Genomic DNA, 109,968 nt, shown 5'->3' with positions numbered 1-109,968 from the left:
CGGACGCGCTGGTCTCCCAGGGCGTCAACGGCGGCGTGATCTCGCTGGACGGCAAGGGCGAAACCCAGCTGGCCCGCCCGACCGCCGACGGCGTTCGCGAGCCTCTGAACCGCCGCGCCACCATCGGCATCAACTTCTAGGACGGCTTTCCGTCCGGGCGCCGCACGAGGCGCCCGGACACGCCTCCCGGAAGGCCGAACGGCCAAAACGACAGCACCGCCGGTCCCTCTCGGGGCCGGCGGTCTTGTTTTTGGACGCTCATGGGGTGAACCATCCGGTCGCGGCCGCCGCCTGCTCCAGGCGTGGAGGCCGCGCGGAGTCCGCCGATGTCCCGCCGTTCGCTCTCCAGCCTCGCCCTTCTGGCCCTGGCCGCCTGTTCGCCTCAATCGGCGGAAAGCGCCCCCAAGGCGCCTGCGGCCGACGACAGCGGCCGCCGCGAGGTCGCGGTCTTCGCCGGCGGGTGCTTCTGGTCGGTCGAGGCGAATTTCGAGCGAATCCCCGGTGTGGTCACGGCGGTGTCGGGCTTCGCCGGCGGCTCGACGGCCGAGCCCTCCTACGAGCAGGTCGTTCGTGGCGGAACCGGCCATGTCGAGGCCGTCCAGGTGACCTTCGACCCCGCCCGGATCACCTATCGCCAGCTTGTCGACCGGTTCTGGCTGACCATCGATCCGACCGATCCCGACGGTCAGTTCTGCGACCAGGGTCCATCCTACACGACCGCCGTCTTCGCCAGCGCCGCCCAGAAACCTGCCGCCGAGGCCTCGCGCCGGGCCGCGGCCGCGCGACTGGGCGCTGCGCGCTTCGTCACCCCGGTCCGCGACTCGGCCCGCTTCTGGCCCGCGGAGGCCTACCATCAGGATTTCGCCCGCCGGAATCCGGCGCGCTACGGCGGCTACAGCCGCTTCTGCCGGCGCGCCGAGCGGCTTCGGGCGGTCTGGGGCGACGCGGCCGCCTGATCCCGGGGAACAAAGCCATCCACAGGCAATCCGCCCACAGCGGTGTGTCTCTCGCGCCACCCGCCCCGACTGTCATATCACTGTCACACGAATGTCGTCCCAGTTTCCGATGGGGCCCGTAGAGGGAGCGGGATTTCAGCCGGCCGAGGCCGGTCGCTGGGCGCGCAGCGCTCTTATTCATCGGGGATAGATGACAATGACGAACCGCAAACGCGTGTTCTGGGCGACGACCGCCCTCTTTACCGGCTTCCTGGCCGCCGGCGCCGCTTCCGCCCAGTCTTCTGGCACGGTCGCCACTGAAGCCACGGAAGTGGAAACCGTCGTCGTCACCGGCGCGCGCGGTCCGTTCACCATCGAGGGCGCCATCGCGGCCGAGACGGTCGCCAAGACCCGTTCGACGATCACCCAGGAGTTCATCGCCACCCAGACCCCGGGTCAGACCATCCTGCAGACCCTCAACCTGGTCCCGGGTCTGAACTTCGTGAACGGCGACCCGTACGGCAACTCGGGCGGCAACATCCGCATGCGCGGCTTCGACGGCAACCGCGTTTCCCTGACCTTCGACGGCGTGCCGCTGAACGACTCGGGCAACTACGCCGCCTACACCAACCAGCAGCTGGACCCGGAACTGATCTCGCGCGCCTCGGTCAACCAGGGCACGACCGACGTCGACAGCCCGACCGCATCGGCCACCGGCGGCACCGTCAACTACACCACCGCCCGTCCGCTGGATGAAGCGGGCTTCCAGTTCAACGTCTCCGCCGGCGAGTTCGACTATCGACGCGTGTTCGCCCGCGCCGACATGGGCGCGTTCGGTCCGTGGGACACGACGGGTTACCTGACGATCTCCTCGACCCACTACGACAAGTTCAAGGGCCCGGGTGAACTGGAGAAGACCCAGTACAACGGCAAGCTCTATCAGGACCTCGGCAACGGCAACTTCGCCAGCCTGGCCGCCCACTGGAACGTCAACCGCAACGCCTTCTACAACAACTTCATCAACAAGGCGCAGTTCGAAAGCGGCAGCTTCCTCGAGAACGACATCGCCTGCATCACGCCGGTCGCGGTGGCCGGCACGGCCCAGAACGAAAGCACCCAGTCGACCCGCATTCTGTCGGACGGCAGCGTGGCGACCGGCAGCTGCACCAACTACCACGGCATCCGGATCAACCCGTCGAACACCGGCAACCTGCGCGGCCAGTTCAGCTACGGCCTGACCGACAGCATCCGCTTCACCTTCGACCCCTCGTTCCAGTACACCATCGCCAACGGCGGCGGTTACGCCACCCTGCGCGAGATGGACAACACGCTGGATCACGCCGGCACCAACACGACCGGCCCGGGCGTCGACCTGAACGGCGACGGCGACGTGCTCGACACCGTCGGCATCTACAACCCGTCCAACACCAACACCCACCGCTACGGCATCATCAGCTCCCTGATCTGGGATCTGAACGAGGACCACCGCATCCGCGCGGCCTACACCCTCGACTACGCGCGTCACCGCCAGACCGGCGAGGCCGTGCGCATGGGCCGGGACAGCGAGCCGGTGAACGTGTTCTCGGGCCAGGAGCGCTGGGGTGACCCGGATGCGGCCATCCGCGCCATCGACGGCTCGATCCTGCAGAAGCGTGACCGTTTCTCGATCGCCCAGCTGAACCAGATCGCCCTCGAATACCGTGGCGACTTCTTCAACGACGCCGTCACGGTCAACATCGGCGCCCGCGCGCCGTTCTTCGAGCGCGACCTGAACCAGTACTGCTTCTCGCAGGACGCCTCGTCCAACGTGCGCTGCACCAACGAGACTCCGACCACGACGCTGGCCAACGGCAACGTCCTGTTCGCCACCACCGGCACGACCGAATACATCCCGCCGTTCTCGCAGACGGTGAAGTATGAGGACGTCCTGCCGAACGCCGGCGTGGTCTATCGCTTCGCCGAAGGGCACAGCGTCTACGCCAGCTACGCCGAGGGCATCTCGGTGCCGCGGACGGACAACCTGTACCAGCCCGCCCGCGCCGCCGACGGTTCGCTGAACTTCTCCACGGTGCAGCCGGAAACCACCAAGTCCTACGACCTCGGCTACCGCTTCCGGAACGACCGCACGGTCGCCTCGATCGCGGCCTGGTACACGGACTATCAGAACCGCATCGTCTCCTCGCGCGACAACGACCCGCTGTCGCCGTTCTTCGGCGAGTTCACGGAGCGCAACCTGGGCGCCGTGGAACAGAAGGGCGTCGACGCCCAGATCGGTTTCGAAGTGTCGGAACACCTGACGGTCTACGCCTCGGCCTCCTACAACACGAGCGAGGTTCTGGACGATCTGGAGATCAGCCCGGGCGTCTTCCTGCCGACGGCGGGCAAGAAGCTGGTTGAAACGCCGGAGTGGACCTACGCCGGCCGTATCGACTGGCAGCCGACCGAAGACCTGTCGATCGGTTTCCAGGGCAAGTTCGTCGATGATCGTTTCACCAACGACGTCAACGACGAGTCGTTCGACGGCTACACGGTGTTCGACATGGACGCCCGCTACGACCTGACGGAAGTGTTCGGCGTCCGCGACGCCTACGTCCAGGTCAACGTGACCAACCTGTTCGACGAAGACTACCTCGGCAACATCTCGACCAGCACCACCGGCCTGCGGACCGGCTCGCTGGGTTCGCCGCGCACGGCCGTGATCTCGATCGGCACCAGCTTCTAAGCCGGTCCTTCACGACTGAGACACGGGGAAGGGCGGTCCGGCGACGGACCGCCCTTTCTGCATTCGGGAGCCGCGCCCGCGTCCGCCCGTTGAAGTCGGGACTGCGCGTGTCTATCTGGCGCGGTCCCCCGCCCATTGAGGATCCCACCGCCCCATGCCTACGCCCGTCCCCGCCGAATGGTCGCCGCATCGGGCGATGTGGGTCGGCTGGCCCAGCCACGGCGAACTGTGGGAGGAAAACCTCGAACCGGCGCAGGCCGAGGTCGACGCCCTGGTGCGCGCCCTTGCGGGCCCCGGGCGGGAGCGGGTGCGCCTGCTGGTCGGCGACGCCGGAGCCCTGCAGGACGCCCGCGCCCGTTTCGACGGCGTGGCCAATGTGGAGGTTATCGACGGCCGTTTCGGCGATATCTGGCTGCGCGACACCGGGCCGATCTTCGGGCAGGGCTCGGCCCGGGCCGCCGCCTTCCGCTTCAACGGCTGGGGCGGCAAGTACGAGCTCGAACACGACGACACCGTCGCCGAACAGATAGGCGAAGCCTCCGGCGTGGCTCTCGACCGCCACGACTTCATCCTGGAAGGCGGCGCACTGGATCATGACGGCGAGGGCACGATCCTGACCACGCGCCAGTGCCTGCTCAATCCCAACCGCAACACCGCCTGGACCGAGGCCGCCGCCGAGGCCGCGCTTTCCACCTCCCTGGGCGCCCGAAAGGTGCTGTGGCTCGGCGATGGGCTTCTCAATGATCACACCGACGGCCACGTCGACAACCTCGCCCGCTTCGTCGCTCCTGGCGTGGTGGCTTGCCCCGTCGCCTGGGGGCGAGGCGATCCTAACGACGACGTCTACGCCGAAGTGGCTCAGACCCTGTCACAGATGACTGACGCCGAAGGCCGCCGGATTCGCGTCCTGCCTCTGCCGTCGCCCGGCTTCGTCGCCGACGAGGACGAGAAGCCGGTCCCGGCCAGCCACATGAATTTCCTAATCGCCAACGGCGCCGTGATCGTGCCCACCTACGGCGACGCCCGCGCCGCCGATCTGGCGTGTCAGGGCCTGAAGACGGTCTATCCCGACCGCGAGATCATTCCGCTGCCATCCCTCGCCATCCTCTCCGGCGGCGGATCCTTCCACTGCATTTCCCAGCAGGAGCCTGCTTAGCGTTGTTGAGTGACAGTGGTAGTGAGCAAGAGGTGAGCCACTCAGCCCAGAGCCACCGCGACCTCAAGGTCTGGCAGATCGCCCTGGATCTGACGGAGAGCCTGTATCGGCTCTCGAGCGCTTGGCCCAAGCACGAGCAGTATGGGCTGGTCAGTCAGATCAGGCGGGCTTCAGTCTCGATCGCTGCAAACATCGCCGAAGGGGCAGGCCGACGAACGACCGGCGAATTCATCCAGTCCCTCGAACTGAAGAAGGGAAGCCCGGGTCGATGAACGCCCTCATTTTGCTCACTAGCACTGTCACTGTCACTCCATGACCCGCACCATCTCCGTCGCCGCCCTCCAGACCTCCTATGGCGAGGATCTGCAAGCGAACATCGACAAGACCATCGCCCTGATCCGCGAGGCTGCGGGCAGGGGCGCGCAGGTCATCCTGCCGTCCGAGTTGTTCCAGGGACCATATTTCTGCGTCTCGCAGGAGGAGCGCTGGTTCGGCACGGCCTTCCCGTGGCGCGAACATCCGTGCGTGACGGCGCTGCAACCCGTGGCCGCTGAACTGGGCGTCGCCATTCCGGTGTCGATCTTCGAGCGCGAGGGGCCGCACTACTTCAACAGCATGGTGATGCTCGACGCCGACGGCTCGGCCATGGGCGTCTACCGCAAGAGCCACATTCCCGACGGTCCCGGCTATCAGGAGAAATACTATTTCCGGCCCGGCGACACCGGCTTCAAGGTCTGGAACACGCGCCACGGCCGCGTCGGGGTCGGCATCTGCTGGGACCAGTGGTACCCGGAGACGGCGCGGGCGATGATGCTGCAGGGGGCCGAGGTGCTCTTCTATCCGACCGCCATCGGCTCCGAGCCCCACGACAAGGAACTGGACACCGCCGATCCGTGGCGGCGGGCCATGCAGGGCCACGCCGTCTCCAATGTCGTGCCGGTCGTCGGGGCCAATCGCACCGGCGCCGAATACGCCACCGACGTGGGGCAGGTCTTCTACGGCTCGTCCTTCATCGCCGATCACCGCGGCGATCTGGTCGAGAGTCTCGGCCGCGACGAGGAGGGCGTGCTGGTCCACGCCTTCGACCTCGACTACATCGACCGCCATCGCGCCGCCTGGGGCTTCTTCCGCGACCGCCGCACCGACCTCTACGGCTCCCTGGTCACCCCACGGCCGGCATAGGACCCAGGGCCCGCCGTTCCGCGGCGCAGGCGGGGCTGGTCAGACCTTCGGCCCGGGCCGTCGCGACCTCCGTCCGCGCCGCCTCCAGCTCGGCCTGGAACGCCGGCGTCGCGGCCGCCGCCTCATAGACCGCCTGCCCCAGCCGGCCTCCGTCCTCGATGTCCGACGGCCAGTTCATGGCGCAGACGGCGCGGCTGACGCCGATCTCGCGGCCCATGGCCCGGGCCGCCTCGGCGCGGTCGGAGGCAAGCCTCGCGAACAGCTCGCCATAGGCCGCCCCGGCCACCGCGCCCATCGCGGGCCATGATCCCCCGGCCCGTTCGGTCTCGGTGAATCGCTGGCAGGCCCGGCGTCCAGGCTCGACCGCGATCGGGCGGGGCCTCGGAGGGGACGCGGCGAGGCGGGCGGTCACGGCGGCGGAGTCGACCAGCAGCCGGGTCATGACCCGCGTCAGGGCCGGCCGGGCCCGCGCCGACAGCCGCGTCCCCAGCACGCAGTCGAAATGTTGGGCCGCCTCGGGCGGGCGCAGTTCTGCGTGGGCCGTGGCCAGCCACCAGCGGTCGGTGTCCTCCAGCGCCCGCAAGGCCTGCGAGCGGGCCGGATCGCCCTGGTCTCGCCAGGTTCCGGCCTGATCGGCCAGCGTATCGATGCGGTCGGCCGTGAGATAGCCGTTAGGCGCGGCCGGGGCCGAGGCCGGCGGTCCGCCGACGCAGGCGGTCAGGACGGCGCAGGCGGCCAGGACGGCCGCCCGTTTCACCGGCCGGCGGTCCAGGTCAGCAGCACGCTGGTGGGCTCGCCCTCGACGCGGGTGGCGACGACGCTCAGCAGCTTGCCGTGGCCGTCGGCGCCATCGCCGGCTCCATAGCCCATCGAGTCGCCCCGGTTCATCGTGTTGATCGACTTCAGGCCGGCCGCTTCGGCCCTCTGCCGATAGAAGGCGACCACCTCGGCGGGGGTGGCTTCGGTGCTGAACTCGATGAGGCCGCCGGGGCCCTCGGGTCCCTGGGCCGCGGTGGCGGGCCGCTTCGGAACGCCGCCGGGATAGATCACCGCGAACGTCGGCGCGCCGTCGGCCGCGGGCGCGGCGTTCGTCGCCGGAGCCGACGGAGTCGGAAGTCTGCGCGACGTCTCGGCGTCAGCCGCCGGAGCGGCCGCGGTGTCTGCGGCGGCCGCCGGTTCCGCCTCTTCCACGGCGGGCGGGCGATCCCCGCACCCGGCCAGAACCATGGCCCCCACCATCGCGGTGGCCGCAAGACTGCGCTTCATCCCTGGGTCGTCCCTGAAACAGACTGTGTTGTTGGCTTCACCGTGGCGCAAGCCTGCGGCGGCGGCAAGGCGGGTTCGCGCCTCCCGTGGGGCGCAAGATGCCGCAAGGCTCAGCCCGTGGCGGCGTCGACGTCGTCGCCGGCCTCAGGCTTGCCCTCGGCGGGATCGCCGGCGGGGCCGGTGAAGTCCGAGCCGGTATTGTTGACCGGCTCGTCCGGATTGGTCCCGGACGGCGGGCGCGGGGCGGCGGACCGCATTCCCTCGGTAGCCAGGCTCTCGTTGATCCGGTCCTGGTCCGGGTCGACCTCCGAGCCCGACGCCGAACCGCCTTGCAGCGACCCCGCCCGGGTGTCGGAACCCATGCCGCTGCCGGACACGGCTTCGGTCAGGGCGTCCGGCGTGCGGCCCAGATCCGGCTTTTCGCCCATGTCGTCGGCCTCGCGGGCGTCCTCGGTCTGCTGCGGATGCTGCTGCTGGGTCATGGCGAACTCCTTCGCCCGGGTAAGCGAACCGCCGGGCGGGCGGTTCCGCCCGGGACCCGCCGCGAGACCGCCCGGACACAAAAAAGGGCCGGGAATGGCTCCCGGCCCTCACATCCGTCGCGGCTGCGTTATTTGCCGAACAGCTTGGCCCAGCGGCGCTTCTCGCGGGTCTTCCAGGCGCCCCGGTGATAGGCGTCCGAACCGATCAGCGGCACCACGGTCGTGGCTTCGGCGAAGACCATCTGCTCGTGGGTGGTCTGCACCTTGCCCCACGAGGCGGCCTCCTTGAGCGTCGAGGACGAACAGGCCCCGTCGCGCACGTCGGCCACGGTGATCTGCACCGCATAACGGTGCATCTCGGCCTCGACGCCGAGGATCTCGGCGCAGACGACGGTGTCCTGGGCGAAATTCTTCGGCACGCCGCCGCCGACCATGAACAGGCCCGTGACGCCCGCGGCGATCTTGATGTCGGTCAGTTCGCGGAAGTCGGCGATGGCGTCCAGCATCATATAGGGCTGGCCGGCGGCGGCCCGCTCCTTCTGGTGCTTGACCAGGCCGAAGCCCGCGGAACTGTCGACGAAGGCGGGGCAGAAGATCGGCACGCCCTCTTCATAGGCGGTCTGGATCAGGCTGCCGGGCTTCTTGGCGTTCCCCTCGGACAGCCACTTGCCCATCTCCCAGATGAACTCGCGCGAGCTGTAGCCGCGCGGCTCCAGCCGGTTGGCGATCTCCAGGATGGTGTGGTCGCAGGCCTGGAGCTCTTCCTCGTCGATATAGGTGTCGTAGATCCGGTCGATGTAGTTGTCGCGCAGGACGTTGTCGTCCACCTCGCCGGCGGCCTGGTAGTGTTTGAAGCCGAGGGCCTCGAAGAAATCCATGTCGACGATCGAGGCGCCGGTGGCGACGATGGCGTCGACCATGCCGAACTTCACCATGTCGCGGTACACGTGCATGCAGCCGCCGGCCGAGGTCGAGCCGGCGAGGATCAGCCACGGCGAGCAGTCCTTGTCCTCCAGCGCCATGTTGAAGATGTCGGCGGCCCGGGCCGTGTCGCGGCTCGAGAACGACATCTTGCGCATGCTGTCGATGATCGGACGGGCGTCGAAGCTGGTGATGTCCACGTGCTCCACGACGTTCTGGAGCAGTTGGGCTTTCTGGTTGGACTGAACGGGAGCGTTCATCGGTTTGGTTTCCCTTACAGGTGAGCGCCCGTCGTCAGGAAGAACAGCGGCCCGGACGGAGCGACGGGCCGCTGCTGATTGGTGCTCCGGCGTCTACAACGCGCCAGTGACGATTTAGCGGCGGCGCTGCTTCCGCTGGCCCGCCTTGCCCTTGGGACGGCTCAGGCGAACCACCTTGCGGGCCTGTTCCTCGGCCGAGGTGCGAACGGTCGGGATCGACCGCGGCGCCAGGCCGTACAGCGAGGCCATCGGGGCGTCCTCGACGGCGGCCAGCTCGTGCTCGCCATAGCCGTTGAAGCCGGTCGACATGGCCACGCCGTAGGCGCCCAGCATGCCGATCTCGATGAAGTCGCCTTCCTGCACATCGGCCGGCAGCCAGAACGGGCCCGGCATGTGGTCGATGCTGTCGCAGGTCGGGCCGTAGAAGCGGAACGGCTTCAACTCGGCCGAAGCCGCGCCGTCGCGGACCAGCTTGGTCGGGAAGGGCCAGCGCGAGTGGGTGGCGTCGAACAGCGAGCCGTACGAGCCGTCGTTCAGATACAGGGCGTCGCCCTTGCGCAGGTCGACGCGGCACAGCACCGAGGACGACTCGGCGACCAGGGCGCGGCCGGGCTCGCACCACAGTTCGGTGGTGTGGGTGACCGGCATCTCGGCGAAGCCGCGGTGAATGGCGTCGGCGTATTCGCTCATGTCCGGCGGGACCATGCCCGGATAGACCGAGGGGAAGCCGCCGCCGACATCGACGATGTCGACGATCACGCCGGCGCGGGTGATGGCGCGCCCGACCTGGGCCATGGCGGCCTCATAGGCGGACGGACGCATGCACTGCGAACCGACGTGGAACGAAACGCCCATCAGCCCGTCCTGAACCGCCTGGCGGGTGGCCAGCAGCAGGGACGGGGCCTGGTCAGGCGAGACGCCGAACTTGCCCGACAGGGAATAGGCCGCGCCGTCGGCCGACACCGCCATGCGCACGACCAGGTTCAGGTCGGCCGCGCCGCCGGTGGCGTCGAGGATCTTGGCCAGCTCGTCATGGCTGTCGAGCGAGAAGGTGCGGACGCCGAACTCGAAATAAGCCCGGGTGATCGCGCCGCGGCTCTTGACCGGATGCATGAAGGCCAGGCGCGCGTCGGCGCTGACCGAACGCACCAGTTCGACCTCGGCGAGGGAAGCGACGTCGAAGCCAGTGACGCCCGCCTCGATCAGGGTCTCGATGACCCAGCGCGAGGGGTTGGCCTTCACGGCGTAGAAGACGTCAGCCTTTAGATTGTCCTGGAACCAGCGCGCCGCTACGGAAACCGAACGCGGCCGCACGAGGGCGACGGGACGCTCAGGGGACCGCTCACGGACCAGGTCCAGGGGAAATTGGTACGTGCGCAATTCACGTAACCCCCTGTTGATTGTTAAACCCAGACCGGCGTTAGCAGCGCAAACGGTTAGACCACGGGGTCCGCCGGAGCGCGCGATATGGGGTCATAGCCCCGTCATGTAAAGCGGTTTTTTCGTGACAGAGCCGTAACTTGAACCCTGTTCGGCGGCGCGTAGGGTCACGCTTCCGCTGATGGGGGACTTGTCATGCGCCGCACCGCCTTCGCCGCCGTATTCGCTCTGGCTCTGGCGGCGGGCGCGCCGCCGGTCCTGGCCCAGTCGTCGCAGCCGGTCCCCGCCGCCGAGCTGGCCCAAAGCGTCGACATCCCGTTCGAGGAGTTCACGCTCGACAACGGCCTGCGGGTCGTCGTCCACACCGATCGCAAGGCGCCGGTCGTCGCCGTCGCGGCCTGGTACAACGTCGGCGCCAAGGACGAGCCGGAAGGCCAGACCGGCTACGCTCACCTGTTCGAGCACATCGGCCTGTTCAATCCGACCGAAAACCTGCCCGGCGGCCTGATGGAGCCGCTGCGCGCCATCGGCGCCACCGACTGGAACGGCACCACCTGGTTCGACCGCACCAACTTCTTCCAGACGGTCCCGACCTCGGCCCTCGACCAGGCGCTCTATATGGAGAGCGACCGGATGGGGCACCTCTTGGGCGCGCTCAATCAGGAGCGGCTCGATAACCAACGCGGCGTGGTCCAGAACGAAAAGCGCCAGGGCGACAATCAGCCGTTCGGCCTCGTCTACTATGCCCAGCTGGAAGCGCTCTTCCCGCCCGGCCACCCCTACCGCCACTCCACCATCGGCTCGATGGCCGATCTGGACGCGGCCAGTCTGGAAGACCTGCGCCAGTGGCACCGCGACAACTACGGGCCGAACAACGCCGTGCTCGTCATCGCCGGCGACATCGACGCGGCCACGGCCCGGCAGAAGGTCCAGCAGTATTTCGGGCACATCCCGCGTGGCGCGACCAATGAGCCGGCGCAGGCCGACATCCCGACCTTGCCGGCCCGCATCGACCAGCTGATGCATGACCGGGTGCCCAACACCCGGCTGTACCGCACCTGGGTCGTCCCCGGCCTGTTGGCCGAGGAGTCGGCGGACCTGCAGGTGGCCGCCTCTGTGCTCGGCGGTCTGGCCAGTTCCCGGCTCGACAACGCCCTGGTGCGCGGCGACGAGACCGCCACCTCGGTCGGGACCGGCTATCAGGCCTTCCATCGCATCGGCATGTTCACGGTCACCGTCGACGTCAAACCGGGTCAGGACGCCGACGCCGTGTCGCGCAAGCTGGACGCGCTGATCGCCGACTTCATCGCCAACGGCCCCACCGGGGACGAGATCGCCCGCACCGTCACCAGCAGCCTTTCCGGCCAGATCCAGGCGCTGGAGCCGGTCGGCGGCTTCGGCGGCAAGGCCGTGGTGCTGGCCGAGGGCGAGCTCTACGCCGACGACCCCGGCTTCTACCGCCGGGAGCTGGCCGCCATGGGCGCCGTCACCCCGGCCTCGGTCAAGGCCGTGATGGACCGTTGGCTGACCCGTCCGGTTCTGGCCACGCGCGTCGATCCCGGCGAGCGCGAGCCCTACGCCGAGGCCGCCGACAACCGGCCTGCGCCCGCTCCGGCCGACCCGCTGCCCTTCACGCCGCGCGAGCCGATGCCGCCGGTCGGGCCGATGAAGGCGCTGGACTTCCCCGCCGTCGAACGCGCCCGCCTGTCGAACGGCATGGAGGTGATCTACGCCCGCTCGACCACGGCGCCGGTCACCCGGGTGGCCGTGGAGTTCAACGCCGGCGTCGCCGCCGACCCCGCGGACGCGCCCGGGACCCAGCGCCTGATGCTGGATCTGCTGACCGAGGGCACGACCAGCAAGACCGCCGTCCAGATCGCCGAGGAGGCCGAACGGCTGGGCGCCAATGTCGGCGCCTTCGCCTCCGTCGACCGCACCACGGTGGCGCTGAACGCCGTCAGCCCGAACCTGGCGCCGTCGCTGGACCTGCTGGCCGACGTGATCCGCAATCCCGCCTTCCGCCCCGCCGATCTCGAGCGCCGCCGCAACCAGCAGCTGGCCTCCATCGCCCAGGAGCAGACCTCGCCGAACGGCATGGGCGCGCGCGTCCTGCCGGTGGTCCTCTACGGCCCGGATCACCCCTATGGCCGCGCCTGGTCCGGCCTCGGCGCTGCCGAGGCTGTGCGCGGGCTGGACCGCGACGACCTGATCGCCTTCCATCAGCGCTGGGTCCGGCCCGACAACGCCCAGCTGTTCATCGTCTCGGACAAGCCGCTGTCCGAGCTGACGCCGCTGCTGGAGGCCCGCTTCGGCGCCTGGGCCGCGCCCGCCGAGCCGAAGGGGAGCAAGGCCTTCGATGCGCCCATACCGGCGCCGCGGCCCCGCATCGTGCTGGTCGATCGCCCGCAGTCGCCCCAGTCGCTGATCCTCGGCGGCGTCGTCCTGCCGGTCACCGGACAGGATGACCTCGTCACCGTGACCGCCGCCAACGAGGTCATCGGCGCCGGCTTCCTGTCCCGCATCAACCAGGACATCCGCGAGACCCGCGGCTGGTCCTACGGGGTCAACGGCCGCCTCAACCCGCTGGAGCGCCAGACGCCCTACATCGTCAATGCGCCCGTCCAGTCCGACCGCACCGGCGAGTCCATCGCCGCCCTGATCGACCAGTACCGCGCCTTCCTCGCCGACCGCGGCGTCTCCGCCGCCGAGCGTGAGCGCACCGTCAACGGCAACGTTCGACAGCTGCCGGGCAGCTTCGAGAGCTCGGCCAATGTGCTCAACGCCCTGCGCACCAACGCCCTCTACGGCCGGCCGGACAACTACTGGGAGACGCTGGCGCCCCGCTATGAGGCCATGACCGCCGCCCAGATGGATGCCGAGGCCCGCCGGGTGCTGGACGATGACATGGTCTGGGTCGTGGTCGGCGACGCCGCGGTGGTCCGCCCCCAGCTGGAGGGTCTCGGCCTGGAGGTGGAGGTCCGCCCGGCGCAGTAGCCGACCGGGCGGCCCTGCTGCCGTCACGCTGGACGAAATCGTCGCGGCCGTGCCATTAAGGCTTGCCCCAAGGGCCCGTTCGGGCCATGCGGCGCGCCCCTGCAACCGCCGACAGTCTGTCCATGACCGCATCCGCCGCCGCCGTCGCGTCCGTTCGGGACGTGTCCAAGACCTTTGGCGCCCGCAAGGCGCTGAACGGCGTGTCTGTCGAGGTCGGCGCCGGCGAGATGGTCGCCCTGATCGGTCCGTCCGGTTCGGGCAAGTCGACCCTGCTGCGCTCGATCACCGGCCTTCAGACCATCGATCCGGGCAAGGGCGTCATCGAGGTCTTCGGCCAGACGGTTCAGAAGAACGGCCGCATCACCGGCCAGGTGCGCGCGGCGCGCCAGAAGCTCGGCATGATCTTCCAGCAGTTCAACCTGGTCGGCCGGCTGTCGCTGTTCTCCAACGTCATGCTGGGCGTCCTCGGCCGCATCCCTGGCTGGCAGGGCGTGCTCGGCGTCTGGCCGGCGGCGGACAAGCGCAAGGCCATGGAGGCGCTCCACCGCGTCGGCGTCTCCGACTACGCCGCCCAGCGCGCCAACACCCTGTCCGGCGGCCAGCAGCAGCGCGGCGCCATCGCCCGCGCACTCGTCCAGGGCGCCCGGGCCATCCTCGCCGACGAGCCCGTCGCCTCGCTCGACCCCGTCTCGGCCCGCAAGGTCATGGAGCTGCTGGTCGAGCTCAACCAGCGCGACGGACTCGGCGTCATCGTCACCCTGCACCAAGTCGACTACGCCATCCGCTACTGCGACCGCGTCATCGCCCTCAAGGCCGGCCAGATCGTCTACGACGGCCCCGCCACCGGCCTGGACACGAAGCAGCTGATCGACATCTACGGTCCCGAGTTCGAGGACGCGTTCTGGGAAGCCAAGGCATGAGGCTTTCGAACTCTGCTCGCCGGTTCGGCGTTGGGGTTCTGGCCGCCGTCGCCCTGGGCCTGGCCGGATGCGACCGCGGCGACCACGTGGCGGCCGGCGACGCGCCTGACGAGATCACCTTCTCCATCCTCTCGGCCCAGGGCCAGGCCTCGGCAGACCCGCTCTGGCGCCCGCTTCTGGACGACCTGTCCAAGGCGGTCGGGGCGCCGGTGGAACCGCATTTCGCCTCCACCTATTCGGCCTTGATCGAGGACATGCGGCAGGGCCGCACCCAGGTCGCCTGGTTCTCGGCCCAGCCCGCCATCAGCGCCATGGAAACCGCCGGCGCCGAGATGATCGCGCGCACGGTCAACGCCGACGGCGCCGACAGCTATCGCTCCCTCCTGATCGTCAGGCGCGGGTCCGGCATCACCCTGAAGGACGTGCTGGACTGCGGGAAGGGCTACCGCTTCGGGATCGGCGACCCGCAGTCGACCTCGGGCACGCTCGCGCCGCTGACCTTCCTGTTCAATCCGGGTCGGGTCCGGCCGGAGACCTGCTTCGCCTCGGTCAAGTCCGGCAACCATGAGAACAACGCCTCCGAGGTCGCCGCCGGCGTCCTCGACGTCGCGACCTCGAACAGCGTCACCATCGAGACGATGCACCGCCGCAATCCCATGATGGCGGCCCAGATCGAACAGATCTGGCAGTCCCCGCCCATCCCCGAGGGCGGCATCGTCGTTCGCGGCGATCTCGACCCGGCCCTGAAGGAGAAGATCCGCAGCTTCTTCCTGACCTACGGCCAGGGGGGCGGCGCCGAGGGTGAGCGGCAGCGCCGCGTTCTCGCCGCCCTGGGCTATTCGCGCTTCAGCGCTGTCGAGGACAATTATCTCGACCCGGTGCGCGAGCTGATGGCCGACCAGGCGCTGGCCGCCGCCCGCGTCCGGGGCGACGCCGCCGCAGCCGCCTCCGCCGAGCGCGAGCTGCAACGGCTGCGCCTCCGGCGGGAGGTGCAGCCGTGACCTGCGCCGCCGTCATCCAGCACTCCCGTCCCTTGGCCGCCCCGGGCCACCCGGATATCGAAGCCATGAACATTATTCACGCTCCCGCCCCCGGTGACGCGTTCCGGAGCGTCCGCGCATGAGCCGCCTTCGCAACATCCTCGCCGGCGTCCTGGCCCTGGCTGTCGTCCTGTGCGGCCTCGCGCCCGCCGGGGCGGCCTCGGCCCAGTCCCGGCGCCCGGACAAGATCGTCTTCACCGTGCTGTCAGCCGAGGGCCAGGCCTCTTCGGGCCCGATCTGGCAGCCCCTGCTGGACGACCTCGAACGCGAGCTCGGCCTGCCGGTCGAACCGGTGTTCGGCTCCAACTACAGCGTGCTGGTCGAGGCGATGCGCGCCAACCAGGCCCAGATCGGCTGGTTCTCGGCCTTGCCGGCCGTGCAGGCCATCGACCGTTCGCACGGCGAAGTCATCGCCCGCACCGTCGATCTCGAGGGCAAGGATTCCTACGTCTCGACCATCATCGTGAAGAAGGGCTCAGGCATCACGATTGAGGACGTGGCCCGCTGCGGCAAGCGCTACACCTTCGGCATCGGCGACGCCCAGTCGACCTCCGGCACCCTGGCCCCGATGACCTATTTCTTCGGCCCGCGGGGAATCGACCCGACGGAGTGCTTCTCGACCGTCCGCTCGGCCAACCACCAGAACAACGCCTTCTCGGTCGCCAACGGCCAAGTGGACGTCGCCACCTCCAACTCGGTCAACACCGTCTTCCTGCGCCGCCAGAACCCCCAGATCGCCGACAAGATCGAGGAGATCTGGCAGTCGCCGCCGATCCCGGAGTCGGGCATCGTCATCCGCTCCGACCTGCCGGCCGACCTCAAGGCCCGGATCAGGCGCTTCTTCGTCACCTATGGCCAAGGCTTCGGCCCCGAGGCCGAGCGCCAGCGCCAGGTGTTGGCGGGCCTGAACTATTCGCAGTTCCGCGCCGCCGAAAACAGCTATCTCGACCCGATCCGCGAGATGAAGGCCGACCAGGCCCGTCGCGAGGGCCGCCCGCCCGAGGTCGCCCCGCCGGCCAGCGCCGGGACCCTGATCGGCCGCTGGTGGCCCTTCGCCCTGATCGCCGTTCTGGCGCTGGTGGCCATCGCGCTCAACCTCGCGCCCCGCCCGGGCCAGGTGGCTGGCGATCCGACCCAGGTGCCCGAACCCCCGAAGAAGTCCCTCGCCGCCTGGTCGCTGGACGTCCTGTTGTGGGGCGGCTTCGCCATCATGCTGCTGGCCGCCTTCGACAAGGTCGATCTGCCCAACATCCTCAACCTGTTCTCGAACAGCCAGAATATGAGGGAGTACGGACGCGACTTCCTCAATCCTGACTTCAGCGACTTGCGCTCGCTGGTCGGCCTGATGTGGCTGACCGTGCAGATCGCCCTGTGGGGCACCTTCCTGGCGGTCTTCCTCGCCGTCCCGCTCAGCCTGATGGCCTCGCGCAACCTGTCGCCCGCCTGGCTGGTCTGGCCGGTGCGCCGCGTCATGGATCTGATGCGCTCCATTCCCGACCTGGTCATCGCCACCCTGTTTATCGTCGCCGTCGGCCTGGGTCCTCTGGCGGGGGTTCTGGCCATCGGCCTGAACACCGCGGGCGTCCTCGCCAAGCTATTCTCCGAGGCCGTCGAGTCGATCGACAAGGGGCCCATCGAGGGCGTCAAGGCGACCGGCGGCGGCCGCCTGCACGAGATCACCTGGGGCGTCATCCCGCAGGTCGCCCCGCTATGGACCAGCTTCGCCCTCTACCGCTTCGAATCGAACAGCCGCGCCGCCACCGTGCTCGGCCTGATCGGCGCCGGCGGCATCGGCCAAGCCCTGTTCGAAAGCCTGCAGGCCTTCGAATACCGCACCGTCTCAACCATCGCGATCGTCATCGTCGTGGCCGTGACCCTGATCGACATGCTCAGCCAGGCCATGCGCAAGCGGCTGCTGTAACCACGAACGCAAACACACAACGAAAAGCCCGCCCCTGCGTCGCAAGGGCGGGCTTTCTGTTTCAGCAGATCAAATCAGCCCCGACGCAGGTCCGGCGGCGTCGCCTCTTCGGTCAGGATGCGGATGGCCTCCTCGACCGACACCACCTCCTGCGCCTGCGAGCCCAGGCGGCGGATCGCCACCTTGCCTTCGGCGGCCTCGTTCTTGCCGACCACGGCGATGACCGGGACCTTGCCGACCGAGTGCTCGCGCACCTTGTAGCCGACCTTCTCGTTGCGCAGGTCGAGCTCGGTCCGCAGGCCCGCAGCCTTGAACCGCGCCTGCACTTCGCGGGCGTAGTCGTCGGCCTCCGAGACGATGGTCGCCACCACCGCCTGCGTCGGCGCGAGCCACAGCGGGAAGGCGCCGGCGTAGTTCTCGATCATGATGCCGATGAACCGCTCGAAGCTGCCCAGGATGGCCCGGTGCAGCATCACCGGCCGGTGCTTCTGGCCGTCCTCGCCGATGTACTCCGCGCCCAGCCGTTCCGGCAGGACGTAGTCCAGCTGGATGGTGCCGCAGGTCCATTCGCGGCCGATGGCGTCCTTGACCACGAAGTCGAGCTTGGGCGCGTAGAAGGCCCCGTCGCCCTCGGTGACGACCGGCTCGGTCCCCGCCGCCCGGGCCGACTCGGCCATCAGCGCCTCGGCCTTGTCCCAGAATTCATCCGAGCCCGCGCGGACTTCGGGCCGGGTGCCAAGGCTGATGTAGGCGGTCTCCATGCCGAGGTCGGCGTGGACCGAGCGGGCCAGTTCGATGAAGCGCGACGTCTCGTCGACGATCTGGTCCTCGCGGCAGAAGATGTGGGCGTCGTCCTGGGTGAAGCCGCGCACCCGCATCAGGCCATGCAGGGCGCCCGACGGCTCATAGCGGTGACAGGCCCCGAACTCGGCCATCCGCAACGGCAACTCGCGGTACGAACGCTGGCCGATGCCGAAGATCTGCACATGGCCCGGGCAGTTCATCGGCTTGAGGGACAGGGTCTCGCCCTCGACCGTCTCGCAGACGAACATATTGGGCCGGTATTTCTCCCAATGGCCCGACTTCTCCCAGAAGGTGCGGTCCAGCACCTGCGGCGTCTTGACCTCGACATAGCCGGCGGCGTCCAGCCGGCGGCGCATATAGGCTTCGATGACCTGCCACAGCACCCATCCCTTCGGGTGCCAGAAGACCATGCCGCGGCCCTCTTCCTGCATGTGGAAGAGCTCCATGGCGCGGCCGATCTTGCGGTGGTCGCGCTTCTCCGCCTCCTCGACCCGCTGCAGATAGGCGTCGAGATCGTCCTTCGAGGCCCAGGCCGTCGCATAGATGCGCTGCAGCTGCGGATTGCGGTGGTCGCCGCGCCAGTAGGCGCCGGCCAGCTTGGTCAGCTTGAAGGCCTTGCCGACAAACTTCGTGGACGGGAAATGCGGCCCGCGGCACAGGTCGACCCAGTCGCCCGTGGCGTAGGTGGTGATCGTCTCGTCCGCCGGCAGGTCGCGGATCAGCTCGGCCTTGAACGTCTCGCCCTTGGCCTCGAACAGCCGGATCGCCTCGTCCCGGTCCCAGACCTGACGCACCAGCTTCTCGTCGCGATCGACGATCTCGGCCATCTTCTTCTCGATGGCGGCGAAGTCGTCGGTCGAGAACGGCTCCTCGCGGAAGAAGTCGTAATAGAAGCCATCCTCGATGGCCGGACCGATGGTGACCTGGGTGCCGGGGAACAGCTCCTGCACCGCCTGGGCGAGGATGTGCGCGGCGTCGTGGCGAATGGTCTCCAGCGCGTCGGGATCGTCGCGCATGATCAGGCGGAAGGCGCCGCCGCTCTCCAGCGGACGGTCGAGGTCCCACTGCTTGCCGTTGATCTCGGCCAGGGCGGCGCGCTTGGCCAGCGACGGCGAGATGGAGGCGGCGACGTCCCGGCCCGTGGACCCTTCCGGGTATTCGCGCGTGGCGCCGTCGGGGAATTTCAGTTCGATCATCGTTTCGTCTTTGCAGGCGGCGGAACCGGGTCATAGCCCGATTTGCCGAGAGGATGGCATTTGCAGAGGCGCCGGACCGTGAGCCATCCCCCCTTGATCGGGCCGTGCTGGATCAGCGCGTCCCGGCCGTAGTCGGAGCAGGTCGGCAGGAACCGGCACTGCTGTCCAATCAGGGGCGACAGCGTCAGCTTGTAGCCGCGATGGGCCAGCCGGACGCCGCGTTCGTAGAGATTATCGCCGGGAGCCATGTCGCCGCGCTTATCCCCCGCCAGACGCGCGGGGGCAACGGGCGCTAGGCAGCGCCGGCGAGGCTAGTTCGCGTGTCGGGGCTCTTACGGGCGAGCGCCTGATTCACGGCGTCCAGCGTGGCTTCGATGGCGACCATGGTCGAGGCGTGCCGCGCCGGATAGTCGGCGACCAGCCTCAGCGCCCGCAGCCCCTCGAACCGGCCCCCGGGGCCCTCGCCGCCCGACTTGAGCATCGCCGTCATGGCGTCGCGCGCCGCCGCGATCTCGTCGGCCGAGGCGCCAAGGACGCTCTCGCCCAGCACGCCCGCAGCCGCCTGACCGAGGGCGCAGGCCTTCACATCCTGCGCAAACTCGAGGATCCGCCCCGCGTCGTCCAGCACGACATCGACGACGGCCTTCGAGCCGCACAGCTTGGCCACCCGCTCGCCCGTGCCCTGCGGCGCGGCCAGCCGCCCGCTGTGCGGCATATTGGCCGCCAGCTTGAGGATGCGCGCGCTGTAGAGCTCGTCGATCATGGCCTGAAGATAGGCGGGCGGGCGGCTCGCGTGAAGCCCGCGCCCGGACGCCCCGTTTCAGCCGCCCTGCAGCGAGCCCCAGGTCCGGGCCTGGTCGCCGGCGCCCGATCCGGCCCGCGCCCGCAGCCATTCCAGGTTCCGGTCGGCGGCGTCCGGCGGCAGGTCGCGGCGCATCATCTGCTCCGCCTCGTCCATCTTGCCGTTCAGGCCCAGCGCCATGGCCAGGTTCAGCCGCACCTTCAGCGACGCGCCCGGCTGGGCGGCGGCGCGGCGCAGCAGCGGTTCGGCGGCGGCGGTGTCGCCCCGGGTCATGGCCGAGATGGCCATATTGGTCAGCACGTCGGGATTGTCGGGCGACAGCTGCAACGCCCGCGCCCAGGCGGTCTGGGCGTCCTGCGCGCGCCGCACCTGCTCATAGGCCGCGCCCAGCAGGGACCAGGCCCGCCAGTCGTCCGGCCGTGCGTCCCGCGCCTTCTCCAGCGCCGCCACCCCATAGAAGGCGTGGCCCCGGGCGATGTGGCCCCGGCCGACCTCGAGCATGGCCTCGACATTGTCCGGCTGCACCAGCAGCACCCGCTCGGCCATGTCGGCGGACTGTTCGTAGCGGCCCAGCTCACGCAGCGCCTGGGCCGCCTTGACCCCGGCGACCGGATCCAGCGGATTGATGTCGGCCTGTTCGGTCCAGAACACCGAGCGGCTCAGCGGATCGGCCCGGTCGTAGGCGGCGCGCGCCTCGGCGCTGGCCGGCGTCCGCTGCGCGGCGGCGGCGGGCGCGGCCTGCTGCGCCAGGACCGGCGCCGCGGGCATCAGGGCGGCCGCGAGCAGGACGATGGTTGCGATACGGGCGGTCGTGCGCGACATGGAAGGGCGCTCCGGAAGGTTCGGGCTCCAGACTCGGCCCTTCGCGTCAATCCTTGGTTAAGATCGGCCGCAAAGGCTTCCCGCGATGTCCGTCCTCCACCCCGACTTGCTGACCACCGAGGACGAGGGCGCGCTCCCGGTCCGGATCGTGCCGAAGGACGCCCCTATCGAGGGCGTCTGGAGCGCCTGGGCGCGGTCCAACGATTTCACCGGCAAGGCCGGCCAGCTTCTGCTCCTGCCCTGTTCCGACGACGGCGTCTCCGGCGCCCTGTTCGGCGCCGGGGAGGCCTTCGACCCGATGACCGCCCGCGCCCTGGCGTCGAAACTGCCCGAGGGCCTGTGGCGGCTGGAAGGCCTGGAGCCCGGCCAGTCCGCGGCGGCCGCGCTGGCCTTCGCGCTGGGGGCCTACCGCTTCGACCGGTACAAGGCCCGGTCCGCAGGCCAGGCCCGCCTCGCCGTCGGCCCGGAGATCGACGCCGCCGCCACCCTGCGCATCGCCGCCGCCTGCGCCCTGGCCCGCGAGATGGTCGACACCCCCGCCGCCGACATGGGGCCGCTGCAGATCGAGACCATCGCCCGCGAGATCGCCCAGGCCGCCGGCGCCTCCGTCACGGTCACCACCGGCGACGCCCTGCTGGACGACAACTACCCCGCGGTCCACGCCGTCGGCCGGGCCGCCGCCCCGCACCGCGCGCCGCGCGTCATCGAACTGGGCTGGAACCTCGACCGCGCCGACCTGCCGCTCGTGGCCCTGGTCGGCAAGGGCGTGGTCTTCGACTCCGGCGGCCTCGACATCAAGGCGGCCGCCGGCATGCGCAACATGAAGAAGGACATGGGCGGCTCGGCCCACGCCCTCGCCCTCGGCCGCCTTGTCATGCAGGCCGGCCTGCCGGTGCGGCTGGTGATTCTGGTCGCCGCCGTCGAGAACGCCATCTCCGCCGACGCCTTCCGGCCCGGCGACATCCTCAACAGCCGCAAGGGCCTGACCATCGAGATCGGCAACACCGATGCCGAGGGCCGGCTCATCCTCGCCGACATCCTCGCCCGGGCCGCTGAGCATTCGCCCGACCTGACCCTGGATTTCGCCACCCTGACCGGCGCCGCCCGCATCGCCCTCGGCCCGGAACTGCCGCCGCTCTACAGCGAGGACGCGGCCCTCGTCGCCGACCTGCTGGAAGCCTCCCGCGCCGTCGGCGATCCGCTGTGGCCGATGCCGCTGTGGCCCGGCTACCGCGCCGCCCTCGACAGCGAGATCGCCGACGTGCGCAACGACTCCGCCGCCTGGGCCCAGGCCGGCTCCGTCACCGCCGCCCTGTTCCTGCAGAAATTCGCCCCGACCACGGGGGCCTGGGCGCACATGGACATCTTCGCCTGGAACCCCCGCGCCCAACCCGGCCGTCCCGAGGGCGGCGAGGCGCAGGGCCTGCGCGCCTGTTTCGAAATGCTGTCCCGCCGGTTTCCGGCGCCACGATAAAGCCTCCGTTCGTTAACGGCCCTTTCGGCATATCGCGCCATCCTGACGGTTCAACCGGACGCGCCTTGCTTGATCCCAGACGCCGCCACGCCTGACCCCCGCACCACGCTCGCAAGGCCCGACCTGGCCGAGCAGGCGCTGGAGGGGCTCGTGCGCGCCCGGGCCTATCGCCCCGCCGATCCGATGCACGCCGCCGTGCCCTTCGCCGACATCCACGCCGAGGCCGACCCCGCCTCCGAGCGCATCGACCAGCTGATCTACGGCGAGGCCTTCGATGTGCTGGACCGCAAGGGCGATCGCCTGTGGGGCCGCGCCCGCCGCGACGGACTCGTCGGCTGGGTTTCGGCCGCGGCGGTGAAGCCCGGCGCACGCCTGCCGACGCACCGCGTCGCCGCCGTCGCCGCCAGCCTGCCGCTCAACGCCCTCGTCGCCGACGCGGGCGAGATCGCGCCCGACGACCTCGCCCCCATCGGCGCCTTCGAGAGCGATCCTGTCGCGGTGGCCGAACGCCTGCTCGGCGTTCCGCACAGCCTCGGCGCCCGCTCCTCGACCGCCACCGACGGCTCCGGCCTGGTCCAGCAGGCGCTCTACGCCTGCGGTCTCGCCGGCCCCCGCCATGCCGATCAGCAGGCCGAACTCGGCCACGGCGTCGACCGTTCGGACACCCGCCGCGGCGACCTCGTCGTCTGGCTCGCCGAACCGGGCGTTCACAGCTGGACCGGCCACTCGGCCTTCATGCTCGACGCCGACCGCGTGCTCCACGCCACCGCCCATCACGGCGCCGTGGTCATCGAGCGCTTGGCCGAGGCCGACGCCCGCTGCCGCGCCGACGGCTTCCACGCGCCGGTGTTCCGCCGCCTTCAGGTCTGATCGCCGGTCCATTCGGCGCGTACGGAGGCGTCCGCCTCGCCCTCCAGCCGGTCCGCCCGCAGCCCCGCGAACGCCGCCTCGTCCATCAGCCGCGACAGCGCCCACACCGCCGCGCCCCGCACCAGCGGCGCCGCATCGTCCAGTAGCCGACGGGCCGGCCCGATCAGCTCGGCATCCGCGCTGTTGCCGATCGCATACAGAACATTCCGCACGAACCGGTCGCGGCCGATCCGCTTGACCGGGCTCTTCGAGAACAGCGCCCGGAACGCCGGGTCGTCCAGCCCCGCCAGCTCCGCCAGCCGCGGCGACACCAGCGCCTCGCGCGCCTGCACCCGCGCCTCGTGCGAACTCACCGCGAACTTGTTCCATGGACAGACGGCCAGGCAGTCGTCGCAGCCGTAGATGCGCGACCCCGTCATCGGCCGGAACTCGACCGGCCACGGCCCCGCGAACTCGATGGTCAGGTAGGACAGGCAGCGCCGCGCATCCAGCTGGAACGGCGCCGGAAACGCCTGGGTCGGACAGATGTCCAGACAGGCGGTGCAGGCCCCGCAATGCTGCTCCTCCGGCGCGTCCGGCTCCAGCTCGGCGGCGGTCAGTATGACGCCCAGAAACAGCCAGTTGCCCCGGCTGCGCGACAGCAGATTAGTGTGCTTGCCCTGCCAGCCGAGTCCCGCCCGCTGCGCCAGCGGCTTCTCCATCAGCGGGGCGGTGTCGACGAACACCTTGACCTCCTCGCCGGACCGCGCCGCGACCTGCCCGGCCAAAGTCTTCAACCGGCCCTTGATCAGCTCGTGATAGTCGTCGCCGCGTGCATAGACCGAGATGTATCCCGCCGAGGCGTCGTCCATCTCGGGCAGCGGATCATGCCCCGGCCCGTAGTTCAGCCCCAGCACGATGGCGGTCTTCGCCTCCGGCCACATCGAGGTCGGATGCGCCCGCCGCTCCAGCGTCGTCTCCATCCAGCCCATGTCGCCGTGCCGGCCGGCCCCGACGAAATGCGCCAGCCGCTCTCCGGCGCTCCACGGCTCCGAGGCGGACGCGAACCGGCACACGTCGAAGCCCAGGCCGGAAGCGGCGTCGCGGATGGATGTCTTGAGGCGGTCGCTCAACGGGCGCGGTCCGGGGGAAGGGGAGTGCTAGTGCTGGTGAGCACGAGGCGAGCAACGGGCGGGTTGGCCGTAGCCGCAGCGGCTCACCGCTCGCTCACTAGCACTAGCACCCCCGACCGGCACGTCAGAAGTCGAGGTCGTGATACCAGGCGGACGGCTGGACCCCCGGGAACCGGTCGGCCAGCAGGGGCCGGAAGCAGGGCCGCGACTTCAGCTTCATGTACCAGGTCTTGATCGCCGGCCAGGCGCCCCACGGCACCTCGCCGAAATAGTCGAGCACCGACAGGTGCGCCGCGGCGACCACGTCGGCCTGGGTGATGCGGCGGCCGGCCAGGGCGTCGCGGGCGGCCAGCAGGCCCTCCAGCATGCCCAGATGCGCCTTCAGCGACTCCCGCCCCGCCCGCAGCGCCCGCGCCTCGGGCGGCCCCAGGCGAAGCAGCGGCTTCTCCATCCGCTCGTGCAGCAGCACGGCGTTGACCTCGTCATTGAAGCGGCGGTCGAACCAGCCGACCAGCCGCCGCGTCTCGGCCCGCTCGCCCGGATCGGACGGCATCAGGAACGGCTCCTTCGAGCGGTCCTCCAGCCAACCCAGGATGGCGGCGGGTTCGCACAGGGTCAGGGCCCGCCCGCCCTCGGTGGTCTGCAGCACCGGCGGCATGCCCGACGGGTTCAGGCTGGCCACCGGGCAGCCGTCTTCCCAGGGCCGGACGATGGTGTCGGTGAATTCGACCCTGGCCTCGCCCAGCGCCAGCCGCGCGGCGCGCGAGCCGGGGTCGAAGGGGAAATGATACAGGACGCTGGCCGACATGACCGATGCATGCGGCACAGGGCGTTAAGCCCACGTTAGCTATGGAGCCGCCGGCGCGTCCTCGGGCCCTGAAACGGGGACGGAGGTCGCCGGCGCCGCCCCTCTCGGATCGGGATGGATCAGGATGTCGGCGCGGGGATAGGCCTCGAGGATCCGCTGCTCCGCCCCGACCACGATGGCGTGGGCCTGTTCCAGCGTCAGGCTCGGCTCAAGGTCGACGTGCATCTGGATCATCATCACTGACCCGGCCATGCGGCTGCGCAGCTGGTGCACCCCGGTGATGCGCGGATCGACCAGCACGGCGGTGGTGATGGCGATCCGGTCGGCGTCCGGGACGGCGCGGTCCAGCAGGTGGTCGGCCGCCTCCCTGAGCAGGCCGAGCGCGCCCCAGAACAGCCAGACGGCGACGATCAGCCCGGCCGCCGCGTCCAGACCCGGCGCGGCCAGGAAGGTCCCGGACACCACCCCGATCAGCACCACCGCGCCGGCGGCCATGTCGGCGGCGTAGTGGGCGCGGTCCGCCTTGACCGCCATCGAGCCGCTGCGGCGGATGGCCCGGTCCTGCATCCAGACCAGCCAGCCGGTCAGGGCGATCGAGATCAGGACGACCATGACCGCCCAGTAGCCCGAGCTCACCGGACGCGGATCGAAGATGCGCTGCACCGCCTCCCAGCCGATGAACACGGCCGAGGCGAAGATCAGGCCGGCCTGCACCAGCGCCGCCATCGCCTCGCCCTTTCCGTGGCCGTAGCGGTGCTCGGCGTCCGGCGGGGCGGCGGCCCAGCGCACGGCGAAGAAGGTGGCCAGCGACGCCACCAGGTCCAGCGCCGAATCGGTCAGGGAAGCGAGCATGGCCACCGAACCGGAGGCGCCGAGGGCGAAGGCCTTCAGCGCGATCAGCACCACGGCCACGCCGACCGACAGGCGCGTCACGCTGCGGGCGGCCAGATGAGCGTCGTCGTGGGGCGTCGTGGTCATCGCCGTCTTGTCGCGGAAAGCGTCGGCGGCGCCAAGCGCGCCGGCGGGCGTTAGCGGCATCGTCACGAAATGGCCCCATGCTGCGCGCCGCATGGACCCTTGGAGGTCCGTCAGGCCTTTCGGAGGCGACATGCAGTCGGCAGGGACGGCATCGCAGGCCGGCCGCTGGATCGGACGCGGCGAGGCTCTGGCCCGGTTGGGGGTCAAGGCCCAGACCCTGTACGCCTACGTCAGCCGCGGCCGCATCGCCGCCCGGCCCGATCCGGACGATCCCCGCCGCAGCCTCTACGCCGTCTCCGACATCATCCGGCTGAGCGGGGACGAACCGGCCGCCGCCGCCGGGATCGGCCAGTGGCTGCCGCCGCCCGAGGAGTCGGAGGCGCAGGACCTCGAAATCCGGTCGTCGGTGTCGGTGAGCGACGGCCGCAGGCTGTTCTACCGCGGCATGGACGCGGTCCAGCTGGCCGAGTCGGCCACCCTCGAGGACGTGGCGCGGCGGATGTGGGACGCCCGGGCGGGCAATCCCTTTGTCGAGGTCCGCCCCCGCGTCGGGACCATGCCCGGTCATTCGGCCCGCGGCCGGCTGTTCTCCGCCCTCGCCCGCAGGGCCGAGGAGGACGCGGAGCTCAAGCCTCGCCCGCCCGAATCCCTGCGCGTCGAATGCGCCCGCGTCCTCGACGAGGCCGTCGACGCCGTGGCCGGCCCCGGCCCCCGGCTGTTCCTCCATCAGCGGCTGGCGCGGACCTGGAAGGTGCGCGAGCCCGACGCCCACCTGGTTCGTCGCGCCCTGGTGCTGGCCGCCGACAGCGGCCTTGACGCCCCCGCTCTCGCGGCGCGGGCCGCCGCCGCCGGGGGCGCCTCCCTCGCCGGCGCGGCCCTGGCCGGACTGGCGACCGTGGCCGGCGCCCCGACCCTCATCGACCTGGCCAGGGAGTCCGACTGGGTCGTCGCGGTTCGCCGTCAGGCGGCCGATGCGGCGCGGCGCGCTCATGAAGCGGGCGCGCTGTACGGGTTCGGCGATCCCGCCTGGCCCGGCGGAGATCCGCGCGCCGCCGCCCTTCTCGCCGTCGCCGACCTGCCTCAGGATCTGGCCAGGGCCCTGCGCGAGGGCGAGGAACTGACCGGCCGCCGCCCCGCCTTCACGCTCGCCCTGGTCGCAGTCGCCCGCCGGCTCGAGCTCCCGCGCGATGCGCCCGCCGACCTTCTGATGATCGGTCGCCTGGCAGGACTGCTGGCCCATGCGCTCGACCAGATCACGAACGGCTCGCCTATCCGGGCGCGCCTGCGCTATGTGGGTCCCGAACCGGGCGCGAACTGATCCGCCTGACCTTTATCGGGGATGCGGATGGCGGACTGGCTGGCGGCGATCATTCTTGGCCTGGTCGAGGGTCTGACCGAGTTCATTCCGGTCTCCTCCACTGGCCACCTGCTGCTGGCCAAACAGGCGCTCGGGCTCGGCGACGAGCCGTGGGATACCTTCATCGTCATGATCCAGCTGGGCGCCATCCTCGCCGTGGTCGCCCTCTATTTCCAGCGTCTCTGGAAGGTCCTGCTCGGACTGCCGGGCAAGGACCCGGCGGCGCGGATGTTCGCCCTGTCGGTGCTGCTGGCCTTCATCCCGTCGGCCATCGTCGGCCTTCTGTTCCACGACTTCATCAAGGAGGTGTTGTTCAACACCACCATCGTCTGCATCACCCTGATCGTCGGCGGCTTCGCCCTGATCGCGCTGGAGCGCTGGGCCCCGGTCCCGCGCGAGCACGACGCGATGAAATTCTCGTGGAAGACCGCCCTGGGCGTCGGCCTGTTCCAGTGCCTGTCGATCATCCCGGGCGTGTCGCGCAGCGGCGCCACCATCGTCGGCGGCTTGCTGCTGGGCGTCGAGAAGCGGGCGGCGGCGGAATTCTCCTTCTTCCTCGCCATCCCGACCATGGTCGCCGCCTTCGGCCTCGACTTCTGGGAAAGCCGCGACCTGATCACCGCCGACGTCGCCGGCGTCATCGCCATCGGCTTCGTCGTCTCCTTCGTCAGCGGACTGTTCATCGTCCGCTTCCTGATCGACTTCGTCGGCCGCTACGGCTTCGCCCCCTTCGCCGGATGGCGCATCCTGGTCGGGTTCGTCGGCCTGCTGGGGATGTGGCTGTACGCCTGAGCCGTCAGGCCTGGACCGTGGCCGCCGTGTCCGTCGGCCGTTCCGAGAACTGCCCGCCGCGCCGGTAGCGCCACAGATAGGCCGGCGCGATCGCCTCGATGCCGGTCGGCTCGATGCCGAGCGCGTCCAGACCGTCCGCGCTCCCGGCGACGACGTTGTCGCTCTCCAGCAGCGCCGCCTGGTCCCGGGTCAGCACCGGCGCGACCCCGACGAGGCTGGTCAGCTGCGCCAGCGATCCGATCGCGCGGGCCGCGAAGAAGGGCAGGGGCACAAGCCCGTTCCGCCGCCGCGTCTCGCGCAGGACCAGCTTCAGGATGTCCTCGAAGGTCATGACCTGCGGCCCGCCCAGCTCGAAGGTGCGCCCGGCCGCGTCGGGCCGCTCCACGGCGCGGACGATCGCCTCGGCCGCGTCGCCGACATAGACGGGCTGGAACCGGGTCTGCCCGCCGCCGAACAGCGGCAGGACCGGGGCCATCGAGGCCATGGCCGCGAATTTGTTCAGGAAGCCGTCGCCCGAGCCGAACACCACCGACGGCCGGACGATCACCGCGTCGGGCTTGGCTTCGCGCACGGCCATTTCGCCGGCGGCCTTGGTGCAGGCGTAGGTGGAGGCGCTCTCCGGATTGGCCCCCAGGGCCGAGACGTGCACCAGCCGGTCGATCCCGGCCGCGGCGCAGGCGATGGCGATGTTGCGCGCGGCCTCGACGTGCACCGCCTGGAACGACTGTGACCCGCTCTCGTACAGCACGCCGATCAGATTGACGGCGGCGTCCGCGCCCTGCAGCGCCGTCTCGACCTGGGCCGGGTCGGTCGCGTCGCACCGCACCGCCTGGATCTGGCCGACGTGGCCCGAGGTCTGCAGCTTGTAGGCCCGGTCGGGCCGCCGCCCCGCGACGCGGATGCGCCAGCCGCGGCGCGCCAGGATCCGGACGACCTGGCCGCCGACAAAGCCGGAGCCGCCGAAGACGGTGATCAGGCCGGGCGCGACTTCGCTCATGACAGACTCCAGAGGCGGGACGGCCGATGCGGAACCGGCCTCGGCGCGGGGATTAGACGATGGTCCCGACGGCTGCAACGCAAACAGGACAAAAGCCTGTTGACCCGCCCCGGGGGCTGCCTTAAGGGTCCGCGCCTTCCGGACGGGAACGCGCGAAAGCGGGAACCGGTCTGGGCCCAGATGGCGGAATTGGTAGACGCGCTGGCTTCAGGTGCCAGTGGCTGAAAGGCCGTGGAGGTTCGAGTCCTCTTCTGGGCACCATTATTTCGACGGCGCCGTGTCCTAGCGATACGGCGCCGTTCGTTTATGGTCCCCTGCATGAGAGCGCCGACATGACCGTATTCCTGCACGAAGGCGACCTGCCCAACGGCCTCGACCTGGGCCCGGAGGTCGCGATCGATTCCGAGACCATGGGCCTGCGCTTCCGCCGCGACCCGCTGTGCGTGGTGCAGCTCTCCGCTGGCGACGGCGACGCCCACGTCGTGCGCATGCGCCGCCCCGGCTACGACTGCCCCAATCTGAAGCGGCTGCTGACCGATCCGGCGGTGCTGAAGCTGTTCCACTTCGGCCGCTTCGACATCGGCATGTTCCAGCTCCACCTCGGCGTCGAGACCCGCCCGGTCTACTGCACCAAGATCGCCTCGAAGTTGGCCCGCACCTACACCGACCGCCACGGCCTGAAGGACGTCGTGCGCGAACTGGCGGGAGTCGACCTGTCCAAGGCCCAGCAGAGCTCGGACTGGGGCGCGGAGACCCTGACCCCCGCCCAGCTGGAGTACGCCGCCTCCGACGTCCTCTACCTGCACGCGGTGAAGGCCCGCCTCGACGAGATGCTCGAGCGAGAGGGCCGCGCCGAACTGGCCCGCAAATGCTTCGACTTCCTGCCTTCGCGGTCCGCGCTGGACCTCGCCGGCTGGGACGAGATGGACATCTTCGCGCACAGCTGATGACCGAACCGGGCGACACGCGCGACCAGGCGGACGAGGCCCGCATCGCCGCCACGGCGAAGGCGTTCCGCGCCCGCTCCCGCCGCGTGCAGCTGCTGCGCCGAATCCTGCCGGTCGCCATCATCGTCCTGGCCGGCGGCACGATCAGCTGGATCGTGTTGCGCAGCGTCATCTCGGACGTCGAGCGCAAGGCCGGGGCGAGCCGGGAGGTCACCCTCGAGAAATCCCGCTTCCTCGGCCAGGACGCCCAGGGCCGCAGCTTCGTGGTCGGCTTCGAGCGCGCCGTGCGCGACGCCGAAACCGGCCGCTTCCGTCTGGTCGGCCCCGCCCTGCGGCTCAATCTCGGCGGCCGCAAGGTCACCACCCTGACCGCCGACGGCGGCGTCTACGACGAGGCTGCGAAGACCGTGACCATCGGTCCGAACGTGCGAATCTCGGACGGCGGTTCGGGTTTCACCCTCGTCACGCCCGAGGCGGTGGTGAACACCTCGACCGGCATCGTGACCGGCTCGAAGGGCGTCCAGGGCTCCGGCCCCCTTGGAACCGTCACCGCTTCGTCCTATGCGATCTATGAACAGGGCGAACGGGTCGTGTTCAGCGGCTCGGGTGATAACAAGGTGCGCGGGACCATCAACGCCGCGAGGTCGGACGGATGAGCATGACCAGAACCCTGACGACGGCGGCGATCGCCCTGGCCCTCATGGCGCTGCCCGGCATCGGCGGCGCGCAGAGCTTCCAGAGCGGACAGCCGATCATGTGGGGCGCCGATGAGGTGTCGCGCACCCCCACCGCCCTGTCCCTGCGGGGACGCGCCGAGCTGACCCAGGGCGACAACCGCATCCGCGCCGACCGCGTCGAGGGCGTGATCGCCAACGGCGGCCTCAGCCGCGTCGAGGCGACCGGCAACGTCTATTTCGTCACCCCCGACCAGACCATCCGCGGCGACCGCGCCGTCTACACCCCGGCCAACGACACCATCGTGCTGACCGGCGACGTGATCCTGACCCAGGGCGAGAACGTCATGACCGGCGGCCGCCTGACCTACAACACCCGCACCGAGTCCGCCCAGATGGACGGCGCCGGCGAGGGCGGCCGCGTCCAGGGCGTCTTCTATCCTGAACGCAGCGGGACCTGAGCCCCGGCTCGGACTGACCCTTTGGCCCGCAAGGAACTCTCAGCTCTCAACGTCAATGACGCCGCCGCCGAGCCGGCGGCCGAGGCCCCTCGCGCCACCGGCCTGCGGGTCCAGAACATCGCCCGCTCCTTCGGCCAGCGGCAGGTCGTGCGCGACGTCTCCCTGCACGTCCAGCGCGGCCAGGTCGCCGGCCTGCTCGGCCCCAACGGCGCCGGCAAGACCACCTGCTTCTACATGATCACCGGCCTGATCCCCCCGGACAGCGGCCGGATCTTCCTCGACGGCGAGGACATCACCGCCCAGCCCATGTACCAGCGCGCCCGCATGGGCCTCGGCTATCTGGCGCAGGAGGCCTCGATCTTCCGCGGCATGACGGTCGAGCAGAACGTCCGCGCCGTCGTCGAACTGCATCACACCGGCCGTCAGGCCATCGCCGACGAGACCACCCGACTGCTCGAAGAGCTGCGCATCGACCACCTGCGCCAGGCGCCGGCCTCCGGCCTGTCCGGCGGCGAACGGCGCCGCTGCGAGATCGCCCGCGCCCTCGCCGGCCGCCCGTCCTTCATGCTGCTGGACGAGCCCTTCGCCGGCATCGACCCCCTGGCCATCGCCGACATCCGCCAGGTCATCCGCTATCTGGCCGGCGAGGGCATCGGCGTGCTGATCACCGACCACAATGTCCGCGAGACGCTGGAGATCATCGACCACGCCTCGATCATCTCGGGCGGCTCGGTCCTGTTCGAGGGCAAGGCCGAGGACGTCATCCGGGACCCCGAGGTGCGCCGCGTCTACCTCGGCGACATGTACGGCTGAGCCCCGACCCGCGCCGGGCGCCGACGCTTAGACCCCCGTTAACCGTTCCGGCCACACAGTGGCCGCAGCAAGTTTCGGGCCACTCGGCCCGGCAGGGGGCTGCGGACGGTGCTCGGACAAAGGCTGGAGATACGTCAGGGGCAGGGGCTCGTCATCACGCCCCAGCTGCAGCAGGCGATCAAGCTGCTGCAACTGTCGAACCTCGAGCTGGACGCTTTCGTCGAGGCCGAGCTCGAGAAGAATCCGCTGCTCCAGCGCGAGGACGCCGAGCCGGCCGGCGAGATCGACGCCCCGGCTCAAGAGACCGCCGACGCCTCGGAAATGAGCTTCGACGAAGGCCGCGTCCAGGACGCCGACCGCACCCTCGACGCCCGCTCCGACGACGTCTACGGCGACGCCAGCCCGGGCGAGCGCACCTCGGACCGCATGGAGGACGTGGGGACCGGCGAGGCCCAGCCCGGTCTCAACGACTGGTCCCGCGCCGGCTCGGGCGGCGGCCTGCCGGACGGCGAGGGCCGCGAACAGCCCGACAGCCGCGAGGCCACCCTGTGGGAGCACCTGCAGGCGCAGGCGTCGCAGGCCGGCTTCAGCCCCGCCGACCACGCCATCGCCCTCAGCCTGATCGACGCCGTGGACGAGGGCGGCTACCTGCGCGGCGACCTCGCCGAGGTCGCCGACCGGCTCGGCGTCGCGCTGGACCGCGTCGAAGCGGTCCTGACCACCTGCCACGGCTTCGAGCCGACCGGCATCATGGCCCGCTCCGTTCCCGAATGCCTCAAGCTGCAGCTGATCGAGCGCAACCGCTTCGATCCGGCCATGCAATGCCTGCTCGACAACCTCGACCTGCTGGCCAAACGCGACCTGACCGCCCTGAAGAAGGCCTGCGGCGTCGACGGCGAGGACATGGCCGAGATGATCGCCGAGCTGAAGGCCCTGACGCCGCGCCCGGGCGCCGGCTTCGGCGGCGAGCCGGCCCAGACCGTCATCCCGGACGTCCACGTCCGCCCCGATCCGGCCGGCGGCTGGAAGGTCGAGCTCAACGCCGACACCCTGCCGCGCCTGATCATGGACAAGCGCTATCACGGCGTGGTCGCCGCGGGCGCGCGCTCCGACACCGAGAAGACCTTCGTCGCCGAATGCGCGGCCCAGGCCAGCTGGCTGGTCAAGTCCCTCGACCAGCGGGCCAAGACCATCCTCAAGGTTTCGTCCGAGATCGTGCGCCAGCAGGACGCCTTCCTCGCCTTCGGCGTCGAATTCCTCCGGCCGCTGAACCTGAAGACGGTCGCCGACGCCATCGGCATGCACGAGTCCACCGTCAGCCGCGTCACCTCCAACAAATACGTCTCGACCCCGCGCGGCGTCTTCGAGCTGAAATTCTTCTTCACCGCCTCGCTCCAGTCGTCCGACGGCGGCGCGGCCCATTCGGCCGAGGCGGTGCGTCATCGCATCAAGGCGATGATCGACGGCGAAGCGCGCGATGGCGACGTTTTGTCCGACGACCGGATCGTCGAGATTCTTAACGAGGCCGGCATCGACATCGCCCGCCGCACCGTCGCCAAGTACCGGGAAGCGTTGCGGATTCCGTCTTCCGTCCAGCGCAAGCGGATGCTCAGGGTCGGCTGAAGCCTTGCCACAAAACTGTGATCGGCGTTGACACCAAACGCCTTCGGTCGCGTTCTATCGGCATGCAAATCCAGGTCAGCGGTAAGCACGTGGATGTCGGCGAAGCGTTAGGCTCGCGCATCTCCCAGGAACTTCAGGACGGGATCGGCAAATACTTCGAACGAGGGGCCCAGGACGCCGAGGTGATCGTCGCCAAGGAGGGTCACAGCTTCAAGGTCGATTGCTGGGTCCGTCTCGCCTCCGGCCAGGTGGTGTTCACCTCGGGCCTCGGCGGCGACGCCCATTCGGCCTTCACCGAAAGTCTCGACAAGCTCGAGAAGCGGGTGCGCCGCTACAAGCGCCGGCTCAAGGATCACCACATTGGTCCGCGCGGCCTGTCGCCCGAGAAAACCGAGAACGCCGCCCGGGAGGTCGCCCGCAGCATCGTCCTGCGCGATCCCGATTCCGTCGAGGATGAGGATTTCGGCGAGGCCGGCGCGCCCGGCGAACCGCCGCCCGTCGGCATGGTCATCGCCGAGACGGAGGCGGAGATCCGCACCGTCACGGTGGGCCGCGCGGTGCTGGAGCTCGACATGACCGGCTATCCTGTCGTGGTGTTCCGCAATGCGGCCCACGGCGGCCTCTCCGTCGTCTACCGCCGGCCCGACGGCAATGTCGGCTGGATCGATCCGGAGCGGACGTCGAAATCGCTCAATGGACACGGTTCGGTAAACGGTGTCGCGTCATAGTGCTTCCCACAACGAGGCGGGTCGTCTACACGGCGCCCGCCCATCGGGAATGATTGGGTAGAGTCGGGATCAACTCATGGACATCGGTGATTTGCTGGCGGACGGCGGCGTCGTCCTGCGCAGCGGCGCGTCGTCGAAACGTCAGGCGCTGCACAGCGTGGCAGAGGCCGCCGCCCAGGCCCTCGGCCTGCCGGAGGCCCGTATCATGGAGGCCCTGCTGGAACGCGAGGCCCTCGGCTCGACCGGCCTCGGCTCGGGCGTCGCCGTCCCGCACGCCCGCCTCGAAGGCATCGCCCAGGTCACCGCGGTCTTCGTCCGCCTCGACACGCCGGTCGCCTACGGCTCGGTGGATGACCGTCCCGTCGACCTGATATTCGCCCTGTTCGCCCCGCCGCGGGACGGGGCCGAGCACCTGCGCGCCCTCGCCGCGGTGTCGCGCGCCCTGCGGTCGTCGGAAATGCGCGAGCACCTGCGTCAGGCCCGCACCGTCGACGCCATCCGCGCCCTGTTCGTCAGGGACAAGGCCCCCGCCACGGCGGCATAGGCTCCGTCGTCCGCAGCCATCCCCACGCCGTCACCCTCGGGCTTGACCCGAGGGCCAGACCGTCCGGTGCTGCGTCGATGATCGGTTATCGGGCGGTCGCTGGGCCGTGCCCGCCGCCCAGCCTCGCTTCACCTCTGATCCTCGGGTCAAGCCCGAGGATGACGGGTGAAAAAGAGAATTAGTGAACCGACACCGGCTCCAGCTCGTGCGCCACGGCGGCGGCGAAGGCGGTTTCCCGGTCCATCATGACAGCCAGCCGTTCGCCGTCGGCCCCGTGCACGGCGTACAGCACCGCTTCCGGATCAATGGACAGGCCCTTGGCCTCGGGGATCGGCGTATCCGCCAGCACATCGGCGGCGCGGATTTCGCGCACATACACCAGATCGGGGGCGCCGAGGCCCCTGAAGTCTTCCTTGGTCATCATCGTCGGCGTCATGGCGACCGCCTCCTTGTTCTGAACTAACGCCCCGAGGGGCCGTGTGGTTCGGCCCCGATCATCGGCGGCCGGTGAAACGACGGCTGGATCAGCCCGTCGTGATGGGGATGCGCCGCACCGCGGGCAGGTCCTCCGGCCGGCTCAGCTCGACGTGCAGCAGGCCGTGCTCCAGCCGCGCCGCATCGACCTCCAGCCCGTCCGCCAGCACGAAGCTGCGCACGAAGCCGCGCCCGGCGATGCCGCGATGCAGGAAGGCCTGGTCCGCCTTGCCTGCGTCCTCGCGCTTGCCGGCGATGGTCAGCTGCCGCCCCTCGATCGTCACCGCCAGGTCGTCCGGACCGAAGCCCGCGACCGCCAGGGTGATGCGCACCGAATGCTCGCCCAGCTGCTCGACATTGTAGGGCGGATAGCTGTCCGCCGCCGCCCGCGCCGCCCGGTCGATCAGGGCTCTCGTATGGTCGAAGCCCAGCAGGAAGGGGCTGTCGAACAGGATGGTGCGCGTATTCATCGTCTCTCGCCCCCGAAGCAGGCCTGCGGCCGTCTGCGCCTCCCGGGATCGGCAAGGCGTCGGCCGATGACGATTAAATGGGGATTCGGCGCCCGCCGATCAACGGACCGGACGCCGGATGGGACGAAGGCCCCGCGGTCTCCCGCGGGGCCTTCGATGGTGGAGCTAAGCGGAGTCGAACCGCTGACCTCTTGAATGCCATTCAAGCGCTCTACCAACTGAGCTATAGCCCCAAGCCGTTCGGCTCGGATCGCCGGAGGAAAACCGCCCCCCGGCGAGGCGGCGGAACCTATGTCAGGGCCTGATCGCGATCAAGCCCGGTTTCGCCATTTATTTTCAACCCCTCCGGAGCCGCCGCCGGCGGCCCCGGAACGGGCGGAAAACCTAGTCCTCGTCCTTGCCCGGCTTGACGATGTCGTCGTTGAAGGCGTCGTCGTCCTCGTCCTCGATGAAGGGCACGGAGTCGTCGTCGTCATCCTCGGCCAGCACGTCGTCGTCGTCGCCCGCTTCGCCCATGCCGGGCTCCTCGGTCGGATCGACCGGCGTCTCGTCGTCGTCGTCGTCCGGGGTCAGGATCGGCTCGTGGCCTTCCTCGTCGATCTCCGGCGTGACGACGGCTTCTTCTTCCTCGTCATCGTCGTCGCCGACCTTCTTCTTGTCGACCTGATCCTCGGCGTCCTCTTCCGGGGTCTCGTCGGCGGCGTAGCCGGCCGGGCGGCCGCGGCGGTTGCGCAGCTTCAGCGCCTCTTCAGGGTCGAAGTCGGTCGCGCATTTGGGGCAGTGGGCCGGGCGACGGCCCAGGTCGTAGAATTTGGCCTGGCAGTTCGGGCAGACCTGCTTTTGGCCCAGTTCGGGATTGGCCACGGGGGCGCCTCTCTCGGTGGGGGGAATTCGGGCGCGTCCCTTGCCACCCCTGAGGGCCGCTGTCAAAAGCCATCTCCGCGCCGCCTGCACGCTTCGGAGATCGCCGGGTGACGACCCCCTCCCAACTGACCGCCCGCCGCGCCTCCGGGCTCAGCGGAACGGTGCGCGCGCCGGGGGACAAGTCCATGTCCCACCGGGCCCTGATCCTCGCCGCCATGGCCACGGGCGTCACCGAAATCGACGGCCTGCTTGAGGGCGACGACGTCCTTGCCACCGCGCGCGCCGTCGAGGCCTTCGGCGCCGGGGTCGAACGCCTGGGGCAGGGCGGCTGGCGCGTCACCGGCCACGGCGGCTTCAGGCAACCGGAGGGCGTCATCGACTGCGGCAACGCCGGCACCGGCGTCCGCCTGCTGATGGGCGCCGCTGCGGGTTATCCCATCACGGTCACCTTCGACGGTGACGCCTCCCTGCGCAAACGGCCGATGAAGCGCGTCACCGGCCCGCTCACTGACATGGGCGCTCGCTTCGAATGGCTCGGGGAGGAAGACCGACTGCCCCTGACGCTGACCGGCGGGGGCCTTCGCGGCCTCGACTACTGGCAGGAGGTCCCTTCGGCCCAGATCAAGTCGGCCCTCCTGCTGGCCGCCCTGAACGCCTCCGGCGACACCCTCGTCTATGAGCCGATCCAGAGCCGCGATCACACCGAGCGCATGCTGCCCGCCTTCGGCGCCGATATCCGCGTGGCCGAGCTGGACGACTGCACCGCCGTCCGCCTCGCCGGCGGCCAGGCCCTGACCGGAACCCCGGTCTCCATCCCCGGCGACCCGTCCTCCGCCGCCTTCCCGCTGGCCGCCGCCCTGGTCGTGCCCGGCGCCTCGATCACCGTCGAGGGCGTCATGCTCAACCCCCTGCGAACGGGCCTGTTCGAGACCTGGCGCGAGATGGGCGCCGACCTGACCATCGCCAACCGCCGCACCGCCGGCGGCGAGGAGATCGGCGACGTCACCGCCCGCCACTCGCAGCTCGCCGGCGTGATCGTCCCGCCGGAGCGCGCCGCCTCCATGATCGACGAATACCCCGTCCTCGCCGCCACGGCCGCCTTCGCCAGCGGCGCCACCGTCATGCGCGGCATCGGGGAGATGCGGGTCAAGGAAAGCGACCGCATCGCCCTGATGGCCGCCGGCCTGCGGGCCTGCGGCGTCGCCGTCGAGGAGGAGCCCGAGGGCTTCACCGTCACCGGCGGCCCGAAAGCCCGACCCGTTCGCGGCGGCGCGACCGTGACCACTCACGGCGACCACCGCATCGCCATGAGCCATCTGGTGCTCGGTCTGGCGGCTGAGCAGCCGGTCACCGTCGACGAACCCGGCATGATCGCCACCAGCTTCCCCGGCTTTGTCGAGTTGATGCGCGGCCTCGGGGCGGATATCGCCTCCGCATGAGCGCCGCCCTGATCATCGCCGTCGACGGACCCGCCGCCTCGGGCAAGGGCACCATCGCCGCGCGCCTGGCGGCGGAATACGGCCTGCCGCACCTCGACACCGGCCTGCTCTACCGCGCCGTCGGGGTCGGCGTGCTCGACGCCGGCGGCTCGCTCGACGACGAGGCCGCCGCCGAGGCCGTGGCCCGGGCGCTGGACGCCAGCCACCTGACCGACACGGACCGCCTGACCAGCGGCGGCGCGGGCGAGGCGGCCAGCAGGGTCGCGGGCTACACCGGCGTCCGCGCCGCGCTGCTCGCCTTCCAGAAGGCTTTCGCCCATCAGCCCGGCGGCGCCGTGCTCGACGGCCGCGACATCGGCACCGTCATCGCCCCCGACGCCCCCGCCAAGCTGTTCGTTACGGCGACGCCTCAGGTGCGGGCGACCCGCCGCTGGAAACAGCTCACCGCCCGCGGCGCCGTCATCGCCTATGACGACATGCTGGCCGACATCGTCCGCCGCGACGAGCGCGACGCCGGGCGCGGGGCCGCCCCCATGGTCCAGGCGCAAGACGCTGTCTTGCTGGATACGACCGATATGGATATAGAGACCGCCTTCGATGCGGCCCGCCGTATCGTCGAGGCGGCGCGCGTCCGACACGGTCTCTAGGGACCGCCGGACAAATCCAACGCTCCCAACCTCGATAGCCGCGGGCGATCTGGCTTCTTCAGCCTCGCATCCCGACGACCTGATCTCCCTCTTCAACTCACCTCGCGCGGGGCCCTTCGGTCGCGCGCCACAACCGTAGAAACCCCATTGACCGACACCCAAAGCTTCTCCCCCTCGCGTGACGACTTCGCCGCGCTGCTCGACGAAACCCTTCAGGGCCGTGACCTCGGCGAAGGCCAGGTCGTCCACGGCCGCGTCGTCGGCATCGAAAAGGACATCCTGATCATCGACGTCGGTCTGAAGACCGAAGGCCGCATCCCGGCCCGCGAGTTCGGCATCGGCGAAGGCGCCGTCATCCCGAAGCTCGGCGACAACGTCGAAGTCTACCTCGAGCGCGTCGAGAACGCCCTGGGTGAAGCCGTCATCAGCCGCGACAAGGCCCGCCGCGAAGAAGCCTGGACCCGTCTGGAAGTCGTCTTCGCCGAAGGCCAGCCGGTCAACGGCGCCATCATCGGCCGCGTCAAGGGCGGCTTCACCGTCGACCTCGGCGGCGCCTCGGCCTTCCTGCCGGGCTCGCAGGTCGACATCCGCCCCGTGCGCGACGTCGCCCCGCTGATGGGCAAGGAACAGCCCTTCGCCATCCTCAAGATGGACCGTCCGCGCGGCAACATCGTCGTCTCGCGCCGCGCCATCCTGGAAGAGGCCCGCGCCGAACAGCGCACCGAGCTGGTCGGCCAGCTGCAAGAGGGCGAAGTCCGCGAAGGCGTGGTCAAGAACATCACCGACTACGGCGCGTTCGTGGATCTGGGCGGCATCGACGGCCTGCTGCACGTCACCGACATGTCGTGGAAGCGCGTCTCGCACCCGTCGCAGGTCCTCGCCGTCGGCGACACCGTCAAGGTCCAGATCGTCAAGATCAACCCGGACACCCAGCGCATCTCGCTCGGCATGAAGCAGCTGCAGGCCGATCCGTGGGACGGCGTGGAAGCCAAATACCCGGTCGGCGCCAAGATGTCGGGCCGCATCACCAACATCACCGACTACGGCGCGTTCGTTGAGCTGGAAGCCGGCGTTGAAGGCCTCGTCCACGTCTCGGAAATGTCCTGGACCAAGAAGAACGTCCACCCCGGCAAGATCGTCTCGACCTCGCAGGAAGTCGACGTGGTCGTGCTGGACGTCGACGCCTCCAAGCGCCGCATCTCGCTGGGCCTGAAGCAGGCCCAGGACAATCCGTGGGACGCCTTCGTGGCCTCGCACCCGATCGGCTCGACCGTCGAGGGCGAAGTCAAGAACGCCACCGAGTTCGGCCTGTTCATCGGCCTGGACAACGACATCGACGGCATGGTCCACCTCTCGGACCTCGACTGGAACGTCTCGGGCGAGGAAGCCATCCAGCGCTACCGCAAGGGTGAGACGGTCAAGGCCAAGGTGCTGGACGTCGACGTCGAGAAGGAACGCGTCTCGCTGGGCATCAAGCAGCTCGGCGGCGATCCGATGGAAGGGGACGCCTTCAAGAAGGGCCAGCAGGTCACCGTCACCGTGACGGCGGTCGAGACTGGCGGCATCGAGGTCAAGTTCGGTGAAGAGGACGCCCCGGCGACCGCCTTCATCCGCAAGTCCGACCTGTCCCGCGACCGCAACGAGCAGCGCACCGAGCGCTTCTCGGTCGGCGACCGCGTCGACGCCATGGTCACCGGCATCGACAAGGCCTCGCGCCGCGTCTCGGTGTCGATCAAGGCCCTGGAGATGAAGGACGAGCAGGCCGCCATCGAGCAGTTCGGGTCCTCGGACTCCGGCGCCTCGCTGGGCGACATCCTCGGCGCCGCCCTGCGCGAAAAGGCCGGCTCCAAGGAATAGGCCTCGCTGCAGAGCGACCCGGCCTCAAGCAGCGAGCGACCGCGTCGCGAGCGTTAGGCCACCCGGCCTCAAGCAGCGAGCGACCGTGTCGCGAGCGTTAGGCCACCCGGCCTCAAGCAGCGAGCGACCGCGTCGCGAGCGCTAGGCCACTAAGGAAAGAAGGGCGGCCGGAGCGATCCGGCCGCCCTTTTTCCTGCCCGCTCCGCCACGGTAAACGTCCAGTAACCGACATTTCGGCTGCGGGGGCCTTTTGCCTGTCGAAACCGGAGGCTAGGGTGTCGCCGCGTCCGGTTTCCGGATGCACCCGTAGCCCCGAGAGGGGCGTTGGAGGGCGGGGGCCTGACAATGATCAAATCCGAGCTGATCGAGAAGCTGGCGGCCGAGAACACTCACCTGACCCACGCCGAGGTCGAACGGGTGGTCAATATCGTGCTTGGCCAGATGGTCGAGGCGCTCGGCGAGGGCGGCCGCGTGGAACTGCGCGGCTTCGGCGCCTTTTCGGTGCGCAGCCGGCCGGCGCGGGCCGGGCGCAATCCGCGGACCGGCGAGACCGTCGACGTGCCCGCCAAGGCGGTGCCCTTCTTCAAGAGCGGCAAGGAACTGCGCGAGCGGCTGAACGCTTCGGACGCCTGATGGGCCTGCTCACCGAATTCAAGGAGTTCGCCGCCCGCGGCAGCGTCGTCGACCTGGCGGTCGGCGTCATCATCGGCGCCTCGTTCGGCAAGATCGTCACCAGCCTGGTCGACCAGGTGATCATGCCGCCGATCGGCCTGCTGCTCGGCAGGGTCGATTTCTCCAAGCTGGAATGGGTGCTGACCCCCGAGGATCCCGCCACCGAGGCGGTCGAGAAGATCGCCATCCAGTACGGCGCCTTCATCAACACCCTGATCCAGTTCGTGATCGTGGCCTTCGTGGTCTTCCTGCTGGTCAAGGCCATCAACCGCCTCCGCCGCGAACAGGCCGCCGACCCCCAGGCCGCCCCCGCCGCCCCCACCCCCACCGAAGCCCTCCTGACCGAAATCCGCGACGAGCTGAAGCGGCGGTAGGGCGGCCCCAACAGGGCGCCATTCCCACCCCCGTCACCCTCGGGCTTGACCCGAGGGCCAGACCATCCGGTGCTCCATCGATGATGCGCGGCCGCCCGCCGTCAGGCCGTCCCCAGGGCACAGCCCGCCGCCGCGTCTGATCCTCGGGTCAAGCCCGAGGATGCCGGAAGAGGGGTGGAGACAGCCGCCCTTGTTCTTGGCGGCCTTTCGTTCGCATGGCAGGAATTTATTCCGCTATAGCCCTTGACCCCGGCCCTGTCATTCCCATGTCAGACCACCTCGTCCTTGCGGCGCTGCGGGTCTTTGAAAATCTGTTTGCGGGCGCGGCGGCTCAGCGGCGCTCTCGATGAGATCGGCGGACGTTGCGGACTTAGTGCACGCTTCGGACGCAGTGCACTCTTCGGACGCTTCGGACGGTAATTTTCGAATAACACCCGGGTAAAATAGCCGGACCCGCAGGAATCCGATTCCGCGTTTGACTCTCGGTTCCGGGCGGAACAAATAATGAACATTCAGCTTCTGAATGATCATGAACCCCGCCCCCGCCCTGTCACAGGACCCGTTTCCGCAGACTGCCGCCTCGCTCGAGGAGGCCTGCGCCCCCGCGCCCCGCGACGTGGCCGCGGCGGTGGCGTTCGCCCTGTCTCGGCGGCGGCAGGGGGACGACCGGCCGCTGCTGATGACCGCCCCCGGCGCCTGGTTCCGGGAATATGGCCGCCCCTACGGCCCCGGGCTGGCGGGGCTTCCCTTCATCGTCGCCCCGGCCCCCACCCTGGCCGAAGCCTTGTGGACGATGGAGCAGGGCCTGCGCTCCGGCGCGGTGTCGATGGGGCTCGGGGCGGTCGAAGGGGCGACGCTGGCCCAGACCCGCCGGCTGGATTTCGCGGCCAGGCAGGGCGAGGCCGTCGGCCTGATCCTGTCGCGCGCGCTGGACGGGCTCAGCGCGGCCCGCCGCCGCTGGCGGATTTCGGTCCAGCCCAGCGCCGTCGACCCCGAGGACGACCGCGCCCCCGGCCCGGCCCGCCTCCTCGCCGAACTGACGCGCGGGCGGGGCGAGCGCCCCGGCGCCTGGATGCTGGAGCAGGATGATGAGACGTATCGTCTCCGTCTGGCTGATCGACTGGCCGATCTCGGTCCGCCGTCGATCGCTGGAACGGGCGCGCCGTCCGGCCTCGCCGCCTGATCCCGCCCTCGATCCCGCCAATCCCTTCGCCCTGATCCTCAAGAACAGCCGGGGCGCGGCGGTCATCCACGCCCTGAATCCGGCCGCCCGGCAGGCCGGCCTGCGCCGCGGCCAGACCCAGGCCGACGCCCGGGCCATGATCCCGCAGTTGATCTGCCAGCCCGCCGATCCCGCCGCCGACGCCCGGGCCCTGAAGACGCTGGCCCACTGGGCCGAGCGCTGGTCCCCCTCGGTCAGCGTCGATCCTTCGGGAGAGGGGCTGGAGGGCCTGTTCCTCGACGTCAGCGGCGCCGCTCATCTGTTCGGCGGCGAGGCGGCCTTGCTGCGCCAGATCCGCGACCGGCTGGCCGCGGCCGGGGTCCCCGCCCGCGCCGCCATGGCCCCGACCCCCGGCGGCGCCTGGGCCCTCGCCCGCTGGGGCGAGGATGAGGCGCCGATCGCCGCCGACGCCGACGTCCGAGGCCGGCTGGCCCCCCTGCCGGTCGAGGCCCTGCGCATCGCCGACCGCACCCTGAGGCAGGCCCGGCGTTTCGGCCTGAAGCGGATCGGCGACCTCTATCCCATGCCCCGGGCCGGACTGGCCCGCCGCTTCCGCAAGGACGGCGGCGTCGATCTGGTCCAGCGGCTGGATCAGGCCCTGGGCCTGACCGGCGAGGCCCTGACGCCCGTCCGCCCCCCGGCCCGATATCGGGCGTGGCAGACCTGGATGGAGCCGGTCGGCGATCTGGAAGGGGTCGAGGCGCGCCTGCCCGAACTGGCCGCCGACCTCGCCGGCCCTCTGGAGCGTGACGGGCAGGGCGCGCTGGCCCTGACCCTGACCGGCTTCCGTTCCGACGGCCGGAGCACCCGCCTGTCGGTCCGCATGAGCCGCCCCGGCCGCGACGCCTCCATCTGGCTGCGCCTGTTCCGCGAGGCCGGTCTGGGTCAGCTGGAGCTGGGCTTCGGCCTCGACGCCCTGATGCTGACCGCCGACGTGGTCGAGCCCATGACCGCCTGCCAGGCTGCGCTGGAAGCCGAGGCGCAGACCCGCCAGACCGAAAGCCTCGCCGCCCTGATCGACCGGCTGACGGCCCGGCTGGGCGAGGACCGGGTGCTCACCCCCGAGGCCGTGGACAGCTGGATTCCCGAACGGGCCGAGCGGCTGGCCCCCGCGCTGGGCCGCCCCGTCGAGGCCGATCCTGGCGGCATGGGCCGTCGCCCCATCCTGCTGCTGGACCCGCCCGAGCCGATCCGCGATCCGCTGTTCGACCTGCCAGACGGCGCGCCCGCCCGCTTCACCTGGCGCCGCGCCCCGCGCCGGGTCACCCGCGCCGAGGGCCCCGAACGCCTGTCCCCCGAATGGTGGCGCACCGCCAGGGCCCGCACCCGCGACTACTACTGCCTCGAGGACGCCGACGGGGCCCGCTACTGGGTCTTCCGCGAAGGCCTCTACGGCCGCGAATACGCCGGCGGCCCGGATGAGCGCGCCCCGACCTGGTGGATGCACGGGGTGCTGGCGTGACCTGGACCGGCGACTACGCCGAACTCGGCGCCCTGACCAATTTCAGCTTCCTCGAAGGGGCCTCCCACCCGGGCGAACTCATGCTGCAGGCGAAGGCGCTGGGGCTGGCCGCTGTCGGCGTCGCGGACCGCAACACCCTCGCGGGCATCGTCCGGGCCCTGATGGGCGCCGAGGAGGCCGGCATCCCCCTCGTGATCGGCGCTCGCCTCGCCTTCACCGACGGGACCGAGCTGATCGTCTTCCCCCGCAACCGCGCCGCCTACGGCCGGCTCTGCCGCCTCCTGTCCCTCGGCAAGAGCGAAGTCGTGCCCCAGGCCGGCGCAGACCCCGAAGGTGAACGGATCGAAAAGGCCGAGACGCGACTGACCTTCGAACAGGCGGTCGGGCTGGGCGAGGGCATGATCGCCCTGGTCCCGGCGCCGGCGGCTCCCGACCCGGCCTTCGAGGCCCGACTGACGGCGTGGCGCCGCGACTGGCCCGACACTGTCTATCTGGCGGCCTCGCCCCTGTGGCGCGGCGACGACCGGCGGCGGCTCAACCGGCTGGCGGCCATGGCCCGGCGCACCGGCGCGCCGATGATCGCCACCAACGCCGTCCTTTACCACCACCCTGACCGGCGCGTCCTGCAGGACGTCCTGACCTGCATCCGCGAGGGGACGACCATCGACAAGGCCGGCCGCCGCCTGCAGGCCAACGCCGAACGCTTCCTCAAACCCGCGACCCAGATGGCCCGCATGTTCCGCGGCCACGAGGCGGCGCTGAACCGCACCATGGACGTGGTCCGCGCCTGCACCTTCTCGCTCCGCGAGCTCAGCTACCACTACCCCGACGAACCGGTGCCGGCGGGATATTCTCCGCAAGGCTGGCTGGCCCGCCTGACCCTGAAAGGAGCCCGCTCGCGCTGGCCCGCCGGAGTTCCGGCCGACATCCGCAAGACCATCCACAAGGAGCTGAGGCTGGTCCGGTCGCTCGACTACGCCCCCTACTTCCTGACCGTCCATGACATCGTCGACTGGGCCCGGTCCCGACCCGATCCCATCCTCTGCCAGGGCCGCGGGTCCGCCGCCAATTCGGTGGTCTGCTTCTGTCTCGGGATCACCAATGTCGATCCCACCCGCCAGGATGTGCTGATCGAGCGCTTCATTTCCTCCGAGCGCTCCGAACCGCCCGACATCGACGTCGACTTCGAGCACGAGCGGCGCGAGCAGGTGATGCAGTACATCTACCGCCGCTACGGGCGGGACCGCGCGGGCATCGTGGCGACGATCATCCACTATCGCCCCCGCTCGGCCATCCGCGATGTCGGCAAGGCGCTCGGCCTGACCGAGGACGTCACCGCCCGAATGGCCGACACAGTCTGGGGCTCGTGGGGCGACGGCGTGAAGAACGATCACGTCGACCGCGCGGGCCTGAGCCGCGACGACGCCCGGATGAAGCTCGCGCTGGAGCTGACCGCCGAGCTGATCCAGTTCCCGCGTCACCTCAGCCAGCACGTCGGCGGGTTCGTGCTCAGCCGGACGCCTCTTGTCGAGATCGTGCCGATCGGCAACGCCGCCATGCCCGACCGCACCTTCATCGAATGGGACAAGGATGACATCGACTTCCTCAAGCTGATGAAGGTCGACGTTCTGGCCCTCGGCATGCTGACGGCGATGAAGCGCGCCTTCCGCATGATCGAGGCCGCCTACGGCCGGTCCTTGCCCGACACCGCCGCCGTCCCCGCCGAACGCCGCGGCGTCTACCGGATGCTGTGCAAGGCCGACTCTCTCGGGGTCTTCCAGGTCGAGAGCCGGGCCCAGATGAGCATGCTGCCCCGGCTGCGGCCGGTGGAGTTCTACGATCTGGTGGTCCAGGTGGCGATCGTCCGCCCCGGACCGATCCAGGGCAAGATGGTGCACCCCTATCTGCAGCGGCGGATGGAGCGTCGGGCCTACGAGGCGAGACACGGTCCCGGCAGCTATCGCTTCTCCATGCCGGGGTCGACGAGCAATCCCGAAGAACTGACCAACGTCCTTCGCAAGACGATGGGCGTGCCCCTGTTCCAGGAACAGGCCATGCGCATCGCCATGGTGGCGGCGGAGTTCACCGGCGACGAAGCGAACGGGCTGCGTCGGGCCATGGCCACCTTTCGGCACAACGGCACCATCGGCGATTATGAAACCCTGATGGTCGGGCGGATGGTCGCGCGCGGCTACGACCCCGACTTCGCCCAGAACTGCTTCAACCAGATCAAGGGTTTTGGCGAATACGGCTTTCCCGAGAGCCACGCCTGCGCCTTCGCCCACCTGGTCTACGTCTCGGCCTGGGTGAAGTGGCTGTATCCGGACGTGTTCGCCGCCTGCCTGCTGAACAGCCAGCCGATGGGCTTCTACGCCCCGGCGCAGATCGTCCGGGACGCCCGCGAGCATGGCGTCGAGGTGCGCCACCCGGACGTCAACACCAGCGACTGGGACGCGACCCTGCAACCCCGCCCACGAAGGCGCCGCCACGCCCTGCGGCTGGGCCTGCGGTCCATCGACGGGTTCCGCAAGGAGTGGGCCGAGCGGATCATGGAGGTTCGCAAGGCGGGCGGCCCGTTCGCCGACCTGGAGGATCTGCGGATGCGGGCGCAGCTGCCCCCCGCGGCGCTGGAGCGGCTGGCCGAGGCGGACGCCTATGGGTCTCTGGACCTGTCCCGCCGGCAGGGGCTGTGGGCGGCCAGGGGCGCGGCACCCGCGGCCTCGGCGCCATTGTTCGAGGTCATGGGGCTGGACGAGGCCGACGGCCGCCCGCCCGAGGCCCTGCCCATGCTCTCGGCGTCGGAGGAGGTGGTCGGGGACTACGAAACCATCCGCCTGTCTCTGAAGGGCCATCCGGCGGCCTTCCTGCGCGATCGGCTGGAAACGGCGCGGGCGGTGACGGCGCGGTCCTGCGAGACCGTGGCGGACGGGCGGCGGGTGAAGGTTGGCGGGGTGGTGCTGGTTCGGCAGCGGCCCGGCACGGCCAAGGGGGTCTGCTTCATGACGGTCGAGGACGAGACCGGGATCGTCAATCTGGTGCTGTGGGAGAGCGTGTTCGAGCGGTTCCGGCCGGTGGCGATGGGCGCGCGGATGGTGCTGGTGAAGGGGCGCATTCAGCGGGCCGAAGGGGTGACCCATCTGGTCGTCGAGGAGATGGCCGACTGGACGCCGATGCTGGGTCAGCTCACCCCGGACCGGGCCCCGGGTTCGGCCCACGAGCCGGCGCGGGGGCGGCACCCGCGGGATGTGCGGGTGCTGCCGGGCTCACGCGACTTTCACTGACCGGCGCGGTGGCGCCGCCACACCCACAGCCGGTAGGCCAGGATCGGGGCGAAGCCGCCGACCAGAGCCGCGATCAGCACGGTCCAGAAGCCGCCGCCGAGGCCATACTCGCCGACCGCCGCCCCGATCCCGGCCGCCAGCAGCGGGCCGAGCCAGGGCAGCCAGGTCGGGGGCCTAGGCATCGACCTTGATGACGCCGCGCCGGATCTGGTCCAGTTCGATGGAGTCGAACAGGGCCTGGAAATTGCCCTCGCCGAACGCCTGGTTGCCCTTGCGCTGGATGATCTCGAAGAAGATCGGGCCGAAGGTGTCCTGGGTGAAGATCTGCAGCAGCAGGCCCTCCTCGTCGGAGCCGTCGATGAGGATGCGGTTCTTCCGCATGCGCTCGACGTCCTCGCCGTGGCCGGGGAGGCGTTTGTCGATCAGTTCGAAATAGGTCTCGATGGTGTCCTGGAAGGGGATGCCGCGGCGCTTCAACTCCTCGACCGTTTCGAAGATGTCGTCGGTGGCCAGGGCGATGTGCTGGATGCCCTCGCCGTTGTAGCGGCGGAGGAATTCCTCGATCTGGCTGTTCTCGTCCTGGCTTTCGTTCAGGGGGATGCGGATGGCGCGGTCGGGGGCGATCATGGCTTGCGAGAAGAGGCCGGTCGCCTTGCCCTTGATGTCGAAATACTTCTGCTCCTCGAAGGCGAAGACGTCGCCGTAGAAGCCCGACCAGGTGCGCATCTGGCCGCGGCGCACGTTGTGGGTCAGGTGGTCGAGGCAGTAGAGGCCGACGGAATTCTTGCGCTCGGCCTCTTCCCAGCCCTCGATCTCGTCCCAGCCGTCGTACAGGGAGCCGCGCTCGCCGTACTGGTCGACGAGGTAGAGCAGCGAGCCGCCGATGCCCTGCAGGACATAGGGATAGCCGTTCCCAAGCGCGCCGCCGTCGGCGTTTTCGGCGGGGCGGGCGCCGCGGGCGACGGCGCCGTCGAAGGCGGCCTTGGCGTCGGACACGCGGAAGGCCATGCCGTTGGCGGAGGGGCCGTGTTCGCGGGCGAACTCCTCGGCCTGGCCCCTGGGCGACAGGTCGACGAGGATGGTGATGTCGCCCTGCTTCAGGCGCACGGCGCCGGTGGCCGGGTTCACGTGGGTGCGGGTGAAGCCCATCAGTTCGAGGCGGGCGGCCATGGCTTCGGGCTCGGGGCCGGTGAACTCGACGAACTCGAAGCCGTCCACGCCGAGCGGGTTCTCCGTGTCCAGCCGGTCGGCGGGGGTTTGGGTCGCGTCGGTCATGGGGCGTCTCCTTCAGGCTTGCGGCGGAACCTAGTGGCGGGGAGCCGCGAAGCCAAGGTCAGGCCGGTCACAGGGGCGGGAGCGGGGCCCGCCCCCGGCCCGGTCAGCCCTCGGCGACGTTGGGCGCCGGGCCGTTGTGGACCTTGGCGTGGCCGTGATGGCGCATGTGGCTTTCGTCGATCTGGTCGATGAGCGCCTTGCCCTTCTCCTTGCCGACCATCTCCATCAGGGCGTCGATCTTGGCCTCGACGCGGTCGTCGTTCTCCTTGGAGGAGGGCGAGCCGACGTAGAGGAAATAGGCCAGGCCGACGACCTGCCAGAGCAGCTGGAGGAACTCCGACTGCCAGTTCTCGAAGGTGTCGCGGCCCATTTCGACGAGCCAGGGCGACAGCTCGGCGGCCTGGCCGTGGGATTGCTGTTCCTCGACGAAGGCGAACCAGCCGAAGCCCCAGTGGAGCACGATCGAGACGGTGAAGAAGGCCAGGGTGATCCAGGCGTAGGCGTATTTCTTCAACATGGCGCGCTTCCCTTGGTGAACAAGGGCAACGCTTATCGCGGCGCTTCGGCTCCCTCCGGCGAGGGCGAGCCGGCGTCGGGCGGCGGCACATAGGCCGGCTGGACGGCCCCCTCGGCGGCGTTGTCGGCGGCGCTGTCGTCGTCGGCGCTCCACCGGGCCCAGACATAGGCCCCGGCGACGACGAACAGCAGCAGGACCAGCAGGACCACCACGCCGTTGAAACGGGTCGTGCGGCGCGGGCCGGGCGGATTGGCGGGATCGGGATGGGTCACGGGCGTCTCCAGCTGTCGGACAGCCTAACCGGCGGAGCGGCCCCGCCGTTCCCGGCGCAGGCTCAGGCGCCGTGGATGCCGGGCCGGTCCATGTCGGGCGGCGGGCTGCCGCGCTCCAGCCGCATGACCAGGCGCTCGTCCTCGAACACCTCGACGCCCTCGCAGCTGGAATGCTGCTGCAGCTGGCCGAAGGCGATGCGCGCGGCCTCGCCGTCGTGGCGGCAGTCGGCGAAGTCGAGCGCCGGACGGCGCCCGCGACGGTCAAAGAAATGAAACTGGTAGATGCGCACTGCCGCAGCCCCTCCTTGCCAGTTGATTAACAGCATGGCGCCGGACCCGCGGTCTGTTGGACCTCCGACATAACGACGATTGCGCACGATGTTGTGAGGGGACGGGCGTGCGGACCTAGAAAAATGCGTCCGTAGCGTCCGTAGAGTGCATAGCGTCCGTAGAGTGCACAGCGTCCGCAGAGTGCGCAGAGTGCGCAGCGGCCGCCTCGATGGCGGCCAGTTCGGCCTCGCCGGCGCGCTCGAAGCCGATGGCCACGTCCTGGGCGGTGGCGCGGTCGACCTCGGCCTCCTCCTCGTCCATGGCGAGGCGCACGCGGCGCCAGCGCAGCGCCCCGGCGGCGTCGCCGCGCATCACCGCCCGCATCATCCGGCGGTGGGCGACGTAGGACAGCTCGCAGAAGTCGACCTGGTCGAGGTCGCCGCCGACCCGGTCCTCGAGGGCGACGCCCTCGTCCTGCGCGTCGAGCCGGTTCGGCGGCGGGGCCCACGGCTGGTCCATGCGGCGCCAGCGTTCACGGGCGGCGCGCTGCCGCATGGCGGTGAGGCGCACGCCGTGACGCCGGCAGGCGTCCGGCCCGGACATCCCGGCCAGATAGTCGTCGCGCACGCGGCGCCAGACCTCGTCGGGGGCGGCGCGGCGGCCGGTGGAGCGGGCGGTGCGGGTCTGGCGGGTCATCGGCGGGGGCGTCCTCGTCTGCATCGGTCGGGACGAATTGTGCGCCGCCCGGCTCCTGTGGCGGGAAGATCGGTTCGGGAAAAGGGGATGTCGCTGGAAAGGCGGGGGGTTTTCGGCTGAACCCGACTATGGATTCGCGGAATGCCAGCACAGCGTCAGGGGGCGGGGAGCGGAGGTTCGTCACGAAGGACACGACGGAGGAGGCACGAAGGCCACGAAGGGGGCGGTGGGCCCGCGGCTCCCGTCAGGGAGACGCCTTTGATTGAAGGCGGGCAAGGGCCCGCGAAGGCGAGGCCTGTCCGGCTCGCTTCGTGTCCTTCGCGCCTCCTTTGTGGGCTTGGTGATGAACCCGCCGGCGGCGGACGGATCAGTCCGCTGGAGTCGACGCGGCCGCCGCCCTCTCGCAGCGGGCAGCCTCTCTGCCCTGCCCTCGGTGGCGGTTGCGGCAGGAACGCTTTTCAATCCATGCGTCCTGTGCAGACTCGGCCGTGGAACGGGCCTTCAGGGGAGTGGTCGATGGACTGGTTGCGACGCTTGTTCGGAGGCGGGGGTTCAGCGGCGCCGGCCCCGGCGACCGCCGTGAACGACCGCAGTCCCCACCTGATGGAGGACCTGCGCCGTCAGGTGGAGAACGACGTCGCCGCGGGGTTCGCGCCGCGGGAGGACGTGATCCAATTCGCCGTCGAGATGCTGCAGGACGAGGGCGATCCCGACCTGTTGCGCGCCGAGGCCGAAGTGCTGGCCGACGCGGCGCTGGCCGCCCATGCGGCGGCGCAGGCGCACTGGCCGGACCAGACCGATTGCGACCGGGTCGACGCCGCCTTCGCCGCCCTGGAGGCGGAGGGCGTCATCTCGCGCCAGAATTTCAGCTGCTGCGGGACCTGCGGGGCGGCGGAGATATGGGACGAGATCGAGGCGGCCCGAAGCGAAGGGCAGCCGGCGCACGGCTATGCCTTCTACCACTGGCAGGACACGGAAGGAGCGGTCGAGGGACGGGGCCTGTACCTGAACTACGGGTCCTGCGAGGACACCCCAGAGGCGGCGGTCGCCGTGGGCCATATCATCGTCAGCCGGCTGCTGGACCACGGGCTGCGGCCCGAGTGGGACGGCCGGATCGAACGGCGCATCGGGGTGCCGCTGGACTGGAAGCGGCGGCGGCCGGAGCTGGCGGGGTAGGTTGGGGCCGGAGTCCTTCTCCCCTTGCGGGAGAAGGTGGGCCGCGCAGCGGGTCGGATGAGGGGTCTCTGCGGCGGAGAGGAATTGGCTGGCCAGTTCCGCTCGATGACTCCCGCTGTCCCGTCGACCCCTCATCCGTCAGCCTTCGGCTGCCACCTTCTCCCGCAAGGGGAGAAGGACCATGTTTGGCTTCCCCCCGGAGACGCCCCCATGCCCCGCACCCTGCACATCGACTTCGTCTCGGACATCGTCTGCCCGTGGTGCGTGGTGGGGCTGGGCGGGCTGACGCAGGCGCTGGAGACGCTGAAGGAGGAGGGGATCGAGGCGCAGGTGCGCTTCCAGCCGTTCGAGCTGAACCCGCAGATGCCGCCCGAGGGCGAGAACATCGTCGAGCACGTGGCCGGCAAATACGGCGCGACGCCGGAGCAGTCGGCGAAGAACCGCGAGATGATCCGGGCGCGGGCGGCGGAGGCCTGGCCGGGTTTCGAGATGCGGATGGGCGAGACGAGCCGCATCTGGAACACCTTCGACGCCCACCGGCTGCTGCACTGGGCCGGTGAGACGGCGGGGCTGGAGGGCCAGGCGGCGCTGAAGCGGGCGCTGTTCGAGGCGCATTTCACGCGCGGCGAGGCTATGGGCGACACCGGGGTGCTGGCCGCGGCGGCGGAGGCGGCGGGGCTGGACCGGGCCGAGGCGGCGGCGGTGCTGGCGGAGGGGCGCTATGCGGACGCGGTGCGGGCGGCGGAGGCGCTGTGGGTCTCGCGCGGCATCACCGGCGTGCCGGCGGTGGTGGTGGAGGGGAAATGGCTGATCAGCGGGGGGCAGCCGGCCTCCGTCTTTGAAGAGGCGTTGCGGAAGATGGCGGGGGAGGGGTGAGAAGCTTAGTCCTTGTTATGGTCGCCGTAGCCGATGACGAGTTCCATGGTCTGGTTCTTCTCGTTGGGCCGGCTTCGGACCCGTACCTTCTTGCTACTGAATGCAGCTCGCATGATGGCTTCCTCGCCGAGCTTGGTCTGGCGCATTACCTCTAGGATATTCTCCAAGCCTTGGCCCCCGCTTCGCCGACGTTCAATCGTCATTCGCTTGAGGTAAGCTTCGAGGGCTCGTCTCTCGCCTAAGCGCCTTCCGGCTAGCGAGATCGCGATTGCCAGCGAAGAAACGCCAGCGAGGATCGCGCCGCCGTTCGCGGCGATCTCAACCACCCCTGCGTAAGTCATAAAGGCTCCCCTTCAGCCACAGCTGAGGTCACGGAAGCGTGGCCGTCAATCACGTCAGGTATGGCAGCGGCCTTTGAAGCTGGGTGGATACGGCATCCGAAGGGCCGAACTGAAAATCCTGCACTTGGGCGGCGAAGCCGCGCTGACACGGTTTTTTTGAGATCCTTGATATAGTCCGGTGTTCTTGAATACCTCTGATAGCCTTGATGTCCTTGATGGGGTATGATAGCGGTTGGAAATCGGCAGCGTGCTAGGGCCGAGGATTGCGCTTGGAGGCCGCTTTGACTGCCGAGGCCATCGAAAAAACGCTGAGAGGAAAGGGGCGGGGCAGTCGGTTCTTCGTTTTGGGCAGAGACGTGTGGAGTCGCCTCCTTGAGGCCAAGACCGTCAACCGTTTGAACTTGGTCCTGACGTTTCTCACGCTGTTGGCGGGGACGGGGAGCGATCACAGGCTCACCAAATGGTCGGCGAAGGCATGTGAGGAGCGATTGGGCCTCGGGCGGCCCCGAGCCAGGCTGGCGATCCAGGAACTGATCACGGCGGATCTGGTCGTCATCAGTTCCGCATCAACGAAGCTCGCCCCGCAGTACGTCCTGCCCGATATTGGGGAGGACGATGACCCGATCTTTCTTCCTGTCCAGATCGTGACTGGTTTCGGTCAGGAGGCGCCGGTTTTGCGTCGAGTTAGAGAAACCGGGGATTGGCTTCTCCTCAAAATGTTGATCGATCTGTATGGCTTGGTTCAGGTCGATCAAACTTATAGCGTTCCGCTTTCCGCGCTCCGCCAAGGCGACGAGGACGCCGTGGGGAAGAAGATTAGCGAAATGGGCGTCCACGCGCTGTGGGCTCTCTCGCTTGATCAATCTCTTGGCGCTGAAGGCGCATGGGTGACCGCCCATCACGACAAAAAGGCAGCGAAGCCTTGGAGCGCATTCTGGGCCCGGGTGAAAACCCTCCAAGACATTGGCGCTCTCTGGTTTGAGCCTTGGCTGTTCGACGGACCGGAGTGGGACGCAGAACCGCTTTTCCCAGTGGACTACAGCGTACTCTACACCCGCCAGCCTGACGACGATGTGGCGCTCCTTTCTGCAACGGTGATGGAGGTTTCCCGTGAGCTGCTGGAAGGGCGAGAGTACCTGTTGGATAGCTACGGTGCGGACCTAGTGGTTTCTCTACCTCTCCATCATCGAGCCCCCGCAGTACGCGGTGTCGCCAAGCTGCGGGTCGAGGCAGATACGCCGGGTTGTCGGCTAGCCTATGCGCGCCGCAAGACGGCAATCGAAAGGTGGACGCGCGGCTATTCCCAACTCTTGTCTGATGCTCAAGTCGGCCGATACGATCGTCCGCTAGGCGCCCCGGAATAGGAGCGCCCCATGATCGTAATCACTGGACCGCTGCTGCTGGGATTGTCTGCCGTGATCAGTTCGATCGCGTTGCTGATCTGGGCGATCCGTCGGGACCCGAAGAATCCCGGCAGGTGAGCCTCACACATTCACTCCGCCGCTCGTGGCGCGAGTGATGGGGGGCAATGGCTGACGGCCGAGGCGCGCCTATGCCCCTCCACCGCTGCGCGGTCCCCCTCCCCCGATGGGGGAGGACTTAGACCTTCACCTCCACCACCCCGCCGCCGGCCCGGAATTTCGCGCTCATCTCCGCCATTCCGGCCTCCGCCTCCGCCAGCGAGCCGCCGGCGTCGTTCTGCGCCTGCGCATCCCTCCGGATGTCCTGGCTGATCTTCATCGAGCAGAATTTCGGGCCGCACATGCTGCAGAAATGGGCGGTCTTGTGGGCCTCCTTGGGCAGGGTGGCGTCGTGGTATTTGCGGGCTGTCTCGGGGTCGAGGCCGAGGTTGAACTGGTCTTCCCAGCGGAACTCGAACCGGGCGCGGCTGAGGGCGTCGTCGTGCAGGCGGGCGGCGGGGTGGCCCTTGGCGAGGTCGGCGGCGTGGGCGGCGATCTTGTAGGTGATGACGCCGTCCTTGACGTCCTGACGGTCGGGCAGGCCGAGGTGCTCCTTGGGCGTGACGTAGCAGAGCATGGCCGTGCCGAACCAGCCGATCATGGCCGCGCCGATGGCGCTGGTGATGTGGTCGTAGCCGGGGGCGATGTCGGTGGTCAGGGGGCCGAGGGTGTAGAAGGGCGCCTCGTGGCAGTGTTTCAGCTGCTCATCCATATTGGCCTTGATCTTGTGCATCGGCACATGGCCGGGGCCCTCGATCATGACCTGGCAGCCGTGGTCCCAGGCGATTTTGGTCAGCTCCCCGAGGGTGCGCAGCTCGGCGAACTGGGCCTCGTCGTTGGCGTCCGCGATGGAGCCGGGGCGCAGGCCGTCGCCCAGTGAGAAGCTGACGTCATAGGCGCGCATGATCTCGCAGATGTCGGCGAAATGCTCGTAGAGGAAGGACTCGCGGTGGTGGGACAGGCACCACTTGGCCATGATGGAGCCGCCGCGGGAGACGATGCCGGTGACGCGCTCAGCAGTCAGGGGGATGAACGGAAGGCGGACGCCGGCGTGGATGGTGAAATAGTCGACGCCCTGCTCGGCCTGTTCGATCAGGGTGTCGCGATAGACCTCCCAGGTCAGGTCCTCGGCGACGCCGCCGACCTTCTCCAGCGCCTGGTAGATGGGCACGGTGCCGATGGGGACGCTGGAGTTGCGGATGATCCAGTCGCGGATGTTGTGGATGTTGCGGCCGGTCGACAGGTCCATGACGTTGTCGGCGCCCCAGCGGGTGGCCCAGACCAGCTTGTCGACCTCGTCGTCGACGGAGCTGAGGACGGCGGAGTTGCCGATGTTGGCGTTGATCTTCACCAGGAAGTTGCGGCCGATGATCATCGGCTCGACCTCGGGGTGGTTGATGTTGTGGGGAATGATCGCGCGGCCGCGGGCGATCTCGGCGCGGACGAACTCGGGGGTGACGTAGTCGGGGATGGCGGCGCCGAAGCTCTCGCCGTCGCGGGGGGTGACAGTGACAGTGCTAGTGAGCAGGGCGGCGTCGGGCTCACCAGCACTGGCGCTTTTCACCTGCTCGCGGCGCAGGTTCTCGCGGATGGCGACGTATTCCATCTCGGGGGTGATGACGCCGGCGCGGGCGTATTCGAGTTGGGTGACGGGGCGGCCCGGGACGCCCCTGAAGACGCGGTGATTGCTGGTGTCGAAGCGGGGGGCGAGGTGTTTGCCGCTGGCGTGGCCGTTGTCCTCGGGGCGGACGTCGCGGGGGCTCGCCACAGGGGCGATGTCGCCGCGGTCGAGCTGCCAACTGGATTTGACCTTGGGCAGGCCCCTGGTGATGTCGATCGTGACGGTGGGGTCGGTGTAGGGGCCGGAGGAGTCGTAGATGGTGACCGGAGGCTCATTGGCGCTGGGGTGGACGGCGACCTCGCGGAAGGGGACGCGGATCTGGGGGTAGAGTTCGCCGGCGACATAGACCTTGCGGGAGCCGGCGCGCTCGCCGGTGGGGATGGCGCCGGTCTCCTTCATCACCTGATCGCGGGCGTCCTTGAGCGCCAGGTCGACGTTGGGCTCTTCGGGGGTAGTCGGCGGGGTGACGGCGATGTTCATGGCGGCCTCTCGTTGGAGGTCCGCCGGCGCGGGGACGGTCCTGTGGCCCGAATTGGGGGCGTGGACCTGAAGCGTTACTCATCCCTTCGCCGGCATGACCCGGATCAGGTTCGACGGGTCAGAGGAACACCTCAATCTCAGCCGCTTGGATGCGACCCCCCGGAGAACGGCGCGACCCTAGGCCGAAGGGGCGGGGGGTTCAATCCGTCACGGCCGGGATCACGGCTCGGTCCAGCCGCGGGCGTGGAGCTCCAGGCCGGCGCGGGGGTCGGAGCGGAAGCCGAGGGTGACGGTCTCCTCGCCGCCGGCGGGGACGTAGTCGATCGTGGCGGAGGCGGTCTCGGCGCCGAGGACGCCCTCGATGCCGACGGCGGCGGCGGTGGACTGGCCGGTGTTGCGCACCTGGATTTCGGCCCGCCACTGGCCGGGGCCGCCGTGGACGGCGTGCAGACGCGGCTCGATCACGGGCGGGCCGCCGGGGCCCATGGCCTCGCGCAGGATGACGGCGAGGACGGCGAGGGTCAGCAGCAGGCCGAGGCCGCCCATGATCCACTCGAGGACCGGCGGCTTGGAATCTCGGGCGGGTTTCTTGGAGGGCATGGCTACACCAGCAGGCGGGCGGCCGCGGCGCCGAGCGCGCCGGGGAAAGACAGGACCACCACGGCGTCGACGATCTCGCCGGGGCCATGGCCGTCGGCGCGGCCGAACACCCACAGAACGTAGAGGCTGACCAGCAAGACCAGGCCGTAGCCGGCGAGGGTGTAGTGGAGGAAGGCCGTGAGCGGTCGCCCCTGCTCATGCTCGCCGGCGAAGCCCGCCCGGTAGACGATGGCGTGCATGACGGCGAGGGAGACGGCGATCAGGGCCGCGCCGTGCCAGGGCGTCATGCGGTAGGCGATGAGGATCATCTCCTCGGTCGGGGCGACGTTGAGGGCGAGGAACAGGGCCCCGGCGACCATCAGGAACAGCTCGCCGGGATAGCGCGCCTCGGCCTCGTCGCCGTCGCCGCGGCCGGCGCTGAGCTGACGCCGGGCCAGGAGGGCGCCCATGGCGCCGGGGACGGCCTGGAGAGCGATCTGGCCGGCGGACTGGCGCAGCGGTCCGCCGGGCTCGAGGATGGCCATGACCTTCAGCAGCAGGGCGGCGGTGAGATAGCCGACGGCGAGGGCGACGAACGCGTCGAGCACCGCATGGGCGAGGCCGTGATGGCGGTGGCTGAAGCCGGCGTAGTAGGCGAGGCCGACCAGCAGGGGCACGGCGGCGGCGAGGAACAGGGCCAGCCGGGCCGGGTGCAGGCTGAAGCCGAACCACCACATCTCCATCGTCATCAGCAGCGGCAGGCTGAACAGCAGGGCGCCGCCGAAGGCGCGGCCGAGGTCGCGGGCGTAGGCGGTTTCGCGGCGCGGCTGAACGGCGGCGGGGCTCATGGATACGGCAACGCCTGAGCAGGCGGTCCGCTCCGGCGCCTAGTCCGGGAAGGCGACCAGCAGGGCGTCGAGGGCGGTTTCGATGCGGGCCCAGCCGGCGTCGTCGAGAGCCACGCCGCCGACGCCGGGGCGGGCGCCGCCGCTGAGGGCGAGGTGCTGGACGGCGGCCAGAAGCACGGCGTTGATGGCCACGGCGTCGCCGGCGGGCGGCGTGCGCAGCCGCGGGCGGCGCTCGCGCATCCAGGCCTGGAGCACGGCCGAGCGCTCGGCCTCGATGCGGTTGAGCAGGGTCGAGGCCTCGACCAGGGCCCAGGCCATCAGCCGCAGGGTCAGGGGGCTGGCGCGCAGGGCGCCGAGCCAGGCCGACAGGCTCTCGCGGGCGAAGGTGCGCAGCGACTCCGTCCCGGAGGCGGGCACGGCGTCGAGGAAGCGGACCAGCGAAGCGTTGGCGCGGCGGGCGATGCGCTCGACCACGCCGTCGACGCCGTCGAAATAGCGGTAGACCAGCTTGCGGTCGCAGCCGGCCTCGGCGGCGAGGGTCTGGACGTTGAGGCCGGGGAAGCCGTCGCGCAGCAGGATGCGCTCGCCGGCCTCAACGATGAGGGCCTCGGTGGCGGAGCGGTCGCGCAGGCGGGCGGGGGCGGCAGGCGATTCGGCCATGGGGACAGCATCACGCCGCGAGGGCGGGGGGGCAAGGCAGGATGAGGATTAGGGCTTGGGGAACGTCTCTGTCCGTCATCCTCGGACTTGATCCGAGGATCAGAGGCGAGGGCCAGGCTGTGCAACGGGGGCGGCCCCGGGACGGCGCCCGCATCTGCTCGAGCGAGCGCCGGACGGTCTGATCCTCGGGTCAAGCCCGAGGATGACGGAGATGGGGAGCAGATAAGGTGCGGCCCGGCCTGCGTCGGGGGGGCGTGGCAGAGGCCGGGCCGCTGGTGGACTAGTCGAGCGCGCATCGCCGCTTGGTCCGACCGATAAACAGCGGTCGGAGAGTTCGGTTCCGGGGGTGGCGAGAACTTTTCTCCGGTCCGGTCACAAAGCTGGGGCGCGCCGCTGAACGAGGCTACAAACGTGCGGACAAGGAAACGCGAGAGGGTGTGATGACGCGTCGAAAGGTCGACGGCGAGTTGGTCAGGTTGAAGTGCCGGGCGTGCGGCGGCGAAGTCTCGCATCTGGTGCCGGGCGGCGACAGCGACATGGCCACCAATGGCCTTGGAACTGCCGCCAGCTGTTCGACGGACCGGGTGGCGCTTGGCGAAATGACAACGGAAGAATGGGCGGCCGGGGAGGCGGGACTGGCCAGTTTTGAAGGGCGGATTCAATCGGCCCTGGGCCTTCACGATCTGAAAGTCGTGCCTTTCCTGCGGGCGGAAAAACAAACAGCGGCCAAGGCGGGCGAGCCGTTTCCGTTGTTCCGCTCTCGCTACCGTCCGCCAGTCCTGATCTATAGGTGTCCTTGCTGTGGGGTCGGCGAAGCCGAGGTCGTTGCGACCATGTCGATTGCGGAGTTTCGCGCCAGAGGGGGAGAAATCCTCATCGACGGGAACGTTGAAATCTAGCTGTAAGGAAATCCGTCATGCACCTCGCCCGTTTCCCCCGCGTGCGCCTCGCCCATCTGCCGACGCCGCTGGAGCCGCTGCCGCGGCTGAGCGAGGAACTGGGCGTCGACCTGTGGATCAAGCGCGACGATTGCCGGTCTGGCGGGCGGCGGCAACAAGACGCGCAAGCTGGAATTCCTGCTCGGCGAGGCGTTCGAGCAGGAGGCGGATACGCTGGTGACCCAGGGGGCGGTGCAGTCGAACCATGTGCGCCAGACGGCGGCGGCGGCGGCGGCGCACGGCTTGGCCTGCGAGGTCATCCTGGAGGAGCGGACCGGGTCGAAGGCGCACGACTATACAGCCAACGGCAATGTGCTGCTGGACCGGCTGTTCGGGGCGGGGGTGCGGTTCGTGCCGGGCGGTTCGGACATGCCGGCGGAACTGGAGAAGACGGCGGCCGAGGTCAGGGCGCGCGGCGGGCGGCCGTATGTGATCCCGGGCGGCGGCTCCAACCCGGTGGGGGCGCTGGGCTATGTCGACTGCGCCCGGGAGATCGTGGTGGGGGCGGATGAGCTGGACCTGAGGATCGACCGGATCGTCACGGCCACCGGCAGCGCCGGGACCCACGCCGGACTGGTGGCCGGACTGGCGGTGATGGGGGCGGACATTCCGGTGCTGGGCATCGGGGTGCGGGCGCCGAAGCCGAAGCAGGAGGAGAACGTCCTGAAGCTGGCGCGCGAGACGGCGGCCCTGCTGGGGCGGCCGGACGCGGTGACGGCGGAGATGGTGGTCGCCGACTGCGACTATGTCGGCGAGGGCTATGGGCTGGTGGATCAGGGGGTCATCGACGCCCTGACGCTGGCGGCGCGGACGGACGGGATCGTGCTGGACCCGGTCTACAGCGGCAAGGCGATGAAGGGGCTGATCGCCCTGTCGCGCAAGGGCGCGTTCAAGGGCGAGACGGTGGTGTTCCTGCACACGGGCGGGGCGCAAGGGCTGTTCGGGTATGAGAGCGTGGTGGGGGCGGGGCTGTAGGGGCGACTTTGCAGCCAGCGTCCCGGCGCAGAGCGTCGGCCGTTGAAAGGAAATGGGGCCGCGCGAAGCGACCCCATTCCGCGATACCCGGGACAGTCGCCTAGTTCGGATCGACCTGGGTCTGGTCGACGCGGCGGCCGCGTTCCCGCCCTTCGTTGTCCATCGGGGCCTGGTCGAGAGGCGTGGCGCCGGACCTGTCGCCGCTGGAACTCCGGCCAGCGGCGTTCGCGGCGCCGGAGCCGGTCCCGCCGGCGGCGGCCTGGGCCTCACGGAGGCTCTGAAGGTTCAGTTCGGCGGTCGTCATGCCGGAGCCGGAGACCTCACGGCCCGCGCGCCGCGCCCGGGCGTCAACGCCGGCGGAAGCCGCCGCCGCGGCGCGGCGACGGGCCGTCGTCACTTCGGCATCGGCGTCGCCCGACGCATCGACACCGGTCCGGCCGGCCGCGACCGAGGCCGCGCCATCAGCCCCGGCGCGCACAGAGGCGCCCGGGTTCACGTTCGGAGCGGAGACCGCGGGCGTCGAGACCGAAGGCACGCCGACGCGCGGCGTGGTGACCGAAGGCGCCGTCACAGGCGGGGTCCGGACCGACGGTACGGTCACGGGCGGAGTCGTCACCCTCGGCACCTGAACGGGCGGCGTTCTGACAGAGGGGACGCTGGGAACGACCTGGGCCGAGGTCGCGCCCGCGACGGCGACGGCGGCGACGGCCGCGGAGAGGAAGAGAACGGGTTTCATCTTGTTATTCCTTAGGGTTTCCCCCCGGCCCGCAGTTAACACACCACCGTTCTTGGGGTTCCTCCAGCCACGCTAGAAGACGCGCCCAATGACCATGCCTAGGCCGAAGTCCGGCGTGCTGTCGGTCAGGCCCGCCGTGGCGTAGCCCGTGAACGCCCACCCCCCATCCGAGTCGAACCGGAAATAGGGGTTCACCAGAATCTGGTCGTCGAAGCCGGCGAGGTAGGCGGAGCGGAAATTGGCCTGAATGCCGAAATTGGCCCGGGGATTGGCCGCGTAGTTGACGCCGAGCATGGCCGTCGGCCCGTCCTCGAGTTCGAAGGCGACGGGATCGCCGAGCCACTGGTAGCCAAGGCTGCCCAGCAAGGTCACCGAACCGCTCAACGGCTGGCGCACCCCCAGCTGAACATTGTAGTCGGTCTCGCCGGTGCCGAGTTCCTCGTCGGCTGTCGGCAGCTTGACGCCGGCGCCCACCTCCCACTGGGTTTTCCCGGGTGCGGGATTCACCAGCTGATAGGTTGCGGAGAGGGTCACGTCGCCGAAGCCCGATCGTGCAATCACAGGGCCGGCGCCCGGGATGACCACGCCGCCGACCACTGAACCGGCCGGCCCCTTGATCCGCAGGTAGGGGGCCGTGGCGTCGAAGCGCCAGCGCGAGGTCGTGGCCCTGAGGGTCACGGGCGCAAACAGCAGTTCCGTGTCTTCGGCCCCGCCGTAGGAGCCGGTGGAGTAGTCGACGCCCACGGAGGGCTCCCAGGCGACCTGCGCCAGGGCGACGGACGGCTGCGCCAGAAGCGCGGCGGCGGCGGCGATGAGGTGCAAACGGGCCAAGTTGATTTTCCTCGGGCTGAAACCGTGGCCCTTAATCCGGGAGAACGATTTCGGTTGCCCACGCAGGGGGGGCGAAGGCAAGGCGCTCCGATCGACCCCTCAGGTCCCCCGCGGCAGCACCGTGTAGACGCGGCCGATGAAGCCGGCGAACTCGGCCATGAAGTTGGCGAGGAACTCCTCGGTGGAGGCCACGGTGACCTCGCCGTCATCGGTGACCAGGCCGGGGGTGAACTGGATGTAGGCCTCGGGCGAGTTCATCAGCGGCGCGTTGCAGAAGCCGAGCACGCCCTTGAGGTGCTGCTGGGCGAGGGCGGTCCCGATGGCCCCGGTCGAGGCGCCGATGACGGCGGTCGGCTTGCGCGCGAAGGCGTTGCTGCCATAGGGGCGGCTGGCCCAGTCGATGGCGTTCTTGAGCGCGCCGGGGATGGAGCGGTTGTACTCGGGCGTGACGAACAGGATGGCGTCCGAGGCGGTGATGGCGGCCTTGAAGGCGCAGGCCACGGGCGGGTAGTCGGCGTCGAAGTCGTAGCTGTAGAGGGGCAGGTCGCCGAACGGGATCTCCGACAGCTCGAGCTCGTCCGGGGCGAGGCGGGCGAGGGCGCGGGCCAGTTTGCGGTTGATCGAGGCGGTCGCCAGGCTGCCGACGAGGTAGCCCACCTTGTAGCGGGTCATGGGGCGCTCCGTGCAATGCTCAGCCCCCGGGCGCCTCAACCGGTGGCGGGCCGGGAAGTTGCCGGGGCCAGCCGATGTTTTTTGCGGCGCGCGGGCGGGCGTTCGCATCGGGCGGCGGTTTCGGCGCATAAGGGCGGCGGATCACCCGACTGGCGCGGCGCGGACGGGGAGCGGAGGCGAGATGAGCAAGGTTCTTGGGGTTCTGGGCGGCATGGGGCCGGCGGCGACGGTGGCCTTTCTGGCGCGGGTGCAGGCGCTGACCCCGGCGCAGGGCGACCAGGACCACATCCGGGTGATCGCCGACATCAATCCCAAGGTGCCCGACCGCAACCGGCAGCCCGACGCCGCCGAGCGGACGCTGGGCCAGATGGCGATGCGGCTGCGTGACGCCGGGGCGCAGGTGCTGGCCATGCCGTGCAACACCGCCCACGCCCAGGCGGCGGGCATCCGCAAGGTCGGCCTGCCCTTCATCGACATGATCGCCGAGACCACGGCGGCGGCCATCGCGGGCGGGGCGAGGAAGATCGGCGTGCTGGCCACGCCGGGCGGGGAGGCGCTGTACACCCGCTCGCTGCAGGCCACGGGGGCGCGGATCGTGAGGCTGACCGGAAGCGACCGCGAGGCCTTCATGGCCTGCATCTATGCGGTGAAGCGCGGCGACGTTGGCGAGGCGCCGCGGGCGGAGATGCGGCGGCTGGCGGCGGCCTTGGTCGCCGCCGGGGCCGAGGCGGTCATCGCCGGCTGCACGGAGGTGCCGCTGCTGCTGGAGGCGGGGGACGTGTCCGCGCCGCTGGTGGATTCGGCGGAGGTGCTGGCGGCGGCGTGCGTGAAGGCGTGCGCCTGACGGTTGCCTAAGCGGGCGAGGCGCTCCAAACCTGCCCGGGTGAACAGACAAGCCCTCATCATTGATTGCGACCCCGGCGTGGACGACGCCGTGGCGCTGATGCTCGCCTTCGGGGCGAACGAACTGGAGCTGCTGGCCGTCACCGCCGTGGGCGGGAATGTGCCGGTGGAGAAGACGGCGCGGAACGCGCGGATGCTGCGCCAGATCGCGGGGCGCGAGGACGTGCCGGTGTTCATGGGGGCGGAGCGGCCGCTGCGCCGCGAGCCGGCGGGGGCGGGGGAGTTTCACGGGGCCGAGGGGCTGGGCGACCTGACGCCGTTCGAGCCGGAGGCGCCGTGCGCGGCCGGTCATGCGGCGGACGCGATCGTCGATCTGGTGATGGCGCGGCCGGAGGGGTCCGTGGCGCTGGCGGTGATGGGGCCGCTGACCAACCTGGCGCTGGCGCTGCGGCGGGAGCCGGCGCTGGCGGCGCGGCTGGGGCCGGTGGCGGTGATGGGCGGGGCCCGGGCCGAGGGCGGCAACATCACGGCCTCGGCGGAATTCAACATCTGGGCCGATCCGGAGGCGGCGGCCGAGGTGCTGGCCAGCGGCTGCCAGGTGGTGCTGTTCGGGCTGGATGCGACGCATCAGGTGCGGGCGACGGACGAGCGCATCGCGACGCTGGAGGCGATCGGGACGGCGAAGGCGGAGACGGCGGCGTCGATGATGCGCTTCTCGCAGCGGATCGAGCGGGAGATCGTCGGCTGGGACGCCCCGCCGGTGCACGATCCGTGTCCTGTGGCCTGGCTGCTGAAGCCCGAGCTGTTCGAACTGGCGGCCTGCCATGTGCGGGTGGAGACGGAGAGCGAACTGACGCGCGGGCATACGGCGGTGGAGTTCCGTCGCGACGTGGCGGGGACGCTGCCGCACGGCTGGGCGGTGACGGCGGATGCGGAGGGGGTGTTCGCGCTCATCGCGGAGAAATGCGCGTGAGGTTTCGCCCCTCCACCGCTTCGCGGTCCCCCTCCTCCTGCGGGGGAGGAGACGGGTCGTGAGGATCACCGTCGTCGGCTCGATCAACCTCGATCTGGTGGCGTCGGCGCCGTCGCTGCCTCGGGCGGGGGAGACGGTGACGGGCGCGACGCTGGCGCGGCATCCGGGCGGCAAGGGCGCCAACCAGGCGCTGGCGGCGCGGCGGCTGGGGGCCGAGGTCTGTCTGGTCGGACGGGTCGGCGACGACGCCATGGCCGACGAGGCGACGGCGCTGCTGGAGGCCGGCGGGGTCGACCTGTCGCTGGTCGAGACGGACGCGGCGGCGCCGACGGGGGTGGCGCTGATCGCGGTCGATCCATCGGGCGAGAACCAGATCGTGGTGGCGGCGGGGGCCAATCACCGGGCGACGCCGGGGCAGCTGCCGGCGCGGATCGAGGGGCCGCTGATCGCCCAGCTGGAGCTGCCGCTGGAGACGGTGGAAGCGGCGGTGGGGCGGGCGACGGACTTCGTCTGCGTCAACCTGGCCCCGGCCCAGCCGGTGTCGGATCAGCTGCTGCGGCGGGCCGACCTGATCGTGGTCAATGAGACCGAGGCGGCGTTCTACGGCGAGGCGCTGCATCAGGGCGGGGGACGGGTGGTGACGACGCTGGGCGCCCGGGGCGCGGTGATGCTGCAGCGCGGGGCCGAGATCGCGAGGGCGGCGCCGCCGAAGGTGACGGCGGTGGATGCGACCGGGGCGGGGGACGCCTTCGTCGGGGCGATCTGCGTGGCGCTGCTGGAAGGGATGGAGCCGGAGGCGGCGCTGCGCTTCGCCTGCGCGGCGGGGGCGCTGGCGGCGACGCGGCCGGGGGCCCAGCCGTCGCTGCCGACGCGGGCCGAGGTCGAGGCGATCATTACAGCGACGTAACTTGGGAGGCGGCGGGACGGCTGGCAGGGTCCGGTCCTCTGTGCAGACCTGACCCGGGGGAACCGCCCAATGACCCGCACCGCCGCGCTTCTGGGGGCCTCGCTGCTGGCCCTCGCCTCGCCCGCCTTCGCCCAGACGGCCGAGCCAATCTCCGTGCCGCCGCTGGAGTATACGCATCGCGAGCTGGCCAACGGGCTGGACGTCTACGCCATGCCGGACCCGAGCGCCGGCACCGTGACGGTGACGCTGTGGTATGACGTGGGCGGCAAGGATGACCCCGAGGGCCGCAGCGGCTTCGCCCACCTGTTCGAGCACATCCTCAGCCGCAAGACGGTCAACCTGCCCTATGGCCAGATCTCGACCATGGTCGAGAACGCGGGGGGCAGCCGCAACGCCTCGACCGGGCAGGACTTCACCAACTACTACGAGACGGTGCCGCCGCAGTATCTGGAGCGGATGCTGTGGACCCACGCCGAGCGGATGGCGCGGCCTGTGGTCGACCAGGAGGTCTTCGACACCGAGCGCTCGATCGTCCAGGAGGAACTGCGCCAGCGCGTCCTGGCCCCGCCCTACGGCCGCTTCCAGCGCTTCGTGATCGGCGACAACAGCTTCGACGAGAGCATCTATCGGCGCAGCGTGATCGGCTCGCTGGAAGAGCTGAACTCGGCGCGCATCGAGGACGCGCGGGCCTTCCACGAGGCCTATTACCGACCGGCGACGGCGACGATGATCGTTTCGGGCAATTTCGATCCGGCGCAGCTGGACCGCTGGGTCGACCAGTATTTCGCCGGCATCCGCAATCCGGATCGCCCGGTGCCGGTGTTCGAGCGGCCGGTGGAGACGCCGCGCACGGCGCCGCGGAGCGTCGACGCCTATGCGCCGAACGTGCCGCTGCCGGCGGTGGGGGTGATCTATCCGGGCGTCGCGGCCAACCACCCGGACGCGGCGGCGCTGGAGGTCATGTCGGCCATCCTGTCGCGCGGCGAGAGCTCGCGTCTGCACCAGGCCCTGGTCTACGAGACCCAGCTGGCCGCCAACGCCGGGCTGGGCGTCAGCAGCAACGAGGAGGATGGCGTTCTCATCGCCACCGCCATCGTGGCGCAAGGCAAGGCCGTGGCGGATGTCGAGGCGGCGCTGGACGCCGAGCTGGCGCGCATCCGCAACGAGCCGGTGACCGAGGCCGAACTGGCCGAGGCCAAGACCGAGATCGTGGCCGGCGAGCTGCGCCAGCGCGAAACGGCCTCGGGCCGGGCCTTCATCCTCGGACAAGCGATCGTCAGCGAGAACAATCCGAAGGCGCCGGACGAGAACCTGGCGGCGATCCAGGCGGTGACGGCGGACGACGTGCAGCGGGTGGCGCGGACCTGGCTGAACGACCAGGCGCGGGTCTCGGTGCGCTATCAGAACGAGAGCGCGCGGCCCGCGGGCGTGCCCGAGGACAGCTGGCGCAACCCGGCCCCGGTCCCGACCTTCGTGACCGTGCCCCCGGCCGTGCTGCCGCCGAACGAACTGCTGCCCGAGGGCCAGCGCATGGCTCCGCCGGCGCTGGGCGAGGCGCGGGCCATGGCCGCGCCCACGGTAGCCGAACGCATTCTGCCGAACGGTCTGCGGATCATCGCCGCGAAATCGACCGACCTGCCGATCATGAACGCCCAGATCGTGCTCGGCGGCGGCGCGGCGGCCGATCCCGCGGACCGGCCCGGGTTGGCGACGATGACGGCCGCTCTCGCCACCCAGGGCGCGGGCGGACGCTCGGCGCCGGAGATCGCCCGGACGCTGGAGGCGCTGGGCGCCAACATCGGCGGCGGCGCGGGCGCCGACGCCACCCAGATGTTCGTCTCGGCCCCCATCGCCTCGGCCGACGAGGTGGGTGCGGTGCTGGCGGACGTGGTGCAGCGACCCGATTTCGTCGAGGCCGAGGTGGCCCGGAGCCGCACCCAGGCGGTCAACGGACTGCGCGTCAATCTGAGCCAGCCCGGGCCGCTGTCGTCGCTGGTGCTGAACCGGCTGCTCTATGGCGCCTCGCCCTACGGCGCGCCGAGCTCGGGCACGCCGGAGTCGGTGGCGGCGATCACGCGTGACGAGATCGTCGGCTTCCACCAGCGCTGGTGGCGGCCCGACAACGCCACTGTGGTCGTCACCGGCGGCATGGAGCCGGAGGCGGCCTTCGCCTGGGCCGAGCGGGTGCTGGGCGGATGGTCGCGGCCCTCGACGCCGAAGCCTACGGTCGCCGAGCGCGCCGGGGCGCCGACCGGCCCGCGCGTGGTGGTGGTCGACATGCCCGGCGCGGGGCAGGCGGCGGTGACGGCGGCGGTGCGGGCGCCGCGCCGCGCCGATGACGCCTACTATCCGCTGTCGGTGGCCAATGCGGTGATGGGATCGGGCCAGAACGGGCGACTGTTCCAGGAGGTCCGGGCCAAGCGCGGCCTCAGCTACGGCGCCTATTCGAACCTCAGCTCGCGGGCCGAGGGCGGGGCCCTGATCGCCTCGACCCAGACCAAGAACGAGAGCGCCGCCGAGGTGGTCGGTTTGGTCCTGGCCGAGTTCGACCGGCTGGCCGCCGAGCCCGTGGCGGACGCCGAGGTGACCAACCGCGAGACCTTCATCACCGGCGGTTTCCTGCGCTCGCTGGAGACGACCGGCGGACTGGGCGGCCAGCTGGCGGCGGCGGTGATCGACGGCCTGCCGCTGTCGGAGATCGAGACCTATCCGCAGAAGATCGCGGCCACCACGCCCGAGAGTCTGCGCCAGGCGGCGGGGATCGTCAGCGCGGACGACGCCATCGTGGTCGTGGTCGGACAGGCCGACATGTTCATCGACGCCCTGAGGGCCGCGCACCCGGACGTGGTGGTGATCCCGGCGGCGGAGCTGGATCTGAACAGCCCGACGCTGGGGCTGATGCAGGTGCGCGCGGCGCAGTAGGCCTGGCTCTCTCCTCCCCGCGCCTCCGGCGTGGGGAGGGTGACCGCGAAGCGGTGGGAGGGGTGGGGACCCTGCGCGGTCGCCCCCAGGATCTGCGTGGAGGTTTCACCCCTCCACCATCTTCCGCCCTGCGGGCTCCAGATGGTCCCCCTCCCCATCGCTGCGCGACGGGGAGGAGACAGTCACCTGCCCCGGAACGCTGCGATCGCGTCCACCGTCTTGCGCACGTTCGCCTCGATGGCGGCCCAGTCGCCGGCCTTCACCGCCGCATCGGTGACCAGTTTCGAGCCCATGCCGGCGGCGACGATGCCGGAGCCGAACCATTTGGCGATGGAGGCCTCGTCGGGGTCGACGCCGCCGGTGGGCATGATCTTCGTCCACGGCATGGGGCCGAGCACGGCCTTGACGAAGTCGGCCCCGCCGACGCTGGCGCCGGGGAACAGCTTGACGATGTCGCAGCCCAGCTCGTGGGCCTGGCCGATCTCGGTGACCGAGCCGCAGCCCGGGAAGTAGGCGGTCATGCGCCGGTTGCAGACGCGGGCGACCTCGGGGACGAGGCAGGGGCTGACCACGAAGCGGGCGCCGCGGTTGAGGTAGAGGGCCGCCGTGCCGGCGTCGACCACCGAGCCGATGCCGAGGATGACGTCCGGGTCGGTGCGCTGGAGCTCGCGGGAGAGATCGCCGAACAGGTCCACCGCGAAGTCGCCGCGGTTGGTGAATTCGATGGCCCTGGCGCCGCCGCGGGCGCAGGCGCGGATGACGTTCAGGCTGACCTCGGGGTCCGGGTGATAGAAGACGGGGGCCACGCCCTGGGCTTCGAGGGCGGTGAGGACGGCGAGGCGGTCGTGGCGCATGGCGGGGCTCCGGAGTTCCTCAACCTGACTCGGCCGACGGATCGGGCGCGTCAAGGGAGCCGGCTTCAAACCCTGTGAACCGTGCACGGAACCGGACGAAGGGCAGAGGGTTTTCGACCCGATGCCCGCCACCTTCCTGTCACTTTTGCTGCTCGGTGCGCCGCCGCAGAGCGCGCCCCCGCCCGCCTCCGAGATCGCGCCGGCGCCGGACATCGAGCTGTCGATCACGGCCCATGCGGACCAGGTCCGCTGGCGGCAGGTCGGCTCGGTCTCCGTGCGGGCGTGGAGCGAACCGTCGGGGGCGGTGATCGAGGAGAACCTGAGCACCGGCCTGCCGCGGCCGATCCCCGGTCAGCGCACGTTCCGCGACATCGACTGGCGGCTGAGGGCGGCCGCGACCATCGCCGACCCGGCCCCACACATCGAGATCGAGGCCGGCCCCGCGCCGGCGACTGCAACCCCCGAAGGAGACGAGGAATGAAGCTCTTGCTGACGGGCGGCGTCGCCGCCGCAGTCCTGTTCGGCGCCGGCGCGGCGGCGGCCCAGACCCCGCCCCCCTCGCAGGTTCCGCCGGTGGAGCCGGTTTCGAGCCAGCCCTGGCCTACCGCGCCGGCCGATCCGTCGGCCGAGCCGGACGTGCTGCTGGACGTGCCGAACCTGTCGGTCGAGGAGATCACCATCGAGGTGGAGAATCTGGAGGCCCATCTGGCGCTGGAGGCGCGGCTGGCCAACCTGCTGTTCCTGAAAGCCGGGGCCGACGTCACCATCGACAACGTCAAGGTCACCATCAAGGGGGTCGAGGCCCAGGTGCTGCTCAAGGTCCGGCTGGACAATGTGCGGCAGATCATCGACCGGACGCTGACCACCATCGATCGCAATCCCGAGATCCTGGAGCGACTGCTGACCACGGTCGACAACACCGTCGATACGGTCGGCGGGGTCGCCAATACGACGCTTCAGCCCGGCGGGGTGGTCGACAACGCCGTCGGGACCGTCGGCCAAGTGGCCGGAGAGGCCATCCCGCCCCGGCAATAGATCGCCGCCCCGCAACCTGAAGAGGAGACCTGAAATGAACACCCTGACCCGACTGGCCCTCGCGGCCGCGCTCGCCGCCGCGCCGCTGGCCGCCTGCACCCAGCAGGAAGCCGACAACGCCGCCGACACGGCCGGGGAGACGGCCGAGACCGCCGGCTCCGCGGTGCGCGACACCGCCGGCGACGCCGCCGACGCCACCCGGGACGCGGCCGGGACGGTGGCGGACGAGACGCGCGAGACCGTCGACAACGCGACCACCACGACCGAGGAAACCTCCGTCCGGGCCGGCGACGACGGGCTGGAGGTGCGCAACACCGAGACCCAGCGCTAGGGTCCGCAGACCACCCGAGGCGGCGGGCCGCTCCGCAAAGGGCGGGCCGTTCGCGTTCAGCCGGCCTTCGCCAGCCCGACGATCCGCTTCACCAGGGCGCTGCCCGGGTCGAACAGCGGGTCGAGCACGCTGAAATGGTTGAGGCCGGGGAGGGCTTCGTAGCGGGTCTCGACGCCCTGCCCGCCCCACAGGTCCGCCATCATGCGCGACTGGCGCAGGAACTCGGAGCTTTCGTCGGCGCCGACGAGGCAGTCGAGCACCGTGCCGCCGGGGGTGGAGCCGTTGGGAACCGGCCAGTGAACGGGCGACAGGGCCGACGCCTCGGCCGCGTCGAGGCGCAGGGCGACGTTGATCGAGGTCGGGATCAGGGGGGCGAGGTCGAAGACGCCGCTGATGGAGACGGCGGCGGAGGCGCGGGCCTCGCTGAGCAGGCAGGCGGCCATGTGGCCGCCGGCGGAGTGGCCGAAGACGACCGGGCGGACGCCGGCAAGGCCGCGGACGGCGTCGGCGGCGGCGCGGACCTGACGCAGGATGTGGCCGAGACGGACGGCGGGGGCGAGGTCGTAGGAGGGGATGGCGAGGCTGACGCCGTGGGCCAGAAGCGCGGGGGCGAGACCGGAGAACCAGCTGCGGTCCAGCGCCTGCCAGTAGCCGCCGTGGAGGAAGACGGCGACGGGGGCGTCGTCTGCGGCGGAGAACAGGTCCATGACCTCCCGTTCGCCAGGGCCGTAGGCGATCTCCAGCGGCGGATGGGCGGCGCGCGCGGCGGCGGCGGAGTCGCGCCAGCGCAGCATCACCGCCTGATGATCCGGCACCCGGGCGCGGTTGTTGTATTCGGCCTCAGGGTCGAGGGGCGAGGGGCGAGGGTCGAGGGTTTGACCCTGCCCGGCATTTTCGTTCAGCGTCACTCGCCTTACCCTCTCGCTGGCGTATAGGAGTCAGGACCCCTCGCCCCTCGCCCCTCGCCCCTGGAACGCCCGCCATGATGACCGCCATCTTCGTCTTCATCAAATGCGAGCTGGGCCACGCCAACGACGTGGCGGCGGATATCGTGGACAATGTCGAATACGTCTCGGAGGTCTATTCGACCTCGGGCCAGTACGACCTGCTGGCCAAGTTCCAGCTGCCGAAGGACATGGACATCGGCACCTTCGTGACGAAGTCGGTGCAGACCCGGGCGAACATCCGGGACACGTTCACGGTGATTACGTTCTCGCCGTTCCTGCCGACGAAGTGAACCGGTTCTCCCTCCCCGTCCCGGGGAGGGTGTCGGCGAAGCCGACGGGTGGGGAGGGCTTGGCGAGGGGAGTACTGCTGTCCTGCCGAGCCGCCCCCACCCGGCTTCGCCTGCGGCTCAGCCACCCTCCCCCGCTGGGGGAGGGAGAACGCTGACGCTACGTCATCGCTCAATCGCTGCTAACGTCGCGTCGACGGAGGCGCGAATGACCGACCTGGAGACCTTCCGCGCGCAGACGCGGGCGTGGCTGGAGGCGAACTGCCCGGCCGAGTGCCGCGGGCCGGTGGCCAGCGACGAGGACCGGGTGTGGGGCGGACGCAAGGCGACCTTCCCGACGCCGGCGCACAAGCTCTGGCTGGAGCGGATGGGCGCGCGCGGCTGGACCGCGCCGGAGTGGCCGAAGGCCTACGGGGGCGGCGGGCTGAGTCGCGAGGAGGCCAAGGTGCTGGCCTCGGAGATGCGCCGCATCGATGCGCAGTCGCCGCTGGCCAGTTTCGGGGTGTGGATGCTGGGGCCGGCGCTGCTGCAGTTCGGGACGGAAGAGCAGAAGCGGCGCTTCCTGCCGGAGATCGTGCGTGGGGAGATCCGCTGGTGCCAGGGCTATTCCGAGCCGGGCGCGGGGTCGGACCTGGCGGCGATCCAGACGCGCGCGGAGGACCGGAGCGACCACTGGATCGTCAACGGCCAGAAGGTGTGGACCTCGTACGCCGACAAGGCCGACTGGATCTTCTGCCTGGTGAGGACCGACCCGGAGGCGCCCAAGCATCTGGGCATTTCCTTCGTCCTGTTCGACATGGCCACGCCGGGGGTGAGCACGCGGCCGATCACCCTGATCAGCGGCAAGAGCCCGTTCTGCGAGACCTTCTTCGACGACGTGCGGGTCGAGAAGGCGAACCTGGTCGGGACGCTGAACCGCGGCTGGGACGTGGCCAAGCACCTGCTGGCGCATGAGCGGACCATGATCGGGGCCATGGGCGAGATCGCCGGCGGACGGCCGCTGGGGCAGGTGGCGACGGGGTCGATCGGGCTGGACGATGACGGCCGGCTGGACGAGCCGATGCTGCGGGCGCGGATCGCCGAGCTGGAGGTCGACGCGGCGGCGTTCCGGTTGGCGATGGAGCGGACCGGCGACCTGGCCAAGGCGGGGCAGGCGCATCCGGCCATCGCCTCGATGCTGAAATACTACGGCTCGGAGCTGAACAAGCGGCGGCACGAACTGCTGATGGCCGCGGGCGGTTCGGACGCGCTGGAGTGGGAGGGCGAGCGCTCGCGCGAGGGGGCGATGGCGCGCGACTGGCTGCGAACCAAGGCCAACTCCATCGAGGGCGGAACCAGCGAGATTCAGCTGAACATCATCGCCAAACACCTGCTGCAACTTCCGGGCGCCTGACCGCCATGCCGCTGATCCTGACCGAAGAGCAGACGATGCTGAAGGAGGCCGCCGAGGGCTTCCTGGGCGAGCGCGCGCCGATTTCGCATCTACGAAAGTTGAGGGACAGCCGCGATCCGGACGGGGTGTCGCGGGCGCTGTGGCGGGCGTTCGGGGAGATGGGGTTTGCGGGGGTTCTGATCCCGGAGGCGCATGGCGGCTCGGGGCTCGGCGCGGTCGAGGCCGGGGTGGTGGCCGAGGCGCTGGGGCGGACGCTGACGCCGTCGCCCTTCCTGGGCTCGGGCGTGCTGGCGGCGACGGTGCTGAAGGGCGGGTCGGGGGAGCAGCAGGCGGCGTGGCTGCCGCGGATCGCGGCGGGGGAGGCGATCGTCTCGCTGGCCGTGGACGAGGGGCCGAAGCATGCGCCGGCGCGGATGACGACCCTGGCCGAGCGGTCGGGCAACGGCTTCCGGCTGAACGGCGCCAAGGCGTTTGTGCTGGACGGCCATGTCGCGGATGCGCTGATCGTTGCGGCGCGGACGGACGACGGGCTGGGCCTCTTCCTGGTCGATCCGTCGACGGACGGGGTGACGGTCGAACGGACGGTGATGGTCGACGCGCACAATGCGGCGCGGGTGACCCTGACCGAGGCCGAGGTCGATGCGGATGCGCTGATCGGTTCGGTCGAGGCCGGCGAGGCGTTGCTTGAGGGCGCGCTGAACCTCGGCCGGGCCTGCGCGGCGGCGTCTCTGACCGGGGCGGGGGATCAGGCCTTTCAGACGACGCTGGACTATCTGCGGACGCGGAAGCAGTTCGGCAAATTCATCGGCGAGTTCCAGGCGCTGCAGCACCGGGCGGCGCATCTGTTCTCGGAGATCGAGATCGCCCGGGCGGCGGTGATGGGGGCGCTGCAGGCTCTGGACGCGTGCAGGGAAGGCGCGCCGCTGGCCGTGTCGGTGGCCAAGGCGAAGGCCGGCCGCGTCGCCGAGCTGGCGGTGCAGGAGGCGGTGCAGATGCACGGCGGCGTCGGCATGACCGACGAGTTCGAGGTCGGCCTGTTCATGAAGCGGGTGCGGGTGCTGAACGAACTGCTCGGCGACGCGGGGTTCCATCAGGAGCGGATGGCGCGAAGCCAGGGGTTCTGACGCCGGCTACGGTGTTTCCCCGGGGTGGCGAGGTCGAACGGCGAACGCTAAACGTCGGACAGGGAGACAACGCCTATGACGACGCGAGCCAACGCGCCTGCCTATATGCCGGGGTTCGGCAATCATTTCGCGACGGAGGCCGTTGCGGGCGCCCTGCCCGAGGGGCGGAATTCGCCGCAGCGGACGCCGATGGGGCTGTATGCGGAGCAGTTGTCGGGGACAGCGTTCACCGCGCCGCGCAGCGAGAACCGGCGCTCGTGGCTCTACCGGCTGAGGCCGTCGGCGCAGCATCCCGCCTACAAGCCCTTTCGGCAGGGACTGGTGCGGTCGGGGCCGTTCCACGAGGCGCCGCCGAGCCCGAACCGGATGCGCTGGGATCCGCTGCCGATGCCGGCCGAACCGACCGACTGGGTCGAGGGGCTGGTGACCTATGGCGGCAACGGCGACCCCGAGGCGGGGGCGGGGACGGGCATCCACCTGTACGTGGCGAACCGGGCCATGATCGACCGGGTGTTCTACTGCGCCGACGGCGAGCTGCTCATCGTGCCGCAGATGGGGGAGCAGGTCTTCGTCACCGAGATGGGCCGAATCGACGCGCGGCCCGGCGAGATCGTGGTCATTCCGCGCGGCGTGCGCTTCCGGGTCGAGTGCGGCGGGCCGATCCGGGGCTATGTCTGCGAGAACTACGGCGCGGCGTTCCGCCTGCCGGACCTGGGGCCGATCGGCTCGAACGGGCTGGCCAATCCGCGCGATTTTCAGACGCCCGTGGCGGCGTTCGAGGACGTGGACCGGCAGACCGAGTGCGTGCAGAAATTCGGCGGGCGGCTGTACAGCACGACCTTCGATCACAGCCCGCTGGACGTGGTCGCCTGGCACGGCAACAACGCGCCGTACAAATACGACACGGCGAGGTTCAACACGATCGGGACGGTCAGCTACGACCATCCGGATCCGTCGATCTTCACGGTGCTGACGTCGCCGAGCGATACGCCGGGAACGGCCAACGCCGACTTCGTGATCTTCCCGCCGCGCTGGATGGTCGCCGAGGACACCTTCAGGCCGCCGTGGTTCCATCGCAACGTGATGAGCGAGTTCATGGGACTGGTGACCGGCGAATACGACGCCAAGGAGGGCGGCTTCGCCCCGGGCGGGGCGAGCCTGCACAATTGCATGAGCGGGCATGGCCCGGATCAGGCCTCCTACGACAAGGCGGTGGCGGCGGAGCTGAAGCCGGTCAAGATCGAGAACACCCTCGCCTTCATGTTCGAGACGCGGATGCCGATCCGCACCACGGAATGGGCGCAAACCAGTCCGACCATGCAGCTGGACTACGACGACGTCTGGACGGGTTTCGAGAAAGGCCGCGTGACATGAAGCGATTGATGATGGCGGCGGCGCTGTTCGCGGCGGCGTGCCAGCCGATGCCGGCGGACGGCGGCAAGACCGACCTGGCCGAGGCGGCGCCGGCCGCGCCCGTGGCCCAGACGGGCGCGGACGATGCGGCGGCCTGCTCGGCGCGGGGCGGCAAGATGCTGCCGCAGGGACGGATGCAGACGATGCGCTGCGTCGTCTCCTATACGGACGCCGGCAATCGCTGCACCGACGGCGACGAGTGCCAGGGCGACTGCCGGGTCGAGGATGTGGCCAATGCGCCCCAGGCCGGCGCCGCGGCGGTCGGCCAGTGCCAGGCCACCAGCAGCCGGTTCGGCTGCTACACCACGGTCGAGGACGGCAAGGCCGAAGCCACCATCTGCGTCGACTGAGCGGATGCATCCGGCGTCGAACAGCGGCGTTGCCGTGAGATGAACCTGGCCGAGATCGCCGCCCTGCTGGGCCTGAACCTGGTCCTGTCGCTGGCGGTGATGACCGCGGCGTGGGCCGTGGTGCGAAGGACCGGGCGGTTCGGCCTCGTCGATGCGATGTGGCCGCTGGTCATGCTGCTGGCGGCGGCGACGACCTTCCTGATCGTCGACGGCGACCCTGTGCGCAAGGCGTTGCTGGTCTGGCTGACGGCCGTGTGGGCGGTGCGCGAGGCGTGGCGGGGCTTGTCGCCGCGTATCCGGATCGAAGCAGACGCGCGCTATGCTCAGGCGTTCGAGGGCGGCGCCGGGTTCCGGGCTTCGGCCGCCGCGCCGTTGCTGCTGTGCTTCCTGCCGCAGGCCGCGCTGGCGTGGCTGACCGCCCTTCCGGCGCAGCTGGGGCAGGTGACGTACGAGCCGGGCGTCGGCTGGATCGGATGGAGCGGCGCGGTGCTGGCCGTGGCGGGCCTGGCGGTCTCCGGCCTCGGCGATCTGCGCCGGACCGCGTTTCGCAAGCAGCCGCCGGCGGCCGGCGGCGTCCTGGCGAGGGTGTGGCGGCGGTGGCGGGGGCGGCCCGACTACGCGGGCGACATCGCCGTCTGGTGGGGGCTGTTCCTGATCGCCGCCGAGACCGGGCCCGGCCGGTGGTCGCTGATCGGGCCGCTGTTCCTGACCTGGACGCTGGCGCACTGGGCGAAGACGGAAAACCCCCGCCGCGTGAGCGACGGGGGCTGACCATTCGAAGGGTTCACGCGGGCGTCATGAGCGCCCGCGGTCGTCCGTCCTACTGACCCGGGTTCGCCGTCGACGGCGAGGTGTTCGGGGTGTTCTCGGTGGTCATGCCGCCGTCGGCGTTGCCGCCTTGTTGCTCGACCTGGTCGGCCTTTTCGTTGAGCGCGGTTTCGGCGGCTTCCGTCGGAGCGGCGTCGGCCTGGGCTTCCAGGGCGTCGGCCTTCTCCTCGGCGGCGTTGTCGGCCGGGCTGTTGCAGGCGGCCAGGCCGGCGAAGGCGAAGGCGGCGACGGAGGCGATGATCAGCTTACGCATGGGAGGTTCCTTCCACAGTGGAGCCACGATAATGCGCCGCTTCGAATTTGGTTCACGCGCCCGTGACCGATCCGTGAGACTCCCGACTTAGCCGGCTTCGGCGAAGGCCACCCGCGCCGCGCCGAGCAGGGCCGCGTGCTTGTGCAGGATGACGTGGGTCGGGATGGCGGCCATGTAGTCGGTGAACCGGCCCTTGCGCTCGAAGCGCTCGCGGAAGGGGCTGGCCTGCAGGAAGGGCAGGATGCGCGGCGCGATGCCGCCGGCGATATAGACGCCGCCGCGCGCGCCGGTGGTCAGGGCGATGTCGCCGGCGACGGCGCCGAGAATGGCGCAGAAGCGCGCCAGGGTGGCCCCACAGGCGCTGCGCGGATCGGCCAGGGCCTCGTCCGTGATCTGGGCCGGATCGTCGATGTGGGTTTCGCGGCCGTCGATCTCGGCCAGGGCGCGGTGCATGTTGAGCAGGCCGGGGCCGCAGATCAGTCGCTCGATTGAGACGCGGTCGTAGCGGCGGCGCAGGATCCGCAGGATCTCGTCCTCGATCGGATCGCCGGGCGCGAAACAGGCGTGGCCGCCCTCGGACGGCATGGCCATCTCGCGGCCGTGGAAATCGCGGATCAGGGCCGAGACGCCGAAGCCGGTGCCGGGGCCGAGAACGGCGATGGCGGAGGCCGGGTCGCCCTCTTCGGGCCCGCCGAGCGAGGCGAGTTCGTCCCGCGGCACGACCGGCGCACCCCAGGCGAGGGCCTCGAAATCGTTGATCAGGCGCACCGGGTCGAGGCCCAGCGCGCCCAGTTCCTGCTCCGAGACCCGCCAGGGTGAGTTGGTCAGGTCGATGGCGCCGTCGGTGACCGGGCCGGCGACGGCGATGACGCCCGAGGTCGGCTTGACCTCGCAGCCGTCGAGGTAGGCCTTCACCCCGCCGAGAAAGGTCGGGTGGTCCGCGCCCTTGAAGCTCTGGTGGTGTTCGAGCACCGGCTTGCCGTCGATCATGTGGGCGATGGCGAAGCGGGCGTTGGTGCCGCCGACGTCGCCCACGAGCAGCGTCTTGTCCCAGGCGATGGTCATCGGATGTCTGCCCTGTCGTTCGCCGCGCGGCGGCTCTCTGCTTGAGGGGCCGTCATGCGTCGACCGCGCGGTCGTTGAGGTTCGGATCGGGCTGGCTGTCATTCCATGTCGAGCCGCCGACGGGCAGGGCGAAACAGACCGAGGCGCCCTCCTCGGCCGTCGAGACGACGTGGCGGAAGGCGCTGAACAGCTCGCGGCCGTAGCCCCAGGCCGAGCCGCCGGCGTGTTCGGCCGAGCGGGTGGCGGGGACGCGGCTCGACAGGTCGACGCCGACCGTGGTCAGGACGCCGGCGTCCGGATCGAGCCGGATGATGTCGCCGTCGCGGACGCGGGCCAGCATGCCGCCGGCCAAGGCCTCGGGCGAGACGTGGATGGCGGCGGGCGTCTTGCCCGAGGCGCCGGACATGCGGCCGTCGGTGACGAAGGCCACCTTGAAGCCCTTGTCGAGCAGGACCCCGAGGGCCGGGGAGAGGCTGTGCAGTTCGGGCATGCCGTTGGCCTTCGGGCCCTGGAAGCGGAGGACCACGACGACGTCGCGGTCGAGCCTGCCGTCCTTGAAGGCCTGCAGGGCGTCCTCCTGGGTCTCGAAGACGGCGGCGGGCGCCTCGACGATGCGGTTCTCCGGCTTGACCGCCGACACCTTGATGACGGCGCGGCCGAGATCGCCCTGGACCAGGCGCAGCCCGCCCTCGCGGTCGAACGGATCGGAGGCGGGACGCAGGATGTCGGTGTCGAGACTTTCGCTGACGCCGTCGCGCCAGACCAGCTCGCCGTCGACCAGCGACGGCTCCTGGAAATAATGGTGGATGCCGGGGCCCATGATGGTCTGGACGTCGGTGTGGATGTGGCCGTGCCCGGCCAGCTCGCGGGCCACGAAGGCGACGCCGCCGGCGGCCTGGAAGGCGTTCACATCGGCCGAGCCGTTGGGATAGACCCGGGCGAGCAGGGGGGTGACCGACGACAGCTGGTCCATGTCGGTCCAGTCGATCAGCACGCCGGCCGCTCGGGCCATGGCCACGAGGTGGATGGCGTGGTTGGTCGATCCGCCGGTGGCCAGCAGGGCGACGATCATGTTGACCACGGACTTCTCGTCGACGACGTCGGCCATGCGGCCCCGGCCCTCGCGGGCGAGGGTGACGGCCTGTTTCGCGGCGGCGGCGGTGAGGGCGTCGCGCAGGCCGGTCTCCGGGTGCACGAAGGCGGTCGAGGGCATGTGCAGCCCGGCCAACTCCATCATCATCTGGTTGGAGTTGGCGGTGCCGTAGAAGGTGCAGGTGCCGGGCGAGTGGTAGGAGCCGATCTCGCTTTCGAGCAGCGTCTTCCGGTCGACCTTGTTCTGGGCGTAGAGGCCGCGGATGCGGGCCTTCTCGGCGTTGGGAATGCCGCTGGGCATGGGGCCGGCGGGGGCGAAGACGACGGGCAGGTGGCCGAAGGCCAGCGAGCCCATGAACAGGCCGGGCACGATCTTGTCGCAGACGCCGAGACAGATGACGGAGTCGAAGGCGTCGTGGGTCAGGGCCACGCCGGTGGACAAGGCGATGACGTCGCGGCTGAACAGCGACAGCTCCATGCCGGGCCGGCCCTGGGTGACGCCGTCGCACATGGCGGGGGTGCCGCCGGCGACCTGCGCCGTCGCGCCCGCCTCGCGCACCGCCTCGCGGATGATCGGGGGGAAGCGCTCGAACGGCGTATGGGCCGAGAGCATGTCGTTGTAGGCGGTGACGATGCCGACGTTGGGCTGCTGGCCGCCCATGGCGACCAGCTTGTCGCGCACCGGCTGGCCGGCGAAGGCGTGGGCCCAGTTGGCGCAGCTGAGCTTGGCGCGGGCCACGCCCGAGGCGGCGGCGGCGTCCATGCGGCGCAGGTAGTCGGAACGGGTGGCGCGGGAGCGCTCGACGATGCGGGCGGTGACCTCTGCGACGACGGGGTTCAGGGTCGGCATCAGGCGGCCTCCGTCCAGAGCACTTCGAGCGGGGCGCCGTGGGCGATCAGGGCGGCGATCGGATGGGTGTTCGGATCGCCGGCGGCCTCCTGCTCGAAGACCTCGCGCTTCTTCGCCCCGGTCAGGGCGAGGACGACGCGGCGGGCGCCGGTCAGGTAGGGGATGTTGATGGACAGCCGCTCGAGCGAGGGCGGCATGCCGTCGCGGCCGGCGGCGACGCCGAACACGGTGGGGCGCAGCGCCGGGCTGAGCAGCGACTTGAGGGCGGGATTTCCGGGGAACATGGAGCAGATATGGCCATCCTCGCCCATGCCGAGAAGGGCTGCGTCGATGCGCCCGCCCTCGGCCGCAAGGGCGTGGGCGGCGACGGCGGCGGCGCGGTCGATGGTCACCTGCGGGCTGTACAGGGGGATGAAGCGGGCGGCCGCCGCGGGGCCGGTCAGCAGGGTGCGCTTGATCAGGGCGGCGTTGGAGTCGGATGAGGATTCCGGGACGTAACGCTCGTCCACCAGGGTGACGACGACCTTCGACCAGTCGAGCGGCGCCTCTGAGAGACGGGCGTAGATCGGCGACGGGGTGGAGCCGCCGGCGCCGGCGAACACGGCCTGGCCGGTCTCGGCGAGGGCGGCGGACAGGGTGTCGGCCAGGCGGAGCGCGCAGGCGGCGGCCCAGGCCTCGGCGTTCGGAAAGGTCTCGATCTCAGGCATCGCCGGAATTCCATTCGCGGCCGGTGCGGGACAGCAGCAGGTCGGCGGCCTCGGGGCCCCAGGTTCCGGCGGCGTAGTCGTGCGGTTTGAAGGCCGCGCCCTCCCAGGCCTCGGAGACCTCGTCGACCCATTTCCACGCCTGCTCGGCCTCGTCGCGGCGCACGAACAGGGTGGAGTCGCCGTGCAGAGCGTCGAGCAGCAGCCGCTCGTAGGCGATGCGGCGGCGCGGCGGCCGGGCCTCCCGGTCGTTCTGGCCCCAGGACAGGCTCATGCGGATGGGCTGGAGCTGCATGCGCTGGTCGAGGCCGGGCTGCTTGTTCATCACCGAGAGGGAAATGTCCTCCTCGGGCTGGAGTTCGATCACCAGGCGATTGGCCTCGATGGAACCGCGCTCACCCTGGCCGAAGATCGAGTGCGGCACCGACTTGAACTGGATGACGATCTCGGTGCGTTTCTCGGGCAGGCGTTTGCCGGTGCGCATGAAGAAGGGCACGCCGGCCCAGCGCCAGTTGTCGATGTCGGCGCGGACGGCGACGAAGGTCTCGGTGTCGGACTCGGCGCCGCGCTCCTCGTCGTAGCCGGGGACGGGTTGGCCCTCCACGGTTCCGGCGACGTACTGGCCGCGCACCGTGACGCGCTCGGCCTCTTCATGGGTGATGGGTCGCAGCGAGCGCAGGACCTTGACCTTCTCGTTGCGGACGGAGTCGGGATCGAGGTCGGACGGCGGCTCCATGGCCACGAGGCAGAGCAGCTGCAGCATGTGGTTCTGCAGCATGTCCCGCAGGGCGCCGTACTCGTCGTAATACGGCCAGCGGTCGCCGACCCCGACGGTCTCGCCGACGGTGATCTGGACGTGGTCGATCGACAGGTTGTTCCACAGCGGCTCGAAGATGGTGTTGCCGAAACGCAGGGCGATCAGGTTCTGGACCGTCTCCTTGCCGAGGTAGTGGTCGATGCGGAAGACCTGGTGCTCGGAGAAGGCGTCGGCGACGGCGTCGTCGATCTGGCGGAAGGTCTCGAGGTCGCGGCCGACCGGCTTTTCCAGAACGACGCGGTCCTCGGCCTCGGCCAGGCCGGCGGCGCGCATCGCGGTGACGATGCGGGCGTAGAGCGAGGGCGAGACGGCGAGGAAGGAGGTGCAGGCGCCGTCGCCGACCTTGTCCTTGAGCGGCTTGAGGCTTTCGGCGCTGGTCGCATCGACGGCGAGGTAGTCGAGCCGGGCCTCCATCCGGGCCCAGGCGTCGCCGGCCCAAGCGTCGTCGGCCTTCGCCTTGGCTTCGACGGACTGGCGGACCTTGGCGACGTAGTCGTCGCGGCTCTCGTCGGAGCGGGCGGCGCCGATGATCTTGAGGCCGTCGGGCAGCAGGCCGTCGTGCTCGAGGAAGTAGAGCGAGGGCAGCAGCATGCGCATCGCCAGATCGCCGCCGCCGCCGAACAGCACCAGGGCCGCCATGCCGTCTCCTCAGGTTCAGGTCCCAGCTTGACCGGGATTTGGTCTGGCCGCTTCCACGCGTTGCGCCAAGACATCGAGGACGTCCTGAAACACCATGTGACGGGCGCGCAGCAGCACCAGCAGATGGTAGATCAAATCCGCGGCCTCGGAGGCGAGTTCCGAATCCGGTCCGGCCGCGCCGGCGAGCGCGGTCTCGACGCCCTCCTCGCCAACCTTCTGGGCGGCGCGTTTGGGGCCCTCGGCGAGCAGGCGGGCGGTCCAGCTTTCGGTCGGGTCGGCCGCGGCGCGGGCGGCGATGGTCTGCTCCAGCCGGGCGAGGCGGCCGAGGCCGGGGGCGTCCTCGTCGCCGAAGCAGCTGATCCGGTTCAAGTGGCAGGCGTTCCCGACGGGGCGGACCTTGAGCACGAGGGCGTCGGCGTCGCAGTCGGGGGTGAGGGAGACGACATGCAGCCGGTCGCCCGAGGTCTCGCCCTTGCGCCAGCGGCCGCCGCGCGAGCGGGAGAAGAAGGTCGCCTCGCCGGAGGCGATCGTCTCGTCGAGGGCGGCGCGGTCCATGTAGGCCAGGGTCAGCACTTGGAGGGTGGCGGCGTCCTGGACGACGACGGGGATCAGGCCGTCGCCCTTGGCGAAGTCGAGGGTGGAGGGATCGATCATGGCCGTATCTCCACGCCGCCGTTGATGAGGAACGCCTTCAGGTCCGGGATGGTCAGCGAACCGGTGTGGAAGACGCTGGCGGCGAGGGCGCCGGAGACGCCGGCCTGCTGGAAGACGTCGACGAAGTGCGAGGCCGCGCCGGCCCCACCGGAGGCGACCAGCGGAACGGTCAGGCGGGCGCGGGCGGCGGAGAGCTGGGCGATATCGTAGCCGGCGCGGACGCCGTCTTCGTCCATGCAGTTGAGGACGATTTCGCCCGCCCCGCGGTCCTGCGCCTCGACGATCCAGTCGAGGGTGCGACGGCCGGCGCCGCGGCTGGCCGTGGGGTCGCCGGTGTACTGGTGGACGAACCAGTCGTCGGCCGCGCGCTTCGAGTCGACGCCGACGACGACGCACTGGGCGCCGAAGCGGGCGGCGAGGTCGGAGATCAGCTCCGGGCGCTCCAGCGCGGGGGAGTTGATCGAGACCTTGTCGGCGCCGTGGTCGAGGCAGCGGCCGGCCTGTTCGACCGAGCGGATGCCGCCGGCGACGCTGAACGGGATGTCGAGCAGGCGGGCGATATCCCGGACCCAGCCGTAGTCGAGGGTGCGGCCCTCCGGGCTGGCGGTGATGTCGTAGAAGACCAGTTCGTCAGCGCCCTGGTCGCGGTAGCGGGCGGCGAGGTCGGCGGCGTCGCCCATGTCGACGTGGCCCTCGAACCGCACGCCCTTGACGACGCGGCCGTCCTTGACGTCGAGGCAGGGCATGATGCGGCGGGCGGTCATGCGCGGGCGGCTTCCAGGGCCTGTTGCAGTTTGAAGCGGCCTTCGTAGAGGGCGCGGCCGACGATGGCGCCGGAAGCGCCGACGGAGCGGGCGCCGGTCAGGTCGGAGACGCCGGCGACGCCGCCGGAGGCCTGCAGCCACAGGTCTGGACGACGCCGGTGGATCTCGGCCAGCAGATCGAGGTTGGGGCCGGTCAGAGCCCCGTCGCGGCCGACGTCGGTGACCAGCAAGTGTTTCGCCACGCCGGGCGGATAGCGGTCGAGGGCGGCCCAAAGGTCGATGTCGGCGGCCTCGGTCCAGCCCTTGAGCGCCGGGATGTAGCGGTCGCCGTCGGCCTTGACGTCGATGGCGAGGGTGATGCGGTCGGGGCCGAACCGGTCCAGCCAGCCGGAGACCGCCCCGGGATCGGAGACGGCGAGGGAGCCGATGACCACCCGGCTGACGCCGGCGTCGAGGAGGCGCTGCACGTCGTCGGCGGAGCGGACGCCGCCGCCGGACTGAATGCGGATGTCGATGGCCGCGGTGAGCTCGCCGATCAGGGCGTGCTGCATGGCGCGGCCCGCCTCGGCCCCGTCGAGATCGACGATGTGGGCCCAGTCGGCCCCGGCGGCGCGGAAGGCGGCGAGGCGGGCGGCGGGGTCGTCGTCATAGCGGGTCACGGCGTCGAAGCGGCCGTGCATCAGGCGCACGCAGACGCCGCCGCGCAGGTCGATGGCGGGGTAGACGATCATGCGCTGAGGTCCAGGAAGTTGCCGAGGATGCGGGCTCCGGCGGCGGCGGACCGCTCCGGGTGAAACTGGCAGCCCCAGCGATTGGCGCTGCGGACGACGGCCGGGATCGGGACGCCATAGTCGGCGCTGGCCAGGGTCGCCTCGCCGTCGGGGCAGACGTAGCTGTGCACGAAAAAGGCATAGGCGCCGTCGTTGAGGCCTTCGAGCAGCGGGTCCGGGCGGGTGATGGCCAGCTTCGACCAGCCCATGTGCGGGACCGGGCGATCCGCGTCCGGCTCCAGGCGACGCACAGCGCCGGGAATGAGGCCGAGCATGTCCACGCCGCCGCCTTCCTCGCTGGCTTCGAACAGCAGTTGCTGGCCGAGACAGACGCCGAGCAGGGGGCGGGCAAAGGCGCGGATCGGCTCGACGAGGCCGAGTTCGGACAGGCGCGCCATGGCGTAGCCGGCGGCGCCGACGCCCGGGAGGATCAGGCGGTCGGCGGCGGCCACCTCGGCCGGATCCGCGGTCAGGCGGACGGTGGCGCCCAGCCGCTCGAGCGCGAACTGCACCGACGCGACGTTGCCGGCGCCACAGGAGACGACGGTAACCGCGCTCACAGCACCCCCTTTGTGCTCGGCACGGCGTCGCCCTCGATGCGGATGGCCTGGCGCAGGGCGCGGCCGAAGGCCTTGTAGACGGCCTCGGTCTTGTGGTGGTCGTCGTCGCCGGTGACCGAGACGTGGATGGCGGCGCCGAGGTGTTCGGCGAGCGAGCGGAACACGTGGGCGGTCAGGTCGGTGCGGTAATCGCCGATGAAGGGAGTGGCGAAGGTCCCCTGGAACACGGGGAAGGGGCGGCCGGACAGGTCGATGGAGACGGCCGCCTCGGCCTCGTCCATGGGCAGGACGAAGCCGTAGCGGGCGATGCCGCGACGTTCGCCGAGCGCCTGTTTCAGGGCCTGGCCGAGGGCGATGGCCGAGTCCTCGATGGAGTGGTGCGGGTCGGTGTGCAGGTCGCCCTCGCACGACAGGCGGAGGGAGAAGCCGCCGTGGGCCGCGACCTGCTCCAGCATGTGATCGAAGAAGCCGACGCCGGTAGCGATGGCGACCGGGCCGGGGGCGTCGAGATCAACGGCGCAGACGAGGCGGGTCTCCTTCGTGTCGCGGATCGACTGGCCGGTGCGGTGGGGGCGGGACGCGGCCGGGGCGAGATTGAGGGCGGCGAGCAGGCGGTCGTTGACCTCGGCGCGGGCGGAGACGGGTAGGCGCAGGCGGTCGCCCGACAGGTCGGCCGCCACGCCGAAGCGCGCGAGATCGGTCCGCACGGCCTCGGGGTCCGAGGGCCGGGCCATGATGACCGGGCCGAAGCCGGGTTCGATCGGGATGGCGCGGGAGAGCGCCTTCGTCAGCCGCTCCCGTTCGAAGCGGACGAGGGCGAGCCGCTGGCGCGTTTCCATCATCCGCGAGGGGTCGAGCGCCTGCAGGGCCAGACGGACGGAGACCTCGGGCAGGGCGTAGGGCTCGAGGACGGCGGCCAGCCGGGCGAGGGTTTCGGGCTGCCCCAGAGCCGCGCCGACGCGGGCGCCGGCGAGGCCATAGGCGAGCGACAGGCTGCGCAGGACGACGAGGTTCGGGTGCTCGCCGAGGAGCGCAGCGGCGGAAGGGGCGTCGGCGAACTCGGCCAAGCCCTCGTCGATGACCAGCAGGGTCGGGGCGAGGCGGGCGGCCATCTCCGCAAAGGCCTCGGGCGAGCCGAGGGCGCGCACGATGACAGCGCCCGGCTCAGTGCGGGCGTCGGTCCTCGCGTAGAGCGCGGCGAGGGAACGATAAGGTTCGGCGTCGGGCGCCTGGACGCCGAGGCCATCGCGGGCGGCAAGGCGGAAGACGAGCTCCAGCCCGTGAGTCAGCCCGCGGACTGGCAGGACGTTTTCAGCCGGCACGCCGTAGACCTCGGCCATGCGGGCGGCGAGGGCGCGGGGCTCGGTCGGGTAGCGGTCGAGGCCGTCGCCGCCGGCGACCAGCGGGGCGAAGGGGGCGGGGAGGTTGGTGATCATCCGCCGCGCCTCAGGTCGGCGGCGCGGGCGTGGGCCTCGAGGCCTTCGAGGCGGGCGAGGTGGGCGGCGACGGGGGCGAGGGTGCGGGCGCCGGCCTCGGTGACGCTCTGCACTGACATCGAGGTCATGAAGCTGGCCGTGGTGATGCCGCCGAAGGTGCGGGCGGCGCCGTCGGTGGGGAGGACGTGGCTGGGGCCGGCGGCGTAGTCGCCCAGGGTCTCGGCGGCGTAGGGGCCGACGAAGACCGCGCCGGCGGCGGTGATGCGGTCAACGAGCGCTTCGGCGTCGACCGTCTGCAGGGCCAGGTGTTCGGGGGCGTAGAGGTTGGCGATCTCGCAGGCTTCGGCGATGTCGCGGACGCGGATGGCGCAGCCTCCGGCGAGGGAGGCGCGGGCGATGTCGGCGCGGGGCAGGGTCCCCAGCTGGCGCTCCACCTCGGCGAGGATGGCGGCGATGTTGGCGCGGCTTTCGGAGACGAGAACGACTTGGGCGTCGGCGTCGTGTTCCGCCTGGCTGAGCAGGTCGGCGGCGGCGATCTTCGGGTCGGCGTCGCGGTCGGCGATGACCAGCAGTTCGGAGGGGCCGGCGGGCATGTCGACGGCGGGGCCGCGAGGGAGGGCGGCGGCCTGTTTCTTGGCCTCGGCCACCCAGGCGTTGCCGGGGCCGAACAGCTTGTCGACGGGCTCGATCGCACCGTCGTCGAAGGTCGCGCCGAAGGTCAGGGCCGCGATGGCCTGGGCGCCGCCGATCAGCCACAGGGCGTCGAGACCGGCCTCTGCGGCGGCGTAGATCATGGCCGGGCGGACCCCGCCGTCCTTCGCGGGCGGGGTGACGACGACGCGCTGACGCACGCCGGCGACTTCGGCCGGAATGGCCAGCATCAGCAGGGAGGAGACCAAGGGGGCGGTCCCGCCGGGGACGTAGAGGCCCGCCGCGCCGATCGGCCGCCAGACGAGCCGCGAGCGGACGCCGGGGGTGGTCTCGAAGAAGGGGGTGTCCTCGGGCCGGGTGGCATGATGGAAGACGCGGATGTTCTCGGCGGCGATACGCAGCGAGCGGGTGGCGGTCGGCGGCAGGGCGTCGCGGGCGGCGGCGACGGCCTCCGGCGTGACGGCGATGCGACGGGGGGTGAAGCCGTCGAGCTTCAGGCTCCAGTCCGCGACGGCGGCGCCGCCGCGCGCCTGCACGTCGTCGAAGATCTCGCGCACGACGTCGGTGACGCGCGCTTCGCTGCGGCGGACGGGGCGGGCGAGGGCGTCCAGCCGGCCCTGCGCGTCGAGCGTGCTCCAGTCGATGAGGCGCATCACATCATCTTCTCGATGGGGAGGACGAGAATGGCCGAGGCGCCGGCGGCCTTGAGCGTCTCCAGCGTCTCCCAGAACACCGCCTCCTGGCAGACGGCGTGGACGGCGACGGCGTCGTCGCGGCCGGACAGGGGCATGACGGTCGGCGAGCCGGCCCCCGGCAGGATGGCGGTGATCCGCTCCAGCGCCGAGCGGGGGGCGTTGAGCATGACGTATTTGGCGCCCTGCGAGGACACCACGCCGCTCATCCGCTCGATGATGCTGTCGAGCAGGTGCTGGAGGCCCGGTTCCGGCGCGACGGGCGAGCGAATCAGCACGGCCTGGCTCTCGAGTACGGTCTCCTTCGCGCCGAGACCGTTGGCCTCCAGCGTCGCGCCGGTGGAGACGAGATCGCAGATGGCGGAGGCCAGCTTCAGCCGGGGCGCGACCTCGACGGCGCCGCGCATGGTGACGATGTCGGCGCGAACGTTCCGCTCATCGAGGAAGCGGCGGAGGATGCGGGGGTAGGAGGTGGCGATGCGCTGGCCTTCGAGGGACGCGGGGCTGTCGTAGGCGAGGGTCTGCGGCACGGCGATCTTCAGGGTGCAGCGGCCGAAACCGAGCGGCATGACCACCTCGGCGACCGGGCCGCCGTTGCGCGCCTCCTCCAGCACGTTCTCGCCGACGATGCCGAGGTCGCAGACGCCGTCGGCGACGAAGGTCGGGATGTCGTCGTCGCGGACGCGCAGCAGGTCGATGGGGTAGTTCTCGACCCGATAGAGCAGGTCGTTGTTGCCCTTGATCACGCGCAGGCCGGCGTCGCGGACGAGGTCGAGGCTGCGGTCGGCCAGACGGCCGGATTTCTGGACGGCGATACGCAGCCGCCCCTGAACGGTGCTCATGATTTCAACTCAGGTTTTGAGGCGGTCCAGCACGAGGCGGTAGCCCTGGTGCGGCATTTCCTTGAGGAAGCGGGCGACGCGCACGACGGTGGTCGGGCTGGCCTGGGCCTCGGCGGCGATCTCGCGATACGACTTGCCGCCGGCGTCGAGCAGGCGGGCGACATCCCAGCGCTCGGCGAAGGCGCGAACCTCGGCCGGGGTGCACAGGTCGGCGAGGAAGGCGTCGACCTCGTCGCGCGTCTTCAGCGACAGCAGGGCGTCGTAGAGGGCGACGCGGCTGCGCGCCGTGGCGGCGGCGTTGCGGGGGAGGGTGTCGGTCATGAGTGTTCCACTATGCTGTAACAGTGGAACGGTCAAGGGGAGGCAACAGGCAACAGGCAGCAGGCAGCAGGCAGCAGGGAGGCTGGCGGCTGTTCCGGCGGAGCCAGGTGGGCCGGGTCCTGCTGCCTGCTGCCTGCTGCCTATTCCCTCGCTCACCCGCCCCCTCTATCTGCATCCCATGACCAAGGTTCTGATCATCGGCGCGGGGCATGCGGGCGGGACGGCGGCGGCGTTGCTGCGGCAGTACGGGCATGAGGGGCCGATCGTGCTGGCCGGCGAGGAGCCGGCGCCGCCGTACCAGCGGCCGCCGCTGTCGAAGGCGTGGCTGAAGGGCGAGGCCGATCTGGAGGCGCTGCTGCTGCGCCCGGAGGAATTCTACGCCGAGCACGGAATCGAGCTGCGGCTGGGCGTGACCGCGACGGCCGTCGACGCCGCGGCGAAGACCGTGAGCTTCGCCGACGGGACGGTCGAGCCGTATGACGCCCTGATCCTGGCGACCGGGTCGACGGCGCGGAAGCTGAGCCTGCCGGGCGCGGACCGGCCGGATCTGCTGGAACTGCGGACGCTGGCGGACGCGGAGAAGCTGAAGGCGGCGCTGGGGCCGGGGCGGCGGCTGGCGGTGGTCGGGGGCGGCTATGTCGGGCTGGAGGCGGCGGCGTCGGCGCGCGCGCTGGGGGCCGAGGCGGTAATCATCGAGCGGATGGACCGGGTGCTGGCGCGGGTGGCCTCGCCGGTGCTGTCGGAGTTCTTCACCCGCTATCATCGCGATCACGGGGTGGAGGTGCTGACCTCGGCCGAGGTGACCGGCTTCGAGCCGGCCGGGGTGCGTCTGGCGGACGGCGCCTTGATCGAGGCGGATGCCGTCCTGGTCGGGGTCGGGGCCCAGGCGTGCGATCAGCTGGCCGGAACGGCGGGCCTGACCTGCGAGAACGGGGTCGTGGTGGACGAGGCGGGGCGGACCTCGGATCCCGCGATCTGGGCCATCGGCGACGTGACCTCCCGGCCGGTGCCGGTGCACGGCGGACGACGGCATCGGCTGGAGAGCGTGCCCAATGCGCTGGAGCAGGCCAAGCAGGCGGCGGCGGCGATCACCGGACGGCCGGCGCCGGCCCCCGAGGTTCCGTGGTTCTGGTCGGACCAGTACGATGTGAAGCTGCAGATCGCCGGCCTCGCCGAGGGCGCCGACCGGCAGGTGGTGCGGGGCGACCCGGCCTCGGCCGCCTTCGCCGTCTTCCACCTGAAGGGCGACCGGATCCTCAGCGTCGAGGCGGTCAACGCGCCGGCCGAGTTCATGGGCGGGCGGATGATGATCCTGAAGGGCACGCCGGTGGACAAGGCGAAACTTGCGGATCTGTCGACGCCGATGAAAGCGGTGGCAGCGGTCTGACTGGCCTCAGGCGGCGGCGACGCCCGCTCCGTGCGGGGCTCCGCCCAGACGCTCGAACAGGGCCGGGAGCGAGACCGGACGACCGATCAGATAGCCTTGGGCCATGTCGCAGCCCATGCCGCGCAGCAGGGCCAGGGCGGTCGGGGTCTCGACCCCCTCGGCGGTGACCTTCATGCCCAGGCCGTGGGCGAGGTCGATGGTCGACTTGACCAGAAGGGCGTCGCGGGCGGAGTCGTCGAGCCCGAGCACGAAGCTCTTGTCGATCTTCAGTTCGTCGGCGCGGATCTGCTTCAGATAGGTCAGCGACGACAGGCCGGAGCCGTAGTCGTCCAGCGAGACGCAGATGCCGGCCTCGGCGAACCGGTCGAGGATGCGCAGGGCCGCCTCGGGATTTCCGACCACGGCCGTCTCGGTGATCTCGAAGCACAGCCGGGCGTCAGACGCCTTGACGGCGGCCAGGGCGAAGTCGGCGAAGCTTTCGTCGGACAGCAGGCGACCCGAAACATTGACTGAAACCATCAGGTCGTGGCCGGCGCGGCGCAGTTCGCCCTGATCGTGGATGGCCTGGTGGATGACCCATTCGGTGAGCGGCCGGATGTGCCCCGTCTCTTCGGCCATGACCACGAAGACGTCGGGCGAGACGCAGCCCCGCCGGGGATGGGTCCAGCGGGCCAGCGCCTCCACCGCCGTCACCCCCTCGGCGCGGAAATCGTATTTCGGCTGGTAGTTCAGCGAGAACTCGCCGTTGTCCAGGGCGGCCATCAGTTCGCTGATCAGCGACAGATTTCCGGCAGGATCGCCGTAGCGGACCGCGTCGAACCCCATGGCCCGGCGGTGGGCGGCGCGGGCCTGGTCGACCGCGATCGAGGCGCGGTCGACAGGCGAGGCCACCGTCCGGTTGGCCAAGCCGGTGCGAGCGAGCCCTGCGGTGAGGGCGATGTCGACCGGGGCGCCGTTGAGGATCACCGGCGTCTGGGCGGCGTCGCAGAGGCGGGCGGCGGTCTGCACCGCCTGGTCGTCATCATCGGCATGCAGCAGCAGCCCCAGGACGCTCGCGCCGACCCGGGCGACCTGGGCGCCGCCGCTGAGGGCTGACAGGCGATGACCGACGGTGGTCAGCAGGCGGGCCATGGAATCGTAGCCGATGGCGTTGCGCAGCACCTCGAAGCGGTCGATGCCGAACAGGACGACGTAGATGGGGTCTCCCCCGGCGGCGAGCCGCTCAAGGGCCAGGCGGTTGCCCAGCCCGGTCTCCTGATCGTGCAGGGCCATATGCGTCAGGCGCGCGTCATGGTCGCCCACAACCGTCCGGTCGGGGGCGGAGGAAAACAGCGCGGAAAGGAACGCAAGCGGACTGCGCATCCCTCGCGTCTACCGCAGTGTCATGAAGCGGGCGTAAACCGTAATGGATTGCGAATAAGTCGCAAAACGCTTGCGCGGACCGCTCAAGCTGATAATGCGAGCGCATCGCAATATCAAGCCAAGGCCCCTCCCCCATGTCGCTTTCCGGTCCCGAAGCCCTGCGCGCCCTCCTGTTCGCCTCCAGCGCCGCGGGAATGCTGATGGCGGGACCGGCGCTGGCGGATCCGGGCCCCGACGGGATCGATCCGCAGGATGCGACCAATCTCGGCACGCTGACCGTTCACGGGCAGCCCGCCCGACGGGAGCCGCAATCGACCGAGTTCGTGGCGCCGCTGGTCGATACGCCGCGATCCGTGACCATCATCCCCCAGCAGATCATCGAGCAAACGGCGGCCACCTCGCTGCAGGACATCCTGCGCACCTCGCCGGGCATCACCTTTGGGGCGGGCGAAGGCGGCCAGCCGCTGGCCGACCGTCCGTTCATCCGGGGACAGTCTTCGGGCAACAACATCTTCGTGGATGGCATCCGCGACCCGGGCGGCCAGCAGCGCGAGGTGTTCAACCTCGAACAGGTCGAGGTCATCAAGGGGCCCGACGCGGTCTATTCCGGGCGCGGTTCGGGCGGCGGCAGCATCAATCTGAGCTCCAAGGCGCCGCGGCTGACCGATTTCACCCGTCTGGGCCTCGGCGTCGGGACGGACGGCTACCTGCGCGGCACGATCGACCAGAACTGGAGCCTCGGAGACACCGCCGGCCTGCGATTGAACCTGATGGGATCGCAGGGCGACGTCCCCGGTCGCGAGGCCGTGGATTTCGACAAATGGGGCCTCGGCCTGTCTCTGGCGGCGGGGCTGGGCACGGACACCACCGCGACGCTCGGATATTACCACCTGACCAGCGACCAGATGCCGGACTACGGCATCCCGTTGTTCACCAAGATCGGGGTGCGGACCACCGACAGCGGCGTGCTGGATGTACCTTACGACAGCTTCTACGGCCTGACGGCGCGGGACTATCTGACCAACGAGGTCGATAGCCTGACCCTCGAACTGGAGCACCGGATCAACAGCCATCTGTCGATCCGCAACGTCACCCGCTACTCCGAGACCCTGAACGACTATGTCGTCACCAATCCGGGCGACGGCGGCCGCATCGATACCGGCGGCGTGGTGCTGGTCGGCGGGGAGTACTGGATGAAACGGGCGACCAAGTCGCGCTGGAATCCGGCCGAGACCTTCGCCAACGTCATCGACCTGTACGGCAGCGTCGACGCGGGCGGGATGACCCATAATTTCGACGCCGGGGTCGAGTTCAGCCGCGAGATCAACCGCAACGCCTCCTATGATGTGGTGACCACCAGCGGCTCCGCCTGCCCCGCGCCCCTGACCGGCTTCGACTGCACGCGGGTCTACGATCCCGACCCTGCCGATCCGTGGGCGGGGACCATCACCCGTGGCGCCGAAATCCACGCCAACACCAACACCCTTGGTCTGTACGCCTTCGATTCCATCCGGTTCGACGAGCACTGGGTGTTGAACCTGGGCCTGCGCCACGACCGCTACGATGTGGACGGGACGGTCCTGCCGCGCGGCGCGACGGTCCCGGTCGCCGAACAGGGATCCTGGGACTTCGTCAACTACCAGGTCGGCCTGGTCTACAAGCCCACGGAGGACAGCAGCGTCTACGCCTCATGGGCGACGTCTTCCACGCCGCCGACGGTCTCGGGCGGCGACCAGAACGGCGCCGGGGGCTCGGGCACGGGAAATCTGTCCGGCGAGTTGCTCGATCCTGAAGAGACCGAAAGCTTCGAAGTCGGGGCCAAGGCCAACCTGTTCGGCGACCGTCTGGCCCTGTCGGCCGCGGCCTTCCTGCTGAAGCGCGAGAACGCCGCGATCCAGGTCTCCCCCGGGGTCTTCGAACAGGCCGGCGAGGCCGAGGTGAAGGGGATCGAGCTCGGCGTGTCGGGCAACATCACCCGGGCCTGGCAGGTGTTCGGCGGCTACACCTGGATGGAGTCCGAACTGGTGTCCGGCGCCTATGACAGCGTCAACGTCGGCGATCCGCTGGCCAATACGCCGGAGCACACCTTCAGCCTGTTCAGCACCTACCGGGTGACGCCGAAACTGAGCCTCGGCGGCGGGCTCTACCATGTGTCGGACAGCTTCGGCGGCAACCAGGGCGGAGCCGGAGGCGGCGCCAACCGGGTCTATGCGCCGGCCTGGACGCGGGTCGACCTGTTCGCCTCCTACGACCTGACCGAGACCGCTGCGCTGCAGCTGAACATCCAGAACGCGGGCGACGAGGAATACATCCTGCGCACCAACGGCGTGCACCACGCCGACGTGGCGCCGGCGCGGCAGGCTATCCTGACGCTGAATCTGCGCTACTAGGTCGGGCCATGCTGCTCCACATCCCCGGCGTCTTCTCGAAGGACGAGGTCGCGACCCTGCGATCGCGACTGGACGGCGGGGCGTGGGTCGACGGCAACGTCACCTCGGGTCACCAGTCCGCGACCGCCAAGGTCAACCGGCAACTGCCTGAGGACTCGGTCGAGGCGCGCGAGGTCGGCGCCCTGGTCGTGCAGGCCCTGAACGCAAATCCGATGTTCGTGTCGGCGGCCCTGCCGCACACGGTCTTCCCGCCGCTGTTCAACGCCTATGAGGGCGGGGAGCATTTCGGAACCCACGTCGACAACGCCATCCGGCAGCGCGGGGCCGTGCGGATCCGCAGCGACCTGTCGGCGACGCTGTTCCTGTCGGAGCGGGGGGACTACGACGGCGGCGAACTGGTCATCGAGGAGATGTACGGACCGCAGTCGGTCAAGCTGCCGGCCGGGGACCTGGTGCTGTATCCGTCCAAGAGCCTGCACCGGGTGACGCCGGTGACGCGCGGCCGTCGGGTGGCGAGTTTCTTCTGGATTCAAAGCCTTGTGCGGGACGACGCCGACCGGGAGACGCTGTTCCGGATGGACGTGGCGATCCAGCGGGTCAACGCCGACAAGGGGCCGAAGGATCCGGCGGTGCTGGAGCTGACCGCCGTCTATCACAACCTGCTTCGGCGCTGGACCGAGGTCTGAGACCGTCCCCCGGGCCGGCGGCCGAGGCCCGGTCCGGGCGCCGGTCAGGCTCCCTCCTTCAACATGGCGACGAAGGCGGGGGTGACCGTCTCGAGCAGGCCGTCTTCGCCGCGAACCGCGAAGGCGGCGGCGATGTTCATGGCCTCGGCGAAGGCGGGACCCTCAGCAGGGCCCATGACGACCAGGGCGGTGGTCATGGCGTCGGCGTACAGGGCGGTGTCGGCGAGCACGGTGACGGAGACGACTTCGTCGTCGACCGGTCGGCCGGTGTGGCCGTCGATGAGGCGGTTGCCGCCGCCTGACGTGGCCATGGCCATGTCGAAGAGGGCGGCGGCCGTGCGGGGCGCGCGCCCGCCCGCCGGCTGCGGCAGCGGCGCCCACCATGGATGGCCGCCCGGCTTGACGCCTGCGCCGCGCAGCTCGCCGCCAATCCCGACGAGGTGATGTGTGGCGCCCATGGCGGTCAGCCGGTCGGAGATCCGGTCGACGGCATGGCCGCGGACGGCGCCCGACAGGTCGAGCTTGACGCCGCCCAGCTGCTGGACGGCCCGGGCGTCCCGGTTGAGGCGCAGGCGCCCCCAGCCGCTCAGGGCGAGGGCGGCCGCGATCTCGTCCCCGGACGGAAGCCCGGGCGCGGACCCCGGCGGACCGTGGCCCCACAGCTCGACGAGCGCGCCCAAGGTTGGATCGAAGGCGCCATTGGTGTCGTCGGCCAGATCAAGCGCCGTGTTGAGCAGCGACCAGAAGGGCTCCGACACAGCCCAGAAACCCGGCGGGGCGGCGTTGAGACGCGACAGCTCCGAGCGCGGCTCCTCATGGCTGAACAGGAGGATGATCCGCTTCAGTTCCTCCTCGATCGCGATCTGGCAATCGGCGCGGTCGAGATCGGCCGGCGGAGCGAGCCGCACGTTCCAGATCGCGCCCAGGGTCTCGCCGCTGAGGTCCCAGATCAGGCCGGACGGCGGTTGCGTCGGCGTCTTGCCGTGGGTGGGGATCAGCAGCCGGTTGTCGACGCGGAGGCCGTCTTCGCCGACCAGCATCGGCGGCGGCGCGGAGCGGCGGGGCGCAGACGGGTGGTCGGTCATGGCGGGGCTCTCACGACGCCGGCACGGGGTGATGACCGGAACCTCGCTCAGGTTTGTGCCGAAGCCGAGCCGTGGGCGCAACGTCGCTCAATGCGAAAGGCGGACGCCAAGGCCGAGGGTGCGGGGCGGGCCGAAGCCGGCGACGCCCGTGGCGGTTTCGGAGACCTCGACCTGCGCGTCGAGGACGTTGGCGGCGGCGATCCAGAGGGTGGTCGTGGGCGTCAGCGCCCAGTGGGCGCGCAGGTCGAGGGTGGCGGCGGGCCCGAGCACGCGGCTGTTGAGATCATCGTCGAAGCGGCGGCTTTCCCAGCGCAGGTCGGCGGCGAGGGCGAGGCGATCGACGGGACGCCACTCCAGTCCGGCGACGGCGCTCCAGATCGGGGCCTGGGCCGGGCGCAGGCCAGTCAGCTGCGGCGCCAGGGCGCCGCCGTCGACGCGGGCGTCGGTGGCGGACAGGGCGGCTCGAACGATGAGCGTGTCCGACGCGTCGAGGCGGCCGTCGAGCTCCAGCCCCGTCGCCTCGATGGTTCCAGCGTTCATCCGCTGGCGCAGGACGCCGCCGGCGGGGACGAAGCCGGCGCGGGGAAAGGTGGCGGGACCCTGACCGAGGGTGACGTTGACGATGGCGTCGTCGATGGAGGTCCAGAAGGCGGTGGCGGTCAGGGCGGCGCGCTCGCCCGTCCAGGCCCAGCCGGCCTCGACGGCGACGAGGCGCTCGGGCTCGAGGGCGGCGTTGGCCTCGGTCAGGTCGTTGCCGACCCGGAACGGGCGGTGCAGTTCGTTGAGGGTGGCGGGGCGAAAGCCGGAGTAGGCGGCGAGGCGCAGGGCCTGTCCTTCGCCAATCTGGCGCCGGACGGCGAGACGCGCGCTGGCGACCTCGCCCGAACGGTCCGGGTCTGTCTCGTCGAGGGTCGGCAGGCCGGTGGCGAGGTCGGTCTCGAGCCGACGGCCGTTCTTGTTGCGCCAGGCGTCGTAGCGGACGCCGCCGGCGACGAGCCATGGTCCGGACGTCCACGAGCCCTCGCCATAGAGGCCGGCCACGGAGGCTTCGCCGCCGGCGACGCGGCCGCGGGTGAAGCCGGCGCCGAGATTGCGGAAGCGTTCGTGCGTCTCGCCCTCGTTGAAGCGGGCGTCGGCGCCCAGTTCCCACTCGACGCGGGCGACGCCGCTGACGACGATCCGGCGCAGGGCGGCGTTGAGGCCCCAGCCCGTCGCCGGGGTCTCGTACTGGTCGTTGGCGGGGGTGGTGGAGGCGCGGTCGGCGGCGACGGCGGCGGAGCTGTTGGCCAGGTCGCTCTCGCGCCGCCACGCCTGCAGCCTCCAGCCGGGGCGGTCGGCGCGGGGCTGGAGGGCGGCGGTGGCGGACAGGGCGTGACCGCTGGCGTTGGCGCGGGCCCCGGCGAGGCCGGAGCCGCGGTCCTCCTCGAAGGCGGCGCCGCGCAGGGACAGGGCGGCCTCGCCGAGGGGGAGGTCGGCGCGCAGGGCGGCGGCGCGGACCTCGAGATCCAGCGGGGTGTCGGCGGCGCCGGCGTCGGCCCCGCGCACGGGGACGTAGCCGTCGCTGGTCTCATAGAGGCCGGAGGCGACGAGGCGGACGGAGCCGAAAGCCGTGGCGCCGGAGCCGCCGAGGCGGAGGCCGCCGCGCTCCGCCATTGAGGCGTCGAGCAGGGCGCCGTCGTCGCGCTCGCGCAGCTGGATCACGCCGGTCAGGGCGCCCGCGCCGTAGGGACCCGCCCCGGAGCCGCGCACGATGTCGAGGCCGGACAGGCTTTCGGTCGGGACCTGCGACCAGATCACCCAGCCGCCGAACGGATCGTTCAGCGGCACGCCGTCGAGGGTGACGAGGGTGCGGCCGGCGCCGGACGGGGCGATGGCGCGCAGGCTGATGCCCTGGGTGGTCGGATTGGCCGACTGGCTGGAGGTGCGGCGGAACAGGGAGACGGCGGGGACGGACGCGAGGGCCTCGTCCAGCCGCTGCTGGTCGCGCAGGTCCTCGTCGTCGAGGCGGATCACGGCGAAGGCGGCCTCGCCGGCGGCGGGCGGCAGGCGGGCGCCGGTGACGACGACTTCGGGAAGCTGGGGCGGCGCGTCCTGGATCATCCGGCCGAAGCGCACAGGCGGTCGAGAAGCTCCGCCGCGAAGACCGACAGGGTGTCGTCGCGGGCCCCCATGACGACGATGCGGTCGCCGGGGCGGGCGAGGCCGATCAGGCGGTCGCCGCAGGCCTCGCGGCTGGGCAGGGCCTCCGCGGTGCGACCGGCGGCGCGGATGCCTGAGGCGATGTCCTCTGAGCCGACGCTGCGGTCCGTCGTGCCGCCGTAGTAGACGGGCTCGGGCATCAGCAGGACGTCGTCCTCGCGCAGCAGGCCGGTGAAGCCGTCGATGAACTCGTCGCGCATCAGCTTCAGCGGGCCGAAGCCGTGCGGCTGGAACAGGATCAGCAGGCGACCGTCGAAGGCGTGCAGGGTCTTGAGGGTGGCGGCGATCTTGTCCGGGTTATGGGCGAAGTCGTCGATGACAGTGACGCCGGCGGCGGTCCCGACCACCTCCATGCGGCGGCGGATGCCGGCGAAGGTCTCCAGCGCCATGACGGCCTGATCGAGCGGAACGCCGACGGCGCGCACGGCGCCGAGCGCGGCCAGGGCGTTGGCGACATTGTGGGCCCCGGGGACCGGCAGGATCATGGCGCGGTCCACCCCGGCGGCGCGGTCGGTCAGCCGGAACCGCATGCCGGCGGGCAGCGGCTCGAGATCGTGGGCCGAGAGGTCGGCGGCGTCATTGCCGAGTGCGAAGGTGACGACGGCGCCGCCGCGTCCGCCCTCGACCATGGACTGGGCGAGAGCGGCGGTCTCGGGGTTGTCGAGATTGAGCACGGCCGTGGCGGCGCGGGCGGTGAAGCCGCCGAACAGGTCGCGCAGCTCCTCCATCGACTTGTGGTCCAGAGAGATGTTGGAGACCACGGCGACGGTCGGGTCGTAGCGGGCGATGGAGCCGTCGGACTCGTCGACCTCGGAGACGAACAGCCCGTTCGCGCTATCGCGGCCGCCGATCAGGGCGCTGGCGAAGGGGTGGTCGGCGTCGGCGAAATTCTTCATCACCGCGCCGTTCATGACGGTGGGCGCGCGGCCCGCCTGGTGCAGGATCCAGGCGATCATGCCGGTGATGGTCGACTTGCCGCTGGTGCCGGCGACGCCGATCGAGGCCGGGGCGGCGTTGAACAGCTGGGAGAGCAGTTCCGGGCGGGTGACGATGCGGGCGCCGGCGCGGCGCGCGGCGCCGATGTCGGGGACCGTCTCCTCGATGGCGCCGGTGGCGACGACCGTCTGGGTGGGGCGGGTGACGCCGGAACCGTCCTGCGGATGCAGGGTGACGCCGTGCGCTTCGAGCCAGGCGAATTTCTCGGGCGTGCGGCCCTGGTCGCGGGAGCGGTCGGAGCCCTCGATGCGGTTCCCCTGCGCCTGGACGATCATGGCCAGGGGCAGCATGCCCGAACCGCCGATGCCGCAGAAGAAATAGTCGTTCGCCATAACGGCTGAGTAGAGGCAGGAGGCGGCGAGGGGAAGGGATTGGTTCGACGGCCCGGCGCGGACTATGAAGGGGACGCACAGTCCGGGGGCCCGCCTTGAAGATCGGCATCGTCAACGCCAGTTCGCGCTTCAGCCGGGAGCGGGCCGACGCCGTGCAGGCGTGGTTCGCCGCCAATGTGCCGGACGGGTCGATCAAGGTGGTGTTCCACCCGTCCAGCTTCGGCAAGCACGGGCATTTCGGGGGAGACGACGCCAGCCGGGCGGCGGCCTTCGTGGAATACGCCAACGATCCGCGGCTGGACGCGGTGTGGTTCGCCCGGGGCGGCTACGGCTCGTGCCGGATCGCCGAGGCGGTGCTGCCGCGTCTGACCGATGTGGCGCGGCAGAAGCGGTATCTCGGCTATTCGGACGCGGGGACGCTGCTCGCGGGGCTGTACAAGGCGGGCTTTCCGCATGTGGCGCACGGGCCGATGGCCTCGGACGCGGTGCGTCAAGACGCGACGGCGTGGCGGGCGCTGAACTGGCTGAAGCGAGGCGATCCGGCGTCGTGGGAGCCGACGCTGCATGAGGACCCGCGTCCGGCCGTCGCCTTCAACCTGAGCATCCTCGACGCCCTCGTCGGTACGGCGCTGGAGCCCGACCTGTCCGGCCATGTGCTGATGCTGGAGGATGTGTCGGAGCCGCTCTATCGGGTCGACCGGATGATGTTCCACCTGACCGGACAGGCCTCGATCCGCAAGGTGGCGGGCATTCGGCTGGGGCGGGTGTCGGACATCGTCGAGAACGATCCGGACTTCGGCCTGACCCCGGAGGAGATCGTCCGCTACTGGTGCCAGCGGTCGGGCATTCCGTATCTGGGGGCGGCGGACATCGGCCACGACCGCGAGAACAAGGTCGTGCCGTTCGGGGCGCGGTAGGCGCGACCGCGGGGACGCTGGCGCCGGGCCCTGCGCCGCGCCATGTTCGAAGGGCATGAACCGACGCAATCTTCTGATCCGCGCCGCAGGACTGGCCGCCGTCGTCGGCGGCGCCTGGTGGGCCCGCGAGACCCTGTTCTGGCCCGCTCCGGACCTGACTTTCGACGAGAGCGGCGCCACGCCGTGGCTGCCCTATGCGCGGCGGGCCAATGTGCCGACCGTTCGTGTCCGTGTCGCAGGGCGGGAGGTGATCGCCCTGATCGACACCGGGGCCCAGTATTCCGTGATCGACAAGCGGCTGATCGAAGCCCTGCCGGAGCGTGAGCGGTCGCTGTTCGACATGCCGCTGGTCGCCTACGGCGTCGGCGGCGGCACGCAGATGGGGCGGGGCACGACGGTGGAGGTGCTCTTGCCGGGGCTGACCATCGGCAAGCTGCGGGCCGCGATCCTCGATCTGGGGCCCCTGGCGTCGGATGGCGGATTGAACACGCCGCTGATCCTCGGGCGCGACGTGCTGGAGCATCTGGTGCTGGCGCTCGATCCCGCCCGGCGGCATGTGCGGCTGATCGCGCGCGAGGCCTTCGTACGGCCCGCGGACCTGACCGCGACGGAAGTGCGGAGGACGGGCGGCGGATTGGTCGCCCCGGTCACGGTCGAGGGCGTAATGGTGGAGGCGGTGGTCGACACCGGCGCCTCCTCGCTGCTGGCCCTGGACAAGGCCACGGCCCAGTCGGCGGGCCTGCTGGACGGGCGGACGCAGCAGACGGGCACGAGCCTGGTCCTGGGCGGCGCGATGCAGGCCGCCGTGCTGGAAGCGCGCACGGTGACCTTTGCCGATCACCTGTACCGGCGGGTGAAGGTCGGCGTCTTCGAGCAGCCGCCCTTGCCGAACTTTCCCGGCGCCCTGGTCGGCATGGAGGCGTTCGCCGCCCGCCGGGCCGCGCTCGACCTGGGCTCGGGCACGCTGCACGTGTCGCAGCCGCTGGATCTGACCGTAGGCTGAGCTCAGGTCGCCGAGAAGGTGTCGCAGGCGGCGGGGTCGCCGGAGTCGTAGCCGCGCCGCAGCCACTCGGCTCGCTGGGCCGAGGAGCCGTGGGTGAAGCCCTCCGGCACCACCCGCCCGCCCTGGCGGCGCTGCAGGGTGTCGTCGCCGATGGCCGAGGCGGTGCGCAGGCCTTCTTCCAGATCGCCGGCCTCGAGCGCCACCTGGCCGTTGGACACGGCCGAGGCGTTGCGGGCCCAGACGCCGGCGTAGCAGTCGGCCTGAAGCTCCAGGGCGACGGAGTAGCGGTTGGCCTCGGCCTGGCCCGAGGCGCGCTGCTGGGCCCGCTGGACCTGTTGCGAGGCGCCCGTCAGGGTCTGGACGTGGTGGCCGTATTCGTGGGCGATGACATAGGCGCGGGCGAAGTCGGCGGCCGAGGCGCCGAGCTGGCTTTCCATCTGCTGCCAGAACGACAGGTCGAGATACACGTGCCGGTCGGTGGGGCAGTAGAACGGACCCATGGCGGCCTGACCGAAGCCGCAGCCGGTCGGCGTGCCCCGTTCGTACAGGGTGACGGTGGGGGGCTGGTAGCCCTGCAGCTTCTGGCGCCAGACGTCGTCGACATTGGTCCCGATCACATCGACGAAGGCGCCGGCCTGGTCTGCGGGGCTGCCGCGGGCGCCCTGTTCCGCGCTGCCGACCCCGCCGAGCTGGCTGGTGATCTGCTGGGTGGTCTGCGGATCGATGCCGAAGACGAAATAACCGATCGCCGCCAGGACGATCGCCCCGATGCCGCCGCCGGCGATCCCGGCGCCGCCCATGCCCCGGCGATCATCGATATTGCCGCCGCGTCGTCCGCCCTGCCAGCGCATGATCCGCTCCCTTGTCCTGATTCAAGCCAAGCTGGAACGCGAGCGTCGGCGAAGGGATGCAGGCGCCCGTGCGCTCAGCGCGTGGGACGGTCCAGCCAGTCGTCGATCTCGCCGGCGCGGGACGCGGTCGTCTGGCGGCGGCGGGTGGCGGACTCCCGCAGCGCCCGCGCCTCTTCCGGCGAGCGCAGGACGCGGGTTCCCGGCTGTTCGGTAATGTCGGTGCGGCGGGCCGCCTCGATCTCCTGACGGCTCAAGCGGGTCTCGATCTGGAGCTGGCGCGCGAACGTCTCGCGCTGGTCGGCCTGGGCGCGCAGACGGTCGATCTCGTAGCGGTGCTGGTCGGCCTGGTAGCGATGAGGGTCGACGCCCGGCGAGAGGTACGGCGGCGCGATCTGCGCCTGAGCCGACGTGGCGACGGCCAAGGCGGTGGACAGGGCGGCGGCGGCGAGCAGGAGGCGAGCGACGGTCATGCCGACAAGATGGGTCCAAGGCCGCCGATCGCCAAGCGTGGCCGAACCTTCAGAGGTTCGCGGGCAGGGTCCAGACGCGGGTGCGCTTCACGGCGGAGTCCTCCAGTTCGCGGGTGGTCGGCACCTCGTATTCGGCCAGCAGGGTGAGTCCGGACTTCGGGAAATAGGTGCGCAGCGGGTCGCCGACGAGGACGCGCGTTCCGCGCTGCGCGGCGGTGGTCAGCCATGCCAGCACCCGCTCGGCCATGGCCTTTTCGTAGAAGACGTCGCCGGCGCAGAGGACGTCCACGTCCGGCGGCGGGGCGTCGAGCAGGTCGTCCGCCGTAAAGGCGAGGGTCACGTCGTTGGCCTTCGCATTGAGCGCGACGGCGGCTTCGCAGAAGGGGTCGATGTCGGCGCAGAGGGCGGAGGCGGCGCCGGCCTTCATCGCGGCGATGCCGACGAGGCCGGAGCCTGCGGCGAAGTCGAGCACGCGCTTGCCGGCGACCTCGCGCGGGTTGTCGAGCAGCCAGCGGGCGAGGCCCTGTCCGCCGGCCCAGGCGAAGGCCCAGAACGGCGGCGGCAGGCCCATCTCGCCGAGCTCCTCCTCGGTGAGGCGCCAGATGGGGGTGACCTCGTCGGCCAGCCACAGCGAAATTTCCGCCGCGTGAGGCACGTGCTGGAGACGGGTGTTGGCGAGGATGAAGGCGGCGGGGTCGGCGATGGGCATCTCCGCGCCTTACCCCCGCTGACGCCCTTGGGGCCAGCGGTTCAGCGGGCGGCGGTCCGTTCCGGCTCCAGAAAGCCAAGGCGGCGCAGTTCTGCGATCGAGGCGGCGGCGGAGGTGTGGGGAATGAAGACCCCGCCCTCCTTTTCCCACAGGTGGCGGAATTTGACGGTGTCGTCGACGAGCACGTCGCCTGGGTGGCAGTGCTCGCGCTTCAGGGCCGCAGAGGTGGTGATGACCTCGAGGCCGGGGAAATGGCAGGCCGCCCAGCGGCGCTTCTGCGGTTCGGCCCAGGCCCCGCGGGGAAGGCCGGTGAGGATGATCGGGTCGCGATGGCGGACGGCCTGGTACAGGTCCATGGCGTCGGGCATCAGCTCAAGGGTCTCGAAGAAGTCGGGCGTGGAGGCGAGGCGGGCCCAGAAGGCCGGCAGGCCGTGGCGCTGCTCGAACCGGCGCGGCGGCATGCCGAGCACCGCCGTCGCGCCCCTGTCGAAGTCGGCGAGCACGCCGTCGCAGTCCAGGTAGATGCGCGGCTGCGGCCGGGGCTGGCGCGGCATGCCGATCAGCGGGGGTGCGGCTTCGACGCGTCGCCCCCGGCTTCGTTCGGCCCATCGTCGACGCCGCCGCCGGCGCCGAACTCTCGGCCGGGCATGACGGAGTCGGCGGCAGGGTCGCCGGCGCGCCAGCCGCGTTCGTGCGATTCCCAGTTGGGCGGGAGGCGTTCCAGACCGCTGTCGCTGACCGGGTTGCGTCTCGGGCCGCGGATGACGTGTTCCTCCGGCGCGACGGCGTCCGCATCCGGCGAGGGTCGTCCGGGGTCCTTGCCCGCGGCCTGACTGCTGCGCCGCGGTTCGCGGACCTGGTCGGCGTGGCGGTCGCCGCCGTGGGAGCCGCGGTGGCGGTCCTCGCCGGGCGAGGGTCTGGATTCGGAATTGCCCATCGGATGCTCCATCTGCCCCCGTCCCCGGTCAACCGGACGGCGCGGCCGGAGTTCCCCCGGCGTCCACCGGCCTGCAGCGGTGGACGAGGAAGCGGTTCCAGCCCTTCTTCGTGCGGCTCTCGACGGCGAAGTTGAAACCGGGGCCCCCGTCCTCGGGCGGCCAGTAGATCATGCGGGCCAGGCCGGCGGGCATCCGGGCCTCGAACGCCACCGCCTGCGGGTGGACGTCGGAGCCGTCGGCAAGGCGGCCGACCGAACGTTTGCCGTCGCTGGTGAAGGAGAAGAAGGCGAGATCTCCGTCGTCCCCGGGGCCGAACATCGCGGTTTCGCGGTAGGCGCCGTTCGGCAGGTTCCAGACGGCGTCCAGGCGGACCCAGCCTTTGCCGTGCGGCTCGAATGTCCGGGTGCAGGTGAAGGTCACGCCGTTCATCTCCGCCTCCGTCGCCCAGGCGCCGAGCAGCGGCTTGAGGGGGCCGAGCAGACCCCGTCCCGTTTTCCAGCTCATGCCCCGGCCCCTCCGCTGGCGGTCTTCAGAACCTCGAGATAGCCGGTCGCCACCTCCATCCGCTCGCCCTGCGGCCTGGCGTGCACGGCCCGGTGCAGGGCCGGCAGCTTCCAGCAGGGGACGTGCATGAACAGGTGATGCTCGGCGTGGAAATTGACCCAGTAGGGCGCGATGAAGGCGCGCTCCCACCACGCGGCGCGGGTGGTGCGGGCGGCGCGGAAGGCGTCGTCGGCCGAGCCTTCGACGCAGGCGTGCTCGGCGATGTTGCGTAACCGGGTGACCATCGGGAACCAGGTGGCCAGCGGCAGCAGCCAGAGGGCGAAATAGGCCCACCAGACCCCGGCGAGACTCGCCGCCGCCAGCAGGGCGGCGTTGACGAGCAGGAAGGGGGCGACGCTGCGGCCGGTGACGACGGCGCCCTCGGCCAGGTCCTCGTCCCGCTGACTGGCGAAGGCCTTGAAGGCGAAGAGAACGCGCTGCTTGAAGAAGGTCTGGCCGGTCAGGTCGCGGATGATCTTGCGGCGCAGCGAGGCGCGGCTGACCGGGAAGGGTGCGGACAGGACCAGGTCCGGGTCCTCGGCCTGCTGGGCGTATTTGTGGTGGCTGAGGTGATAGGGCCGGTAGAGGGCCAGCGACGCGCCGATCGGGACGGCGCACAGCCAGTGGCCGAGGACCTCGTTCAGCCGGGCGTTCGGCGACAGGCCGCCGTGGGCCGCCTCGTGCATCAGGATGGCGAGGCCGAGCTGACGCGTGCCGATGATGGCGACGCACAGCGGGATCAGGATCGGCCAGAGCACGCCGACGATCGCCGCCAGCAGGATCACCCCCCAGCAGTGCAGGACCAGCAGCGGCCCGACCCAGGCGGCGCGCGTCTGGAACGGCGCCCACTCGTCGGGGGTGAACAGATCGGCCGGGCGGGCGCGGGGAGCGGCGGGCATGAGCCGGAGACTACGCCCGGCGCCGCCACACCGGAAGCGGAAGGGCGCAGCGGCCGCCGTGTCAGGCACGGCTGACCAAAAGTCAGGTTGACATGACATTTCGTCCGTGTCAGGTAAGCCTGACATCAAGTCAGGAACACATGTCATGCTCTTCCTCGGGAAATCGGACACCACAGCGGCGGGGCGACGTTACGTGACCCGCACCATGGCCTTCATGAGCGGCTATGTGGCGATCAACGTCGCGGCCATTCTGGGCGCCTTCGACGACATCGCCTCGCCCGTCGCGGCCTGGGGCCTGGCTGCGGCGGTGTCGGCCCCGGTGGTCGGCCAGCTGTGGGCCACGCTGAGCCTGATGCGCGACTCCGACGAGTTCGTCCGGGCGGTCACCGCCAAGATGTTCATCCTCGCCGCGGGCCTGGCCATGGCCCTGGCCACCCTGTGGGGCTTCGGCGAGAGCTACGCCGACGCGCCCCATATTCCGGCTTGGCTGATCTATCCGCTGTTCTGGGCCTGTTTCGGGCTGGTGGCGCCGTTCGTGAGGAACAGCCGGTGAAGAACAGGCTGAAGCTGCTCCGCGTCGAACGCGGCTGGACGCAGGGACAGCTGGGCGAGGCGCTGGGCGTGTCACGGCAGGCCGTGAACGCGCTGGAGACCGAGAAGCACGACCCGTCGCTGGACCTCGCCTTTCGCATCGCCGTGCTGTTCGCGCGGCCGGTGGAAGAGATTTTCGACAACCCCCACGCCTGAGCCCCGTCGGGCCAGGCTCACAAGGATCACGACCATGATGTTCATGTCCCGTCACGGCGGCGGCCGGGTGCTGCGTGTCTTCGCCATCGCCTCCGCCCTCGCCGTCATCGCCGGAGGGGCGGCCCTGGCCGTCCGCGCCGAAGCGGCCCCGATCCCCGCCGCGCAGACCGCCTTCGCCTCCGACCGGCTGTCGGTCGAGGTGGTCGGCAGCGGGCCCGACGTGATCCTGATCCCCGGCCTCGCCTCGTCGCGGGAGGTGTGGCGGAGCGAGGCGAGGCGGCTGGCGGCGACGCACCGGGTGCATCTGGTCCAGCTGGCCGGTTTCGCGGGCGAGCCGTGGACGCATGGCGACGGACCCTTCGTCGCGCCTGTGGTCGAGGAGCTGGCGCGGTATGTGCGGGAGGCGGGGTTGGAGCGGCCGGCGGTGATCGGCCATTCGATGGGCGGGCTGACCGGCGTGCTGCTGGCCCAGGCCCATCCGGACCTGGTGGGCCGGGTCATGAGCGTCGACAGCCTGCCGTTCTTCAGCGCCATGTTCGGGCCGCAGGTCACGGCCGAGGCCGCCCGGCCGTTCGCGGACCAGGCCGCGGCCGCCATCCTCGCCGCCGACGAGGCCGGTTTCCGCGCCCAGCAGGCGCAGACGGCGGTCGCCATGGCCCGCGACCCGGCCACGCGGGAGGCGATGGTCGAGTGGTCGATGGCCACGGACCGGCGCGCCATGGCGGCGGCGATCCGGGACGTGATGACCACCGACGCCCGGCCGGGACTGGCGGCGATGACGACGCCGGCGTGGGCCATCTACGCCTCCGACGCCGATGGCGGAGCGCCGGCGGCGGGAGCCGACGCCCTGTGGAGCCGCGAGTATGCGGCCCTGCCGGGGGTCAGGCTGACCCGCATCGATGGCGCGCGGCACTTCATCATGGCCGACCAGCCGGTCCGGTTCGCGGAACTCGTCGACCAGTTCCTCGCCGACTAGATGGTGACGGGGGCCGGGGCGGGGGTGACGTCCCCCGCCTTGACCAGATCGCCGCCGAACTCGCCGGCGTAGGCGGTGGCCAGAAGCGAGCGGAACACGGTGGCCGGGATGGCGAGCTCGTACGCGCCCTCGGCATAGGGCCCGGCCTGATAGGGGCCGATCAGGAAGGTCAGGCCGGCCGCCTTGCCCTGGACCGTGCCGGGGGCCAGCACGAAGGCGGTCGAGGCGATGTGCGGGCAGGCGAAGGGCTTGCTGTCGAAGGTGATCGAGGCGCCGTCGGGCACGCGGGCGCGCTTGGCCGTGTTGAGGGCCGAGCACAGGGCCTCGTCGAGCACGCTCAGGTCCGCGCCCTTGCGGAACAGGTCGGCCAGGCCGATCTGGCGCTTCAGCGCCTTGTCCCAGAGCACGCCGCTGGTCAGGGTGTTGGGGTGCGCCCCGCCGGTCTCGAACGAGACGCGCTTGAGACTGAACAGCTTGCCGGTCTCGGCGGCGGCCACGAAGGTCACGGTGTTGGTGTATTTCGGCTGGCCCGGATCGGCGCCGGCCTCGACCAGATCGCTCTGCGCGCCGTCGACGAACTGGCGCAGCTTGCGGACCTCCTCGGCGTAGAGGCGGGCGTGCAGGTCGGTCTGGGCCTTGATCGCCTCGGGCAGGACCAGGCGGACGTCGGCGTAGGGGGTCTTGTCCTCGAAGGTCATGGGCGCGGCGGCGTCGGCGGGGGTGACGGCGGCGTCGCGGCCGGCCGCGCCGCCGGGGGCCGCGGCCTCGTTGCGGTCGCGATTGCAGGCCGACAGGGCCGTGACGGCGACGGCGGTCAGGAGCAGCAGGCTCAGGGGGCGGGTCATGCGGGACTCCTTCACAGCGGAAACTGAACCGAACCGAGAATGATGGCCAGAAACAGGATGAGGCCGGCGTCGCGGTTGGACTTGAACAGGCGCAGGGCGAGGGCGGGGTCGTCGGGACGGACGTCTCGGGCCTGGCGGAACAGGTGGGCGGCCCACGGCAGCAGGGCGACGTAGAAGAGGGGGCCGAGGCCAGCGCTCAGGCCGGCGAGGACGGTCAGGAGGGCGGTGAGCCCGTAGAAGACGCCGACGCCGCGCTGGACCTTGGCGCCGAGGCGGCGGGCGGAGGATTTGACCCCGACCATGGCGTCGTCCTCGATGTCCTGAAGGGCGTAGATGGTGTCGTAGCCGAGGGTCCAGAACACGCCGCCGAGGTAGAGGAGGAGGGCGGGGAGGGCAGCGGTCCAAGTCAAAGAATGGCGCACCAGATCGCCATAGGGAGCGCCCGGAGGCGCGGCGGACTGGATTGTGTGAACAACGACGATCCCCATCATGCCCGCCGATGCCGCCGCGAAACCCATCAGCGCGCCCCAGTTGAAGGTCAGGCCGAGCCAGGCCTGGGGCCACCAGGTGATCCGCTTCATGAAGGGGTAGGCGGCGACGAGGGCGAGGGAGGCGACGCCGAGCAGGACCGCGGTCAGGTTCAGCGTCAGCAGGATCAGCAGGCTGACGAGGCTGCAGCCGACGATGAAGGCCCACGCCTGTTTCACCGAGATGCGGCCGGAGGGGAGGGGACGCAGGGCCGTGCGGGCGACCTTCGCGTCGATGTCGCGATCGACGATGTCGTTGAAGGCGCAGCCGGCGGCGCGCATCAGGCCGGCGCCGAGGGCGAAGCCGAGGAACAGCCAGGCGTGGTAGAGGTCGGGCGTCTCACGATACTGGCTGAGCGCCAGGGCGATGCCCTGCCAGCCGGGCAGGAGCAGCAGCCAGATGCCGATCGGCCGGTCGAAGCGGCCGAGCTTGAGCCACGGCTTGAGGCTCTCCGGCGCGCGGCGGTCCACCCAGTTCGATCCGGCGTCGGGCAGGGGGGCGGAAGTCATGGCGGCGGTTGTATGCGGTCCGGGAGTGGGGGGGAAGGCAGGGATCAGGCGGCAGGCAGCAGACAGCAGGCAGCAGGCAGCCGCCCAAGGTCCGGGCACGCGTCTTCGTCTTCCGGGGCGTCAGCCGCGAAAGGTGGGGAGGGCGCGGGGTCGCCGGGCCTCGCCCGGTGAGGGGTTGTGTTACCGTTTCGACGAGACAGACGCCCCGCGCGGCCGTTTTCCACGCACCCTACCGGCTGGCGGCCCGTTGGAGCCTTGCCGGAAACACGCCGGCGGCCTTGCGGACGCCGGCGCGGGACGGACCTGCAGACCG

111 protein-coding genes, 2 tRNA genes, 3 pseudogenes and 1 riboswitch are annotated in these 109,968 nt (G+C 70.5%); of the genes and pseudogenes, 57 read left to right on the top strand and 59 right to left on the bottom strand.

Features of this window, described 5'->3' with window-relative positions:
- From VEA98_RS03770 to aguB, 6 genes and pseudogenes are all read left to right on the top strand, one after another.
- Positions 1-140 (top strand): annotated as a pseudogene (locus VEA98_RS03770) (cell envelope biogenesis protein OmpA); the annotation flags it as partial.
- 186 nt (positions 141-326) lie between these two features.
- Entirely contained in the window at positions 327-956 is a 630-nt protein-coding gene (gene msrA, locus VEA98_RS03765) for a peptide-methionine (S)-S-oxide reductase MsrA (RefSeq protein ID WP_324811138.1), read from the top strand.
- Between the two features lie 196 nt (positions 957-1,152).
- On the top strand, positions 1,153-3,657 hold the full coding sequence (locus VEA98_RS03760; RefSeq protein ID WP_324811137.1) for a TonB-dependent receptor: 2,505 nt from the start codon (positions 1,153-1,155) through the stop codon (positions 3,655-3,657).
- A gap of 154 nt (positions 3,658-3,811) precedes the next feature.
- Positions 3,812-4,813 carry an agmatine deiminase family protein gene (locus tag VEA98_RS03755; protein WP_324811136.1) on the top strand — a complete coding sequence of 334 codons (1,002 nt, stop codon included), beginning with the start codon at positions 3,812-3,814 and terminating at the stop codon, positions 4,811-4,813.
- A gap of 32 nt (positions 4,814-4,845) precedes the next feature.
- Positions 4,846-5,085 (top strand): four helix bundle protein, encoded by a 240-nt coding sequence (locus VEA98_RS03750; protein WP_324811135.1) that lies wholly within the window; start codon positions 4,846-4,848, stop codon positions 5,083-5,085.
- A gap of 40 nt (positions 5,086-5,125) precedes the next feature.
- Positions 5,126-5,995, top strand: coding sequence for an N-carbamoylputrescine amidase (gene aguB / locus VEA98_RS03745; RefSeq protein WP_324811134.1), 870 nt, complete (start codon positions 5,126-5,128; stop codon positions 5,993-5,995).
- Here aguB and VEA98_RS03740 read toward each other — a convergent pair.
- The 5 genes from VEA98_RS03740 to VEA98_RS03720 form a co-directional block, all read right to left on the bottom strand.
- Positions 5,976-6,752 (bottom strand): PA-phosphatase, encoded by a 777-nt coding sequence (locus VEA98_RS03740; RefSeq protein ID WP_324811133.1) that lies wholly within the window; start codon positions 6,750-6,752, stop codon positions 5,976-5,978. The genes aguB and VEA98_RS03740 overlap by 20 nt on opposite strands.
- On the bottom strand, positions 6,749-7,261 hold the full coding sequence (locus VEA98_RS03735) for a hypothetical protein (RefSeq protein WP_324811132.1): 513 nt from the start codon (positions 7,259-7,261) through the stop codon (positions 6,749-6,751). Before VEA98_RS03735 ends, VEA98_RS03740 begins: the two co-directional genes overlap by 4 nt.
- 110 nt (positions 7,262-7,371) lie before the next feature.
- A complete protein-coding gene (locus tag VEA98_RS03730; protein WP_324811131.1) occupies positions 7,372-7,743 on the bottom strand; it encodes a ribonuclease in 372 nt (123 codons plus the stop codon).
- A 128-nt stretch (positions 7,744-7,871) separates the two neighbouring features.
- A complete protein-coding gene (locus tag VEA98_RS03725; protein ID WP_324811130.1) occupies positions 7,872-8,924 on the bottom strand; it encodes a 1,9-bis(guanidino)-5-aza-nonane synthase in 1,053 nt (350 codons plus the stop codon).
- A gap of 114 nt (positions 8,925-9,038) precedes the next feature.
- The gene (locus VEA98_RS03720) at positions 9,039-10,304 is read right to left on the bottom strand and encodes a type III PLP-dependent enzyme (protein WP_324811129.1); all 1,266 of its coding nucleotides are present in this window, start codon (positions 10,302-10,304) and stop codon (positions 9,039-9,041) included.
- A gap of 195 nt (positions 10,305-10,499) precedes the next feature.
- On the opposite strand from VEA98_RS03720, the gene VEA98_RS03715 reads away from it, so the two are divergent.
- From VEA98_RS03715 to phnE, 5 genes and pseudogenes are all read left to right on the top strand, one after another.
- On the top strand, positions 10,500-13,298 hold the full coding sequence (locus VEA98_RS03715) for a pitrilysin family protein (RefSeq protein WP_324811128.1): 2,799 nt from the start codon (positions 10,500-10,502) through the stop codon (positions 13,296-13,298).
- Positions 13,299-13,420: 122 nt separating this feature from the next.
- Positions 13,421-14,218, top strand: a complete 798-nt coding sequence (gene phnC, locus VEA98_RS03710; protein ID WP_324811127.1) for a phosphonate ABC transporter ATP-binding protein — start codon at positions 13,421-13,423, stop codon at positions 14,216-14,218.
- Positions 14,215-15,219, top strand: coding sequence for a phosphate/phosphite/phosphonate ABC transporter substrate-binding protein (phnD, locus tag VEA98_RS03705; protein ID WP_324811126.1), 1,005 nt, complete (start codon positions 14,215-14,217; stop codon positions 15,217-15,219). The genes phnC and phnD (VEA98_RS03705) overlap by 4 nt, the downstream gene beginning before the upstream one ends.
- 118 nt (positions 15,220-15,337) lie before the next feature.
- Positions 15,338-16,186 (top strand): annotated as a pseudogene (phnD, locus tag VEA98_RS03700) (phosphate/phosphite/phosphonate ABC transporter substrate-binding protein); the annotation flags it as partial.
- A 147-nt stretch (positions 16,187-16,333) separates the two neighbouring features.
- On the top strand, positions 16,334-17,179 hold the full coding sequence (gene phnE, locus VEA98_RS03695; protein WP_324811142.1) for a phosphonate ABC transporter, permease protein PhnE: 846 nt from the start codon (positions 16,334-16,336) through the stop codon (positions 17,177-17,179).
- Positions 17,180-17,253: 74 nt separating this feature from the next.
- Here the strand turns inward: phnE and thrS are convergent, their stop codons facing one another.
- From thrS to VEA98_RS03675, 4 genes are read right to left on the bottom strand one after another with little or no spacing between them, the layout of a single operon-like run.
- A complete protein-coding gene (gene thrS, locus VEA98_RS03690) occupies positions 17,254-19,179 on the bottom strand; it encodes a threonine--tRNA ligase (protein ID WP_324811125.1) in 1,926 nt (641 codons plus the stop codon).
- Positions 19,176-19,427: a membrane protein insertion efficiency factor YidD gene (gene yidD / locus VEA98_RS03685; RefSeq protein ID WP_324811124.1), complete on the bottom strand. Its 252-nt coding sequence runs from the start codon at positions 19,425-19,427 to the stop codon at positions 19,176-19,178. The genes thrS and yidD overlap by 4 nt, the downstream gene beginning before the upstream one ends.
- A gap of 44 nt (positions 19,428-19,471) precedes the next feature.
- Positions 19,472-19,942, bottom strand: a complete 471-nt coding sequence (locus VEA98_RS03680) for an iron-sulfur cluster assembly scaffold protein (protein ID WP_324811123.1) — start codon at positions 19,940-19,942, stop codon at positions 19,472-19,474.
- Between the two features lie 57 nt (positions 19,943-19,999).
- Entirely contained in the window at positions 20,000-20,803 is an 804-nt protein-coding gene (locus tag VEA98_RS03675) for a tetratricopeptide repeat protein (RefSeq protein ID WP_324811122.1), read from the bottom strand.
- An 85-nt stretch (positions 20,804-20,888) separates the two neighbouring features.
- On the opposite strand from VEA98_RS03675, the gene VEA98_RS03670 reads away from it, so the two are divergent.
- Both VEA98_RS03670 and VEA98_RS03665 read left to right on the top strand, forming a co-directional pair.
- Positions 20,889-22,277, top strand: a complete 1,389-nt coding sequence (locus tag VEA98_RS03670; protein ID WP_324811121.1) for a leucyl aminopeptidase family protein — start codon at positions 20,889-20,891, stop codon at positions 22,275-22,277.
- A gap of 69 nt (positions 22,278-22,346) precedes the next feature.
- On the top strand, positions 22,347-23,147 hold the full coding sequence (locus VEA98_RS03665) for an NlpC/P60 family protein (protein ID WP_324811120.1): 801 nt from the start codon (positions 22,347-22,349) through the stop codon (positions 23,145-23,147).
- Here the strand turns inward: VEA98_RS03665 and queG are convergent.
- The 3 genes from queG to VEA98_RS03650 form a co-directional block, all read right to left on the bottom strand.
- Positions 23,138-24,259, bottom strand: a complete 1,122-nt coding sequence (gene queG / locus VEA98_RS03660; protein WP_324811119.1) for a tRNA epoxyqueuosine(34) reductase QueG — start codon at positions 24,257-24,259, stop codon at positions 23,138-23,140. The genes VEA98_RS03665 and queG overlap by 10 nt on opposite strands.
- A gap of 124 nt (positions 24,260-24,383) precedes the next feature.
- On the bottom strand, positions 24,384-25,067 hold the full coding sequence (locus VEA98_RS03655; RefSeq protein WP_324811118.1) for a glutathione S-transferase family protein: 684 nt from the start codon (positions 25,065-25,067) through the stop codon (positions 24,384-24,386).
- Positions 25,068-25,106: 39 nt separating this feature from the next.
- Complete coding sequence (locus VEA98_RS03650) at positions 25,107-26,045, bottom strand: cation diffusion facilitator family transporter (protein WP_324811141.1); 939 nt, start codon at positions 26,043-26,045, stop codon at positions 25,107-25,109.
- 130 nt (positions 26,046-26,175) lie between these two features.
- Between VEA98_RS03650 and VEA98_RS03645 the strand changes: the two genes are divergently transcribed.
- Positions 26,176-27,363, top strand: a complete 1,188-nt coding sequence (locus tag VEA98_RS03645) for a citrate/2-methylcitrate synthase (protein WP_324811117.1) — start codon at positions 26,176-26,178, stop codon at positions 27,361-27,363.
- A gap of 27 nt (positions 27,364-27,390) precedes the next feature.
- Complete coding sequence (locus VEA98_RS03640; protein WP_324811116.1) at positions 27,391-28,194, top strand: undecaprenyl-diphosphate phosphatase; 804 nt, start codon at positions 27,391-27,393, stop codon at positions 28,192-28,194.
- Positions 28,195-28,198: 4 nt separating this feature from the next.
- Here VEA98_RS03640 and VEA98_RS03635 read toward each other — a convergent pair whose 3' ends face one another.
- A complete protein-coding gene (locus tag VEA98_RS03635) occupies positions 28,199-29,191 on the bottom strand; it encodes a complex I NDUFA9 subunit family protein (RefSeq protein WP_324811115.1) in 993 nt (330 codons plus the stop codon).
- 174 nt (positions 29,192-29,365) lie between these two features.
- Here VEA98_RS03635 and VEA98_RS03630 point away from each other — a divergent pair.
- From VEA98_RS03630 to VEA98_RS03595, 8 genes are all read left to right on the top strand, one after another.
- Positions 29,366-29,452 (top strand) — tRNA-Leu (locus tag VEA98_RS03630).
- Positions 29,453-29,523: 71 nt separating this feature from the next.
- On the top strand, positions 29,524-30,138 hold the full coding sequence (locus tag VEA98_RS03625; RefSeq protein WP_324811114.1) for a ribonuclease D: 615 nt from the start codon (positions 29,524-29,526) through the stop codon (positions 30,136-30,138).
- A complete protein-coding gene (gene lptC, locus VEA98_RS03620) occupies positions 30,138-30,794 on the top strand; it encodes an LPS export ABC transporter periplasmic protein LptC (RefSeq protein ID WP_324811113.1) in 657 nt (218 codons plus the stop codon). The genes VEA98_RS03625 and lptC overlap by 1 nt, the downstream gene beginning before the upstream one ends.
- Before the next feature lie 2 nt (positions 30,795-30,796).
- Entirely contained in the window at positions 30,797-31,273 is a 477-nt protein-coding gene (locus VEA98_RS03615) for an LptA/OstA family protein (RefSeq protein ID WP_324811112.1), read from the top strand.
- A gap of 21 nt (positions 31,274-31,294) precedes the next feature.
- A complete protein-coding gene (lptB, locus tag VEA98_RS03610; protein ID WP_324811111.1) occupies positions 31,295-32,086 on the top strand; it encodes an LPS export ABC transporter ATP-binding protein in 792 nt (263 codons plus the stop codon).
- Positions 32,087-32,194: 108 nt separating this feature from the next.
- A complete protein-coding gene (rpoN, locus tag VEA98_RS03605; protein WP_324811110.1) occupies positions 32,195-33,709 on the top strand; it encodes an RNA polymerase factor sigma-54 in 1,515 nt (504 codons plus the stop codon).
- Between the two features lie 62 nt (positions 33,710-33,771).
- Positions 33,772-34,437 (top strand): ribosome hibernation-promoting factor, HPF/YfiA family, encoded by a 666-nt coding sequence (gene hpf, locus VEA98_RS03600; protein WP_324811109.1) that lies wholly within the window; start codon positions 33,772-33,774, stop codon positions 34,435-34,437.
- A 76-nt stretch (positions 34,438-34,513) separates the two neighbouring features.
- Positions 34,514-34,981, top strand: a complete 468-nt coding sequence (locus VEA98_RS03595; protein ID WP_324811108.1) for a PTS sugar transporter subunit IIA — start codon at positions 34,514-34,516, stop codon at positions 34,979-34,981.
- A gap of 178 nt (positions 34,982-35,159) precedes the next feature.
- Here the strand turns inward: VEA98_RS03595 and VEA98_RS03590 are convergent, their stop codons facing one another.
- From VEA98_RS03590 to VEA98_RS03575, 4 genes are all read right to left on the bottom strand, one after another.
- A complete protein-coding gene (locus VEA98_RS03590; RefSeq protein ID WP_324811107.1) occupies positions 35,160-35,417 on the bottom strand; it encodes a DUF1150 family protein in 258 nt (85 codons plus the stop codon).
- An 88-nt stretch (positions 35,418-35,505) separates the two neighbouring features.
- Entirely contained in the window at positions 35,506-35,925 is a 420-nt protein-coding gene (locus tag VEA98_RS03585; RefSeq protein WP_324811106.1) for an Hsp20 family protein, read from the bottom strand.
- Between the two features lie 157 nt (positions 35,926-36,082).
- Positions 36,083-36,158, bottom strand: a tRNA-Ala gene (locus VEA98_RS03580).
- Between the two features lie 151 nt (positions 36,159-36,309).
- Positions 36,310-36,789 carry a TIGR02300 family protein gene (locus VEA98_RS03575; protein WP_324811105.1) on the bottom strand — a complete coding sequence of 160 codons (480 nt, stop codon included), beginning with the start codon at positions 36,787-36,789 and terminating at the stop codon, positions 36,310-36,312.
- Positions 36,790-36,914: 125 nt separating this feature from the next.
- Between VEA98_RS03575 and aroA the strand changes: the two genes are divergently transcribed.
- From aroA to VEA98_RS03535, 8 genes are all read left to right on the top strand, one after another.
- On the top strand, positions 36,915-38,228 hold the full coding sequence (gene aroA / locus VEA98_RS03570; RefSeq protein ID WP_324811140.1) for a 3-phosphoshikimate 1-carboxyvinyltransferase: 1,314 nt from the start codon (positions 36,915-36,917) through the stop codon (positions 38,226-38,228).
- A complete protein-coding gene (gene cmk / locus VEA98_RS03565) occupies positions 38,225-38,875 on the top strand; it encodes a (d)CMP kinase (protein WP_324811104.1) in 651 nt (216 codons plus the stop codon). Before aroA ends, cmk begins: the two co-directional genes overlap by 4 nt.
- Positions 38,876-39,022: 147 nt before the next feature.
- Complete coding sequence (gene rpsA, locus VEA98_RS03560) at positions 39,023-40,732, top strand: 30S ribosomal protein S1 (protein ID WP_324811103.1); 1,710 nt, start codon at positions 39,023-39,025, stop codon at positions 40,730-40,732.
- Between the two features lie 345 nt (positions 40,733-41,077).
- Positions 41,078-41,365 (top strand): integration host factor subunit beta, encoded by a 288-nt coding sequence (locus VEA98_RS03555; RefSeq protein WP_324811102.1) that lies wholly within the window; start codon positions 41,078-41,080, stop codon positions 41,363-41,365.
- Complete coding sequence (gene mscL / locus VEA98_RS03550) at positions 41,365-41,778, top strand: large-conductance mechanosensitive channel protein MscL (protein WP_324811101.1); 414 nt, start codon at positions 41,365-41,367, stop codon at positions 41,776-41,778. Before VEA98_RS03555 ends, mscL begins: the two co-directional genes overlap by 1 nt.
- A gap of 523 nt (positions 41,779-42,301) precedes the next feature.
- Positions 42,302-42,961 carry a hypothetical protein gene (locus tag VEA98_RS03545; RefSeq protein ID WP_324811100.1) on the top strand — a complete coding sequence of 220 codons (660 nt, stop codon included), beginning with the start codon at positions 42,302-42,304 and terminating at the stop codon, positions 42,959-42,961.
- Entirely contained in the window at positions 42,867-44,462 is a 1,596-nt protein-coding gene (locus tag VEA98_RS03540; RefSeq protein WP_324811099.1) for a DNA polymerase Y family protein, read from the top strand. The genes VEA98_RS03545 and VEA98_RS03540 overlap by 95 nt, the downstream gene beginning before the upstream one ends.
- Positions 44,459-47,743, top strand: coding sequence for an error-prone DNA polymerase (locus tag VEA98_RS03535; protein WP_324811098.1), 3,285 nt, complete (start codon positions 44,459-44,461; stop codon positions 47,741-47,743). The genes VEA98_RS03540 and VEA98_RS03535 overlap by 4 nt, the downstream gene beginning before the upstream one ends.
- Here VEA98_RS03535 and VEA98_RS03530 read toward each other — a convergent pair.
- The 6 genes from VEA98_RS03530 to VEA98_RS03505 form a co-directional block, all read right to left on the bottom strand.
- Positions 47,737-47,925: a hypothetical protein gene (locus VEA98_RS03530; RefSeq protein ID WP_324811097.1), complete on the bottom strand. Its 189-nt coding sequence runs from the start codon at positions 47,923-47,925 to the stop codon at positions 47,737-47,739. The genes VEA98_RS03535 and VEA98_RS03530 overlap by 7 nt on opposite strands.
- Positions 47,918-49,018: a 4-hydroxyphenylpyruvate dioxygenase gene (hppD, locus tag VEA98_RS03525; RefSeq protein ID WP_324811096.1), complete on the bottom strand. Its 1,101-nt coding sequence runs from the start codon at positions 49,016-49,018 to the stop codon at positions 47,918-47,920. Before hppD ends, VEA98_RS03530 begins: the two co-directional genes overlap by 8 nt.
- A 103-nt stretch (positions 49,019-49,121) precedes the next feature.
- Entirely contained in the window at positions 49,122-49,535 is a 414-nt protein-coding gene (locus VEA98_RS03520; protein ID WP_324811095.1) for a DUF6766 family protein, read from the bottom strand.
- A gap of 32 nt (positions 49,536-49,567) precedes the next feature.
- Positions 49,568-49,807, bottom strand: coding sequence for a hypothetical protein (locus tag VEA98_RS03515; RefSeq protein ID WP_324811094.1), 240 nt, complete (start codon positions 49,805-49,807; stop codon positions 49,568-49,570).
- 62 nt (positions 49,808-49,869) lie between these two features.
- Positions 49,870-50,097, bottom strand: a complete 228-nt coding sequence (locus tag VEA98_RS03510) for a hypothetical protein (RefSeq protein ID WP_324811093.1) — start codon at positions 50,095-50,097, stop codon at positions 49,870-49,872.
- A 115-nt stretch (positions 50,098-50,212) separates the two neighbouring features.
- Positions 50,213-50,773: a hypothetical protein gene (locus tag VEA98_RS03505; RefSeq protein WP_324811092.1), complete on the bottom strand. Its 561-nt coding sequence runs from the start codon at positions 50,771-50,773 to the stop codon at positions 50,213-50,215.
- A gap of 579 nt (positions 50,774-51,352) precedes the next feature.
- Between VEA98_RS03505 and VEA98_RS03500 the strand changes: the two genes are divergently transcribed.
- Positions 51,353-51,949, top strand: coding sequence for a DUF6891 domain-containing protein (locus tag VEA98_RS03500; protein ID WP_324811091.1), 597 nt, complete (start codon positions 51,353-51,355; stop codon positions 51,947-51,949).
- Positions 51,950-52,159: 210 nt separating this feature from the next.
- Entirely contained in the window at positions 52,160-52,825 is a 666-nt protein-coding gene (locus tag VEA98_RS03495; RefSeq protein WP_324811090.1) for a DsbA family oxidoreductase, read from the top strand.
- 5 nt (positions 52,826-52,830) lie between these two features.
- Here the strand turns inward: VEA98_RS03495 and VEA98_RS03490 are convergent, their stop codons facing one another.
- A complete protein-coding gene (locus VEA98_RS03490; protein WP_324811089.1) occupies positions 52,831-52,971 on the bottom strand; it encodes a hypothetical protein in 141 nt (46 codons plus the stop codon).
- A 476-nt stretch (positions 52,972-53,447) separates the two neighbouring features.
- Between VEA98_RS03490 and VEA98_RS03485 the strand changes: the two genes are divergently transcribed.
- Positions 53,448-54,530 (top strand): hypothetical protein, encoded by a 1,083-nt coding sequence (locus VEA98_RS03485; protein WP_324811088.1) that lies wholly within the window; start codon positions 53,448-53,450, stop codon positions 54,528-54,530.
- A 235-nt stretch (positions 54,531-54,765) separates the two neighbouring features.
- Here the strand turns inward: VEA98_RS03485 and thiC are convergent, their stop codons facing one another.
- The 4 genes from thiC to VEA98_RS03465 all read right to left on the bottom strand — a co-directional run bounded on the left by thiC (position 54,766) and on the right by VEA98_RS03465 (position 58,814).
- Positions 54,766-56,646, bottom strand: a complete 1,881-nt coding sequence (gene thiC / locus VEA98_RS03480) for a phosphomethylpyrimidine synthase ThiC (protein ID WP_324811139.1) — start codon at positions 56,644-56,646, stop codon at positions 54,766-54,768.
- Positions 56,647-56,790: 144 nt separating this feature from the next.
- Positions 56,791-56,899: riboswitch (TPP riboswitch) on the bottom strand.
- A gap of 47 nt (positions 56,900-56,946) precedes the next feature.
- Positions 56,947-57,327 (bottom strand): hypothetical protein, encoded by a 381-nt coding sequence (locus VEA98_RS03475; protein WP_324811087.1) that lies wholly within the window; start codon positions 57,325-57,327, stop codon positions 56,947-56,949.
- Between the two features lie 2 nt (positions 57,328-57,329).
- On the bottom strand, positions 57,330-58,154 hold the full coding sequence (locus VEA98_RS03470) for a TIGR02587 family membrane protein (protein ID WP_324811086.1): 825 nt from the start codon (positions 58,152-58,154) through the stop codon (positions 57,330-57,332).
- A gap of 39 nt (positions 58,155-58,193) precedes the next feature.
- Positions 58,194-58,814, bottom strand: coding sequence for a TetR/AcrR family transcriptional regulator (locus VEA98_RS03465; RefSeq protein WP_324811085.1), 621 nt, complete (start codon positions 58,812-58,814; stop codon positions 58,194-58,196).
- 440 nt (positions 58,815-59,254) lie between these two features.
- Here VEA98_RS03465 and VEA98_RS03460 point away from each other — a divergent pair, with 440 nt between their 5' ends.
- Together VEA98_RS03460 and VEA98_RS03455 are read left to right on the top strand one after the other, a co-directional pair.
- A complete protein-coding gene (locus VEA98_RS03460; protein WP_324811084.1) occupies positions 59,255-59,713 on the top strand; it encodes a hypothetical protein in 459 nt (152 codons plus the stop codon).
- A gap of 17 nt (positions 59,714-59,730) precedes the next feature.
- A pseudogene (locus tag VEA98_RS03455) lies at positions 59,731-60,727 on the top strand (D-cysteine desulfhydrase).
- A gap of 100 nt (positions 60,728-60,827) precedes the next feature.
- On the opposite strand, the gene VEA98_RS03450 reads toward VEA98_RS03455, so the two are convergent.
- The 3 genes from VEA98_RS03450 to VEA98_RS03440 form a co-directional block, all read right to left on the bottom strand.
- Positions 60,828-61,463 carry a hypothetical protein gene (locus VEA98_RS03450; RefSeq protein ID WP_324811083.1) on the bottom strand — a complete coding sequence of 212 codons (636 nt, stop codon included), beginning with the start codon at positions 61,461-61,463 and terminating at the stop codon, positions 60,828-60,830.
- Between the two features lie 72 nt (positions 61,464-61,535).
- Positions 61,536-62,294 (bottom strand): transporter, encoded by a 759-nt coding sequence (locus tag VEA98_RS03445; protein ID WP_324811082.1) that lies wholly within the window; start codon positions 62,292-62,294, stop codon positions 61,536-61,538.
- A 99-nt stretch (positions 62,295-62,393) separates the two neighbouring features.
- Entirely contained in the window at positions 62,394-62,966 is a 573-nt protein-coding gene (locus VEA98_RS03440; protein ID WP_324811081.1) for an NADPH-dependent FMN reductase, read from the bottom strand.
- Between the two features lie 181 nt (positions 62,967-63,147).
- On the opposite strand from VEA98_RS03440, the gene VEA98_RS03435 reads away from it, so the two are divergent.
- The 4 genes from VEA98_RS03435 (at position 63,148) to VEA98_RS03420 (ending at position 68,611) form a co-directional block, all read left to right on the top strand.
- Positions 63,148-63,810, top strand: a complete 663-nt coding sequence (locus VEA98_RS03435; protein ID WP_324811080.1) for an aspartate/glutamate racemase family protein — start codon at positions 63,148-63,150, stop codon at positions 63,808-63,810.
- Between the two features lie 39 nt (positions 63,811-63,849).
- Positions 63,850-64,782, top strand: a complete 933-nt coding sequence (locus VEA98_RS03430) for a nucleoside hydrolase (RefSeq protein WP_324811079.1) — start codon at positions 63,850-63,852, stop codon at positions 64,780-64,782.
- Positions 64,783-64,840: 58 nt separating this feature from the next.
- Positions 64,841-65,689, top strand: a complete 849-nt coding sequence (locus tag VEA98_RS03425) for a ribokinase (protein WP_324811078.1) — start codon at positions 64,841-64,843, stop codon at positions 65,687-65,689.
- Positions 65,690-65,758: 69 nt separating this feature from the next.
- The gene (locus VEA98_RS03420; protein ID WP_324811077.1) at positions 65,759-68,611 is read left to right on the top strand and encodes a pitrilysin family protein; all 2,853 of its coding nucleotides are present in this window, start codon (positions 65,759-65,761) and stop codon (positions 68,609-68,611) included.
- A 182-nt stretch (positions 68,612-68,793) separates the two neighbouring features.
- Here the strand turns inward: VEA98_RS03420 and VEA98_RS03415 are convergent, their stop codons facing one another.
- Complete coding sequence (locus VEA98_RS03415) at positions 68,794-69,465, bottom strand: bifunctional 4-hydroxy-2-oxoglutarate aldolase/2-dehydro-3-deoxy-phosphogluconate aldolase (protein ID WP_324811076.1); 672 nt, start codon at positions 69,463-69,465, stop codon at positions 68,794-68,796.
- Between the two features lie 121 nt (positions 69,466-69,586).
- Here VEA98_RS03415 and VEA98_RS03410 point away from each other — a divergent pair, with 121 nt between their 5' ends.
- Genes VEA98_RS03410 through VEA98_RS03400 form a run of 3 tightly spaced genes read left to right on the top strand, consistent with a single transcriptional unit; the run spans position 69,587 to position 70,831 of the window.
- Positions 69,587-69,946 carry a hypothetical protein gene (locus VEA98_RS03410; RefSeq protein ID WP_324811075.1) on the top strand — a complete coding sequence of 120 codons (360 nt, stop codon included), beginning with the start codon at positions 69,587-69,589 and terminating at the stop codon, positions 69,944-69,946.
- Positions 69,943-70,500, top strand: coding sequence for a hypothetical protein (locus VEA98_RS03405; protein ID WP_324811074.1), 558 nt, complete (start codon positions 69,943-69,945; stop codon positions 70,498-70,500). The genes VEA98_RS03410 and VEA98_RS03405 overlap by 4 nt, the downstream gene beginning before the upstream one ends.
- Positions 70,501-70,534: 34 nt before the next feature.
- A complete protein-coding gene (locus VEA98_RS03400) occupies positions 70,535-70,831 on the top strand; it encodes a hypothetical protein (RefSeq protein ID WP_324811073.1) in 297 nt (98 codons plus the stop codon).
- 56 nt (positions 70,832-70,887) lie between these two features.
- Here the strand turns inward: VEA98_RS03400 and VEA98_RS03395 are convergent, their stop codons facing one another.
- Positions 70,888-71,739 (bottom strand): alpha/beta hydrolase, encoded by an 852-nt coding sequence (locus VEA98_RS03395; protein ID WP_324811072.1) that lies wholly within the window; start codon positions 71,737-71,739, stop codon positions 70,888-70,890.
- A 74-nt stretch (positions 71,740-71,813) separates the two neighbouring features.
- Between VEA98_RS03395 and VEA98_RS03390 the strand changes: the two genes are divergently transcribed.
- The 6 genes from VEA98_RS03390 (at position 71,814) to VEA98_RS03365 (ending at position 77,116) form a co-directional block, all read left to right on the top strand.
- Positions 71,814-72,068: an Lrp/AsnC ligand binding domain-containing protein gene (locus VEA98_RS03390; RefSeq protein WP_324811071.1), complete on the top strand. Its 255-nt coding sequence runs from the start codon at positions 71,814-71,816 to the stop codon at positions 72,066-72,068.
- A 205-nt stretch (positions 72,069-72,273) separates the two neighbouring features.
- Positions 72,274-73,458, top strand: a complete 1,185-nt coding sequence (locus tag VEA98_RS03385; RefSeq protein WP_324811070.1) for an acyl-CoA dehydrogenase family protein — start codon at positions 72,274-72,276, stop codon at positions 73,456-73,458.
- Between the two features lie 5 nt (positions 73,459-73,463).
- A complete protein-coding gene (locus VEA98_RS03380) occupies positions 73,464-74,582 on the top strand; it encodes an acyl-CoA dehydrogenase family protein (protein WP_324811069.1) in 1,119 nt (372 codons plus the stop codon).
- A 75-nt stretch (positions 74,583-74,657) separates the two neighbouring features.
- Complete coding sequence (hmgA, locus tag VEA98_RS03375; protein WP_324811068.1) at positions 74,658-75,956, top strand: homogentisate 1,2-dioxygenase; 1,299 nt, start codon at positions 74,658-74,660, stop codon at positions 75,954-75,956.
- The gene (locus VEA98_RS03370; protein WP_324811067.1) at positions 75,953-76,345 is read left to right on the top strand and encodes a hypothetical protein; all 393 of its coding nucleotides are present in this window, start codon (positions 75,953-75,955) and stop codon (positions 76,343-76,345) included. Before hmgA ends, VEA98_RS03370 begins: the two co-directional genes overlap by 4 nt.
- A 39-nt stretch (positions 76,346-76,384) precedes the next feature.
- Positions 76,385-77,116 carry a DUF1295 domain-containing protein gene (locus VEA98_RS03365; RefSeq protein ID WP_324811066.1) on the top strand — a complete coding sequence of 244 codons (732 nt, stop codon included), beginning with the start codon at positions 76,385-76,387 and terminating at the stop codon, positions 77,114-77,116.
- Positions 77,117-77,165: 49 nt separating this feature from the next.
- Here the strand turns inward: VEA98_RS03365 and VEA98_RS03360 are convergent, their stop codons facing one another.
- The 13 genes from VEA98_RS03360 to VEA98_RS03300 form a co-directional block, all read right to left on the bottom strand.
- Positions 77,166-77,426: a hypothetical protein gene (locus tag VEA98_RS03360; protein ID WP_324811065.1), complete on the bottom strand. Its 261-nt coding sequence runs from the start codon at positions 77,424-77,426 to the stop codon at positions 77,166-77,168.
- Positions 77,427-77,513: 87 nt separating this feature from the next.
- Positions 77,514-78,491, bottom strand: coding sequence for a glucokinase (gene glk, locus VEA98_RS03355; protein ID WP_324811064.1), 978 nt, complete (start codon positions 78,489-78,491; stop codon positions 77,514-77,516).
- 52 nt (positions 78,492-78,543) lie between these two features.
- On the bottom strand, positions 78,544-80,433 hold the full coding sequence (gene edd / locus VEA98_RS03350) for a phosphogluconate dehydratase (RefSeq protein WP_324811063.1): 1,890 nt from the start codon (positions 80,431-80,433) through the stop codon (positions 78,544-78,546).
- Entirely contained in the window at positions 80,433-81,140 is a 708-nt protein-coding gene (gene pgl / locus VEA98_RS03345; protein ID WP_324811062.1) for a 6-phosphogluconolactonase, read from the bottom strand. The genes edd and pgl overlap by 1 nt, the downstream gene beginning before the upstream one ends.
- Complete coding sequence (zwf, locus tag VEA98_RS03340; protein WP_324811061.1) at positions 81,133-82,593, bottom strand: glucose-6-phosphate dehydrogenase; 1,461 nt, start codon at positions 82,591-82,593, stop codon at positions 81,133-81,135. Before zwf ends, pgl begins: the two co-directional genes overlap by 8 nt.
- Before the next feature lie 15 nt (positions 82,594-82,608).
- Positions 82,609-83,247 carry a bifunctional phosphoribosyl-AMP cyclohydrolase/phosphoribosyl-ATP diphosphatase HisIE gene (hisIE, locus tag VEA98_RS03335; protein ID WP_324811060.1) on the bottom strand — a complete coding sequence of 213 codons (639 nt, stop codon included), beginning with the start codon at positions 83,245-83,247 and terminating at the stop codon, positions 82,609-82,611.
- Positions 83,244-84,011: an imidazole glycerol phosphate synthase subunit HisF gene (hisF, locus tag VEA98_RS03330; protein ID WP_324811059.1), complete on the bottom strand. Its 768-nt coding sequence runs from the start codon at positions 84,009-84,011 to the stop codon at positions 83,244-83,246. Before hisF ends, hisIE begins: the two co-directional genes overlap by 4 nt.
- The gene (locus tag VEA98_RS03325) at positions 84,008-84,742 is read right to left on the bottom strand and encodes a 1-(5-phosphoribosyl)-5-[(5-phosphoribosylamino)methylideneamino] imidazole-4-carboxamide isomerase (RefSeq protein WP_324811058.1); all 735 of its coding nucleotides are present in this window, start codon (positions 84,740-84,742) and stop codon (positions 84,008-84,010) included. Before VEA98_RS03325 ends, hisF begins: the two co-directional genes overlap by 4 nt.
- The gene (gene hisH / locus VEA98_RS03320) at positions 84,739-85,341 is read right to left on the bottom strand and encodes an imidazole glycerol phosphate synthase subunit HisH (RefSeq protein WP_324811057.1); all 603 of its coding nucleotides are present in this window, start codon (positions 85,339-85,341) and stop codon (positions 84,739-84,741) included. The genes VEA98_RS03325 and hisH overlap by 4 nt, the downstream gene beginning before the upstream one ends.
- Positions 85,338-86,777 carry an imidazoleglycerol-phosphate dehydratase HisB gene (hisB, locus tag VEA98_RS03315; protein ID WP_324811056.1) on the bottom strand — a complete coding sequence of 480 codons (1,440 nt, stop codon included), beginning with the start codon at positions 86,775-86,777 and terminating at the stop codon, positions 85,338-85,340. The genes hisH and hisB overlap by 4 nt, the downstream gene beginning before the upstream one ends.
- Complete coding sequence (gene hisD, locus VEA98_RS03310) at positions 86,774-88,081, bottom strand: histidinol dehydrogenase (RefSeq protein WP_324811055.1); 1,308 nt, start codon at positions 88,079-88,081, stop codon at positions 86,774-86,776. Before hisD ends, hisB begins: the two co-directional genes overlap by 4 nt.
- Positions 88,081-88,962 carry an ATP phosphoribosyltransferase gene (hisG, locus tag VEA98_RS03305; protein ID WP_324811054.1) on the bottom strand — a complete coding sequence of 294 codons (882 nt, stop codon included), beginning with the start codon at positions 88,960-88,962 and terminating at the stop codon, positions 88,081-88,083. Before hisG ends, hisD begins: the two co-directional genes overlap by 1 nt.
- Positions 88,963-88,971: 9 nt before the next feature.
- Entirely contained in the window at positions 88,972-89,283 is a 312-nt protein-coding gene (locus VEA98_RS03300; RefSeq protein ID WP_324811053.1) for a YerC/YecD family TrpR-related protein, read from the bottom strand.
- Between the two features lie 178 nt (positions 89,284-89,461).
- Between VEA98_RS03300 and VEA98_RS03295 the strand changes: the two genes are divergently transcribed.
- A complete protein-coding gene (locus VEA98_RS03295; protein WP_324811052.1) occupies positions 89,462-90,670 on the top strand; it encodes an NAD(P)/FAD-dependent oxidoreductase in 1,209 nt (402 codons plus the stop codon).
- A gap of 6 nt (positions 90,671-90,676) precedes the next feature.
- On the opposite strand, the gene VEA98_RS03290 is transcribed toward VEA98_RS03295, so the two are convergent.
- A complete protein-coding gene (locus VEA98_RS03290) occupies positions 90,677-91,942 on the bottom strand; it encodes a GGDEF domain-containing phosphodiesterase (RefSeq protein ID WP_324811051.1) in 1,266 nt (421 codons plus the stop codon).
- A gap of 224 nt (positions 91,943-92,166) precedes the next feature.
- Between VEA98_RS03290 and VEA98_RS03285 the strand changes: the two genes are divergently transcribed.
- Positions 92,167-94,422, top strand: coding sequence for a TonB-dependent siderophore receptor (locus VEA98_RS03285; RefSeq protein WP_324811050.1), 2,256 nt, complete (start codon positions 92,167-92,169; stop codon positions 94,420-94,422).
- A gap of 8 nt (positions 94,423-94,430) precedes the next feature.
- Positions 94,431-95,108 carry a Fe2+-dependent dioxygenase gene (locus VEA98_RS03280; protein ID WP_324811049.1) on the top strand — a complete coding sequence of 226 codons (678 nt, stop codon included), beginning with the start codon at positions 94,431-94,433 and terminating at the stop codon, positions 95,106-95,108.
- A gap of 44 nt (positions 95,109-95,152) precedes the next feature.
- Here the strand turns inward: VEA98_RS03280 and VEA98_RS03275 are convergent, their stop codons facing one another.
- The 3 genes from VEA98_RS03275 to VEA98_RS03265 form a co-directional block, all read right to left on the bottom strand.
- Positions 95,153-96,193 (bottom strand): FAD:protein FMN transferase, encoded by a 1,041-nt coding sequence (locus VEA98_RS03275; protein WP_324811048.1) that lies wholly within the window; start codon positions 96,191-96,193, stop codon positions 95,153-95,155.
- 87 nt (positions 96,194-96,280) lie between these two features.
- Positions 96,281-98,293: a TonB-dependent receptor gene (locus tag VEA98_RS03270; protein ID WP_324811047.1), complete on the bottom strand. Its 2,013-nt coding sequence runs from the start codon at positions 98,291-98,293 to the stop codon at positions 96,281-96,283.
- Positions 98,290-99,720, bottom strand: coding sequence for a UDP-N-acetylmuramate--L-alanine ligase (locus tag VEA98_RS03265; protein WP_324811046.1), 1,431 nt, complete (start codon positions 99,718-99,720; stop codon positions 98,290-98,292). The genes VEA98_RS03270 and VEA98_RS03265 overlap by 4 nt, the downstream gene beginning before the upstream one ends.
- A gap of 95 nt (positions 99,721-99,815) precedes the next feature.
- Here VEA98_RS03265 and VEA98_RS03260 point away from each other — a divergent pair, with 95 nt between their 5' ends.
- Together VEA98_RS03260 and VEA98_RS03255 are read left to right on the top strand one after the other, a co-directional pair.
- Entirely contained in the window at positions 99,816-100,637 is an 822-nt protein-coding gene (locus VEA98_RS03260; protein ID WP_324811045.1) for an LD-carboxypeptidase, read from the top strand.
- Positions 100,638-100,692: 55 nt separating this feature from the next.
- Positions 100,693-101,640, top strand: coding sequence for a retropepsin-like aspartic protease (locus VEA98_RS03255; RefSeq protein WP_324811044.1), 948 nt, complete (start codon positions 100,693-100,695; stop codon positions 101,638-101,640).
- 2 nt (positions 101,641-101,642) lie between these two features.
- Here the strand turns inward: VEA98_RS03255 and ypfJ are convergent, their stop codons facing one another.
- From ypfJ to VEA98_RS03220, 7 genes are all read right to left on the bottom strand, one after another.
- Positions 101,643-102,491: a KPN_02809 family neutral zinc metallopeptidase gene (gene ypfJ, locus VEA98_RS03250; RefSeq protein WP_324811043.1), complete on the bottom strand. Its 849-nt coding sequence runs from the start codon at positions 102,489-102,491 to the stop codon at positions 101,643-101,645.
- Positions 102,492-102,565: 74 nt separating this feature from the next.
- On the bottom strand, positions 102,566-102,961 hold the full coding sequence (locus VEA98_RS03245) for a hypothetical protein (protein WP_324811042.1): 396 nt from the start codon (positions 102,959-102,961) through the stop codon (positions 102,566-102,568).
- A gap of 49 nt (positions 102,962-103,010) precedes the next feature.
- Positions 103,011-103,670, bottom strand: a complete 660-nt coding sequence (locus tag VEA98_RS03240; protein ID WP_324811041.1) for a methyltransferase — start codon at positions 103,668-103,670, stop codon at positions 103,011-103,013.
- Between the two features lie 41 nt (positions 103,671-103,711).
- Complete coding sequence (locus VEA98_RS03235; RefSeq protein ID WP_324811040.1) at positions 103,712-104,224, bottom strand: hypothetical protein; 513 nt, start codon at positions 104,222-104,224, stop codon at positions 103,712-103,714.
- 5 nt (positions 104,225-104,229) lie between these two features.
- Positions 104,230-104,607: a hypothetical protein gene (locus tag VEA98_RS03230; protein ID WP_324811039.1), complete on the bottom strand. Its 378-nt coding sequence runs from the start codon at positions 104,605-104,607 to the stop codon at positions 104,230-104,232.
- A gap of 28 nt (positions 104,608-104,635) precedes the next feature.
- Positions 104,636-105,112, bottom strand: a complete 477-nt coding sequence (locus tag VEA98_RS03225; protein WP_324811038.1) for a hypothetical protein — start codon at positions 105,110-105,112, stop codon at positions 104,636-104,638.
- Positions 105,109-106,050 carry a fatty acid desaturase family protein gene (locus VEA98_RS03220; RefSeq protein ID WP_324811037.1) on the bottom strand — a complete coding sequence of 314 codons (942 nt, stop codon included), beginning with the start codon at positions 106,048-106,050 and terminating at the stop codon, positions 105,109-105,111. Before VEA98_RS03220 ends, VEA98_RS03225 begins: the two co-directional genes overlap by 4 nt.
- A 193-nt stretch (positions 106,051-106,243) precedes the next feature.
- Here VEA98_RS03220 and VEA98_RS03215 point away from each other — a divergent pair, with 193 nt between their 5' ends.
- From VEA98_RS03215 to VEA98_RS03205, 3 genes are read left to right on the top strand one after another with little or no spacing between them, the layout of a single operon-like run.
- On the top strand, positions 106,244-106,603 hold the full coding sequence (locus VEA98_RS03215; RefSeq protein WP_324811036.1) for a hypothetical protein: 360 nt from the start codon (positions 106,244-106,246) through the stop codon (positions 106,601-106,603).
- On the top strand, positions 106,600-106,797 hold the full coding sequence (locus VEA98_RS03210; protein WP_324811035.1) for a helix-turn-helix transcriptional regulator: 198 nt from the start codon (positions 106,600-106,602) through the stop codon (positions 106,795-106,797). The genes VEA98_RS03215 and VEA98_RS03210 overlap by 4 nt, the downstream gene beginning before the upstream one ends.
- Before the next feature lie 34 nt (positions 106,798-106,831).
- Positions 106,832-107,773: an alpha/beta hydrolase gene (locus VEA98_RS03205; protein WP_324811034.1), complete on the top strand. Its 942-nt coding sequence runs from the start codon at positions 106,832-106,834 to the stop codon at positions 107,771-107,773.
- On the opposite strand, the gene VEA98_RS03200 is transcribed toward VEA98_RS03205, so the two are convergent.
- Positions 107,770-108,618: an RsiV family protein gene (locus tag VEA98_RS03200; protein ID WP_324811033.1), complete on the bottom strand. Its 849-nt coding sequence runs from the start codon at positions 108,616-108,618 to the stop codon at positions 107,770-107,772. The genes VEA98_RS03205 and VEA98_RS03200 overlap by 4 nt on opposite strands.
- Positions 108,619-108,629: 11 nt before the next feature.
- A complete protein-coding gene (locus VEA98_RS03195) occupies positions 108,630-109,655 on the bottom strand; it encodes a UbiA family prenyltransferase (RefSeq protein ID WP_324811032.1) in 1,026 nt (341 codons plus the stop codon).
- Positions 109,656-109,968 lie beyond the last annotated feature (313 nt).

It is taken from the genome of Brevundimonas sp. (assembly GCF_035627055.1).
In the GTDB taxonomy this organism is placed as follows: domain Bacteria; phylum Pseudomonadota; class Alphaproteobacteria; order Caulobacterales; family Caulobacteraceae; genus Brevundimonas.
Note: the sequence above shows the minus strand (reverse complement) of the source record. Positions and strands in the feature narration are given on the sequence as shown.

What these genes read in the sequence shown, in the direction of transcription:
- msrA (WP_324811138.1), top strand. Translation starts at nt 327, where the DNA reads ATGTCCCGCCGTTCGCTCTCCAGCCTCGCCCTTCTGGCCCTGGCCGCC.
- VEA98_RS03760 (WP_324811137.1), top strand. Translation starts at nt 1,153, where the DNA reads ATGACGAACCGCAAACGCGTGTTCTGGGCGACGACCGCCCTCTTTACC.
- VEA98_RS03755 (WP_324811136.1), top strand. Translation starts at nt 3,812, where the DNA reads ATGCCTACGCCCGTCCCCGCCGAATGGTCGCCGCATCGGGCGATGTGG.
- aguB (WP_324811134.1), top strand. Translation starts at nt 5,126, where the DNA reads ATGACCCGCACCATCTCCGTCGCCGCCCTCCAGACCTCCTATGGCGAG.
- VEA98_RS03735 (WP_324811132.1), bottom strand. Translation starts at nt 7,261, where the DNA reads ATGAAGCGCAGTCTTGCGGCCACCGCGATGGTGGGGGCCATGGTTCTG.
- VEA98_RS03730 (WP_324811131.1), bottom strand. Translation starts at nt 7,743, where the DNA reads ATGACCCAGCAGCAGCATCCGCAGCAGACCGAGGACGCCCGCGAGGCC.
- VEA98_RS03725 (WP_324811130.1), bottom strand. Translation starts at nt 8,924, where the DNA reads ATGAACGCTCCCGTTCAGTCCAACCAGAAAGCCCAACTGCTCCAGAAC.
- VEA98_RS03715 (WP_324811128.1), top strand. Translation starts at nt 10,500, where the DNA reads ATGCGCCGCACCGCCTTCGCCGCCGTATTCGCTCTGGCTCTGGCGGCG.
- phnC (WP_324811127.1), top strand. Translation starts at nt 13,421, where the DNA reads ATGACCGCATCCGCCGCCGCCGTCGCGTCCGTTCGGGACGTGTCCAAG.
- phnD (WP_324811126.1), top strand. Translation starts at nt 14,215, where the DNA reads ATGAGGCTTTCGAACTCTGCTCGCCGGTTCGGCGTTGGGGTTCTGGCC.
- thrS (WP_324811125.1), bottom strand. Translation starts at nt 19,179, where the DNA reads ATGATCGAACTGAAATTCCCCGACGGCGCCACGCGCGAATACCCGGAA.
- yidD (WP_324811124.1), bottom strand. Translation starts at nt 19,427, where the DNA reads ATGGCTCCCGGCGATAATCTCTACGAACGCGGCGTCCGGCTGGCCCAT.
- VEA98_RS03680 (WP_324811123.1), bottom strand. Translation starts at nt 19,942, where the DNA reads ATGATCGACGAGCTCTACAGCGCGCGCATCCTCAAGCTGGCGGCCAAT.
- VEA98_RS03675 (WP_324811122.1), bottom strand. Translation starts at nt 20,803, where the DNA reads ATGTCGCGCACGACCGCCCGTATCGCAACCATCGTCCTGCTCGCGGCC.
- VEA98_RS03670 (WP_324811121.1), top strand. Translation starts at nt 20,889, where the DNA reads ATGTCCGTCCTCCACCCCGACTTGCTGACCACCGAGGACGAGGGCGCG.
- VEA98_RS03655 (WP_324811118.1), bottom strand. Translation starts at nt 25,067, where the DNA reads ATGTCGGCCAGCGTCCTGTATCATTTCCCCTTCGACCCCGGCTCGCGC.
- VEA98_RS03650 (WP_324811141.1), bottom strand. Translation starts at nt 26,045, where the DNA reads ATGACCACGACGCCCCACGACGACGCTCATCTGGCCGCCCGCAGCGTG.
- VEA98_RS03645 (WP_324811117.1), top strand. Translation starts at nt 26,176, where the DNA reads ATGCAGTCGGCAGGGACGGCATCGCAGGCCGGCCGCTGGATCGGACGC.
- VEA98_RS03640 (WP_324811116.1), top strand. Translation starts at nt 27,391, where the DNA reads ATGGCGGACTGGCTGGCGGCGATCATTCTTGGCCTGGTCGAGGGTCTG.
- VEA98_RS03635 (WP_324811115.1), bottom strand. Translation starts at nt 29,191, where the DNA reads ATGAGCGAAGTCGCGCCCGGCCTGATCACCGTCTTCGGCGGCTCCGGC.
- VEA98_RS03625 (WP_324811114.1), top strand. Translation starts at nt 29,524, where the DNA reads ATGACCGTATTCCTGCACGAAGGCGACCTGCCCAACGGCCTCGACCTG.
- lptC (WP_324811113.1), top strand. Translation starts at nt 30,138, where the DNA reads ATGACCGAACCGGGCGACACGCGCGACCAGGCGGACGAGGCCCGCATC.
- VEA98_RS03615 (WP_324811112.1), top strand. Translation starts at nt 30,797, where the DNA reads ATGACCAGAACCCTGACGACGGCGGCGATCGCCCTGGCCCTCATGGCG.
- hpf (WP_324811109.1), top strand. Translation starts at nt 33,772, where the DNA reads ATGCAAATCCAGGTCAGCGGTAAGCACGTGGATGTCGGCGAAGCGTTA.
- VEA98_RS03595 (WP_324811108.1), top strand. Translation starts at nt 34,514, where the DNA reads ATGGACATCGGTGATTTGCTGGCGGACGGCGGCGTCGTCCTGCGCAGC.
- VEA98_RS03590 (WP_324811107.1), bottom strand. Translation starts at nt 35,417, where the DNA reads ATGACGCCGACGATGATGACCAAGGAAGACTTCAGGGGCCTCGGCGCC.
- VEA98_RS03585 (WP_324811106.1), bottom strand. Translation starts at nt 35,925, where the DNA reads ATGAATACGCGCACCATCCTGTTCGACAGCCCCTTCCTGCTGGGCTTC.
- cmk (WP_324811104.1), top strand. Translation starts at nt 38,225, where the DNA reads ATGAGCGCCGCCCTGATCATCGCCGTCGACGGACCCGCCGCCTCGGGC.
- VEA98_RS03555 (WP_324811102.1), top strand. Translation starts at nt 41,078, where the DNA reads ATGATCAAATCCGAGCTGATCGAGAAGCTGGCGGCCGAGAACACTCAC.
- mscL (WP_324811101.1), top strand. Translation starts at nt 41,365, where the DNA reads ATGGGCCTGCTCACCGAATTCAAGGAGTTCGCCGCCCGCGGCAGCGTC.
- VEA98_RS03545 (WP_324811100.1), top strand. Translation starts at nt 42,302, where the DNA reads ATGATCATGAACCCCGCCCCCGCCCTGTCACAGGACCCGTTTCCGCAG.
- VEA98_RS03540 (WP_324811099.1), top strand. Translation starts at nt 42,867, where the DNA reads ATGAGACGTATCGTCTCCGTCTGGCTGATCGACTGGCCGATCTCGGTC.
- VEA98_RS03530 (WP_324811097.1), bottom strand. Translation starts at nt 47,925, where the DNA reads ATGCCTAGGCCCCCGACCTGGCTGCCCTGGCTCGGCCCGCTGCTGGCG.
- hppD (WP_324811096.1), bottom strand. Translation starts at nt 49,018, where the DNA reads ATGACCGACGCGACCCAAACCCCCGCCGACCGGCTGGACACGGAGAAC.
- VEA98_RS03520 (WP_324811095.1), bottom strand. Translation starts at nt 49,535, where the DNA reads ATGTTGAAGAAATACGCCTACGCCTGGATCACCCTGGCCTTCTTCACC.
- VEA98_RS03505 (WP_324811092.1), bottom strand. Translation starts at nt 50,773, where the DNA reads ATGACCCGCCAGACCCGCACCGCCCGCTCCACCGGCCGCCGCGCCGCC.
- VEA98_RS03495 (WP_324811090.1), top strand. Translation starts at nt 52,160, where the DNA reads ATGCCCCGCACCCTGCACATCGACTTCGTCTCGGACATCGTCTGCCCG.
- VEA98_RS03490 (WP_324811089.1), bottom strand. Translation starts at nt 52,971, where the DNA reads ATGCGCCAGACCAAGCTCGGCGAGGAAGCCATCATGCGAGCTGCATTC.
- thiC (WP_324811139.1), bottom strand. Translation starts at nt 56,646, where the DNA reads ATGAAGGAGACCGGCGCCATCCCCACCGGCGAGCGCGCCGGCTCCCGC.
- VEA98_RS03475 (WP_324811087.1), bottom strand. Translation starts at nt 57,327, where the DNA reads ATGCCCTCCAAGAAACCCGCCCGAGATTCCAAGCCGCCGGTCCTCGAG.
- VEA98_RS03470 (WP_324811086.1), bottom strand. Translation starts at nt 58,154, where the DNA reads ATGAGCCCCGCCGCCGTTCAGCCGCGCCGCGAAACCGCCTACGCCCGC.
- VEA98_RS03465 (WP_324811085.1), bottom strand. Translation starts at nt 58,814, where the DNA reads ATGGCCGAATCGCCTGCCGCCCCCGCCCGCCTGCGCGACCGCTCCGCC.
- VEA98_RS03460 (WP_324811084.1), top strand. Translation starts at nt 59,255, where the DNA reads ATGACGCGTCGAAAGGTCGACGGCGAGTTGGTCAGGTTGAAGTGCCGG.
- VEA98_RS03450 (WP_324811083.1), bottom strand. Translation starts at nt 61,463, where the DNA reads ATGAAACCCGTTCTCTTCCTCTCCGCGGCCGTCGCCGCCGTCGCCGTC.
- VEA98_RS03440 (WP_324811081.1), bottom strand. Translation starts at nt 62,966, where the DNA reads ATGACCCGCTACAAGGTGGGCTACCTCGTCGGCAGCCTGGCGACCGCC.
- VEA98_RS03435 (WP_324811080.1), top strand. Translation starts at nt 63,148, where the DNA reads ATGAGCAAGGTTCTTGGGGTTCTGGGCGGCATGGGGCCGGCGGCGACG.
- VEA98_RS03420 (WP_324811077.1), top strand. Translation starts at nt 65,759, where the DNA reads ATGACCCGCACCGCCGCGCTTCTGGGGGCCTCGCTGCTGGCCCTCGCC.
- VEA98_RS03415 (WP_324811076.1), bottom strand. Translation starts at nt 69,465, where the DNA reads ATGCGCCACGACCGCCTCGCCGTCCTCACCGCCCTCGAAGCCCAGGGC.
- VEA98_RS03410 (WP_324811075.1), top strand. Translation starts at nt 69,587, where the DNA reads ATGCCCGCCACCTTCCTGTCACTTTTGCTGCTCGGTGCGCCGCCGCAG.
- VEA98_RS03405 (WP_324811074.1), top strand. Translation starts at nt 69,943, where the DNA reads ATGAAGCTCTTGCTGACGGGCGGCGTCGCCGCCGCAGTCCTGTTCGGC.
- VEA98_RS03400 (WP_324811073.1), top strand. Translation starts at nt 70,535, where the DNA reads ATGAACACCCTGACCCGACTGGCCCTCGCGGCCGCGCTCGCCGCCGCG.
- VEA98_RS03390 (WP_324811071.1), top strand. Translation starts at nt 71,814, where the DNA reads ATGATGACCGCCATCTTCGTCTTCATCAAATGCGAGCTGGGCCACGCC.
- VEA98_RS03385 (WP_324811070.1), top strand. Translation starts at nt 72,274, where the DNA reads ATGACCGACCTGGAGACCTTCCGCGCGCAGACGCGGGCGTGGCTGGAG.
- VEA98_RS03380 (WP_324811069.1), top strand. Translation starts at nt 73,464, where the DNA reads ATGCCGCTGATCCTGACCGAAGAGCAGACGATGCTGAAGGAGGCCGCC.
- hmgA (WP_324811068.1), top strand. Translation starts at nt 74,658, where the DNA reads ATGACGACGCGAGCCAACGCGCCTGCCTATATGCCGGGGTTCGGCAAT.
- VEA98_RS03370 (WP_324811067.1), top strand. Translation starts at nt 75,953, where the DNA reads ATGAAGCGATTGATGATGGCGGCGGCGCTGTTCGCGGCGGCGTGCCAG.
- VEA98_RS03365 (WP_324811066.1), top strand. Translation starts at nt 76,385, where the DNA reads ATGAACCTGGCCGAGATCGCCGCCCTGCTGGGCCTGAACCTGGTCCTG.
- VEA98_RS03360 (WP_324811065.1), bottom strand. Translation starts at nt 77,426, where the DNA reads ATGCGTAAGCTGATCATCGCCTCCGTCGCCGCCTTCGCCTTCGCCGGC.
- glk (WP_324811064.1), bottom strand. Translation starts at nt 78,491, where the DNA reads ATGACCATCGCCTGGGACAAGACGCTGCTCGTGGGCGACGTCGGCGGC.
- edd (WP_324811063.1), bottom strand. Translation starts at nt 80,433, where the DNA reads ATGCCGACCCTGAACCCCGTCGTCGCAGAGGTCACCGCCCGCATCGTC.
- pgl (WP_324811062.1), bottom strand. Translation starts at nt 81,140, where the DNA reads ATGCCTGAGATCGAGACCTTTCCGAACGCCGAGGCCTGGGCCGCCGCC.
- zwf (WP_324811061.1), bottom strand. Translation starts at nt 82,593, where the DNA reads ATGGCGGCCCTGGTGCTGTTCGGCGGCGGCGGCGATCTGGCGATGCGC.
- hisIE (WP_324811060.1), bottom strand. Translation starts at nt 83,247, where the DNA reads ATGATCGATCCCTCCACCCTCGACTTCGCCAAGGGCGACGGCCTGATC.
- hisF (WP_324811059.1), bottom strand. Translation starts at nt 84,011, where the DNA reads ATGACCGCCCGCCGCATCATGCCCTGCCTCGACGTCAAGGACGGCCGC.
- VEA98_RS03325 (WP_324811058.1), bottom strand. Translation starts at nt 84,742, where the DNA reads ATGATCGTCTACCCCGCCATCGACCTGCGCGGCGGCGTCTGCGTGCGC.
- hisB (WP_324811056.1), bottom strand. Translation starts at nt 86,777, where the DNA reads ATGATCACCAACCTCCCCGCCCCCTTCGCCCCGCTGGTCGCCGGCGGC.
- hisD (WP_324811055.1), bottom strand. Translation starts at nt 88,081, where the DNA reads ATGCGCCTCATCGACTGGAGCACGCTCGACGCGCAGGGCCGGCTGGAC.
- hisG (WP_324811054.1), bottom strand. Translation starts at nt 88,962, where the DNA reads ATGAGCACCGTTCAGGGGCGGCTGCGTATCGCCGTCCAGAAATCCGGC.
- VEA98_RS03300 (WP_324811053.1), bottom strand. Translation starts at nt 89,283, where the DNA reads ATGACCGACACCCTCCCCCGCAACGCCGCCGCCACGGCGCGCAGCCGC.
- VEA98_RS03295 (WP_324811052.1), top strand. Translation starts at nt 89,462, where the DNA reads ATGACCAAGGTTCTGATCATCGGCGCGGGGCATGCGGGCGGGACGGCG.
- VEA98_RS03290 (WP_324811051.1), bottom strand. Translation starts at nt 91,942, where the DNA reads ATGGCCCTGCACGATCAGGAGACCGGGCTGGGCAACCGCCTGGCCCTT.
- VEA98_RS03285 (WP_324811050.1), top strand. Translation starts at nt 92,167, where the DNA reads ATGTCGCTTTCCGGTCCCGAAGCCCTGCGCGCCCTCCTGTTCGCCTCC.
- VEA98_RS03280 (WP_324811049.1), top strand. Translation starts at nt 94,431, where the DNA reads ATGCTGCTCCACATCCCCGGCGTCTTCTCGAAGGACGAGGTCGCGACC.
- VEA98_RS03275 (WP_324811048.1), bottom strand. Translation starts at nt 96,193, where the DNA reads ATGACCGACCACCCGTCTGCGCCCCGCCGCTCCGCGCCGCCGCCGATG.
- VEA98_RS03270 (WP_324811047.1), bottom strand. Translation starts at nt 98,293, where the DNA reads ATGATCCAGGACGCGCCGCCCCAGCTTCCCGAAGTCGTCGTCACCGGC.
- VEA98_RS03265 (WP_324811046.1), bottom strand. Translation starts at nt 99,720, where the DNA reads ATGGCGAACGACTATTTCTTCTGCGGCATCGGCGGTTCGGGCATGCTG.
- VEA98_RS03255 (WP_324811044.1), top strand. Translation starts at nt 100,693, where the DNA reads ATGAACCGACGCAATCTTCTGATCCGCGCCGCAGGACTGGCCGCCGTC.
- ypfJ (WP_324811043.1), bottom strand. Translation starts at nt 102,491, where the DNA reads ATGCGCTGGCAGGGCGGACGACGCGGCGGCAATATCGATGATCGCCGG.
- VEA98_RS03245 (WP_324811042.1), bottom strand. Translation starts at nt 102,961, where the DNA reads ATGACCGTCGCTCGCCTCCTGCTCGCCGCCGCCGCCCTGTCCACCGCC.
- VEA98_RS03240 (WP_324811041.1), bottom strand. Translation starts at nt 103,670, where the DNA reads ATGCCCATCGCCGACCCCGCCGCCTTCATCCTCGCCAACACCCGTCTC.
- VEA98_RS03235 (WP_324811040.1), bottom strand. Translation starts at nt 104,224, where the DNA reads ATGCCGCGCCAGCCCCGGCCGCAGCCGCGCATCTACCTGGACTGCGAC.
- VEA98_RS03230 (WP_324811039.1), bottom strand. Translation starts at nt 104,607, where the DNA reads ATGGGCAATTCCGAATCCAGACCCTCGCCCGGCGAGGACCGCCACCGC.
- VEA98_RS03225 (WP_324811038.1), bottom strand. Translation starts at nt 105,112, where the DNA reads ATGAGCTGGAAAACGGGACGGGGTCTGCTCGGCCCCCTCAAGCCGCTG.
- VEA98_RS03220 (WP_324811037.1), bottom strand. Translation starts at nt 106,050, where the DNA reads ATGCCCGCCGCTCCCCGCGCCCGCCCGGCCGATCTGTTCACCCCCGAC.
- VEA98_RS03205 (WP_324811034.1), top strand. Translation starts at nt 106,832, where the DNA reads ATGATGTTCATGTCCCGTCACGGCGGCGGCCGGGTGCTGCGTGTCTTC.
- VEA98_RS03200 (WP_324811033.1), bottom strand. Translation starts at nt 108,618, where the DNA reads ATGACCCGCCCCCTGAGCCTGCTGCTCCTGACCGCCGTCGCCGTCACG.
- VEA98_RS03195 (WP_324811032.1), bottom strand. Translation starts at nt 109,655, where the DNA reads ATGACTTCCGCCCCCCTGCCCGACGCCGGATCGAACTGGGTGGACCGC.